Source organism: Acidovorax sp. AC410 (assembly GCF_979253235.1).
This window is the reverse complement of the sequence record NZ_CEEDCG010000001.1, coordinates 5,032,009-5,143,615: the sequence shown is the minus strand read 5'-3', so window position 1 is coordinate 5,143,615 and position 111,607 is coordinate 5,032,009. Positions and strand designations below refer to the sequence as shown.

General features: G+C 65.7%; 110 protein-coding genes and 3 pseudogenes (1 of these 113 cut by a window edge). 44 read left to right on the top strand and 69 right to left on the bottom strand.

Annotation, left to right across the window (positions count from 1 at the left end):
- Positions 1–521: 521 nt before the first annotated feature.
- Both AC0IZS_RS23805 and AC0IZS_RS23800 read right to left on the bottom strand, forming a co-directional pair.
- Positions 522–1,505, bottom strand: coding sequence for a FecR domain-containing protein (locus tag AC0IZS_RS23805; RefSeq protein ID WP_471637916.1), 984 nt, complete (start codon positions 1,503–1,505; stop codon positions 522–524).
- A gap of 7 nt (positions 1,506–1,512) precedes the next feature.
- Positions 1,513–2,031: a sigma-70 family RNA polymerase sigma factor gene (locus AC0IZS_RS23800; RefSeq protein WP_471637915.1), complete on the bottom strand. Its 519-nt coding sequence runs from the start codon at positions 2,029–2,031 to the stop codon at positions 1,513–1,515.
- 118 nt (positions 2,032–2,149) lie between these two features.
- Between AC0IZS_RS23800 and AC0IZS_RS23795 the strand changes: the two genes are divergently transcribed.
- Complete coding sequence (locus AC0IZS_RS23795) at positions 2,150–2,926, top strand: phytanoyl-CoA dioxygenase family protein (protein ID WP_471637914.1); 777 nt, start codon at positions 2,150–2,152, stop codon at positions 2,924–2,926.
- A 73-nt stretch (positions 2,927–2,999) separates the two neighbouring features.
- Here the strand turns inward: AC0IZS_RS23795 and AC0IZS_RS23790 are convergent, their stop codons facing one another.
- Positions 3,000–3,899, bottom strand: a complete 900-nt coding sequence (locus tag AC0IZS_RS23790; RefSeq protein WP_471637913.1) for a LysR substrate-binding domain-containing protein — start codon at positions 3,897–3,899, stop codon at positions 3,000–3,002.
- Positions 3,900–4,073: 174 nt separating this feature from the next.
- Here AC0IZS_RS23790 and argH point away from each other — a divergent pair, with 174 nt between their 5' ends.
- The 6 genes from argH to AC0IZS_RS23760 all read left to right on the top strand — a co-directional run bounded on the left by argH (position 4,074) and on the right by AC0IZS_RS23760 (position 8,417).
- Positions 4,074–5,612 (top strand): argininosuccinate lyase, encoded by a 1,539-nt coding sequence (argH, locus tag AC0IZS_RS23785; protein ID WP_471637912.1) that lies wholly within the window; start codon positions 4,074–4,076, stop codon positions 5,610–5,612.
- Complete coding sequence (locus tag AC0IZS_RS23780) at positions 5,609–6,115, top strand: Bug family tripartite tricarboxylate transporter substrate binding protein (protein ID WP_471637911.1); 507 nt, start codon at positions 5,609–5,611, stop codon at positions 6,113–6,115. Before argH ends, AC0IZS_RS23780 begins: the two co-directional genes overlap by 4 nt.
- Entirely contained in the window at positions 6,088–6,597 is a 510-nt protein-coding gene (locus AC0IZS_RS23775; RefSeq protein WP_471637910.1) for a Bug family tripartite tricarboxylate transporter substrate binding protein, read from the top strand. Before AC0IZS_RS23780 ends, AC0IZS_RS23775 begins: the two co-directional genes overlap by 28 nt.
- Before the next feature lie 133 nt (positions 6,598–6,730).
- Positions 6,731–7,582 (top strand): porin, encoded by an 852-nt coding sequence (locus AC0IZS_RS23770; RefSeq protein WP_471637909.1) that lies wholly within the window; start codon positions 6,731–6,733, stop codon positions 7,580–7,582.
- On the top strand, positions 7,528–7,803 hold the full coding sequence (locus AC0IZS_RS23765) for a porin (RefSeq protein ID WP_471637908.1): 276 nt from the start codon (positions 7,528–7,530) through the stop codon (positions 7,801–7,803). The genes AC0IZS_RS23770 and AC0IZS_RS23765 overlap by 55 nt, the downstream gene beginning before the upstream one ends.
- Before the next feature lie 65 nt (positions 7,804–7,868).
- A complete protein-coding gene (locus tag AC0IZS_RS23760) occupies positions 7,869–8,417 on the top strand; it encodes a hypothetical protein (RefSeq protein WP_471637907.1) in 549 nt (182 codons plus the stop codon).
- A gap of 28 nt (positions 8,418–8,445) precedes the next feature.
- Here the strand turns inward: AC0IZS_RS23760 and AC0IZS_RS23755 are convergent, their stop codons facing one another.
- The 3 genes from AC0IZS_RS23755 to AC0IZS_RS23745 are packed head-to-tail and all read right to left on the bottom strand — an operon-like array spanning position 8,446 to position 9,991.
- Entirely contained in the window at positions 8,446–8,901 is a 456-nt protein-coding gene (locus AC0IZS_RS23755) for a hypothetical protein (RefSeq protein ID WP_471637906.1), read from the bottom strand.
- Positions 8,898–9,491 (bottom strand): NADAR family protein, encoded by a 594-nt coding sequence (locus AC0IZS_RS23750; RefSeq protein ID WP_471637905.1) that lies wholly within the window; start codon positions 9,489–9,491, stop codon positions 8,898–8,900. Before AC0IZS_RS23750 ends, AC0IZS_RS23755 begins: the two co-directional genes overlap by 4 nt.
- A 2-nt stretch (positions 9,492–9,493) precedes the next feature.
- Entirely contained in the window at positions 9,494–9,991 is a 498-nt protein-coding gene (locus AC0IZS_RS23745; RefSeq protein WP_471637904.1) for an O-acetyl-ADP-ribose deacetylase, read from the bottom strand.
- 166 nt (positions 9,992–10,157) lie between these two features.
- Here AC0IZS_RS23745 and AC0IZS_RS23740 point away from each other — a divergent pair, with 166 nt between their 5' ends.
- On the top strand, positions 10,158–10,748 hold the full coding sequence (locus tag AC0IZS_RS23740; protein WP_471637903.1) for an RNA 2'-phosphotransferase: 591 nt from the start codon (positions 10,158–10,160) through the stop codon (positions 10,746–10,748).
- Positions 10,745–11,347, top strand: a complete 603-nt coding sequence (locus AC0IZS_RS23735; protein WP_471637902.1) for a DUF4291 domain-containing protein — start codon at positions 10,745–10,747, stop codon at positions 11,345–11,347. Before AC0IZS_RS23740 ends, AC0IZS_RS23735 begins: the two co-directional genes overlap by 4 nt.
- A gap of 201 nt (positions 11,348–11,548) precedes the next feature.
- On the opposite strand, the gene AC0IZS_RS23730 is transcribed toward AC0IZS_RS23735, so the two are convergent.
- Positions 11,549–13,579 (bottom strand): DNA/RNA non-specific endonuclease, encoded by a 2,031-nt coding sequence (locus AC0IZS_RS23730; RefSeq protein ID WP_471637901.1) that lies wholly within the window; start codon positions 13,577–13,579, stop codon positions 11,549–11,551.
- Between the two features lie 128 nt (positions 13,580–13,707).
- Complete coding sequence (locus AC0IZS_RS23725) at positions 13,708–14,079, bottom strand: hypothetical protein (protein ID WP_471637900.1); 372 nt, start codon at positions 14,077–14,079, stop codon at positions 13,708–13,710.
- A gap of 163 nt (positions 14,080–14,242) precedes the next feature.
- Between AC0IZS_RS23725 and AC0IZS_RS23720 the strand changes: the two genes are divergently transcribed.
- Both AC0IZS_RS23720 and AC0IZS_RS23715 read left to right on the top strand, forming a co-directional pair.
- A complete protein-coding gene (locus AC0IZS_RS23720) occupies positions 14,243–15,055 on the top strand; it encodes a lectin (RefSeq protein ID WP_471637899.1) in 813 nt (270 codons plus the stop codon).
- 162 nt (positions 15,056–15,217) lie between these two features.
- The gene (locus AC0IZS_RS23715) at positions 15,218–15,721 is read left to right on the top strand and encodes an EF-hand domain-containing protein (protein ID WP_471637898.1); all 504 of its coding nucleotides are present in this window, start codon (positions 15,218–15,220) and stop codon (positions 15,719–15,721) included.
- A gap of 96 nt (positions 15,722–15,817) precedes the next feature.
- On the opposite strand, the gene AC0IZS_RS23710 is transcribed toward AC0IZS_RS23715, so the two are convergent.
- The 10 genes from AC0IZS_RS23710 to AC0IZS_RS23665 all read right to left on the bottom strand — a co-directional run bounded on the left by AC0IZS_RS23710 (position 15,818) and on the right by AC0IZS_RS23665 (position 24,971).
- Positions 15,818–16,291, bottom strand: coding sequence for a hypothetical protein (locus AC0IZS_RS23710; protein WP_471637897.1), 474 nt, complete (start codon positions 16,289–16,291; stop codon positions 15,818–15,820).
- Positions 16,292–16,350: 59 nt separating this feature from the next.
- On the bottom strand, positions 16,351–16,641 hold the full coding sequence (locus AC0IZS_RS23705) for a DUF3658 domain-containing protein (protein ID WP_471637896.1): 291 nt from the start codon (positions 16,639–16,641) through the stop codon (positions 16,351–16,353).
- Positions 16,602–16,871: a hypothetical protein gene (locus AC0IZS_RS23700; protein ID WP_471637895.1), complete on the bottom strand. Its 270-nt coding sequence runs from the start codon at positions 16,869–16,871 to the stop codon at positions 16,602–16,604. The genes AC0IZS_RS23705 and AC0IZS_RS23700 overlap by 40 nt, the downstream gene beginning before the upstream one ends.
- A gap of 92 nt (positions 16,872–16,963) precedes the next feature.
- The gene (locus AC0IZS_RS23695) at positions 16,964–17,485 is read right to left on the bottom strand and encodes a hypothetical protein (RefSeq protein ID WP_471637894.1); all 522 of its coding nucleotides are present in this window, start codon (positions 17,483–17,485) and stop codon (positions 16,964–16,966) included.
- Positions 17,486–17,504: 19 nt separating this feature from the next.
- Complete coding sequence (locus AC0IZS_RS23690) at positions 17,505–18,119, bottom strand: hypothetical protein (RefSeq protein ID WP_471637893.1); 615 nt, start codon at positions 18,117–18,119, stop codon at positions 17,505–17,507.
- Positions 18,120–18,216: 97 nt separating this feature from the next.
- Positions 18,217–18,783, bottom strand: coding sequence for a S8 family serine peptidase (locus AC0IZS_RS23685; RefSeq protein WP_471637892.1), 567 nt, complete (start codon positions 18,781–18,783; stop codon positions 18,217–18,219).
- A 71-nt stretch (positions 18,784–18,854) separates the two neighbouring features.
- Positions 18,855–20,675 (bottom strand): S8 family serine peptidase, encoded by a 1,821-nt coding sequence (locus AC0IZS_RS23680; protein WP_471637891.1) that lies wholly within the window; start codon positions 20,673–20,675, stop codon positions 18,855–18,857.
- A gap of 594 nt (positions 20,676–21,269) precedes the next feature.
- On the bottom strand, positions 21,270–22,514 hold the full coding sequence (locus tag AC0IZS_RS23675; protein ID WP_471637890.1) for a lanthionine synthetase C family protein: 1,245 nt from the start codon (positions 22,512–22,514) through the stop codon (positions 21,270–21,272).
- A gap of 163 nt (positions 22,515–22,677) precedes the next feature.
- On the bottom strand, positions 22,678–23,112 hold the full coding sequence (locus AC0IZS_RS23670; RefSeq protein WP_471637889.1) for a hypothetical protein: 435 nt from the start codon (positions 23,110–23,112) through the stop codon (positions 22,678–22,680).
- 50 nt (positions 23,113–23,162) lie between these two features.
- The gene (locus tag AC0IZS_RS23665; RefSeq protein ID WP_471637888.1) at positions 23,163–24,971 is read right to left on the bottom strand and encodes a S9 family peptidase; all 1,809 of its coding nucleotides are present in this window, start codon (positions 24,969–24,971) and stop codon (positions 23,163–23,165) included.
- 215 nt (positions 24,972–25,186) lie between these two features.
- Here AC0IZS_RS23665 and AC0IZS_RS23660 point away from each other — a divergent pair, with 215 nt between their 5' ends.
- The 3 genes from AC0IZS_RS23660 to AC0IZS_RS23650 are packed head-to-tail and all read left to right on the top strand — an operon-like array spanning position 25,187 to position 27,552.
- Positions 25,187–25,897: a glutathione S-transferase family protein gene (locus tag AC0IZS_RS23660; RefSeq protein ID WP_471637887.1), complete on the top strand. Its 711-nt coding sequence runs from the start codon at positions 25,187–25,189 to the stop codon at positions 25,895–25,897.
- A 12-nt stretch (positions 25,898–25,909) separates the two neighbouring features.
- Positions 25,910–27,184 (top strand): DMP19 family protein, encoded by a 1,275-nt coding sequence (locus AC0IZS_RS23655; protein ID WP_471637886.1) that lies wholly within the window; start codon positions 25,910–25,912, stop codon positions 27,182–27,184.
- 2 nt (positions 27,185–27,186) lie between these two features.
- Entirely contained in the window at positions 27,187–27,552 is a 366-nt protein-coding gene (locus AC0IZS_RS23650; protein WP_471637885.1) for a hypothetical protein, read from the top strand.
- An 86-nt stretch (positions 27,553–27,638) separates the two neighbouring features.
- On the opposite strand, the gene AC0IZS_RS23645 is transcribed toward AC0IZS_RS23650, so the two are convergent.
- The 4 genes from AC0IZS_RS23645 to AC0IZS_RS23630 form a co-directional block, all read right to left on the bottom strand.
- Positions 27,639–27,965 (bottom strand): hypothetical protein, encoded by a 327-nt coding sequence (locus AC0IZS_RS23645; protein ID WP_471637884.1) that lies wholly within the window; start codon positions 27,963–27,965, stop codon positions 27,639–27,641.
- A gap of 48 nt (positions 27,966–28,013) precedes the next feature.
- Positions 28,014–28,619 (bottom strand): hypothetical protein, encoded by a 606-nt coding sequence (locus tag AC0IZS_RS23640; RefSeq protein WP_471637883.1) that lies wholly within the window; start codon positions 28,617–28,619, stop codon positions 28,014–28,016.
- Positions 28,620–28,700: 81 nt separating this feature from the next.
- Positions 28,701–28,955, bottom strand: coding sequence for a hypothetical protein (locus AC0IZS_RS23635; protein ID WP_471637882.1), 255 nt, complete (start codon positions 28,953–28,955; stop codon positions 28,701–28,703).
- 111 nt (positions 28,956–29,066) lie between these two features.
- A complete protein-coding gene (locus AC0IZS_RS23630; RefSeq protein WP_471637881.1) occupies positions 29,067–29,732 on the bottom strand; it encodes a gamma-glutamylcyclotransferase in 666 nt (221 codons plus the stop codon).
- A 305-nt stretch (positions 29,733–30,037) separates the two neighbouring features.
- Here AC0IZS_RS23630 and AC0IZS_RS23625 point away from each other — a divergent pair, with 305 nt between their 5' ends.
- Together AC0IZS_RS23625 and AC0IZS_RS23620 are read left to right on the top strand one after the other, a co-directional pair.
- Positions 30,038–31,441: a TAXI family TRAP transporter solute-binding subunit gene (locus AC0IZS_RS23625; RefSeq protein ID WP_471637880.1), complete on the top strand. Its 1,404-nt coding sequence runs from the start codon at positions 30,038–30,040 to the stop codon at positions 31,439–31,441.
- A gap of 208 nt (positions 31,442–31,649) precedes the next feature.
- On the top strand, positions 31,650–31,907 hold the full coding sequence (locus AC0IZS_RS23620; protein WP_471637879.1) for a hypothetical protein: 258 nt from the start codon (positions 31,650–31,652) through the stop codon (positions 31,905–31,907).
- An 82-nt stretch (positions 31,908–31,989) separates the two neighbouring features.
- Here AC0IZS_RS23620 and AC0IZS_RS23615 read toward each other — a convergent pair whose 3' ends face one another.
- From AC0IZS_RS23615 to AC0IZS_RS23510, 22 genes and pseudogenes are all read right to left on the bottom strand, one after another.
- Positions 31,990–32,712, bottom strand: a complete 723-nt coding sequence (locus AC0IZS_RS23615; protein WP_471637878.1) for a hypothetical protein — start codon at positions 32,710–32,712, stop codon at positions 31,990–31,992.
- Positions 32,713–32,720: 8 nt separating this feature from the next.
- Positions 32,721–33,007 (bottom strand): annotated as a pseudogene (locus AC0IZS_RS23610) (DNA adenine methylase); the annotation flags it as partial.
- Positions 33,008–33,036: 29 nt separating this feature from the next.
- On the bottom strand, positions 33,037–33,468 hold the full coding sequence (locus AC0IZS_RS23605; RefSeq protein ID WP_471637877.1) for a sigma factor-like helix-turn-helix DNA-binding protein: 432 nt from the start codon (positions 33,466–33,468) through the stop codon (positions 33,037–33,039).
- A 152-nt stretch (positions 33,469–33,620) separates the two neighbouring features.
- A pseudogene (locus AC0IZS_RS23600) lies at positions 33,621–33,755 on the bottom strand (transposase); the annotation flags it as partial.
- A gap of 273 nt (positions 33,756–34,028) precedes the next feature.
- Entirely contained in the window at positions 34,029–34,511 is a 483-nt protein-coding gene (locus AC0IZS_RS23595) for a hypothetical protein (protein WP_471637876.1), read from the bottom strand.
- A gap of 339 nt (positions 34,512–34,850) precedes the next feature.
- Positions 34,851–35,429: an RHS repeat-associated core domain-containing protein gene (locus AC0IZS_RS23590; protein WP_471637875.1), complete on the bottom strand. Its 579-nt coding sequence runs from the start codon at positions 35,427–35,429 to the stop codon at positions 34,851–34,853.
- A 144-nt stretch (positions 35,430–35,573) separates the two neighbouring features.
- Positions 35,574–35,774, bottom strand: coding sequence for a hypothetical protein (locus AC0IZS_RS23585; RefSeq protein WP_471637874.1), 201 nt, complete (start codon positions 35,772–35,774; stop codon positions 35,574–35,576).
- Positions 35,775–35,928: 154 nt separating this feature from the next.
- Positions 35,929–36,405, bottom strand: coding sequence for a hypothetical protein (locus tag AC0IZS_RS23580; RefSeq protein WP_471637873.1), 477 nt, complete (start codon positions 36,403–36,405; stop codon positions 35,929–35,931).
- 2 nt (positions 36,406–36,407) lie between these two features.
- Entirely contained in the window at positions 36,408–37,052 is a 645-nt protein-coding gene (locus AC0IZS_RS23575) for an RHS repeat-associated core domain-containing protein (protein ID WP_471639567.1), read from the bottom strand.
- A 378-nt stretch (positions 37,053–37,430) separates the two neighbouring features.
- Positions 37,431–37,718: a pilus assembly protein PilP gene (locus AC0IZS_RS23570; RefSeq protein ID WP_471639566.1), complete on the bottom strand. Its 288-nt coding sequence runs from the start codon at positions 37,716–37,718 to the stop codon at positions 37,431–37,433.
- Between the two features lie 41 nt (positions 37,719–37,759).
- Positions 37,760–38,425, bottom strand: coding sequence for an RHS repeat-associated core domain-containing protein (locus tag AC0IZS_RS23565; protein ID WP_471639565.1), 666 nt, complete (start codon positions 38,423–38,425; stop codon positions 37,760–37,762).
- Between the two features lie 41 nt (positions 38,426–38,466).
- Positions 38,467–38,724, bottom strand: a complete 258-nt coding sequence (locus tag AC0IZS_RS23560) for a hypothetical protein (protein ID WP_471637872.1) — start codon at positions 38,722–38,724, stop codon at positions 38,467–38,469.
- Positions 38,725–39,273: 549 nt separating this feature from the next.
- Positions 39,274–39,510 (bottom strand): hypothetical protein, encoded by a 237-nt coding sequence (locus AC0IZS_RS23555; RefSeq protein WP_471637871.1) that lies wholly within the window; start codon positions 39,508–39,510, stop codon positions 39,274–39,276.
- Between the two features lie 41 nt (positions 39,511–39,551).
- On the bottom strand, positions 39,552–39,770 hold the full coding sequence (locus AC0IZS_RS23550; protein ID WP_471637870.1) for a hypothetical protein: 219 nt from the start codon (positions 39,768–39,770) through the stop codon (positions 39,552–39,554).
- A gap of 6 nt (positions 39,771–39,776) precedes the next feature.
- Positions 39,777–40,052 (bottom strand): hypothetical protein, encoded by a 276-nt coding sequence (locus AC0IZS_RS23545; protein ID WP_471639615.1) that lies wholly within the window; start codon positions 40,050–40,052, stop codon positions 39,777–39,779.
- Positions 40,053–40,193: 141 nt separating this feature from the next.
- A pseudogene (locus AC0IZS_RS23540) lies at positions 40,194–40,463 on the bottom strand (RHS repeat-associated core domain-containing protein); the annotation flags it as partial.
- A gap of 85 nt (positions 40,464–40,548) precedes the next feature.
- Complete coding sequence (locus AC0IZS_RS23535; RefSeq protein WP_471637869.1) at positions 40,549–40,731, bottom strand: hypothetical protein; 183 nt, start codon at positions 40,729–40,731, stop codon at positions 40,549–40,551.
- A gap of 266 nt (positions 40,732–40,997) precedes the next feature.
- Positions 40,998–41,339, bottom strand: a complete 342-nt coding sequence (locus AC0IZS_RS23530; RefSeq protein ID WP_471637868.1) for a hypothetical protein — start codon at positions 41,337–41,339, stop codon at positions 40,998–41,000.
- A gap of 15 nt (positions 41,340–41,354) precedes the next feature.
- Positions 41,355–45,596, bottom strand: coding sequence for an RHS repeat-associated core domain-containing protein (locus tag AC0IZS_RS23525; protein ID WP_471637867.1), 4,242 nt, complete (start codon positions 45,594–45,596; stop codon positions 41,355–41,357).
- A gap of 775 nt (positions 45,597–46,371) precedes the next feature.
- Positions 46,372–47,046 (bottom strand): hypothetical protein, encoded by a 675-nt coding sequence (locus tag AC0IZS_RS23520; RefSeq protein WP_471637866.1) that lies wholly within the window; start codon positions 47,044–47,046, stop codon positions 46,372–46,374.
- Between the two features lie 109 nt (positions 47,047–47,155).
- Complete coding sequence (locus tag AC0IZS_RS23515) at positions 47,156–47,992, bottom strand: SDR family oxidoreductase (protein ID WP_471637865.1); 837 nt, start codon at positions 47,990–47,992, stop codon at positions 47,156–47,158.
- A gap of 54 nt (positions 47,993–48,046) precedes the next feature.
- A complete protein-coding gene (locus AC0IZS_RS23510) occupies positions 48,047–48,613 on the bottom strand; it encodes a TetR/AcrR family transcriptional regulator (protein ID WP_471637864.1) in 567 nt (188 codons plus the stop codon).
- A 127-nt stretch (positions 48,614–48,740) separates the two neighbouring features.
- Here AC0IZS_RS23510 and AC0IZS_RS23505 point away from each other — a divergent pair, with 127 nt between their 5' ends.
- Complete coding sequence (locus tag AC0IZS_RS23505; protein WP_471637863.1) at positions 48,741–49,232, top strand: hypothetical protein; 492 nt, start codon at positions 48,741–48,743, stop codon at positions 49,230–49,232.
- Between the two features lie 18 nt (positions 49,233–49,250).
- Here the strand turns inward: AC0IZS_RS23505 and AC0IZS_RS23500 are convergent, their stop codons facing one another.
- From AC0IZS_RS23500 to AC0IZS_RS23485, 4 genes are all read right to left on the bottom strand, one after another.
- Positions 49,251–49,430, bottom strand: a complete 180-nt coding sequence (locus AC0IZS_RS23500; protein WP_471637862.1) for a hypothetical protein — start codon at positions 49,428–49,430, stop codon at positions 49,251–49,253.
- A gap of 278 nt (positions 49,431–49,708) precedes the next feature.
- On the bottom strand, positions 49,709–49,840 hold the full coding sequence (locus tag AC0IZS_RS23495; RefSeq protein ID WP_471637861.1) for a hypothetical protein: 132 nt from the start codon (positions 49,838–49,840) through the stop codon (positions 49,709–49,711).
- A 151-nt stretch (positions 49,841–49,991) separates the two neighbouring features.
- Positions 49,992–50,315 carry a P-loop NTPase family protein gene (locus AC0IZS_RS23490; RefSeq protein ID WP_471637860.1) on the bottom strand — a complete coding sequence of 108 codons (324 nt, stop codon included), beginning with the start codon at positions 50,313–50,315 and terminating at the stop codon, positions 49,992–49,994.
- Between the two features lie 37 nt (positions 50,316–50,352).
- On the bottom strand, positions 50,353–50,826 hold the full coding sequence (locus tag AC0IZS_RS23485) for a hypothetical protein (RefSeq protein WP_471637859.1): 474 nt from the start codon (positions 50,824–50,826) through the stop codon (positions 50,353–50,355).
- A gap of 385 nt (positions 50,827–51,211) precedes the next feature.
- Here AC0IZS_RS23485 and AC0IZS_RS23480 point away from each other — a divergent pair, with 385 nt between their 5' ends.
- The gene (locus AC0IZS_RS23480) at positions 51,212–54,454 is read left to right on the top strand and encodes a hypothetical protein (protein WP_471637858.1); all 3,243 of its coding nucleotides are present in this window, start codon (positions 51,212–51,214) and stop codon (positions 54,452–54,454) included.
- A gap of 19 nt (positions 54,455–54,473) precedes the next feature.
- Here AC0IZS_RS23480 and AC0IZS_RS23475 read toward each other — a convergent pair whose 3' ends face one another.
- A complete protein-coding gene (locus AC0IZS_RS23475) occupies positions 54,474–55,367 on the bottom strand; it encodes a LysR substrate-binding domain-containing protein (RefSeq protein WP_471637857.1) in 894 nt (297 codons plus the stop codon).
- A 110-nt stretch (positions 55,368–55,477) separates the two neighbouring features.
- Between AC0IZS_RS23475 and AC0IZS_RS23470 the strand changes: the two genes are divergently transcribed.
- The 3 genes from AC0IZS_RS23470 (at position 55,478) to AC0IZS_RS23460 (ending at position 61,298) form a co-directional block, all read left to right on the top strand.
- Positions 55,478–56,068 carry a DUF4865 family protein gene (locus AC0IZS_RS23470; RefSeq protein WP_471637856.1) on the top strand — a complete coding sequence of 197 codons (591 nt, stop codon included), beginning with the start codon at positions 55,478–55,480 and terminating at the stop codon, positions 56,066–56,068.
- 114 nt (positions 56,069–56,182) lie between these two features.
- Positions 56,183–57,301, top strand: a complete 1,119-nt coding sequence (locus tag AC0IZS_RS23465; protein ID WP_471637422.1) for an IS110 family RNA-guided transposase — start codon at positions 56,183–56,185, stop codon at positions 57,299–57,301.
- 565 nt (positions 57,302–57,866) lie between these two features.
- Positions 57,867–61,298 (top strand): hypothetical protein, encoded by a 3,432-nt coding sequence (locus AC0IZS_RS23460; protein ID WP_471637855.1) that lies wholly within the window; start codon positions 57,867–57,869, stop codon positions 61,296–61,298.
- A 186-nt stretch (positions 61,299–61,484) separates the two neighbouring features.
- Here AC0IZS_RS23460 and AC0IZS_RS23455 read toward each other — a convergent pair whose 3' ends face one another.
- The gene (locus AC0IZS_RS23455; RefSeq protein WP_471637854.1) at positions 61,485–61,709 is read right to left on the bottom strand and encodes a hypothetical protein; all 225 of its coding nucleotides are present in this window, start codon (positions 61,707–61,709) and stop codon (positions 61,485–61,487) included.
- A gap of 196 nt (positions 61,710–61,905) precedes the next feature.
- On the opposite strand from AC0IZS_RS23455, the gene AC0IZS_RS23450 reads away from it, so the two are divergent.
- The 5 genes from AC0IZS_RS23450 (at position 61,906) to AC0IZS_RS23430 (ending at position 67,729) form a co-directional block, all read left to right on the top strand.
- On the top strand, positions 61,906–62,874 hold the full coding sequence (locus AC0IZS_RS23450; RefSeq protein ID WP_471639564.1) for a glycosyltransferase family 2 protein: 969 nt from the start codon (positions 61,906–61,908) through the stop codon (positions 62,872–62,874).
- 30 nt (positions 62,875–62,904) lie between these two features.
- The gene (locus AC0IZS_RS23445) at positions 62,905–63,279 is read left to right on the top strand and encodes a GtrA family protein (protein WP_471637853.1); all 375 of its coding nucleotides are present in this window, start codon (positions 62,905–62,907) and stop codon (positions 63,277–63,279) included.
- 4 nt (positions 63,280–63,283) lie between these two features.
- On the top strand, positions 63,284–65,134 hold the full coding sequence (locus AC0IZS_RS23440) for a hypothetical protein (protein ID WP_471637852.1): 1,851 nt from the start codon (positions 63,284–63,286) through the stop codon (positions 65,132–65,134).
- An 8-nt stretch (positions 65,135–65,142) separates the two neighbouring features.
- The gene (locus AC0IZS_RS23435; protein ID WP_471637851.1) at positions 65,143–67,020 is read left to right on the top strand and encodes a hypothetical protein; all 1,878 of its coding nucleotides are present in this window, start codon (positions 65,143–65,145) and stop codon (positions 67,018–67,020) included.
- Between the two features lie 124 nt (positions 67,021–67,144).
- Entirely contained in the window at positions 67,145–67,729 is a 585-nt protein-coding gene (locus AC0IZS_RS23430) for a hypothetical protein (RefSeq protein WP_471637850.1), read from the top strand.
- A 35-nt stretch (positions 67,730–67,764) separates the two neighbouring features.
- On the opposite strand, the gene AC0IZS_RS23425 is transcribed toward AC0IZS_RS23430, so the two are convergent.
- Complete coding sequence (locus tag AC0IZS_RS23425) at positions 67,765–70,410, bottom strand: DUF1631 family protein (RefSeq protein ID WP_471637849.1); 2,646 nt, start codon at positions 70,408–70,410, stop codon at positions 67,765–67,767.
- A 284-nt stretch (positions 70,411–70,694) separates the two neighbouring features.
- The gene (ettA, locus tag AC0IZS_RS23420; RefSeq protein ID WP_471637848.1) at positions 70,695–72,356 is read right to left on the bottom strand and encodes an energy-dependent translational throttle protein EttA; all 1,662 of its coding nucleotides are present in this window, start codon (positions 72,354–72,356) and stop codon (positions 70,695–70,697) included.
- A 257-nt stretch (positions 72,357–72,613) separates the two neighbouring features.
- Between ettA and AC0IZS_RS23415 the strand changes: the two genes are divergently transcribed.
- The 4 genes from AC0IZS_RS23415 (at position 72,614) to vapC (ending at position 75,832) form a co-directional block, all read left to right on the top strand.
- Complete coding sequence (locus AC0IZS_RS23415) at positions 72,614–74,476, top strand: DEAD/DEAH box helicase (protein ID WP_471637847.1); 1,863 nt, start codon at positions 72,614–72,616, stop codon at positions 74,474–74,476.
- Positions 74,477–74,612: 136 nt separating this feature from the next.
- Positions 74,613–75,134 carry a Rossmann-fold NAD(P)-binding domain-containing protein gene (locus AC0IZS_RS23410; protein WP_471637846.1) on the top strand — a complete coding sequence of 174 codons (522 nt, stop codon included), beginning with the start codon at positions 74,613–74,615 and terminating at the stop codon, positions 75,132–75,134.
- 66 nt (positions 75,135–75,200) lie between these two features.
- Positions 75,201–75,434: an antitoxin gene (locus AC0IZS_RS23405; RefSeq protein ID WP_471637845.1), complete on the top strand. Its 234-nt coding sequence runs from the start codon at positions 75,201–75,203 to the stop codon at positions 75,432–75,434.
- Positions 75,431–75,832, top strand: coding sequence for a type II toxin-antitoxin system tRNA(fMet)-specific endonuclease VapC (gene vapC / locus AC0IZS_RS23400; RefSeq protein ID WP_471637844.1), 402 nt, complete (start codon positions 75,431–75,433; stop codon positions 75,830–75,832). The genes AC0IZS_RS23405 and vapC overlap by 4 nt, the downstream gene beginning before the upstream one ends.
- 48 nt (positions 75,833–75,880) lie before the next feature.
- Here vapC and AC0IZS_RS23395 read toward each other — a convergent pair whose 3' ends face one another.
- On the bottom strand, positions 75,881–76,315 hold the full coding sequence (locus AC0IZS_RS23395) for a hypothetical protein (RefSeq protein ID WP_471637843.1): 435 nt from the start codon (positions 76,313–76,315) through the stop codon (positions 75,881–75,883).
- Between the two features lie 361 nt (positions 76,316–76,676).
- On the opposite strand from AC0IZS_RS23395, the gene AC0IZS_RS23390 reads away from it, so the two are divergent.
- The gene (locus tag AC0IZS_RS23390; RefSeq protein ID WP_471637842.1) at positions 76,677–77,096 is read left to right on the top strand and encodes a hypothetical protein; all 420 of its coding nucleotides are present in this window, start codon (positions 76,677–76,679) and stop codon (positions 77,094–77,096) included.
- 45 nt (positions 77,097–77,141) lie between these two features.
- Here the strand turns inward: AC0IZS_RS23390 and AC0IZS_RS23385 are convergent, their stop codons facing one another.
- The 4 genes from AC0IZS_RS23385 to AC0IZS_RS23370 form a co-directional block, all read right to left on the bottom strand.
- Positions 77,142–78,359, bottom strand: coding sequence for a TCR/Tet family MFS transporter (locus tag AC0IZS_RS23385; protein WP_471637841.1), 1,218 nt, complete (start codon positions 78,357–78,359; stop codon positions 77,142–77,144).
- Between the two features lie 77 nt (positions 78,360–78,436).
- Positions 78,437–79,480, bottom strand: coding sequence for an aminoglycoside phosphotransferase family protein (locus AC0IZS_RS23380; protein ID WP_471637840.1), 1,044 nt, complete (start codon positions 79,478–79,480; stop codon positions 78,437–78,439).
- 49 nt (positions 79,481–79,529) lie between these two features.
- Positions 79,530–81,314 carry an ATP-binding response regulator gene (locus AC0IZS_RS23375; RefSeq protein WP_471637839.1) on the bottom strand — a complete coding sequence of 595 codons (1,785 nt, stop codon included), beginning with the start codon at positions 81,312–81,314 and terminating at the stop codon, positions 79,530–79,532.
- Positions 81,315–81,331: 17 nt separating this feature from the next.
- A complete protein-coding gene (locus AC0IZS_RS23370; protein ID WP_471637838.1) occupies positions 81,332–88,468 on the bottom strand; it encodes a HAMP domain-containing protein in 7,137 nt (2,378 codons plus the stop codon).
- A gap of 362 nt (positions 88,469–88,830) precedes the next feature.
- Between AC0IZS_RS23370 and AC0IZS_RS23365 the strand changes: the two genes are divergently transcribed.
- From AC0IZS_RS23365 to AC0IZS_RS23350, 4 genes are all read left to right on the top strand, one after another.
- A complete protein-coding gene (locus AC0IZS_RS23365) occupies positions 88,831–89,304 on the top strand; it encodes a hypothetical protein (protein WP_471637837.1) in 474 nt (157 codons plus the stop codon).
- Positions 89,305–89,363: 59 nt separating this feature from the next.
- Complete coding sequence (locus tag AC0IZS_RS23360; RefSeq protein ID WP_471637836.1) at positions 89,364–89,756, top strand: hypothetical protein; 393 nt, start codon at positions 89,364–89,366, stop codon at positions 89,754–89,756.
- Between the two features lie 35 nt (positions 89,757–89,791).
- Positions 89,792–90,109, top strand: a complete 318-nt coding sequence (locus AC0IZS_RS23355; protein WP_471637835.1) for a hypothetical protein — start codon at positions 89,792–89,794, stop codon at positions 90,107–90,109.
- Positions 90,110–90,642: 533 nt separating this feature from the next.
- A complete protein-coding gene (locus tag AC0IZS_RS23350) occupies positions 90,643–91,992 on the top strand; it encodes a DUF2142 domain-containing protein (RefSeq protein ID WP_471637834.1) in 1,350 nt (449 codons plus the stop codon).
- A gap of 146 nt (positions 91,993–92,138) precedes the next feature.
- Here the strand turns inward: AC0IZS_RS23350 and AC0IZS_RS23345 are convergent, their stop codons facing one another.
- Positions 92,139–92,570, bottom strand: a complete 432-nt coding sequence (locus tag AC0IZS_RS23345) for a GNAT family N-acetyltransferase (protein WP_471637833.1) — start codon at positions 92,568–92,570, stop codon at positions 92,139–92,141.
- Positions 92,571–92,640: 70 nt separating this feature from the next.
- Between AC0IZS_RS23345 and AC0IZS_RS23340 the strand changes: the two genes are divergently transcribed.
- Positions 92,641–93,012, top strand: coding sequence for a hypothetical protein (locus AC0IZS_RS23340; RefSeq protein WP_471637832.1), 372 nt, complete (start codon positions 92,641–92,643; stop codon positions 93,010–93,012).
- A 139-nt stretch (positions 93,013–93,151) separates the two neighbouring features.
- Here AC0IZS_RS23340 and AC0IZS_RS23335 read toward each other — a convergent pair whose 3' ends face one another.
- The 3 genes from AC0IZS_RS23335 to AC0IZS_RS23325 all read right to left on the bottom strand — a co-directional run bounded on the left by AC0IZS_RS23335 (position 93,152) and on the right by AC0IZS_RS23325 (position 94,537).
- Positions 93,152–93,775, bottom strand: a complete 624-nt coding sequence (locus tag AC0IZS_RS23335; protein WP_471637831.1) for a DUF4304 domain-containing protein — start codon at positions 93,773–93,775, stop codon at positions 93,152–93,154.
- A gap of 128 nt (positions 93,776–93,903) precedes the next feature.
- Positions 93,904–94,113 carry a hypothetical protein gene (locus AC0IZS_RS23330; protein WP_471637830.1) on the bottom strand — a complete coding sequence of 70 codons (210 nt, stop codon included), beginning with the start codon at positions 94,111–94,113 and terminating at the stop codon, positions 93,904–93,906.
- Positions 94,114–94,123: 10 nt separating this feature from the next.
- Positions 94,124–94,537 (bottom strand): hypothetical protein, encoded by a 414-nt coding sequence (locus tag AC0IZS_RS23325; RefSeq protein ID WP_471637829.1) that lies wholly within the window; start codon positions 94,535–94,537, stop codon positions 94,124–94,126.
- Between the two features lie 711 nt (positions 94,538–95,248).
- Between AC0IZS_RS23325 and AC0IZS_RS23320 the strand changes: the two genes are divergently transcribed.
- Positions 95,249–95,809 carry a GNAT family N-acetyltransferase gene (locus AC0IZS_RS23320; RefSeq protein WP_471637828.1) on the top strand — a complete coding sequence of 187 codons (561 nt, stop codon included), beginning with the start codon at positions 95,249–95,251 and terminating at the stop codon, positions 95,807–95,809.
- Between the two features lie 80 nt (positions 95,810–95,889).
- On the opposite strand, the gene AC0IZS_RS23315 is transcribed toward AC0IZS_RS23320, so the two are convergent.
- The 3 genes from AC0IZS_RS23315 to AC0IZS_RS23305 form a co-directional block, all read right to left on the bottom strand.
- Complete coding sequence (locus tag AC0IZS_RS23315) at positions 95,890–96,258, bottom strand: DUF1428 domain-containing protein (protein ID WP_057265395.1); 369 nt, start codon at positions 96,256–96,258, stop codon at positions 95,890–95,892.
- 278 nt (positions 96,259–96,536) lie between these two features.
- On the bottom strand, positions 96,537–97,208 hold the full coding sequence (locus AC0IZS_RS23310) for a Crp/Fnr family transcriptional regulator (protein WP_471637827.1): 672 nt from the start codon (positions 97,206–97,208) through the stop codon (positions 96,537–96,539).
- Positions 97,209–97,363: 155 nt separating this feature from the next.
- A complete protein-coding gene (locus AC0IZS_RS23305) occupies positions 97,364–98,032 on the bottom strand; it encodes a Crp/Fnr family transcriptional regulator (RefSeq protein WP_471639563.1) in 669 nt (222 codons plus the stop codon).
- Between the two features lie 409 nt (positions 98,033–98,441).
- On the opposite strand from AC0IZS_RS23305, the gene AC0IZS_RS23300 reads away from it, so the two are divergent.
- From AC0IZS_RS23300 to AC0IZS_RS23270, 7 genes are all read left to right on the top strand, one after another.
- On the top strand, positions 98,442–98,840 hold the full coding sequence (locus tag AC0IZS_RS23300) for a hypothetical protein (protein WP_471637826.1): 399 nt from the start codon (positions 98,442–98,444) through the stop codon (positions 98,838–98,840).
- Between the two features lie 8 nt (positions 98,841–98,848).
- Complete coding sequence (locus AC0IZS_RS23295) at positions 98,849–100,324, top strand: ATPase domain-containing protein (protein ID WP_471637825.1); 1,476 nt, start codon at positions 98,849–98,851, stop codon at positions 100,322–100,324.
- Entirely contained in the window at positions 100,324–101,124 is an 801-nt protein-coding gene (locus tag AC0IZS_RS23290) for a diguanylate cyclase domain-containing protein (protein WP_471637824.1), read from the top strand. The genes AC0IZS_RS23295 and AC0IZS_RS23290 overlap by 1 nt, the downstream gene beginning before the upstream one ends.
- 121 nt (positions 101,125–101,245) lie before the next feature.
- Positions 101,246–102,370 (top strand): sensor histidine kinase, encoded by a 1,125-nt coding sequence (locus tag AC0IZS_RS23285; protein WP_471637823.1) that lies wholly within the window; start codon positions 101,246–101,248, stop codon positions 102,368–102,370.
- A gap of 96 nt (positions 102,371–102,466) precedes the next feature.
- Positions 102,467–102,874, top strand: coding sequence for a TraR/DksA family transcriptional regulator (locus AC0IZS_RS23280; protein WP_471637822.1), 408 nt, complete (start codon positions 102,467–102,469; stop codon positions 102,872–102,874).
- Positions 102,875–102,902: 28 nt separating this feature from the next.
- Complete coding sequence (locus AC0IZS_RS23275; RefSeq protein WP_471637821.1) at positions 102,903–103,832, top strand: DnaJ C-terminal domain-containing protein; 930 nt, start codon at positions 102,903–102,905, stop codon at positions 103,830–103,832.
- On the top strand, positions 103,813–104,145 hold the full coding sequence (locus AC0IZS_RS23270) for a chaperone modulator CbpM (RefSeq protein ID WP_471637820.1): 333 nt from the start codon (positions 103,813–103,815) through the stop codon (positions 104,143–104,145). The genes AC0IZS_RS23275 and AC0IZS_RS23270 overlap by 20 nt, the downstream gene beginning before the upstream one ends.
- Before the next feature lie 270 nt (positions 104,146–104,415).
- Here AC0IZS_RS23270 and AC0IZS_RS23265 read toward each other — a convergent pair whose 3' ends face one another.
- The 5 genes from AC0IZS_RS23265 to AC0IZS_RS23245 form a co-directional block, all read right to left on the bottom strand.
- Positions 104,416–105,159, bottom strand: a complete 744-nt coding sequence (locus AC0IZS_RS23265; protein ID WP_471637819.1) for a YoaK family protein — start codon at positions 105,157–105,159, stop codon at positions 104,416–104,418.
- A gap of 2 nt (positions 105,160–105,161) precedes the next feature.
- The gene (locus AC0IZS_RS23260; protein ID WP_471637818.1) at positions 105,162–106,709 is read right to left on the bottom strand and encodes an SLC13 family permease; all 1,548 of its coding nucleotides are present in this window, start codon (positions 106,707–106,709) and stop codon (positions 105,162–105,164) included.
- Positions 106,706–109,492, bottom strand: coding sequence for a cation-translocating P-type ATPase (locus AC0IZS_RS23255; protein ID WP_471637817.1), 2,787 nt, complete (start codon positions 109,490–109,492; stop codon positions 106,706–106,708). The genes AC0IZS_RS23260 and AC0IZS_RS23255 overlap by 4 nt, the downstream gene beginning before the upstream one ends.
- Positions 109,489–110,643 (bottom strand): Acg family FMN-binding oxidoreductase, encoded by a 1,155-nt coding sequence (locus AC0IZS_RS23250; protein ID WP_471637816.1) that lies wholly within the window; start codon positions 110,641–110,643, stop codon positions 109,489–109,491. Before AC0IZS_RS23250 ends, AC0IZS_RS23255 begins: the two co-directional genes overlap by 4 nt.
- Before the next feature lie 132 nt (positions 110,644–110,775).
- Positions 110,776–111,607: the 3' portion of a zinc-dependent alcohol dehydrogenase family protein gene (locus AC0IZS_RS23245; RefSeq protein ID WP_471637815.1), read on the bottom strand. Its footprint extends 206 nt past the window's final position; only the last 832 of its 1,038 coding nucleotides appear in the window; its start codon lies beyond the right edge, outside the window — the gene reads right to left on this strand; it ends in the stop codon at positions 110,776–110,778.

The window sequence follows — 111,607 nt, the reverse complement described above, 5'->3', positions numbered from 1 at the left end:
GGGGTGGGAGAGGGCTCCACTCGGGCCATTGCTTCGCTCGGCCCGGTGTGCCTTCGCTGCGCTCGGCCTGGGCAGGGCCTTCATGCCCAACCGTCGGCAGCGCGCAGCGCGACCCGACCCCAGGCGCAGCTGCGCAGCAGCAGCCGTTCGGACCCCGCTCCCCACCCCTGCTGGCTGCGCCGAGAAGCGCAGGGGCTGGGGTGGGTGCGTGTGCCGCAGGACACACGCACTTCGTGGTCTAGCTCGTCGCGGATGTTTGAGCGGAGTTCGAAGAACGCAGCGAGTTCCGCGACGCCACCCCAGGCCCGAGCATCGCAGGTTGCCCCCATCGTCCACCGGGCGATGGGGGACGCAGACTGGGGGTCGCCTTCTCTTTGGTGACTTTCTCTTGGCGACGCAAGAGAAAGTTACTGCGCCGCCGGGCGCACATCCCGGCCTCCGCCCTCAGCAAAAGAGCCGAAGCAACCATCACCATCACTCCCGCCGCCTCGCCCAGCATGGCATGGCATGGCATCAAAGCATCAGACCGGCACCAGCGTCACCCAGTACCTGGTGCGCGTAACCACCTGCACCGGCAACGTCTCACGCAACATGGCCAGGATGTACTCCGTGTCCTGCAGCTGAAACGCCCCCGAGATGCGCAGCGCCCCCACAGCCGGATCGCAGCGCACGATGCCCGGGCGGTAGCGCGAAAGCTCGGCCGCGAAGTCGTCCAGGCGCATGCCATCGGCATACAGCGCCCCCTGCGCCCAGGCCAGGGCCTGTTCGCCCAACGCGGTGGGCGCCTGCACACCGCTGGCGGTGAAGCGACATTGCTCGCCCGCCTGGATGACCCGCTGTGGCGCGCCGTGGCGCGGGGTGACCTCTACCGCGCCTTCGGCCACGGCCAGGTGCACGGTGCCCTCATCGAGCAGGCGCACGGCAAAGCGGGTGCCCAGGGCGCGCAGCCAGCCGCCGGGCGTCTCCACACGAAAGCTGCGTGCGGCGGCATCTGCGGCGGTGGTGACCAGCACCTCGCCGGCACGCAGGCGCAGCAGGCGCTCGTTCGCACCAAAGGCCACGTCGAGCGCGCTGGCGGTGTTGAGCAGCACCTGCGAGCCATCGGCCAGCGTCACGCTGCGCCGCTCGCCCGTGGCGGTGCGGTGCTCGGCCGTCCACTGCTGCCAGGGCATGTGGCGCCAGCCCAGCCAGGCGGCGGGAGCCGTGGTACCCACCAGGGCCAGCACGCGCAGCGCGGCGCGGCGGTTGGTGGCGGCCGTGCGCTCGGCGCGGGCCAGCACCGGCAGGCCCAGGCCCGCGGGCACGGCGCCAAAGGTGCGCGACAGGCGTTCGGCGCGTAGCCAGGCCTGTTCGTTGGCGGCATGCTGCGCGCGCCACACGGCCAGGGCCCGCCAGTCGTCGACCCGGGCCTCGCCAGAGTTCAGGCGAACCAGCCACTGTGCAGCCTCGCGCAGGGCGGCGCGGCTGGGGATGTCGTCAGGGTTGGCGGAGGTGCGGCGGCCCATGGCTCACTCATTCCATGGCCAGCAGGCAGCATTCAAAGCCCTGGGCCATATAGCGCTTGACGGTGCGCTCGCTCACCTGCAGTTGCAGTGCGATCTCAGCATAGCCCAGGCCCTCCAGCTGCGACAGCAAAAACGCCTGCCGCGCCTTGGGCGCCAGGCCGTCGAGCATGGCGTCGATCTCGTGCAGGGCTTCGAGCACCAGCGCACGCTCTTCGGGCGACGCGGCCAGCGGCTCGGGCATCAGGGCCAGCGCGTCCACATAGGCCTGCTCCAGCGCACGGCGGCGCCACAGGTCGGACACCAGGCCCTTGGCGATGGTGGTCAGATACGCGCGCGGCTCGCGCAGGCCCTGCAGTGCCTGGGGGCGCAGCAGCAAGCGCACAAAGGTGTCCTGCGCCAGGTCAGCCGCCTCGTCCCTGCAGCCCAGCCGCCGCTGCAGCCAAGCGCGCAGCCAGCCGTGGTGGTGGCTGTACAGCGTGTGCGGGTCGTGGTGGTGGTGAATCAAGCCGGGGTCAGCGGTGCTCATGCGGCAGGGATGGGCGAAGAAGGGTTGGGTTGTCGCAGAAATTATAATTGAGAACAATTCTCAATCCATGACCTCGACGCCCTTGCCTGCAAAGGGATATGCCCGCAACACACTCTGCATGCCCTTCGATCTGCAACGCTATGAATCCGCCGGCTACGGCGTGGTGACCGATGCCGTGCCCGCCCACCTGCTCGCCGCCATGGGCGCATGGCTGGCCAGCGGCGAGGCGGCGGCCCGCCAATGCAGCGCCGCAGAGCAGGCACGCGATCTGGTGTACGAGAAGGACCTGCCCGATGCAGGGCGCAACGGCATCCCTGCCACCGCAGTGGACGATGCGATCTTCATCCTGGGCGACCTGTGCCGCCATGCGCCACAGTTCGGCGCCCTGCTGCAATTGCCGGTGCTGGTCGATGCATGCTCACAAGCCCTGGACAGCACGGAGCTGGTCGCGCACTTCATGAACGCCACCACCAAGCACCCGCGCTTTGGCCGTGCCATCGGCTGGCACAGGGATTTTCCGAACAGCTACCTGAGCGGCACGGATTCACGCTTTCTGCGCGTGATGGTCTGCCTGGACGGCATGGCCGAGGGTGGCGGCGCCACGCGGTTTTTGCCGGGCAGCCATCGGGTGGATGATGGGTACGCCATTGCGGAAAAGCGCGGTGGAGCGAAGCACCGGTATGCCGCACACCACGGTGTGGCGGCCGAGTGCGCGCCGGGGGATCTGGTGTTGATCCACCCCAAGGTGATCCACGGCGGGCCGGCCAATACCAGCGCCCTGCCCCGGCGCAATGTCATCGTGCAGGTGGGTATGGCGGGGATGGAGCTGGTGGGGGAGCGGGAGACGGTGACGGGGTGGGCAGTGCAAATGGCTGGGTCCATTCAAGCGGCCTGACAAGGCAGCGCCTTGCAGCCTGCCGCCATCGAGCAAGGGGCTTTCCAGGAGTTCACGGGGCCGCCCCCAAGCATCAGCCCCGGCGGCTGGTCGTTGCCGTGGCCTGGAAAGACGAGCGCATGCACGACGCGAAATGGCCGGCGTGCGTGTCGCGCGCAGCGAGCTGGGGGCGCAGCATGTAGCTGCGAAACGGGATGTCCGGCCGGAAGGCGACCGCCACCACACCGGGCAGGCGCATGGTGCGCACGACGATGGGGTTGACCAACCCCACGCCCAGGCCCTCGCTGGCCATGCGGCAGATGGTGGCCGCGTGCGAGGTCTCCAGCACCATGGTGCGGCCGTCGTCCACGAAGGCCGCGTCCCCGGCGCGGCGCGAGGCGCTGCCGCTGGGCAGTGAGATGAAGCGCTCTGCGTTCAAATCCTGCGGCTGCACGAAGCGCTTGCGCGCCAGCCGGTGGCCCGATGGCATGACGCAGACCGCGCTCTCGGTGTGGATGACCGAGGCCTTCACGCCCGGCTTGTCGGGTACGTAGCTGACAAAGCCCACATCGCAGTTCTGCGTAGCGATCCAGTTGGCGATGATCGACGACTCGCTGGTGGCCACGACGATGCGCACGCGCGGGTAGCGCTCGCTGAACAGGCGGATGGCCAGCGGCAGCACGCTCATCGATATCGATGCCGCCGCCGCCACGCGCAAGGTGCCGGCGCCCAGGTCGCGGATCGCCCGCGCGGATTCGGACACGCTGTCGAGGCCGATGAAGGCGCGCTCCACGTCCTTGAAAAGCGCCTCCGCCGCCTTGGTCGGGACGACCCGCCCGGGCGTTCTGTCGAACAGCTCGAAGCCCGCCTCGGCCTCCAGCTTGCCGATGATGCGGCTCACATTGGGCTGCGAGGTGTGCAGCTGCTGCGCCGCCACGGTCATGGAGCCTGTGAGCATGACGGCACGGAAGGTTTCGAGCTGCTTGAAGTTCATGGCAATGGTGGAGGTGGGTGCGCCGCGCAGCATACGCCGTGCACGGCGGCCCGGCAACGCGCCCGTGGCGCATTGCGGGTGGCATATCAATTTGGTATGCGCAGGGGAAAAACTGTCATTTGCCAGCATCGGCGTGGCTTTTGATACTTCGTCCACCCCAACCAGGACGGATGTATGGAATCAAAAATCAGCCGCCGGCTCAAGGAGCCGCTTGCCCCCGAAATCTGCGAGCACATCTATGGCCCGCGCCTTGCACGCGACTTCGAGCGCGTGTTCCCCAGCCTCGGCGAGGTGAACCAGGCGCACCTGCTGATGCTGCACAAGACCGGCATCATTGCACCCGAGGTGGCCAGTGCGCTGGCCCGGGGGTTGCTGCAGATGGAGGATGCGGGCCCCGCGGCGGTGGAGCTCGACCCCGCCAAGGAAGACCCCTACTTCAACTACGAGGCCCGGCTCATGGAGATCACCGGCCGCGACGTGGGCGGGCGGCTGCACACCGCGCGCAGCCGCAACGACCTGGCGGTGACGATGGACCGCATGCGGGCCCGTGCCGTGGTGCTGGACGTGATCGAGGCTCTGGGCCGCGTGCGCCGCAGCGCGCTGCGCCGGGCCGTTGAATGCGCGGACGCCGTGATGCCTGGCTACACCCACCTGCAGCCGGCGCAGCCCATCACCTTCGGCTTTTACCTCAGCGGCGTGGCACAGGCGCTGGGGCGCGACATGGAGCGTTTGCAGGGCGCGCTGGAACGCATCGACGCCTCGCCCCTGGGGGCCGGCGCACTGGCAGGCACGCGCTTTCCCATCGACCGCGAGATGACGGCCGCAGCGCTGGGCTTTGGTGCGGTGCTGCCCAACACGCTCGACGCCGTGGCATCGCGGGACTTTGCGTGGGAGGCCATGTCCGCCATGGCCATCGTCGCGCTGACCTGGGGCCGCGTGGCACAGGACCTGCACATCTGGTCCACGCCCGAGTTCGGCCTGGTGGCCTTTCCCGACCGCGTGGCCAGCACCTCGAGCATCATGCCGCAGAAGAAGAATCCGGTGGTGCTGGAGTACCTGCGCGGCAAGAGCAGCCACATCATCGGCCTGCTCACGGCCTCTCTGGTGGCGGTGAAGGGCACGAACTTCAGCCACGCCGGCGACAGCAGCCGCGAGAGCATGCGCAGCTTCTGGGAATGCACCGAAGAGACGCTGCGCTCGCTCGCGCTGTTCGGGCTGGTCATCGACAGCGTGGAGCCGCGCACCCGCACCATGCTCGAACGGGTGCGCTCGGACTTTTCGGTGGCGACCGACCTGGCCGATGGGCTGGTGGCGGAAGGTGGCCTGTCGTTCCGCGACGCCCACCACGTGGTGGGCGGCCTGGTGCGCATCGCACTGGATGCGGGCCAGCGTGCCGACGAACTCACGCCCGCCATGCTGGACCGTGCCGCCGTCGATGTGATCGGGGTTGCGCTGGGCTGGAGCGAAGACAAGCTGCGCAAGTACCTGGACCCCATCGAGAGCGTCCACGCACGGCGCAACGGCGGCCCCGCAGCAGCGGAGGTGGCCCAGGCCGCGGCGGCGCAGTCGCGCCACCTCGATGCCATCGTGGCCGAGGCTGGCGCGGTGCGCGAGCGCCTGGCCACGGTGCGCCGCCGACTGGCGCACGACGTCGCGGTGCTCGCGGGCGTTTCGGCGCACACTGTTGCCAACCCCCACGGGGCCACACCATGATGAAGAACCTTGCCAAGGCGCTGATCGCCTGCGCCGCCATCTCTGCAGCCATTTCCGGTGCCTGCCATGCCAGCAGCGCCGCAGCCGCCACCTACCCGGAGCGTCCGGTGCGGCTCGTCGTGCCCTTCGCCTCGGGCGGCACGGTGGACATTGTGGCGCGCATCCTGGCCGAACGGCTGTCGCGCACGCTGGGCCAGCAGGTCATCGTGGAGAACAAGCCGGGCGCGGGCGGCACCCTGGGGGCAGACTTCGTGGCCAAGGCGCCGCCCGATGGCCACACCCTGCTGCTGGCGGCTTCGTCGCACCAGTCGTTCCACCCGCTGCTCTACAAGCGCCTGCCGTACGACGCCCACAAGGCCTTCACGCAGGTGGCCTTGTTTGCCACGGTGCCCAATGTGCTGGTGGTGTCCAACAAGATGCCGGCGCGCAGCGTCAAGGAATTGATCGCGCAGGCCCAATCGGGCAAGCGTTCTTCATGGGCTCCTCCGGCACGGGGGGCGTGAACCACCTGCTCGGCGAGATGTTCGAGCTCAGGACCCAGGTCGCGTTCGAACATGTGCCCTACAAGGGCGCCGGCCCGGCCAACAACGACCTGCTGGGCGGACAGATCGACCTGATGTTCGTGAACCTGCCCACGGTGCTGCCACACATCCAGGGTGGCAAGCTCCGGGCGCTGGCCATCGCCGGGGCGGAGCGCTCGCCCTCGCTGCCCGGGGTGCCCACCATGGCCGAAGCGGGCGTGCCCGATTTCGTGGTGGATTCCTGGTCGGGGGTGCTCGCCCCGGCCGCCACCCCACGGGCCATCGTGGACAAGCTATCGGCCGAGATCAACCGCATCGCCCGGGACAAGGCGACGGCCGCCCTGCTGGCCGTGCAGGGCGCCGTGCCCCGGCCCGGTACCAGTGACGAGTATGCAGCCCTGGTCCGCTTCGAGACGCAGCGCTGGGCCGAGGTGATCCGCAAGGCCAACGTCACCCTGGACTGATCCCACGGTCCTCACCCCCTCCCGTTCCCCGCAATCCGCACGGCGCGCAGCGCCACCCACGCCGGGCTTTCGCAAGGAGGTCCGGCGGGCGCAGCCCTGCGGCAGCTTTTTTTGCCACCACCCAGAGACCACCATGAAGAAGAAACACGCACTCACCCCGCTGGCACTGCTGGCCACTTGCAGCCTGGCGGCAGCCCAATCCTCCGTCACCCTGTTCGGCATTGCCGATGCGGCCCTGCAGTACGGCGCGGGCAGCACCGCCAACCGCACGCAACTGGGCTCGGGCGGCAACTCCTCTTCACGCATCGGCGTGCGTGGCACGGAAGACCTGGGCGGCGGGCTGTCGGCCGGTTTCTGGCTGGAGGCCGGGCTGACGCTGGACAGCGGCACCTTCGGCACCACCAACACCAGCAACCAGGCGGCGGGCACCAGCGGCGGCGCGGGCCTGGTGTTCGGGCGCCGCTCCACCGTGAGCCTGGCGGGCACCTGGGGCGAAGTCCGCCTGGGGCGCGACTATGCCGTGCAGTACTACAACCGTTTCGAATTCGACCCGTTCGGCAACAACGGCGTGGGTTCGTCGCAGACCAATGTGGGATCGCTCGGCGGGCCAGTGTCCTCGCGGGTGTCCAACGCCATCATATACTTCCTGCCCCCAGGCCTGGGGGGCTTGTACGGCGAGCTGCAGCACTACCGGGGCGAGAACCCGGGCAACGCCGGCGCCACCGCGGACGACGGCACCGGCAGCGGCGTGCGCCTGGGCTACCGTGCGGGGCCGCTGAACCTGTCGGCCGCGCATGCGCGCACCCGGTATGCGCGCACTGCGACCACCGGGGACATCACCTCCAGCAACCTGGGCGCACGCTACGACGCCGGCCCCTTCACGGCCATGGGGGCTATTACCGCGACCAGGTGGAAACGCTGGCGGGCCTGGTGGGCCGCGGCGTACAGGTGGGCGGCGTGTACCGCGTGGGCACGGGGGAGGTGAAGGCGCAGTGGTCCCAGTACCAGACCACGGCCAGCGGCACGCCGCAGACGAAAAAGCTGTCGCTCGGCTACGTACACAGCCTCTCCAAGCGGACGGCGCTGTACGCGACCTATGCCCGTGTGCGCAACAGCGGCGGGGCCACCACCGCGCTCAATGGCGCCACCACGGCGGCCAACCAGGCATCGTCGGGCGTGGACCTGGGGGTGCGGCACACGTTCTGAGTACATGCTGTTCGCCTCGCACCGACAGCGGCACAATGCGACACCACCGCATTCCGCACCAGACCATGGCACGCTCCACGATTCCACCCAAGGCAAGGCGCCTGCTCGCAATCGCTGCGCTGGCCCTTCCCGCAAGCAGCGCCTTCGCCGCCGATATGCCCGCAGACATTCTGGAGCTGCAAACCCGCTGCGTGGCCGGCACGGCCGGCATCGACCTGGTGTTCGGGCTGCGCAACCGCAGTGAACGCACGGTCTGGGTGTCGGCCGATACGGCGCCGTGGACGCCCTCCTCTCGCAGCCTGCGCATCACGGCGGAACGCCAGGGCGCGAATGCACAGCCGCTGCAAGGGCCAACGGCGGCCGGGCCATCGGCAGCTTCCAGCGCGGTCAGGGTGATGCCCTCCGGCACTGCCGAAGGAGCGATCTCGCTGTCGCGCGCCTTCCCCGAACTGGCGCAGGCGGCACAGCAAGCCCCGGTGCGCATCCGGTGGACATGGCAGGGCTTGATGGGGGAATCGGCAATGGCCGGGGCATGGGGGCCTACCGCCAGGTTCGAAGGGGAGGCGACCGTACACGGAGGCGGGTGTTCGCAGGTGGGTGCAAGGAGGCTCTGACAAGTCCCCCATTCCACACCGACACAGGTCAGGCCGATGCGTCAATGAACGCTCGGGCGATACCCAGCACCATCCCCTGGCTTAGGCGCCCCAAGCGGTAGGCCTCGATGATGGACTGCTCAGTCCCCAGGGCGCGCAGACCTGCACCGATCTCAGTGGCCAGCATGTCCAGCAGCAATGGGTAGGCCGCAGGCTGTCCCAGGTCGTTGAGCGCGCTTGCGGTCAGAATGAGTTCACCATGCGCGGGGAACAACCGCTCCAGGCGAAAGTATATGTGTGCCCTTTCCACCCGCTCCACCGGTGTGGGATCCAGACGGTTCAGGCAGAAGCCGGCATTGATGAACCACTGGTCGCCAAAGCCTTTCTCTGCGTTGGCCAGTACTGTCGCGCCATCGCCCGGCGCAAACAGGGCATAGCGCTGCTTGGCAAAGCCTGCGCGCTTGAAGGCGCTATAGATGCCGCGTTTGTACTCGGTGCCAGTCATGGCCTTGCTTCGCGGATCGCCTCCCGCGCACGCATCAGCGCAAAGCCCAGCAGGTTCGCACCCTGCCACTGCGCGGGCTGCAGGGCGCGCGGGTCGTCGCCGGCCAGACCGATGCCCCAGACCTTGTCCACCGGGCTGGCCTCGACCAGCACGCGGTTGCCGGTGTTGAGCAGGAATTCGCCCATCGCCGGGTTCTGGGTGAACTTGGCAACGTTGCCTTCGACCACGGCGTCGAAGCCGCGCGCCTCCCAGCGCGCGTTGTCGAAGCCCGCGACCTCACGGCCCAGCTTCTTGGCGTGCGCGGGGGTCGGCGCTGCGAGGATTTTGGCCAGGGTGGCCTCGTCATCGAACAGGCGCGCCTTCTCGGCCATCATGTAGTGCTCGGCGGTGGCGTAGTGGATGCCGCCAAGCACAAACGGCGCGTCAAACCACTGGCTGAAGCAGGTCTTGCTGATGGCCCCATCCTTGCGGGGCTGGTGGCCCCAGAAGAACAGGTACTGTGGCTCCAGCCCCTGAGCGATCTGTGCGATGAGCTGTTCGGTATGGTTTTCGGGTCGCATGGTGGTGATGGAGTTGTATTTGTCATTCATGGTCAGCGCAGCAATGCCTCGTAAATCGCCAGATCCCCGGCAGAAAAGCAGCAGAACGTGACCTCCAGCCCCGCATCTCCTACCGCCGCCCTGCAGGTATCCACCGCGATCTGCGCCGCCGCCTGTGCGGGATAGTTGTAGACCCCGGTACTGATGCAGGGGAACGCGATGGAGCGCATGCCATGCTGCAGGGCCAGGGCGATGCACTCGCGGTAGCACGAAGCGAGCAGATCCGCCTCGCCCCTGCCGCCGCCATGCCACACAGGGCCAACGGTATGGATCACATGGGCAGCAGGCAGGCGAAAGCCCGGCGTCATCTTGGCCTGGCCTGTGCGGCAGCCGTTGAGTGGACGGCAGGCCTGCAACAACTCGGGGCCAGCAGCACGATGGATGGCGCCGTCCACCCCGCCACCGCCCAGCAGCGATGTGTTGGCGGCATTGACGATGGCGTCCGCCTGGAGCCGGGTGATGTCGCCCTGGACGGCGGTGAAGGTTGCCATGCTGTTGTCTTCCTCAAAAAATCGTTGACTTAGTTTATCTGTGGAACTTATGATAGTTGCACAGAAGCACTAAGTCAATATGGGTGCAACTGTGGCGGGGGCGAGCAACTCGGCCCCGAACGATGACAACAAGAACATCCACAAGAAAAAGAAGAAGGAATCATCCATGCACAACGAAAACAACAGCAAGCGCATCACCACCATCAGCAAGTTCATGAGCCTTGTGCTTCGCCACGAGCCCGCTCGCATTGGCCTCACCCTGGGCGAAGGTGGTTGGGTGCCGGTGGCCGAGCTATTGGCCGGCTGCGAGCGTGCCGGCAAGCGCATCAGCCCTGCCCTGCTGCGCGAGGTGGTGGCCAGCAACGACAAGCAGCGCTTTGCCTTCAGCGACGATGGGCTGCACATCCGCGCCAACCAGGGGCATTCGGTGCAGGTGGACCTGGGCCTGGTGCCAGAGGTGCCGCCGCCGCAGCTCTACCACGGCACGGCGTCACGGTTCCTGAAGTCCATCCTGGAACAGGGTCTGCTGCGCGGCTCGCGCCACCATGTACACCTGACGGAAAAGCGGGACGTCGCTGTGTCCGTAGGCACACGGCATGGCCTGCCCGTGGTGCTGGTGGTGGATGCCGTTCGCATGCAGCACGAAGGGCATGTGTTCTACCGCTCCGACAACGGCGTGTGGCTGACGGACCAGGTGGGCACCCAGTACCTCACGCGGCTGGAGCCCCAGGAGCAACAGCGCAAGGACAAGGCATGAAGCTGTCTACCGAATTGCACAGCGCTCAGAACGCCCTCTGGCCTGCCTCGGGCGAGCACATCCTGGCACACTTCGACGACGAGAGCATCGTGGTCTACCAGGCGTACCGGCCCGAGACGGCGCTGTATGCCCTGCAGCATGGCCGCTTTGGTGGTCCTACCTACAGCTTCAACCGCATGAGTTGGATCAAACCCAATTTTCTCTGGATGATGTACCGCTGCGGCTGGGCCACCAAGCCCGGGCAGGAGATGGTGCTGGGCCTGCGCATCCGCCGCTCATTCTTCGATCAAATAGTGGCCAGCGCGGTGGCATCGACCTGGCATTCGACCCGGCACCCCAGCCGTGAGGCCTGGAAGGCCGCAGTCGAAGCATCGGACGTGCGCCTGCAATGGGACCCTGACCACGACCCGCTGGGTGCGCCCCTGCAACGCAGGGCCGTGCAACTGGGCCTGCGCGGGCAGCCGCTCAAGGCGTTTGCCACCCACGAATTGCTTGAAGTGATCGACATGACTCCCTTCGTGCATGCACAGCGGCCATTGGCCCTGGCGCGGGAAAGTGAGATGCGCATGCCAGTAGAGCGGGTCTATGCGCCGGCGTAGACACACGCCTCGATCTCGCTCAGACACATTCGCTGGCCTGGCGGTCAACCTGCAAGAACGGCCCTTCGCCGCGTTGCTGCGGGGCTCGGAGAGATCTCCGGTGCATTCACTGCCCTCATTGCCGCCTCGCCACGATGAGGCAGCTCCACCAATGCCCTTCACTGCAGCCCCATCGGTACACTGCGCAAAGGAAGCTTACCTCTAACGGTAGGTATCGGCTGCCGCCAGCACCGCAAACAACAGCCCCGTGCGCTCTTCGATGGTGGCGATGGGAGTCTGCTGGTAGTTTCCGAAGTCGATCTCCTCGGTGATCGGGCCGTGCTCGCGAATCTCGTCGGACTGGTCCAGGATGAAGCCTGCAGCCCTTAGCTGGCCGCGCTCCACCCAGCCCACCACCTTCCAGAAGCGCGTGGGCACGCGCATGCCTTTGCGGCGCTGGGCCGGGGGTACGCCGGCCTTGAGCTCGTTGAAGAACTTGTCCTCCACATCGAAGATGGGGCCGGCAAAGTACGACACCCTGTGGCCCGCCTGCAGGTGGTCCGAGATCAGGTCTTCCAGGTCGCCCCATTCCACGTTGTTGAAGTTGCCGATCATAGGCGTGGCGTTGGTGATGACGAAGGAATGCTTGTCCGCCTGGTCGAGTTGGTCTTCGTCCTCGCCCTGCACAGCGTCCTCCCGCTTGAAGAGGTGGCCACGCTGCATGGCGTTGCTGAAGATCGCATCGTCGGGCTGGTACTTGTCGTCCATCCGCGGGTCGAAGGTCCAGGCCGGTCGCTTGGGCATCTTCCCGTCCATCACGTTCTTCCACAGCAGCTTTCCGTCCACGTTGGCTGCGGCGAAGATGGCGGTGCGGCGCCGCGCGTGCATGAAGACGCTGTAGTTGCGGTACTTCAGCTCGCGCTCGTCGCTGTCGATCAGGGTCGCGGTGGCGCGGCCCACCTCGTAGGACATGTGTGCCAGCGGGACCTCGATGCCTGCGCCCAGGAAATGGGGGTCGTAGCCAGCGGCTCCGTCAAAGAAGGCCAGAGATCGGCGAACCAGCTTTTCCTCGGTGCCGCCCGACGCGTCGGACAGCGGCTGGGGAATGCCCAGCACCGCGGTGGCCATCTGCACCGGCCCGGCCAGCGGGTCCCTGGCCACGGCGCGGACCCGGGACAGAATGGCCTGCGCATGCGCGGCATCGGCGCCCTGGGCGGCCACCTTTTCCTTGAGCGACGCAAAGATGCGGCTGATGCGCGTGCCCTCGTTCGTCTCATAGGCAATGGCCGCCCTGGAGTCTCCCTGGCGCGCGGGTGTGTTGTCGCGGCGCATGACGGTGGGCTTGCCATTCACCAGGTCGACCCTGGGCACCCCTCCCCGGTGCAGGGCGACCACGAACCATTCATCGGTGCAGACAGGTGATCCCGACGAGCCGCGCAAGGTGTCCGAGCCGTAGTACAGCGAGTTCTGGTCGGCGCTGCCTGCGATGCGGTCCTTGGGGGGCTCCATGAAATAGTTGTCGCGGATGACGATCTTCTTGCCCTGGCCCAGCGGGTGCTGGAGGATGTTGGCCGCCTGGCGCCTGTTGGGGTCGACCTTTCCCGTCTCCTCAAAAAGCCGCAGGTAGCCGAAGTCGCTCAAGGCTTCGCCTTGCCCGGTGGCTGGCGCCACGGCCACGAACGCATAGTCCAGGTCCTTGTCCGCCAGAAAAAGCTCCGCAGGATTCAGATCGAACAGCTTGGGGGTGCGGGGCTTGCCGTCCAGCCCGTCCTCGTAGTCGAACGACACAAAGGATGCCACGGCGTAGTCCACCGACTTGAGTACATGCCAATTCGTCAACAGCAGCCCGGGCGCCACCAGGAAGCCCGTGGCATCGCCCTCCTCGTCGATCACTCCACGCACGGTGATCTTGCCCACCGCACGCGCTGCGAGCAAGGCGATGTGCAGGTAGCGGATGGGGCGCAGATCGTTGTCGCCAAACGCGATCTCCTGGCCTGCGATATCGGCTGCCAGCAAAGGGGGCAGCTCGGCCGGGGGCGCATCGGGAACCGGGGGTTCGGCCAGCCGCGCCTTGAAAGCGGCATTCGCCAGCACCCCCAGGCGCTCGGACTTGGAGGTGAACTTGTGGGCATTGGTCACACCGAGCTTCAGGCGCTCCTGCACCACCTGCTCGATGGGCGCAGCAACCTGCGCCTGCTGGAAGCTCTGGAATCGCCGTGCCGCGGCTTCGAGATCTGCGAGTTGGATGCCCATACGCCCTCCTATCGGTGCGATTTTTTAACACCTCTGTATGACAACGGCATCACAAAAAATGGCAGGCCCGACGTTGGCAGCGCCGTTTTCAGCCAGCTACGGGCCCGGCATCCATCCGGCCCTGGGTCTCAGAAAGGCCCGCGCGCCGCCAGCACCAGCCCGCCGACCAGCAAGAACACCACCCACGACAGATGCCTGCCGCGCGTGAAAACCAGCGGAAAGACGGCAGACACCAGGGCGGTGATGCCGATGACCAGCAGCAGCTCGTCCCTCCCCACCGGGCCATGGCCCAGCGCAAACACCAGGTACGCCAGGGCCCACCAGGCCACCGTGGTCAGGTGCCAGGCAAAGCGCAGCGTGCCGGCCGTGAAGGCCGTGCTGCCCAGCACCTTGGGCAGGCTGTCCTCGCGCCGCAGCAGGCGCATGAGGATGTAGCGCTCGCCCAGGATGGAATGGGCCAGGCCGGTCAGCCAGATCAGGGCCGCAGCAACAGCGAGCATGGGTGATATCTCATAAGGACACGATGATAGTTACCACGCGGGTGCCAACCAAGCGCCCCGGCGACACGCCAAGCCCACATAATGCCGACGAAGAGATGCTGGCGCGCCCTGGCTGCACCGGCACGATTGCAGTAACCCAATGCAACAAGGAGGAAAGAAACCTATGAACACACAACCCGTGATCCGTCTGCGGCACGCCTGGCTGCTTTGCGTGCCGCTGATGCTGGCCACCCAGGCCGCGCAGGCGCAGGAGCAGTTCGTGGACCTGCGCTCCAACGGCGGCTACACCTCGGCCCGCCTGGCGGACGACGTGACCCAGGTGGACCTGGCCGAGCAGACCCAGGGCGCCTGCCGCTTCAACCGCACCTGGGGCTACGACCTCACCAACCGCGAGCTGTGGACCAATGGCGGCTGTGGCGGGCGCTTCAAGGTCACGCGCAGCTACGCCCAGGGCAATAACAACAACAACTCCAACAACGCAGGTGCAGCCGTTGCGGCCGTGGCCGCGATTGCGGGCATTGCGCTGCTGGCCAACCACAACAAGCATGACAACGACCGCAGGCCCGACTACCCGGACTACGGCAACGGTGGTGGCGGCGGCCGGGGCGGCGAGATCCGCGTCAACGGCAACCTGTGCCTGGACGTGAGCAAGGGCAACTTTCGGCCCGGCAACGCGCTGCAGGTGTTTGCCTGCAACGGCACGGATTCGCAGCGCTTTCGCGTAGGCCGTGGTGGCGAGATCCGCGTGCGCGACTTCTGCCTGGACGTGGAGCGCGGCGACCCGCGCGACGGCGCCCGGGTGGTGCTGTGGTCGTGCTCGGGCGCCCCCAGCCAGAGCTGGACGACGCGCGGCGGACAGATCGTGAGCCAGTTGTCGGGCAAGTGCCTGGACGTGGTGGACGGCCAGATTCGCCAAGGGCAGCCGGCCATGGTGTGGCAATGCAACCGCAGCCCCAGCCAACGCTGGTGGTGGTAGGAGCGTCTTAAAAAACTCTTCTGGCGTTGTTGCTGTGTCTTGTCGTACTACTCGTACTGCCTGCGACACAGCGCCTAGCCAGAACCGCTTCGCTGAGTTTTTTCAGCCACTCCAAAACGGCACATTCACGATCCCAGCAGAAACAGCCAAGAGGACTACCTCATGACAATATTGAACCGAGCCATTCTCCTGCTTTGCGCAGCCGCTTGCAGCCTGACCTTTGCAACGGCAGCCACCGCCCAGACTGCCGAGGCACCCGCTGCCGCCAAGCCCGCCACAGCAGCGCCCCACGCCCACAAGAAGGGCTCGGGCCGCTCCCCTGGCGAGCGCCTGCAGGCCATCTGCACGGCAGCCGACCTGGACCACGATGGCAACGTGTCGCTCGACGAGTTCCACCAGGACATCGTGCAGAGCTGGCACAGCCTGGGGCCCGATGCCAGCGGCCATGTCGTTCTGGCCGAGCTGGCCCAGGTGCCGCGCATGGGCAAGGGCCGCATCAAGCGCCTGGCCGCCACCGACAAGGATGGCGACGGCAAGCTGTCGTTCAAGGAAGTGGTGGAGGCACGCATGGCCTACTTCGACGCGGCCGATGCGGACAACAACGACCTGCTGTCGGTGCAGGAGTGCGTGGCGTTTGAGAAGAAGCGGCGGGCTGCCAAGCCCTGAGCGAAGACACCCTTCAGAATGAACGACGGGGCTTCGCGGCCCCGTTTTCTGTTGTTCCTCTTGTTTTGCCCGCCAGGCACGCGCTAGCCGCACCGCTCACAAGTACCCCTGCGCGGCCAGCAGCAACCAGAGGGCGCCCGCGCCGGACCACAGCGAAGCCGTAGCGAACAGCAGGGGGCGAATCGGCACGGGGCGCCAGAACACCAGGGCATACAGGCCGCCCACGGCAAACGGGGCGCAAGCCAGCACGGCGAGGCGCCCCCCGAAAGATTCGACCAGCGGGCGCCCCATGAACATCCACGCCAGGCCCGCGGCGCACAGCAGCAGCGCCAGGAACACCTTGGAAGCGCGCTGGCCCCGTGCCGCCCGCCTCTGGGCGGCCTGCTCCGCCCGGGCCTCCCATGCCATCCCCGCCACCGGCGACAGAATCACCATCGCCAGGCCCATGCCACCGCTGAACCAGGGCACATGGGCGGCCAGAAGGACAGCCGCCACGATCCCGGCCACCAGCGACACCAGCACGCGAGGCGCGGCAAGCATGTCCAGGAGAGGGTCGAGCAGTTCATTCATGGGGTTTCACCGGGCTACGCGTGTGGGGAATGGCAGCCGAGATTGCGCGGCAGGCAGCATCAGAAACTTTCTGCTCTGCTGTGCAGGTGAACCTCGCTGAAACGCATGTAGTGCAGGTTCCCTTGCGCTTCGAGACTGCCCGCCTCCACAAGCGCAATCACGCGCAGGGCGTAGTAGCCAACGGGTACATCGGGAAGTTCCTTGGAGAGTGCCAGCCAGGCTGTGCCGACAATGCGCGCAGACTTGCGCCACCTCCCAGCTACACAGTCGGCCAGCAATTGCGCATCAATGCGCTGTATCTGATCTGGCGTCAGGCGGTCAACGAGCTCCTGCTCCTCTGGATCGAGCAAAGTGTCGGGCTCGTCTTCTGTCGGGCTGCTCGTATCCAGCGCCGGGTACTCCAGCACCAGGGGAGCGCGCAGGGAGGAAGAACCTTGACGATGACCTGGCCATAGCTGCGAAAAGCAGAAAGCCGCTCATCGTCGTCAGGCAGCGCCTGGATCACAGGCTCCGCTTCATACAGCACGGCCAAAGCGCGCTCATAGATCTCGTACAGCGCTGCTGCCTGTTCCTGCTTCATGCGTCGTCCAGTTCCGCTTGAGTTGTTTAACCCCGCAGGGCACCTTTCCAGTGTAGTTCGGCCGAGCGATCCATTCGGAAGTGCCCAATGGCTCACCCCATCGCGTGCACCAGCCCCCACAGCACCCCCACCCCTGAAAGCAACGCGCAGGCCGCAAACGCCGTGTAGCCCCAGGGCATGGGCCGGCCGTTGCCCAGCGCCCAGAGAAAGGCGATAGGAAGCGGCGCCACGGCGACTGCGGCGGCGCCGACCCAGAGTGCACCGGCCCACCAGCCGATCAGCCCACCCCAGACTAAGCCGAGCAGGCACAGTCCGAGCGCGGCGATGGGGCGGGAGATGTTCAAGGGCTCGCCCTGCCAGGCGAAGTCCGCTGGTGTTCCGACAGGGGTGCTCACGGTCGCGGGCTTGCCTGCGGCAGTGGCCACGGCATCGGCGTGCCACAGGATGCCGATGCCGGCGGCACCCAGCACCAGCCAGATGCCCATGCCGCCCGTGAACCAGGCGACCCACTGGGTGAGCGCCACGGCAGCCATCAGGCCCAGCAACAGGGGCAGTACCAGGCGTCCGTAGCACCGGTCGGCAAGGGTGGCGACGAATCTGGCCGGCGTATCCATGGTTTGATCGGTCCTTCCTTCAACGGGAGTCGGCAGGCGCTTGCACGGGAAAAGCGCCCCGCACCAAGGTGATGGCCTGCTGCGCGCTCCGCCAGAACCCCGCATCCCGCACCGGCGCGCCCCAGGCCTCCAGGTAGCGCAGCACGGCTTCGCGTTGCAGACGGTCGCGCACGCGGCGGGCGGTGTAGGCATGCACCGACTCGAAGGGCAAGGGGTCGCCGTGCTGATAAAAATCACAGCGCGGCGAGTCCTTCATCGCGCGCACGGCGCGCTGCATGCGGTTGCCGGTGTAGGTGATGAATTCGTTGATGGGCTCTGCGTCCGACGCATTGCTGCTGCGCACGGCCGCACCGTCGTGCCCGAATCGCTTGCATGCGTACTCCAGAACGAAGTAATCACCCGAACTGACGTGAGGCATGACTGCCGTGAGCTCCGGGCTGCACGCAGGTGACCACAGCAGCAGCGGCAAGGCACCAGGGGCGGCGCTGTAGGGTTGATCGGGAAAAGCCAGCGCCACCGTTTCAGCGCGCGCAGCCACCAGGGGCGGCAGGCCGGCGAACTGGTCGATCAACGTCGCCAGCGGTGCCTGGACCACGAACAGGTTGAAAAACGGGCGCTCAAGGACGTGGGACATGGGTAGTGCGTGCATCCGTGGCGCGGGCAGCAGGGCCGCGCGCACCATGGCACAGCCACGCCCCTTGCAAGAGGCGTGGCTGGCCCTGGCGGACAGTTCAACGTGCTGCAGTTTGCTTCCACCAGTTGGGCATGGCGGCCAGCACCTCGCCGCCCGCCTTGAGGCTGTTGGCCAGCTCCAGCGCGGCGCTGCCGGGGGCCGTGGCGATCAGGTACCAGTTGCCCGTGGTGCCCAGGCGCTGGGTAACCGTCAGGCCCTTGGCCTGGGCCCAGGCGCGCACCTGGGCGTCGCTCCAGTCGGGGTTGAACTTCACGACCACGCCGCCGGGCAGCGCCATCAGCCGGCCTGCGGGGGAGTTGCCCTCGCGGTACACGGGCGAGGTGTGCGTGCCGGCAGCGCCCTTGGCCACGCTCTGGTTGGCGGGCTGCAGTTGCACCAGGGGTGCTGGGCTGGCGGCCTCGCCCACGCTGCGCGCCTGGGAGCTGCTGCCCGCTTCGGGTGGGGGCGTGATGATGGCGACCAGGCTGGTGTCGAGCGTGATGGTGCGCTGGGTGTCGCCATCAAAGTAGTGGGCCGTGGTAGCGGCCAGGGCGCCGGTGGCCACCGCGCTGGCGGCCAGGGCCAGTGCGGCAAGGCGCAGAAGGGAGAACGTGGGGTGCTTCATGGTGCGAGGCCTCGGCAGGTATTCGGTGGAATGAAATGGGATGGGGTGCGGCAGGGCATGGGGCGCGGCCCTCAATAGCCATAGGCCCTGATGCTCCAGGCCGAGAGGCTGCCGGTCTCGCCCGTCCTGCCGTCGCGCACGGACAGGGTCCAGTTGCCGTCGGCGGCCTCGCCCATCAGGCGTGCGATGCCGAAGGTGAAGCCCCCTTCCAGTGCAGCGCCGCAGGTGACGGCGTTGGCCGCCGTGTCCTTGCACTCGCGCACCACCGATACCGTGCTGCGCGTGCCGGCAGGGCTGGTGAGCGTGATCTCCAGGTCGCCCACGTTGGTGTGGCTGGAGGTGAGGTTCAAGTCCACGAACTCGAGCTTGCCGATGCCGCTGCCCTGCAGGGTGAGGCTGCTGGTGGCGGCAGCGCCGTTGTCGGCAATGGCCAGGGGGCTGCCCAGCGTGGCGGCCTGGGTGGCGGTTTTCTGTGCGGGCAGCAGGGCCCAGCCTGCGGCGGCGCGCACGGCGGCCAGCGCGTCGATGGCACCGTAGCCGTACTCGTGGTTCACGTGCAGGCCGCCGCCGTTGGTGACCCAGCCGGCGTTGGCGGGGTCGGTCTTGCGCGCGGTGCGGGCGAGGATGGCGCGCACGTCGCGCCAGCCGAGCGCGGGGTTGGTCTCCAGCAGCAGCGCGGCCACGCCGGCCGCTTGCGGCGTGGCCGCCGAGGTGCCGTTCATGCAGCGCGTGTAGTTGGGGCTGCCGGTGATGTCCTGCGGCTTGTTGCCGTCGTTGTAGCCGCCCGCGCCCGACACATCGGTGGTGGTGGTCGTCTGGGTGCTGCAGAACTCGCCGCCATAGGCCGTGACCAGCAGGTTGGAGCCGGGCTCGGAGTAGGAGGAGCGCTGGCCCTGGTCGTTGAGCGCGCCAATGGCCAGCACGCCCTGGAAGTTGGCCTGGCCGTCGTAGTCCGAGCGGTCCTCGGGCGCACCGTTGCCTGCGGCCCAGGTGTAGATGGCGCCCTTGCCGCCCCGGCCCGCAGTGATGCCGGTGCGGATGGCGTCGCGCCACAGCTCGTCGGCAGGGGCCAGCAGGCCATTGCTGTCGGTGGCGCCGTAGCTGTTGGTGTAGATGTGGTTGCTGGCCAGGTCCTTGGTAACGGCATCGGCGCCGAAGGCGCCCGTGGTGGCCGACAGCAGGTTGTAGCCCACCAGGCGCGCGTTGAAGGCCACGCCCGTCACGCCCAGGTTGTTGTCGCCGATGGCCGCCGCCAGGCCGCCGCAGCTGGTGCCGTGCGAGCTGGTGGACGACGACGGGTCGCCATAGGCATTGGTGCGGTAGTCCCAGCTCTTGCCGGCCACCACGCGCAGGTCTTCGTGGAAGATGTCCAGGCCGTCGTCGATCACCGCAATCTGCACACCCGTGCCGGTGGCCAGCTGCCAGGCCTTGCCGATGTTGAGGTCTTCGCCCGCCAGGGCGGCCGGGCCGCCCGCGCCGCTCTGGCCGGTGTTCTTGAGGTGCCATTGGCGGCTGAACAGCGGGTCGTTGGGCACCAGGGCCGGCAGCGCGCCGCCCCCGCCCACGCTGACCAGCCCGCCCACCGTCACCACCACGTCGTAGAACGACTGGCTGCCCACCGTCAGCGTGGCGATGGTGAGCTGCCCGTTGGCCGGGTTGAAGCTGTCATAGCTGCGGTTGGGCCCCGTGGCGCTGAAGCCCAGCACGCTGCCCACGGTGATGACGACGTTGTCGTACTTGTTGTCGCCCACCACCAGGCTGCCGATGCGCACCTCGCTCGGGCGGTCGGGCGACCAGGTGGTGGCCGCGCTGGCCAGCCCGCAGGCGGCCAGCAAGACGGTGGCGAGCGCCAGGCGCGCAGGCCTGCGGAGGGAAGATCGTGGACGACGCATGAAAGACACCCCTGTTGGTTTTGGATCCCAGGCAACACCGAGCAAGTCCCTCGCAGGACCCGGCTTCCGTTGCCGCCTTGCGATTATCAAAACCGCTTTTGCTTTGCGCCAGTGAAATATGGCTGGGCGGTCGTCACTGGCTTCAGATCCTGCAGGCCATGGGCAGGTCGAAGGCCGGGTGGTCGGAGGACTGCGGGTTGCCAGTGTCCAGAGTTAGAAATTCGTTGAATAAATCTACCGACAATCCCCGCCATGCGTCGTTGCAAATGCTCGCCATGCGCCCGGCATGTCTGCGCTTTGCGCCTAGCTTGGCAGCGATTTCGGCAGATTTCTTTCTTCAACGAACTTCCAACTCAGGACACTAGGAGCGTGCGCGGCAGAAGGCATCGAAGCGAAACGTCCGAAAACCGAGGATCGCTGGGTAGTACCGACAAGCCCAGGGTGGCCCCTGGGCGCCGGAGGTGATACCCGGCGAGACCGGTTTGTCGGGCGTTGCAGCCGATGCTCCTTCTGCCGCGCACGCTCCTAGCCCGGGTGGGCGCCGTCGGGATCGTAGCGGGCTTGCGAGGCATGGCGTGCGGGTGCGTGGCGCGGTCAGGCGGCAGCGCTGCCGTGACCGGCGGGGACAAAGAAGGTGTCCAGCGTGGGAAAGCGGTCCGTGCCCTCGATGCAATCGAGCAGGTACAGCGCAAAGCCCGGATCACCCGTCCACAGCGAATAGCGCATCTGGCCGAACTGCGCGCGGTCGCGCTCGGTCTGACCGATGCCGTGCATGGCGAAGGCACGTGCGCGCTGCAGCCAGCAGGCGTCGCCCGTGCGCCGGTACAGCTTGAGAAAGGCATAGCCATTGCCGCCCGTGCCGTGGCACAGGTTGGAGCCCTTGCGCAGCGGCCCCGCGGCCCAGGTGGCCTCGGCGCCGGCCAGCAGCAGGTCGTCCAGCTCCGTGCCGGGAAAATCCCCCAGGCAGACCACGAAGCCCGGCGCACCGTGGCAGAACTGCATGAGCCCCGGCGCCTCGCGCAGTGGTTTGGAGCTGAGCCGTGCGCGCCAGCTGGCGCGGTCGCCATCCCACTCGGCCGTCTGGCGGATGGTGGTGGCGATGCATGCCTGCCACGCCGCCCAGTCGGCCGGCTCCAGCAGATGCCGCCCCTGCACCAGCACCGAGGCCGTGGCCACGAAGCCGTGCACCGCGTCGAGGTAGCTGGAGGTCTGGCCATACATGTCCTGCGTCCAGTAATGGCAGCAGTGCTCGTCGGACCAGTGCAACTCGGACCTCAGCTGCTGCGCCGTATCACGGTAGCGCTGGGCCCATGCGGCATCGCCCGTCTGCTGGTGCAGCCACAGCGAGGCCAGCAGCGTGCCGGGCGATCCCCACATCAGCTCGCGCGCCGGGTGCTGGCGTGTGGCGTCCACCAGCACACCCAGCCGGGCCAGGGTGTGGGCCGAGGGCGCCAGGCATTGCGCCAGCAGCTCGATGCCGGTATCGCCCATGAGGTAGCTGCCGAACGGCGCACCGCCCTCCCCCTGCCCCATGGCCGCCCGATTGGGCGCCAGCAGCGCGCGCACGTGCGGGCCGTAGTCGCGCTGCAGCTGGCAGGCGCCCCGTGCCTGCAGGCAGTGCAGCGCCCAGATCACGCCGCACGCGCCCCCATACAGCATGTACCAAGGCGCGGCGTCGCGGCTGTCGTGGGGATGGGTGGGCCACAGCCCCTGGGGAGTGAAGCGTGCCTCGGTGTCCTGCACGATGCGCTCGATGGCTTCGCGCGCGGCGGCTTCGTCCCAGGCTTGCGGGTCCAGCGGTTCGTGGCGGTCGGGTTGGTAGAGCAGCGTGGCGGACATGCGCGCAGTCTACCGGGGCACCACCCCGCTGGCGCCGGGCCGCCGCACCCCACCCCGCAGCCACTGGACAAGGAAGTACACCGCACAGGCAGCCATGCAAAGGCAGCAGGAGACCATGGACTGCAGCAGGGGCTTGCGCTGCTACCGGCAGGCGCACCACAGGCTACCTGGCGGTTACCTGCTCGCACGCCACCGCGACGCCGGACACCAAATCCTTCTGCGTGAAGACACGGGCGCCCGCGTGGTGCGTGATGACCAGAGCGCGGCCCGAAGCCCACCGTACCTGCACCACCGGCCCACCTGCAGCGCTGGTGGGCACGCCCCCCCGGTTGCTGTCGGCCGAGAAGACGCTGCCGGACGCATTGGGCAACGCGTCCTGTGCGCCAATGAGCGACACCTGGGTGGAAAAGCCCGTGCTCGCGCCGCAGTCGCGCTGAAAGACCACGGCCTTGAGGCGCTGGTCGGGCGAGACGGCCTCGGCAAGCACCCTGTTGCCGCACAGATCCGGGAACAGAAGCGACAGCGCACAGAGGCCCGCCGCGACAAGCAGGAGCAAGCCCAGGGCGGCGATGGCAAGTTGTTGGAAAAAACGTTTCATTCCAGACAGGCGTGGTGGCCCGGCAATATAGCCCCAGGCGGGCCACGCCCTTACGCCCTAACCCCCGCGCCATGCGCATCGAGCCAGGCGAAGATCCGCGTCCACAGGTCTTCGAGGTGGGCGGCCTTGGTCAGCACATGCCCCTCGCCCCAGTAGCGCACGAACTGCACCTCCTTGCCCAGTTGCACCAGGGCGGCGTACATCTCCTCTCCCTGGGCCATGGGCACGTAGTCCTGGTCGCCTTGCGCGATCATGAGAGGCGCGGTGATGCGCTCGGCCGCGAGCACGGGGCTGTTGCGCACGTAGCGGTCAAGGTCCTTCCACGGCGGGCCGTCCAGGCAGAACATGCGCTCGCACATCTCGGCCAGCGCGAGGCTGCCGTGCCCGGTACTGTCGTCGTAGCGCATGCGCGCATCGGCCGCGCCGTGAAAACTGATCAGGTTGGAGATACCCGCAGACGCGATGCCCGAGCGAAAGAGCGCTGTGCTGGCCAGCAGGCCCATGGCGGCCCAGCCGCCCAGGCTGTGGCCATAGACATGCAGCCGGGCCGGGTCGAGCAGGCCGGTGGCCACGCAGGCGTCCATGGCCTCCTGCGTGGCCTGGGCCACCACGGCGGCCAGGTCCAGCGGACCGGGCGCCGGGGGCAGGGGCAGTGGCACGTCGATCACGGCATAACCCCGGGCGGCCAGCAGCTGCATGTTGAACTGGCTTGGGTCGTGCAGGCCGAAGCAGGAGCGGGGTGCAGGTGGAGCCACCGCGCCCGGGTACACCCAGGCCACGGCCGGCCAGGGAGCGCGGCCGCCCACACAGGCCGGCGGCAGCAGCACGCGGGCCTTGCGCGGCTGGCCGTCGCTGCCGGTGAAGTCCACATCGCGCACCTCGCCCGCCTGCACCCCGGCCAGATGGGTGTTGGTGCCAAACAGCGCGCGCATGGCCCCGCCGCCCTGCCCGGCCAGCACCAGGCGGCTGCCCAGGCCGTCTTCCACCAGGAACAGGGCCTGGCCCGATGCGCTGTGTACGGCCACCAGCGCGCTGGCGCCGGCAGTCGGCACCTCACCGCTCCAGGCCAGTTGCCTGCGTTCCTGCGCGGCCTGGTGGCCGGATGCCAGGCGATCACGGAACGCGACGAGCGCCGGGTTGTCCGCGTGCTCGGCCAGGGGCAGGCGCCGCCCTTGGCGCAGGTCGTAGACCACCAGCTCACGGGGGAGATGCGCCAGCCCGGTGGTGGACGCTGCATCCAGAGGCTTCGGCGCCCCCGCAGCAGAAGCCAGCACGCTGACTGCGGCCTGGCCCGGCACGTCGAGCGCCTGCCACAAGGTTGCGGCCTTGCGCGCACCGCGCGAATCGAGCCCCGCCAACCAGGGGCTGCCGCCACCGGGCACGCAGGCGCAGGCCAGCAGGCCATCGCCGATCCAGTCGAACGGGCGCATGCCCAGCAGCTGCAGCTGGCCCAGATCGGGGATGGTGGGCTGCTGCGCGCCACCCGCCACTGCCGCATCGGCATGCAGCCACCCCATGCGGACGGACGTTCCGTCTTCGGACGCCACACCCAAGGCCAGGTAATTGCCACAGGGCGACCAGGTGGGGGCAAAGCAGTCAAACGGCAGCTCCAGCCGCTGGACCTGCAGGGTGGCCAGGTCTACTGTGCGCAGCTCGCCCCGGGCAATGCCGCAGAAGAAGAAGTCGGCATGCCGCGTGGCCTGCGCCAGCGGCCGCTGCATGCAAAACGCCAGCCTGGCCCCGTCGGGCGCAAAGGCAAAGCAGCTGCCATGGGTTTCATGGAAGGTGTGCAGCTGGAGCACATCGGCAATGGCCAGGGGGCGGGGATCGGGGTGGTGGCTTGGCAGGGTTGCGCTCATCAACATCCTGGTGGCAAAAGAGGACAAGGAATATGGCTGGGCGCAGCGCACGCGCGGGGCGTGCGCCAGGTCGCTGGCTGCGGTGCGGGAGGGGGAGTCTACGCAAGCCCTCAGTAACCGAATGCAACACCATCTTGGACCGGCTGCGCGCCTAGAATTTCAGGGCCTGCCGCCATGGCAGCCCGCCACGCCAGCAAGGAAGGAAGTACCGCCATATGAGCCCGCTCTCCGCCCATGAAGAAGAAAAGAAGCCGCACGCCGAGCCTGATCCGCTCGTGCTCTACGGCCACCCCTTCTCGTCGTACACGCAGAAGGTGCTGACCGCGCTGTATGAAAACGCCACGCCCTTCGAGTTTCGCGTGCTGGGGCCCGATGCGCCGCAGCATGCGGCCGCATGGCTGGCGAAGTGGCCGCTGCGCCAGTTTCCGCTGCTGGTGGATGGGGCGCGCGATGTGGTGGAGACCAGCATCATCATCGAGTACCTGCAGCTCAAGCACCCAGGCCCCATGCGCCTGATTCCGGGCGACCCGGTGGAGGCGCTGGACGTGCGCTTCATGGACCGGTTCTTTGATCTGCACGTGATGAACGCCATGCAACTGGCCGTGAACGGCGCGCTCACGGGCGATGCGGTCAAGCGCCAGGACGGCATGGCCCTGGCCGTGGAAAAGCTCGAGCGCGCCTATGCCTGGCTCGACACCCGCCTGGCCGGCCACACCTGGGCCACGGGCGAGCACTTCACGCTGGCCGACTGCGCAGCGGCGCCCTCGCTGTTCTATGCGGACTGGACGCACCCGATTGCCGAACAGTACCCGGTGCTGCGCGCCTACCGCGCGCGGCTGCTGGCGCGCCCCTCGTTCGCACGCGCGGTGGACGAGGCGCGGTACTTCCGGCCCCACTTTCCGCTGGGCGCGCCGGACCGGGATTGAGGCACAACACCCATGAACACCACCAAGCACTCCCTGCCCGCCCTGGACTGGCCCACGCTGCTGCGCCGGGCGCCCTTCTTCAGCGCCGCCATCATCGATGCGCTGTGCGAGGAGGAAACACCGCCCGGCCTGGCGCCGCACGTGCGTGCGGTCTACGACTTCGACCTGTTCGACGCCCAGGTCTCCAACGGCGGTGTGGACCAGTATTTCCGCAACGTGCTGCTGGAGGGGGGCGGCGACCCCGGCAGGGTACCGGCCTCCATCGCCCACAACCCGGCGCTGGCGGCTGCCCTGCCGTTTGTCGACGAGGTGCATGCCATCTGGCGCGCAATCGCTCCGGCCTACAGCGCCGCAGCCGAACGGGAGGACGAAGACGATGAGGCTGGCGCGGGTTCAGCCCCCGACTGTGACGCCGTCCTGGCCCCGTACAGCGAGCGCATCGAGGCCCTGCAGCAGCGCTTCTTTGCCGCCCACCATGCGATCCGCCAGGCGCTGGAGGCCGACATCGTGCGCGCGCCCGAGCGCTACTTCGCCCTCGCGGCCGTGCCCGGCCTGCGCGGCCAGGGCATCGAACATGTGGTGCTGGACGGCGGCGCGCACCGCCTGCGCTTTGACGATGGATTCCCGGTAGGGCCCAACACGCTGGAGAACGAGGACGGCAGCTGCGACGTGGTCTGGTTCTCGCGCGACCGCAGCTTGCTGCAGGTGGAAAGCTCAGGCTGGGCCGGCAACCGCGACCGTCGCTGGATCCACTACCCCAGCCAGGCCAGCGGCAGCTGGAGCTTCAACTTCAATGGCGAGGGCGAATCGGTGCGGCAGGACTCGCGCTCGCTGGGCCTTACGCAGCATGGATTGCAGGAGTTTCTGGGTGCCGACGGGCGCGTGCAGAACTCGGCCGTGTACTGGCACGGGCAGGAGCTGCGCCAGGAGTTTTTCTACCCCGATGGCGGCCTGCAGCTGCTGACCGAGCGCACCCCCGATGGCGAGCGCCAGCAGCGCCACTGGCCGGGCGGCAAGCCCCACACCGACTGCGTGCAGGAGGCCGACGGCCGCACCCGCTATACCCAGTGCCTGGACGCCGAGGGGCACGACCTGGCCCCTGGCGGCACCGGCCGCCTGGTTGAGCTGCTGAGCCTGGACGACGGCATGCGCCAGTGGCGCGAAGGCGCGCTGGTGGCCGGCTACCTGCACGGCCCTGTGCTGCGCATGGCAAGCCATCTGGACGGCAGCGGTGCACGCGAGACGGAGCGCAGGGAATACAAGCACGGGCAGGCGCAGGACTGGTGACGATGAGCACCAGCACCGCGCCCGACAAGGCCCTCGCCAAACTGCAGCAGTGGCTGGCCCACCCGGGCAACCGCGCCACGCTGCTGGAGCGCCCGGAGCGCGCGCTGACCGATTACGCGGAGCTGCCCGTGCGGCGCTTTTCCAACGCCCACACCGAAAAGGCTGCGGGCTATGTGCGATCGCCCTCCACGGTGTGCATGGACTCCTTTGCACCGCCGCTGCATGCGGCCAGTGCCTTGCCGGCCGCCTGGTGGGCCAGTGAGAGGCAGATCGAGGCCGACCCGCTGCTCACGCGTGTGATGCACCGTGTGCAGCAGGTGCTGCCCGGGCGCGAGATGCTGGCGCGGGAATGCGCGCCGCGGCCCTGACCTGACCCCTCAAATGGCCGCCATCCAGGCGTACCGGGCCTGAACCTCTGCTTGCTGCTTGCGGCCCGCGTTCGGAAAAGAAGCCGTCAGCGCCCCCGCCCCAGCCACAGTGCCACGGGCAGTGCCACCACATTCGCCAGGAAGCCCACCGGCGCCCAGAAGGTCTGCCAGCCCAGGATGCGGATATCGCGCAGGCCCAGGGACCGGACCATGCTGGCCGGGGCATACACCAGGATCAGCGCCGCAATGGAAATGCCAAACACCACCAGCAGGCTGGCCGCCCGCCAGGGGCGCAGGCCCATGCGCTCGCCAAAGCGTGCATGCACGGCATACAGCACCAGCAGGCCCAGCGCCAGCGCGGGCGCCAGCAGCCACAGGCCCAGGGCGATGAGTTCGGTGGGGTAGATGGTCATGCGGCGGCTCGTGTGCGGGCACGCCAGGCGGGCCCATGGAGTCGTCCTCTAGAACGCATCCTTGTACATGGTTGTGGCCAGCTCCAGGGCCAGCGCCTTGCCGCCCACCGCGCTGAGCACGTTGGCCATGTCCTCGGAGGTGTCGGCGTAGAACCAGTCGATGGTGAAGCGCAGGGTGCGGCCCAGTTGCTGCTCGCCCGCCACCATGGGGGGCTGGCCCAGGGTGCGCAGCTGCATGTTCTCGCCCAGGCGCGACTGCTCGCGCACCCACCACGACAGAAACTCCGCAGCACGCAGCCCCGCCTCGTTGCGCTGGATGCGGAATTCCAGCGACAGCAGCACTTCGTTGTCGAGCGCGCCGCCGGATCGGCGCAGCGCGGCAATCGGCAGGTCGGCATGCGGGCCGCCCGGCCGCGACAGCTCGGCCAGCGCCACCTCGGGCAGGTAGGTGTTGTCCAGCTGCGCCCGGGTCACGCCCGGTATGGCTGTCAGCGCGGCGATCAGGCGCACCACCTCCGCAGGGGCGTCCTGGTCCGGCTCCGCCGGCTCCCCGGGGTCGCCAAGCCTTGCGGCTTGCGTGGTGTCCGCAAATTCGCCGAGCGCCGCGGGTTGCGTAATTTCCAATGGATCGTTGGGGTCGATGGGCTCGGTCATCGCAAAGTCTTGTGGATGAGAAAAAAGGACACGGTGTAGGGATTGTCGGCGCGGCTGGCGGCGATTTTGGGCCTTTGGCCCTCAGCCGCCCCACTCCGGCACCTCGACGCCAAAGGCATCTGCCGCAAAGGCCTGGGCCTCGCCGAGCGTGGCAAACCAGTGGTCGGCGGCCAGCCGGCCGTCGAGCGACGCGCACACCAGCAGGCAGCCGCTGCCGCCGTCATCGGTGATCTCCAGGCGGAAATCCACGTCTGCGGAGCCCGGCGTGCCATCGTCCGCCAGGGACCAGCTGCCATCGGGGTCGACGGCGATCAAGAGGGTTCGGCTGGGGATCAAGGCGTGGACGGGCATGGATGAACGGGAGACAGCGGATGTTGATTGGGATGCAGGGCCAGCCCGCATTGTCTCTTGGTCGGCGGCAGGCACGACAAAAGGCCCACGCGCACCTTACCCTGCAGCCTGTGCCTCCGTGATGCTGCGCACGATCGCCTCCACATACGCATCGTGCAGCCCGCGCTCGGCCAACGCCTGGTGCAGCGAAAGCACGTAGTCGATGTTGGGCCCGAACACGCCCTTGGCCGCCGCCACCAGGCGGGCGACTGTCTCGGCGCAGGCATCGTGCTCGTGCTGCGGGTGCTCGGGGTTGGCGACGAAGGTGATGGCGGTGACGGACTCGCCGTTTTCCAGCTGCACGGGCTGCCAGCGCGGCAGGTAGCCGCCGCCGGTCATCTCGCGCGTCCAGAGCATGCGCACCTCGCCCTGGGCCTCGGCCTCGGGCAGGCGCAGGGCCACACCTTGCACAAAGCCCCCGGGCATGAGCGACAGCACGCGCCCCGGCCGCTCGGGGCTGCCACGCCCGGAGATGGAGCGCAGGCAAAAGCTGCGGTGCCAGCCCTGCAGCGTGGCCGTGTGCTGCGCCTCGAAGGGCATCAGCGGGTTCCAGATCAGCGAGCCGTAGCCGAACACCCAGGCAGGCCCTTCGGGGCGGTTGGCCCAGGCGTGGGCAAACGACGCCTCCACCCGCTCGTCAGACCACCATGCCGGGTGGGCGTCCATGTTCATGCGGTTGCGGAAACTGCCGTTGCTGAGGTTCTCGCGGGTGAGGATGGTCATCTTCAGTCAAAAACGCCCAAGGTGGGTCAAGTTTGCCATGCGGCACAAACCAACGGCCCACGCCACGCAAAAACCGGGCCGCCAAGGCAAATTGTTACGACCAAATGGGGCCATGCCGCCACACCGCGCCCGGTTTGTTTCTACCAACAGATACGTTGATCCCGCCGCGCCTGGCGCCCTGCCCGCCGCATGCACGGATAATCGCCGCACCACGGCCCCGGCCCGCGCCCGGCGGCACCGGCCACCGAACCGCCACCACTGGCGGTCTTGCCCCGCCACTTCCCGACAAGACATCCACCCACCCCATGCCCCAGGCCCTACGCAACACCTTCCTCACGCTGCGCGACCTGATCGTCTCGGCCGGCCCGCTGGCCTTTCTGGCCGTGGGCCTGCTGATCGCCGCCTACTGGTGGCTCAACCCCAACCCGCCCAAGACGGTGACGCTGGCCACCGGCCCCGCGCAGAGCGCGTACGAAGAGTTCGGCAAGCGCTACCAGAAGGCGCTGGCGGCCGATGGCATTGAGGTGGTGCTCAAGCCCAGCGCGGGCTCGTCGCACAACCTGCAGCTGCTGCGCGATGGCGAGACCGACCTGGCCTTTGTGCAGGGCGGCACGGCCGAGTTGCTGCCCGATGACCCGGACAACCTGGCATCTCTGGGTAGCCTGTTCGTCGAACCCATCTGGCTGTTCTACCGCGCCGACTCGGCCCTGCGCGTGACGGCCACCGGCCGGCTGGACAGCCTGCGCCAGCTGCGCGGCCTGCGCGTGAACGTGGGGTCGGAAGGCAGCGGCGTGCCGCGGCTGATGGAGCAATTGCTCGAGGCCAACCGCGTGGAGCCCAAGCAGGTGCGCCTGTCGCAGCTGGAGCAGACGCCCGCAACCGTGGCCTTCCTCGACGGCAAACTCGATGCCTTGGTGTTTGCCTCGGCCCCCGAATCGCTGATGGTGCAGATGCTGCTGCAGACCCCCGGCGTACACCTGATGGACTTTGCCCAGCACGAGGCCTACGCGCGGCGCTTTCCGTACCTGACGCCCGTGACCCTGCCGCGCGGCGTGGTGGACCTGGCCAGCAACATCCCGCCGCTGGACGCGCGCCTGGTGGCCACCACCACCTCGCTGCTGGCCCGCGACGGCACCCACCCTGCCCTGCTCACGCTGTTTGCGCAGAACGCGCAAAAGCTGCACGGCGGCGCCAGCTGGTTCAACCGCGCGCGCGAGTTCCCCAGCACCCGCCACAGCGAACTGCCCATCGCCAAGGAGGGCGAGCGCGCCATCAACGAGCCCGTGCCGATGATGCAGCGCTATTTACCGTTCTGGATCGCCAACCTCATCGACCGCATGTGGCTGGTGATGGGCCTGCTGATCGCCGTGCTGCTACCCCTGTCGCGCATCGTGCCGCCGCTGTACCAGTTCCGCGTGCGCTCACGCGTGTTCCGCTGGTACGGCCGCCTGCGCGAGATCGAGGACACCCTGGAGACCAACCCCGCCGGCCACCCCGAGATGCTCAAGGCGCTGGACGCGCTGGAGGCGCAGGTGGAGAAGATCAGCGTGCCGCTGTCGTATGCGGATGAGCTGTATGCGCTGCGCAACCATATTCAGATGGTGAGGAGGAAGTTGATGCGCGTGCAGGCGGGGGGTGTGGTGGAGGAAGTGCCTGCGGCGCAATCTGCGGGAACAAGCAACACCAATGAGAACCTCTCAATACCCTGACTTCCCCCGTGCTGGCGACGGAGCCCACGCAGCCCCTTTGAAAAATATGCCCGCACCGGGCTTTTGCCAAGCAAGTTAATTTAGGGCCAGAAGGAGGTGAAGGCGGTTTCGGGGTAGCACGAATGACAGCAGGACCAAGCCTGCGCCAACAGCCGCTACGAGGTATTTACCGCCCCGTGCCTCGAACTGGCTGATAAGCCAATATGCCATGTATGGCATTGCTGATTTCGCGCTGGCACTGTGCACAGGTAACCCCTCCGGTATGCCCATGGCCATAGCGATCAAAGCTGCACCGATAAAGAAAAAGAGGCATCTCATCGTCGATGCCATCTTGTTCCTCCTCGCCAGTTGTCTCGCACGTCGTTCAAGTTGCTGCAAGGGTCGACGTTTGGATCAAACAGAGGCCGGCATGATTTACCGCGCCCAGCAGCTGCTTCGGCAATGTGAAGCGGGCCGCGAAAATTAGGCCCCGCTTTCTGCGATAAATCCCGTCGCCTTCACGTTTCAACCAACGTAAGAGAATTGCATTGGATGGAGCAGCCTTGTGGTCAGTATGACTTTCCGAAGATGGCCGTACCGTCGAGCAAAGCCTTCTCCACTTCTGCTTCCATCCGCGCTAGATCTTCCTCAGATGGTAATGGCGCTGCGGGCCACATCTGCTCTATCGCCCTCCAGAACGATTCGATGGAACGGGCGAAGTCATGAAGCTTCTGCTGCTCAAGAACGAATCCCGCCAGGGATGGGTGGTAGCCGCGGTGAACACCCGCTGGCCAAAACTGAGGATGCGACAGCTGAAGTTTGTCCATCGTGGAGCCTGGGCCGTGCCGGCAAACATTCCCGAGCTTGTTCAGTAGGTCTAGCTCATCGAAGCCAGGTAAGTCATTGACCACCACTCCATGAAGACGATTAAATGCTGCGGTCACGGTAGGCCAAGGGAGGGCCTTGGAGTCCGCCTCCGCTTTTGGATCGGGAAGATCTTGAGCAAACGCACCGACGTAGCCGCGAAAGCCCCGTTCCCATGAGGCCTGAATTGACAGGCAGAAAGCGACAGACATGTCGGTCAGCATTTGTTCAGTGACCACCCTTCCCAACGCCCCGAGCATCACTGTTCGCGCATTGCCGGATGTTGTGTCAGCTTTGAAGCTGGCCAACTCCTCCTTGACAGAGAGGAAGGCGGGATCCACTACGTGCTTTAGGAATCGCTGTGCCAGTTGGTAATTGACCGCTGGCATGAATCTCGCCCGTGAGTAGCCACTCGGAAACACGCTCATAAAGGCTCCTAAATCAACCCGGCCGGCTCACCTGGCGGTCCCAACTGTAAATGATCAGCTCGCCCCGCTCCACCCGGTTGGCACCGCCGCCCACGGTGTAGTCGATGCGTAGCTCCTCCATGTCGAAGGCAGCGAAGCACTGGCGGATGGCTGGGTGGTCGTTGATGCTGATCACGGCCTTGCCCTTGATGGTCTTGAGCTTGGCAGCCATCAGCTCGTACTGGGCCCAGGGGAATGGGACGCCATAGCCCTCGGTCTCCCAGTACGGCGGGTCCAGATAGAAAGGGGTATAGGGGTCAGGTCTTGTCTTTTGCTTTACTCCGGTCACAGCTCCCTCGCATTCCCCGGCATCAAATCCCGCTGCGCCAACTCGATACGGCTGACACGCGAGACCGACAAGCCCAACTGGCGCGCGATCTGCGACAGGCTGATTTGTGACGCATAGTGCGCCTGCACCAAAGCTTGGCTACGCGTGGGGCACAAGGCCAGCCAGCCTTGCAGGCTCTTGGGGCTGGCGCGCTGTGTTTTTGGAATCTCTTTGGCACTGACAGCATGGTCGCTCGCAAGCGCCTGCATGCGCAGTACAAAGTCATCATCGCCCAGGTAAATCTGCTGGCGCAGGCCCTGGGCCCATAGCTGAACCTCTTGCCCCGCTTGCACCAGCGCGGCATAGGCCTGCGCGGCCTGGGCACATGCCCTCTCATCCTGTGGATCACGTCCCAGCAATAGCCCCAGACGGCCTGCACATCCAGCCATTCAGGGGCTGCGTTCTGGCCCGTTAGCGCGTGGTAGCTGCACCAAGGCCACTGTGCCGGGTGCTCCACCAAATTCGCGCACACCCGGTTCAGTTCCACATAGCGGCAAACTTCCAGGAGGTAGGCATCGCGGTCTACCAAAATGGCCTTGTACCGCCCCTGAAAGAGATGCCCCACTTTGCCGTGGCGCCGATTGAAGCGCTGGGTATAAACACCGTTGATGTGGCGCATCAAGAGCGAAAAGTTGGGCTGCCGGGTGTGCAGCACAAAGTGGTAGTGGTTATCCATCAAACACCACGCCAAGGCACAAGCATCAAACCGGTGCAGCGCTTGGCCCAAACGATCAGCAGGTCTTCGCGATCATCATCGCCCAGTACGATGGGCTCACGCCGGACCCCGCGAGGTCACGTGGTAGATGGCACCTGGAAACTCGATTCGCAATGGTCTTGCCATTTTCAGAACCTCCGCAAACTGACGGCTCAGTTTGGTGATGGAGGGAGTTGCTATGGATTGGGGGCAAAAGGCAAGACCTGACCCCTGCATCTACAGCCCAGAGAACTCCTAACGAGATGAACACACACGAAACTGGCTGGACCCATCCCAGACCTCTGCAAGAAAATCCTTACGCCATTGCTCCTTTAGTTTAGCCCTTAGCTTGTCGATAAGCACACTGGTGGTGTTGCAATTGAGGCCCAGCGCCAAAATGGCAGATCGAAATCGATGCTCACTAATATCTTCAGCCATACGTTCAAGCAACAACATGTCATCAGCACTTCCCGCAATACCAAGCACTCGAATTGCCTGATTTGCAACCTGTGTGTCACCTACAGCAACAAGCCCCCTCGCATAATCTGCAAATGCAGCCTTGTTTAGCTTTTGGTAGCCATTTTTCTCCATCTGCGCGAGGACGTCCGCTATTTCAAGTCGTATCCGCGGATGGTTTACAAAATCCCTATCTACACCGTATAAATTTGATCCATCCCATAATGAAATTAATGTTTGAGCAAGATATCCAGAATACCTCACTCTTTTGACTTCATTCATGGTTTTAATGACACGATCAAAATCCTGAGATCGGAGATCGTCAAGTAAGCGCGCCTCACTAACGGACGGCAAAACGGCAGGCGATCGGCTCTGACTTGACGCTCTTACTGCCTGTTCCTGTGCAACAGGCGCGTTACCGCCAGACGGGATGCCACCTGACTGATCACATCCTGCCAGCGCACAGCACGCAACAATTAGCCCATTTACTAGTATTGAGTTCAACATAGTTTAAAAAACTCAGCAAAGAAAATATCAACACCATTTCACGGCAGTGGAATTGGTATCGTGTACGTGCGAATAGGCTTCTCCCTCCACCTAATTTCATCCGACGTTAGCTTTTCATCCCGAACCCACCAGTTCATCTCGCGTATTTGAATCCGAATGAAGCGTCTCAATTCCGCACCTATCCTTTTCACGCCACTCACAGACGGTCAGTACCTCTCTGAATAACTCCGTCAGTGTATAAATTTGCTCCCGCCACTTTTGGTGTTCAATTATTTGAATGACAATTTCTATTACCGGCTTAACTGGAGAGCGCCCCGGAAATCGTGGATCCAAGTTCTGGCGGGAACTCGGGCCATAACTGAGCGGACGAAACCATGTGTAGCTCTCAAGAGGAATAGAGTTAGGCCGATAACTAATCTTCGACTTGAGTGATCCCCCCACCAAATCCTTGCAACTCATCGCTCCGCTAAGAAGTCCATAGAGATCAGTCAAACTTAATGGATTCCCCTCCACATACCCAAACCGATTGAACCCACCCTCCAGCCCAATCGGATCGGCCTGCGTATACCGCCCCCGCTCCGCACTGTAGCTGCGGAAGTAGTTGTAGTGCCCTACCCTGGATCCAGCAGTTGACCGCGCCAGTGTCCTCCAGCGAACTTGCTTGCGCAAGCAATGTCTCTGCTCACCGGGCACCCCAGTTGGGCGATTGACAAGGCGCTATGCATCCGATGGCACCGCGCTCGCCGCGCCATGCTGCGTTGCTCGTCCTTGCGCACAAGGGTGCGCAGCGTCCTCACGCCTTGCCTGGCACACCGATCACGGCACCCTCGGGCGCATTCAACTGCCGCATCCAGGGTCGCTTTCTTTGCCGTAGTACTGCCCCGGGTAGAGCAGGTTTAAGGTCACCTCGGGGATGGTGGTGGTGCCCGTGGTGGGGTTGGTGGTTTCGTTGGCGAAGCGCTTGGAGCCCAGGGTGGGCTGTTCGTCGCCAAAGGCGCTGTAGGCCAATTGCCAGACCATCTGGTCGTCTGGGGGCAAAAGGCAAGACCTGACCCCTTCATCCTTCGTGTTGTCGATCTGTCTGTCGATGAGCTGGATCAGTTAGCACTCGACACAGCCATCCTACGGCAGTTAATGCAAATTAACTGCTCCAAGCGAGCACCCGTCCTTTAGCAACGCGTACCAAATGGACTTATTGAAAAAAAATTCGATTTATTCGTCTTTTTCCTATCGAGAAAATAATTTTTGCAGCCATATGATCTAAGAACGAAAGCCAGATCACCGCATCCGCCTCCGCGATAATTAGAGCATCCAATCTAGCACACCGCAAAAATCCTGCCAAATTCGCCCGCAAATCATCCTCCGGCAATGTAAATATTACCTTCAGCTCCTCTAGCAAAATCGAGTTACACCCAACTCCAGAATCGTAATAACTAAACCAGGCATCATGAATTATCCAGGGTGTCAATTTCGTTGCACCAGAAGCTTCAAAGTAATTTATATATATATGCAAATTCAGATCAACATCGCCACTAACATCCTCAGCATCAAATTGAGCTATTGCGTCCTCAAGAATATCACGCAAAAAATCAATTCTTCCCTCGATTTGTTCGATGTCAGATAAATTCAGCTCTTTAACAAAAGAAGTCCAAAGCAATTTATTAAGCATATTTATCCTGGAATCGGTTCATTTGCAGCTCGCTCCCATTCTGGAAGCATTGCCGGCAGGTTTGGCTGGCAGTACATTTTCACGCGTCTAATAGCATCTCTCAATGCATCTTGAAGCTGAGGAATGGCAGTGGCATGCCCGGAATCCCTACCTTTCGTGCCCCCAGTTTCATAACTTGGAAGCCGCTTAGTAGTCAGCTTCCAATACCGGTTGGATGCCTCCAAAATTGCTTTTTTGCAAGCGTCACTACATCCATCTGGATAAACAATCGGCGGAGGTATCCGAATTGGCTTGGGAACCATTCCAGCTTCGTTGCAAGTAGCAGCATTTGCTGGACTTTGATAGCACCATTGCGCAGTAGTCTGCAAACCTAGGGAATCAGTTAGTGTCAGCGCATTCCCCTCAACATATCCAAACCGATTGAACCCACCATCCAGCCCAATCGGATCCGCCTGCGTATACCGCCCCCGCTCAGCACTGTAGCTGCGGAAGTAGTTGTAGTGCCCAACCCTGGATCCGGCAGTTGACCGCGCCAGTGTCACCCATCGAGATCGCAGGCGCAAGCAAAGTATCGGGTCGCTGGGCACCCCAGTTGGGCGATTGACAGCGGCGCTATGCACCCGATGGCACCGCGCTCGCCGCGCCATACTGCGTTGCTCGTCCTTGCGCACAACAGTGCGCCGCGTCCTCACGCCTTGCCTGGCACGCCGATCACGGCACCCTCGGGCGCATTCAACTGCCGCATCCAGGGTCGCTCTCCTTGTCGTAGCACTGCCCCGGGTAGCGCAGGTTGAAGGTCACCTCGGGGTTGGTGGTTTCGTTGGTGAAGCGCTTGGAGCCCAGGGTGGACTGTTCATCGCCGAAGGCGCTGTAGGCCCACTACCAGGCCACCTGGCCGTCTGGGAGCAAAAGGCAAGACCTGACCCCTTCATCTGCACATTCCCAATGGGCGTGTTTGGTGATGGATGGATGGGGAGCTTCTGTGGCTTGGGGGCAAGAGGCAAGAGCTGCCCCTCCATTCTCTCTCACTTCTGCTCAAAAGGAATCCAAACCTCGCGCTCTACCCATTCGCCATCTTCATTCTGGACAGCCTCAAGTGCGCGAACCCCTTTTTTCTTAGAAAGCTCGACGATCCGACCGAAATTTTTTCCAAGGTAATCACCTTTATAAGCTCGATGAACATAACCACCAGGATCCCTTATTATCGCATAAGAATATCCTCTAGATTTATTAAAATATATCGCCTTAACCGCCAATGAATTGACATCAAAGGCCTCCAAAGACTGCCTCTCTCGAGTAGCAAATGCATGCACCGGCAGAAGCAAAAATAACCACACAAGGTATTTATAAAACCTCACTTAACCCCCCTAATTTTCCCAGTCGCCGGATCATAAATCAAAGTCGGCCCCGCAGGGGTCTTCAAATAAACCGGTACACGGTAATATTTCCCAAAGTTCATATCATCAGCACTAAAATAATTAAAATCCTTATCCGGGGTTTCCGTCATAGGATGCGTGTGCCATGAGCTTACGGGGGGGCTTGGGCATTCAAGCCTTAGTTTTTCCATTTTATCCCTCGGCATGCCTCCTGGACTACCTTTTGTCAAGTTGTACGTGTACCCACCTTTTTCCGGATAAACCCAACCACCATATTCTATAAATTGTGGATTAATTCCACGCGAATGATTGCCAGCATCTAAGGCTGCAGCATCCGGGGAAGGAAAAATGTCCCCTGGCTTCAGTCCGAATGCGTCTGCATACTGCAGCCCATTTCCCCCTACATACCCAAACCGATTAAACCCACCCTCCAGCCCAATAGGATCCGCCTGCGTATACCGCCCCCGCTCCGCACTGTAGCTGCGGAAGTAGTTGTAGTGCCCCACCCTGGATCCGGCAGTTGACCGCGCCAGTGTCCTCCAGCGACCTCGTTGGCGCAAGCCGTGTGTCGGGCATTTGAGCACCCCGGTTGGGCGATTGACAGTGGCGCTATGCACCCGATGGAACCGCGCTCGCCGCGCCATGCTGCGTTGCTCGTCCTTGCGCACAAGGGTGCGCCGCGTCCTCACGCCTTGCCTGGCACGCCGATCACGGCACCCTCGGGCGCATTCAACTGCCGCATCCAGGGTCGCTCTCCTTGTCGTAGTACTGCCCCGAGTAGCACAGGTTGAAGGTCACCTCGGGTGATGGTGGTGGTGCCCGTGGTGCTGCCCATGGTGGGGTTGGTGGTTTCGTTGGTGAAGCGCTTGGAGACCAGGGTGGGCTGTTCGTCGCCGAAGAAGCTGTAGGCCCATTGCCAGGCCACCTGGCCGTCCGGGGGCAAAAGGCAAGACCTGACCCCTTCATCCACTATGGATCAAAGGCAAAAAGCAAGACCTGACCCCTGCATCTCGGTGGCCCGCAGCCTTGCCAGTGGCAGTGGCAGTGGCAATCAATCTGCACCGGATAGCCAAGCCATAAAGCTATCGCACAGAGAAGCCCATGTCGTCGCCTTCGCCACCGTCATCCCGGCCATTGGGACCCATGGACCGCAGTTGGAATTTGCGACCTCCAGTGCCGACAATCGTCCGGTAAATCAGAGGATGCCCCACCCGTCGCGGACTGGAGAAACGCGCAATTCCAGAACGCCCAGTGCCTCCTGATCGCTAGGCACGCGCCCCGCTGAGCTACCTACCTAGCCAAGGAACCGCCAGCCAGTTCTAGGCTGGCACACGCCTGCAGTTTTTGCTCGTCGGCGTTGCTGTCCAGGGGGCCAACAGGGCGTAGAGCAGGCCGACTGCAAGCAGGAGGCCCAAGCCGAGGCCTGCGCGAGATGCCCAAGCATTCTTCATCTCTTGCGCACAGGGCCAAGAGAGTTCGGCCGGACCATCAGTCAATCTTTCGAACGGCAAATGGCCAAAATGCCTGCCACAGCAGCGCCAAGAAACCAAATCACAGACAATATAAATTCCGCAAAACCAGGGCCAACCAAGGCCACAAGAGCACGATTAAATCCACAACTCTTGCCACAGAGCGCAAAAAGCAAGTCACCTTGAAAGAAAATGGAGGCGCCAACACATGCACCGACAAGGCTAAGCACCAACAGCCCAAACCTGATAATAGCTGGCATGACCATTAACTCCTAAAGCAGCGGCCTCCAAAAAGCAAAAATTACTTTTTATGTTTTTCAACAAAAATAGCCAAAATAATTGAAATCACACCAAAAACAATCCAAGGTATAGCATCTGCCAAATACTTCCAAGAACTTGGCAAGAATATTGATATTGTATTCCCAATCCAACAATCGGCTCTGCACAGTCGCTTCCCAGAAATTGCAACCGCTACTCCAAGACCTATAGATATCAGACCAAAAACAACCCCTGTCTTCATGAAAATTCACCTCTTCATGGCGCGTAAAAAATCACCAATTCTGTGTTTATTTCTTTTGTACTTCTCTTGAATATCACGCAGATCGTCATAATTACCTGATGGTGGATGAAATATTGGCCCTAGAGCAGATTGCACACATTGGCAGCCTTCTGGAGCATCACTAACAAATCGTGCAGCTGGTAGAAAATCTGTTGGAAGCTTCCCCTTTGTGCAAGAGTTATTATTGCACTCCCAGCGAAGACATTTAAATTCGTAGTCCTCATCAGGGTCGGGCGTAAACATTTCCGCTCCAGACTCCCACGCTGAGCCAGAACCTTCTCCGGTTGGTCTATCAAATGGCTTTGGTCCGTGCCTTTTCCATTGACGGCGATTATATGAATTACCACCTCGGGCGGCAGGCCTCGCGGATTTTAGACCCTCGGGATCTGCATAGCTCAACGTATCGCTCTCCACATACCCAAACCGATTGAACCCACCCTCCAGCCCAATCGGATCGGCCTGCGTATACCGCCCCCGCTCCGCACTGTAGCTGCGGAAGTAGTTGTAGTGCCCAACCCTGGATCCGGCAGTGGACCGCGCCAGTGTCCTGCAGTGACCTCCTTGGCGCAAGCAGTGTGTCGGGCTTTTGGGCACTCCAGTTGGGTGATTGACAGTGGCGCTATGCACCCGATGGCACCGCGCTCGCCGCGCCATGCTGCGTTGCTCGTCCTTGCGCACAAGGGTGCGCAGCGTCCTCACGCCTTGCCTGGCACACCGATCACGGCACCCTCGGGCGCATTCAACTGCCGCATCCAGGGTCGCTTTCTTTGCCGTAGTGCTGCCCCGGGTAGAGCAGGTTGAAGGTCACCTCGGGGATGCTGGTACTGCCCGTGGTGGGGTTGGTGGTTTCGTTGGCGAAGCGCTTGGAGCCCAGGGTGGGCTGTTCGTCGCCAAAGGCGCTGTAGGCCAATTGCCAGACCATCTGGTTGTCTGGGGGTAAAAGGCAAGACCTGACCCCTTCATCCTCGTATCCTCGCAATGGTCTTGCCATTTTCAGGACCTCCGCAAACTGACGACTCATTTTGAGTATGGAAGGGATCTTCTATGGATCAAAGGCAAAAATCAAGACCTGCCCCCTGCATCTGCACGAAGCGCAGTTTCTGCACGTCGCTGCTGCCGGGGCTCAAGCGTGGCGGGATTTTTCAAGATACTTTTCACATGCATTTTTAACAAAAAAGTAGAGATTTATTATTGCGGAATCAAGCCAAAAACATCACCAACAACAACCCCTCCAATCAATGTCAAAAAATATAGCACCAATGCACAAGCAGCCGAGCGACACCCTCCAAATTTATTCATCAAAAGAAGCAAACACAAAATCACCATCAACCAAGGAAGTGCAACAACAAAAAACAATAAAAAAGCAAAATCTACAGGCGACCAACTTTCAAAACAAAACCTCAAAAACAACCCTTGAAGCAAAAAGGCAATGACAAAAAAATGCAACCACCCCATTTTTCCAAAACATTCAACGCGAAAAGCAATCCACCCCAGAATCACAACAGGAGCAAGGAAAATCAGCCACAACATCATAAGATCAAACACTTACCAAGGAATATTAATAGCGGGAACCTCTCCCCCGCCGCTATGTGGTGGTTGACGCTGCGACCAAGCACCTGGCACATCCGGCGTAACTCCTCCCGCGTTATTTATTATATTATTTGCAGCCGAATTCGAATTTGGGCCATATCCAGGAGGCATATAAGTTCCTTGCCTATAGTTATCTCCACTGTTTATCACAGATTTATCAAAATCTGGTTGCGACCTCCCTGGAGGAGGGGATATATCATAGTTTGAATTCCCTCCACCAGGATTATAAAATGCATTGCGATCACCCATGTAGGTTGGATTATTACCGTCTTTAGTAGGCGCGGTCGCACCTCCGGGAAGAGAATATTGCGCATCAATAACTTTTTTCTTCTTCCCATCACAATCTGTTTCCCAGTGCCAAACGATCACACCGCAATGCACAGGCTTGGACAGCCCTAATTTTCCAAAGAGGCTTACCGGTCTGCAGGTTAGAGTTACTTCCAAGCCACTGGGATCTATTAATCCGAGCGCATTCCCTTCCACATACCCAAACCGATTAAACCCACCCTCCAGCCCAATCGGATCGGCCTGCGTATACCGCCCCCGCTCCGCACTGTAGCTGCGGAAGTAGTTGTAGTGCAGGTTGCTTTCTTTGTCGTAGTACTGCCCCGGGTAGCGCAGGTTGAACGTGACTTCAGGGATGGTGGTGGTGCCCGTGGTCGGGTTGGTGGTTTCGTTGGTGAAGCGCTTGGATCCCAGGGTGGGCTGTTCGTCGCCGAAGGCGCTGTACGCCCATTGCCAGGCCACCTGGCCGTCGGGCTGGGTGAGCTTGCGCGGGGTGTTCAGGTGGTCGCTGTGCACAGCATAGGCGACCCCATTGACGATGGCGGCAATGGGCATGGGGCCGTTGGCAGTGGGCAGGTAGATGTACTGGGTGGTGCCGGTGCTGTTGCTGCCGCCCATGCCGTATTCGCCCAGCAGGGTGCCGTCCTGGCCGTAGACATAGGCGAAGCCGAGCTTTTGCGCGTCGCTGCTGCCGGGGCTCCACAGGCGGGTGAAGAATTCGAAGGCGGTCTGGATGAAGCCCTTGTCTTTTTCCTCTTCCGCTTCTGCCTCTTCCTGGTCTTCGGGGTCGGCCAGCAGGTTGTTGAGGTTCTTGCCGCTGGTGGTTCCACCTGATCCGCTGCCGCTGACAAACAGCGGTTCGGTCTTGAACACGCGCTGGCCCAGGGCGTTGTGGGCGTACTGGGTGCTGGGGGCGTCCACGCCCGTGCCGGTGGTGACTTTTTCCAGGCGTTCCTGGCTGTCGTATTGGAAGGTGCGCAGGCCATCGGTCAGCAGGTCGCCGGCGGTGTTGTAGCCGTAGGTGACGCTGGTACTGGCTGTGCTGGCGCCGCTTTGGGTCTGGCTGAAGCCGGTCTGGCGGTTGGCGGTGAGGGTGTAGGTGCGGTTGGTGGTGGTGCCTGCGCGCTGTTGGCTGCTGGTGAGGCGGTTGCCGTTGGCGTCGTAGGCGTAGGTGACGGTGTTGGCGGGGGTGCCGCTGGCGACTGTCTTGGTAAAGCCGGTGATGCGGCCTGCACGGTTGTAGGTGACTGTCCAGGTGGCGGGAGCCAGGGTCACCGTGCCCGCTTGAGCATCCGTACTGGCGGGCTGCATCAACGATTGGGTGAGGCTGGTGATGCGGCCTGCGGCGTCGTAGGTGTAGCTGCTGAATTCGGTGGCTGTGAGTTGGCCCGCAGTGTTGTAGGTGCGGGTGGCGGGGATGGCTGCCGATGCACCGGGCAGGTTCCAACTCCAGCCGGTAGGCTGACCCAGGGGGCTCCAGGTGATGCCGCTGACGATGGGCTGTCCGGCCCAGGTGAGGCCGGTGAGCTGGCCGGTGGCGTCGTAGACGTTCTGCAGGACCTGGCCACCGGGGTAGGTGGTGGAACTCAATAGGCCCGTAGTGGCGTGGTAGCTGTAGGCCAGGGTGCGGGTGTCGTTGTTGATGAGCTTCTGGGTCTGGCTCGTCACCCGGCCGTGCAGGTCGCGCTGGTAGGTGGTGATGCCGCTGGCGTCTTCGATCTCGCTGAGGTAGCCCTTGCTGGTGGGGGTCTGGTCGTAGCGCAGGGTGGTGGTGCCACCGGGGTGCGTGATCGACGTGGGGCGGCCGAGGAGGTCGCGGGTGATGGTCGTTGCCTGGCCCAGGGCGTTGGTGATGCTGCTGGGCAGGCCCAGGGCGTCGTATTGGGTGGTTTCGCTGCCGCTGTCGGGGCTGGATTCTGACGTGGCGTTGCCCAGGGCGTCGCGGGTGTAGCTGGTGGTGACGCTCTTCGGGTCGGTGACCGAGGTGACGGCGTCGAGGGCGTTGTAGGTCAGTGAGGTTGTGGCGTTTTCGGCGTCGGAGAGGTAGTTGATGCGCCCAAGGTAGTCCCGCCAGTACTTCGTCTGGATAGAAGTGTTTCCCAAGCTTTGGGTAGCGGTGGTCACATCACCTTGGGCATCGTAGTTGTAGTTCACCGACGCACCAGTAGCACCCGTGGTCAGCGACGCTACTTGGTTCAGGCTGTTGATGCTGCGCGCGAGTTGCCAGGACAGTTGACCCTGGCCGTTGCGCACTTCTTCGCTCAGCCGGTTGCCTATGTTGTCGAGCACATAGGTGCCCGTGTTGCCGCGGTTGTCGCTCCAGCCCGTGAGGCGATGGGCAGGGTCGTAGGCATAGGTAATGCCGAGGCCCTGGGGCAGTGTAGCGGTCAGCACTTGGCCGCTGGGGCGGTAGCTGAAGGTCGTGAGCAAGCCGCCTCGGTTGCTGGTGAGCACACGGCCACGGGCGTCGTAGGTAAAAGTGCTCACCAAGCCATTCGCGGCCGTATGGGTGAGTACCCGGCCTGCGCCGTCATAGGTGTAGGTATCTACATGGCCCAGGGCATTGGAGGTCTGGGTGGCATTGCCTTGGGTATCGTAGGCATAGCTGGTAACTGCGCCATTGGGTGCCGTCTGCGTGGCCACCAGACCATTGGCATGGTAAGTCCACGCTGTAGTACGCACTGTGCCCGTAGCAGTATCAGTGACCGCCTGGGTCAGCACGTTGCCTGAATTGTCGTAGCTATAGCTTGTGGAGCGGCCCGGCTCGGTGACGGTAGCCGGTAAACGCCATTGCGGATGCCATGCCGTAGTGACGGTGCGGGCAAGTGTGGACCGGTTTTGAACTTCCGTGCGGGAAAGGGGTAGGCGACGGCTTGTATCCCACGTCATCCGGTCTATGCTGGAATTCATGTCATACGAATACTCCTCCAGTCCATTGTCATCGTAGCTGATGGAGGATTTCGGCCGCTTTTCACCTACGTCAAACAGCAGGTCTGAGCCATAGTATTTGTAATCGCGATTGAACCGCGCATACCAAATTCCACGCACTGTACCCAGTGGATCAGAAATTTTTGTTCCATAGAGATTACCGCCGCTCGTACTGACCGACTGAATAGAGTATCGCTCCACCCCACCGGCCTTTTCAGTGGCTACGGCCCAACGCTCACTATCGTATCCGAATGTCGAATACCGAACACCATTCTCATCGACTACGCCGGACAAAAAACCTGACGCATTGGCATCATCATAAACGTATTGCCGACTGGTTCCATCTGCCTGCCGCACTGATGTGAGTAGATTGCCAGTGTAATTGAACTGTACGTTGCGTGAATCAGCGGTCGTCACGCTCGAAATCCGCCCCAGGCTGTCATAAACAAACTGCAGTGCTTGGCCAAAACCGTTGTGCGCAGTACCCAGCCGCCCTTGAGCGTTGTAAGTATAGTTTGTTGCCCATCCATTGCGCAGCGTTTTTTTAACCAGACGGCCTTTGGAGTTGAAAATATACTGAATTTCAGCCTCGCCATCTTGAAATATCCAACTGGCCTCGGAACCAGCTGAACTGCGAACGAGACTGTGAAGCGCATGCGTCGCCACATAAGCACCGCCATTTCTGCGTGAGAAGTACTCGAATGTCCCGTCGGCCATTTGGATGCGCACTTCTTCGAAGATGCCAGTATCGTCACCAGGCACTCGGGTGTAGGTGAGATTCATGTCATGGTTGTGCAGCCAACCATTGCCCAAATCTCCACGGTGCAAATTAATCAATGAGTCACGCAGCCAAAAAGATGCATCGCGAACACGGTTGCTGCGATAGACACGTCGAAAATCCAGAGGATCCGGGCCGTCGCTACTCAGGTCAACTGAGAGCTCAATTTTTTCGCGAGTTGAGGCTTGGATGGGATTGCCGAACAATCCTGTACACATGGATGCTGGCACAGGAATTTCTTTATAGCACCCATTTGATTGCACATCGGTAAAACGTATACTCTTCCAATCACCGCATTTTGCCTCGCGCGTCCCGGACAAAGGCGATCCCTGCCAATCCCCAACACCTATACAAGACCCATCGGTGTGGACCGTGCCAAATCTGATGGATATGCTGCTAGTTTCCACAACAGGCTTATTGGACAGCAAAAATCCATCCCGATGTACCACAACGGTTGGTGCCACCGTGTAAGAAACCTGGCAAACCTCAGTGGAACTGGGTTTGTTCCTCCAAAAATTTAGAAATCCCTCCGCAGCACTTTCCATGGTTGGAAAAGTTTGTGTCGAATCCCCGTGGGAATACTTCCACTGGGTCGTTTCCATAGGCGCCAACGAGCACTGATTGGTGCTTTTGTAGCCAGGCCCACCACAAAATTGGTAATATAATTGAGCCTGAGCACTGCCACACACAAAAAATACAAAACCAGCCAATAGCTTTACCAAGATATTCATTCCCACCCTCTTTAAATTCAATATTATTATTTAGGCACCAATTCAATCTGGCCCACTTCAACGGCTTTCTCACAGAAGCCCGCTCAAGCCAATCCTAACGATGGCTCAGCGGCACCGCATGAACATTGCATCACTCATTGCAACAAAGTGTTGCACGCAAATCACGGACATAGCTTCGGCATCGTAGCGCCCATCAAGCGCAGCCAGTCACCGTCGCGCCGGGCTTCGTATCTGGCTCATGACGCAGTGGTCAGTAAGAAGGCTCCCGCACCACCACAATATCCACCCGCCGATTGCGCGGCGACTGCGGCTCGGCCTCGACCAGCAGGCTGTTGTTGTCGGAGCCATAACCCACGCTGTCCACCCTCCCATCCTTTTCGGCCCGGGCGGCGGCGGCACGGGCCACGCGGCTGGCGCGGCGGGCGGACAGGGCCTCGTCGGCGTTGATCGACAGGCAATCGGCGTCCACCGTGGGGGGCGGGCCGCCGGGGGCATACACGTCGCTGTAGCCGATGACCTTGAGCGACAGGCGCTCGTCGGCCTTTAGCGCGGCTTGCAGCACCGGCGCCACGCGCGTGGCCAGCTCCTGCTGCACGGTGGCCGGCAGGCAGTGGCTGTTGCGGGCGAACGAGGTGCCCTGGATGCGCACGATGCCCTGGGCGGGTAGCACTTGCACACTGGGCAGTGCGCCCTGCTTTGCCAGTTGCTGCAAAGCGGCCAGTGCCTTGTCGGCCTCGGGGCCGATGGGCTCCTTGGCATGTGCGCTGGTGATCACCGCCAGCACCAGGGCGGCAAGGGCTGCTGCGGTGCGTGGAACAGCGCTGCAGCGAGCGGAATCTGGCGCGGGGCAAGAGCGCGCGGCGGATGGCACGCGCGTGAAGAAGAAGGATGTCGGGTAGGTCATGCAGACAAGAGCGAGGGGCATTGGATCACCACGGCCTGCGATGGCACGCCGGTGCGATGGGGCCGGCCCATCATAGCCATGGCAAAGCAGGTTCGACCCGCCCTCTTCCCGGCCTGCCCCACGCACCGCGCTACAGCACAAAGCCCCCGTCGATGGTCATGCTGGCGCCCGTCACAAAGCCCGCCTCCGGGCTGGCCAGGTACGACACCAGGGCGGCGATCTCGCCGGGCTCGGCCATGCGTTTGAGGGGGATCACGTCCTTGAGCCACGAGGCCATGGGTGCGGTCATGTCGGTCTCGGTCGGGCCGGGCTGCACGTTGTTGACGGTGATGCGCCGGGGCGCCAGGTCCAGCGCCACGCCCTTGACCAGGGCGGCCACGGCGGCCTTGGTCATGGCGTAGACGCTGCTGCCCGCCGAGCCGGTGCGGATGGCGGTGTTGCTGCCGATGGTGATGACGCGCCCGCCGTCGTGCATCTGCGCCACGGCAGCCTGGATGGCCAGGAATACGCCGCGCACATTCACATCGAGCATGGCGTTCAGGTCGTCCAGCGCCACAGCGCCGATGGGCGCGGCGCGCAGGATGCCTGCGTTGACAACCACCGCGCTCAGCAGCCCGAGCCGCTGCACTGCGGCGTCCACCGCGGCGCGGATCGCCGCCGGGTCGGCACTGTCGGCCTGGATGGCCAGGCCACGCCGGCCTGCCTGCCCGACCGCGGCCACCACGCCATCGGCACTGTCGGGCCGCGAGACATACGTGATGGCCACGTCGTAACCATCGTGCGCCAGCCGGCCGGCAATTGCCGCGCCGATGCCGCGCGAGCCGCCGAAGACCAGCGCCACACCCCGGCCACCGGTTGCGTTGGGCTGCCGCTGTGCAGCATCGGCCGCACCCACGGCATCCCAAGCCTGCGCTGCCCCGGGCCGCGCCGTCTCCACTGCTGTTACTGCTACTGCATTGCTGTCCATGGTTTCACTCCTTTAATTGAACAATCGTTCCAAAACAAACCAAAAAAAAGGGACTCATCCGAGAGCCCGCAGTGCAAGGCGTGCCATGGCACGCAGCTCTGCGTCTGGCGCACCGCCGCGCGCGGCGATGCGCAGGGCCGCCACCTGGGCCAGCACAAAGCTGGCCGCGTGGCCGGGATCCACATCAGCCGCCACATCGCCTGCGGCCTGTGCCTCGCGGATGCGCGTGACCAAGGCCGTCTGCAAAGCCTTGGCGGCCACGGCGCGTATGGCCACCAGCTCTTGTTGGGCACTGCCAAACTCGCTGACCGAGCCCACGCCCAGGCAGGGGCTGTGGGCCTCGGCCACCACGCGCTTGAGCATGCGCTCGATGCCGGCCCAGGCGGTGGCGCCTTGTTGCAGCGCTGCGATGTGGCTCTGCGTCTCGCCCGCCGCATAGCGCTCCAGTGCCGCGCAGTACAGCGGCCACTTGCCACCGAAGGTGTTGTACAGGCTTTGCTTGCCGATCTGCATGGCCTCGGTCAGCATCTCGGCCGAGGTGGCCGCGTAGCCATGCTCGCGGAACACGCCAACGGCGGCGTCCAGCGCTTGCTGCGGATCGAACTGTCGGGGTCTTGCCATGGGGCGAGTGTAGCCATATTGGAACGATTGGTCAATAATGACTGTGCGACTGCGGCGCAATGACTGGCTGGCCCCGCCCCATCCGCCTCATGCAGAATGCCGCGATCACGAGACGCAAGGAGCCCCCATGGAACGCGCCATCGAACTTGCAGGCTTCTTTGCCGCGCACGGCATTTGGTGCGTGGCCGAGGGGGAGCCCCTGACGCCCATGGTGGCCCAGGAATCGGCGGCCTATGGGCGCAACATGCTGCGCTTCGCGGCGGACCAATTGGAGGAAGGCGTCGCGCAGGCGCAGGAGTATCTGGACCAGAACCCCGGACAGGCGGAGCGCGCAGCCTTGGTCTATGACGGTTTCATCACCCTGCCATCGGGCCGCACGGATGCCTTGATCGTGCTGGTGCGCTCGTACGCCCGGCCACCCACCACGCTCACCATGGCGGTGCCCTACCGCAACGCGCAATCACCCAGTGGCTTTGCCGTGCACCGGCCCAAGTTCATGGGCTGGCAGGGGCCGGGCACGGCGGACTACAAAGTGCTAGGCGATGCGTTCTTTCGCGGGGTCGAGTCGCACGAGGCGGCGGCGCCGGTGTGGGCGCAGCACAACGATGATTCGATCTGACGCAGCACCGGGCGGGCGCTATGCCGCGTGAGCGGAGTGCTGCTGGATGAACTCCCGCGCCTGCGCCGGCCTGGTGAGTTCGGTCCACTGCAGGTGGCCATAGGCCGGGTCATGGCGCAGCCCTGCGAACTTGACCCGGTTGCGCGCAAAGGTGGTGTACGACCACCACAGCACCGAGTCGCGCGAGAAGAACGCCATGCGCAGCGATTCGCGGTTGCCGTGGGCAAGGGCCTATTCACACTGATTTCGGGGATCGCGTTGCCTGGCCTGGGGGCTGGATGTAAGGCGCCAGCGTGCAGCAAGGTAGGAACCTTGCAAGCGCGGGCAACGCCGCAGACGGCCCCCAGGCCGGGCAACCCGAAGGGAAGGCCCTTGCCGGCACGCCACTCGTCGTTGCACTCCTTGCGTGTGCAAGAGCACACGTCGCGTCGCGCGCCTAGATTGGCACGCCGGCAAGGGCCTTCGCGACCCCGAAATCAGTGTGAATAGGCCCTCGTCCGCAGCAGGCCCCGGCTCACGGTGCGCCACAGCACGCGCGGGAACACGATGCTGCGCCCATAGTTGAGCCAGACGATGTGCGTGGCGCGCGCCCAGAGCAGTTCGCGCATGGCGGTACAAGGCCTGTTAACACTCATTTCGGGGATCGCGTTGCCTGGCCTGGGGGCTGGATGCTAGGCGCCCGTGCGCAGCAAGGTGTGCACCTTGCAAGCGCGGGCAACGCCGCAGACGGCCCCCAGGCCGGGCAACCCGAAGGGAAGGTCATTGCCGGCGCGCCACTCGTCGTTGCGCTCCTTGCGTGTGCAAGAGCACACGCGGCGTCGCGCGCCTAGGTTGGCACGCCGGCAAGGGCCTTCGCGACCCCGAAATGAGTGTTAACAGGCCCTGGTTGCCGTCGGCCACCCAGCAATCGCCTTCGGTAGTCTCGCGCACGCGGGCCTTGAACTGCTCATGCGGCACTGCCGCCCAACCGGGACCCCAGTACAGGGCGTCGAGCTCGATGTGCGGGCTGCCGGTGGCTTGGGCCAATGCCGCGGCAAAGGTGGACTTGCCGGCACCGCTGGTGCCGACGACTACGCAGCGCATGCGGGCATGGCGGATGTGGAAGAACGATGCTGGCAGCTCATGCCTCCCCCGGCCCCTGCCACCAAGTGAAGGCCTTGCGGGCCGCGGCCACCAAGGGATAGGCGTAGTCGGAGCCGTGGGCGTCGGTGATGCGCAGGCTGCTGTCGCTGAGCTGGTGCCAGGTCCAGCCTTCCACGCCCATGGAGCCGCTTTGCAGCACCTCGGCGGTCGGGGATGGCGGCGCGGGCTCGGGGGTCACGAGCACCGGCGCGGCGACCTGGGGTGGGGGCGCGGTGGTGCCCGTCGGCCCGCCGGGCTGGGCTTCGAGCAGCCGGCGGATGGCGGCCAGGTCATCGGCCTGCCGCAGGGCCTGGAGCACGCGGAAGAATACATACGGGATCACCGCGATCGCAATGGCCAGCGCCGCAATGGCCGCCTCTTGCGGGGCGCTTTGGGCGGTGAACATGCCCGACAGCAGCACCAGCGCGGCCACGATGGCGCCGAGCAGGGTCAAGAATCCAAAGAACTTCATGGGTCTTTATCCTCCCGGTGGTTTGAAAATCTCCTGCGCCGGTCCTTCCGTTCACAGGCCACGGGCTCTTTGGCGCTGCGGGGCAACTGTACGCGATGGGAGACCGATGGCACGACGCGCCTTGCTGTCGTGGCCATGGGCCCTACACTCCATCAAAAATACAGAGGGAGGCGCCTTGAAAACTTTTCGTCGCAGCGGCTTGGCGGCCGCGGCATTGCTCTCGTTTGGGCTGCCTTGTCTTGCTTTGTCCCCGGCGCCTCCACCAACGCCTCAGAAACTTGACGCACAAGAGTGCATCGAGAGGGGAACGGCGGAAGGTAGATGGAAAAACAGTTCGGGATTGCGCGTCCACCAGAGACTCGCGAGCCATCTGAGCCAGTTGCGTGTGGAAAAGCTGCACCCTTTGGACGAGTACCGCTGCGAGGGCGCGGGCCTGGCCTACCACGCACGCATCACGGACCAGGCCATTACTGTCGAATCGCGCTACCTGCAGGAGGGCAAGCAGCACTCCAGCACCAGCTACCTGGGCTCGTCTCCGACAGATGGGTACCGGGAAGCGCAGCCACACGGCATTCAGCGCGTGAACTGGCCCGACGGGCGCCTCCAGTCCGTGGAGTTCTACTGCCAGGGTCAGCCCGTGGGCTTTCACCGCTACTACGACGCGACGGGCCGGCTCCTGGCCATCGCCGACCATTCCAGCAGCGACTACCGAGCGGAGCGCCGCTTGAATGGCCGCCGTACCCTGATCACGCGCGCAGATCAAACGCTCCAGGGATTCTTGACAGGGCCTGTCGAGAGTCCCATCGGTATCCGCAAGCTGTACGAGGTGCATGGTGCCAGGCTGGATCCCGCGCTGCTGCAATGGCGGGAACGCCCTTTCCACTACAGCGCGCTGGATTCCGGCACGCGGCTTGAGCAATTGGTGACCGAAGGTGACCAGGGCTGGATCAGCGAGCAAGGCCAGCGCGTGCGCATCGTCAATGCGCCGATGGACTACATGCCTTTCTGGGAGGTGTACGAACGGGACCGCAAGCGCTTGCCGGACGGCGATCCGGTGGAGGCCCGCAACAGGAAGATCCTGGCATGCCCTTGGCTTGATGAAGCGATGAAGCCACCACTATCGCAAGCTGCCTTGGCTCGGCCCCGCGCCGCAGCCCTGACGGATGCACAGCGCCATGCCAGACCTCGGGCCCGTTACCTGGCCTGCCTGCAACGGCCATCCGAGACGTGTCTCATGCCGTCGGTACTTCCCTTGGCCCTCAATGAGTGGAACTACGGTGGCGCGCACGTTCGAAGCGCCGGAGCAGCGGCCATCGAAATGCGCCAGCCCGAGCTGGCCAGCGATGCGATAGAACGTCTTTTCGACAAAGAACGGGTAAATACCGCTCCAACTCTGCGTTTGGCGATTCCCGAGCTCCTGAGGGCGCGGACCGCGGTGCTGCAAGGGGATGTTGCAGGTGCCGAGCTCCATGCCAGGGCGTCACTGGTCCATGCGCAAGCCCCTGCACCCACCACTGATGGCGCAGCCCTTGGCTTGGATATTCTGGGACGCGTGGGCCTGGAGCTTGCCCGCATGGGCTACCCGGACCTTGCCACCAAGGCCTACGAGCAGTTGACAACGGCCCACGCCCAGACCGCCATCGACGTGTTGTCGGCCGTGGGCGAAGCGCACGCACGGGCCGGTCGGCGAGAGGCGGCAGCCTCAGTGGCGGCGCAACTGCGCATGCGAAAGGAGCATCCCCTGCCCGATCATCTGCGAGATGGAGGACCGGTCCGGTGGTACTCTGCGCGGGCGGCCCATGTGCATGCGCTGGCACTGGTTGCGCAGGCCCTGGCGCAGCAAGGCAGGACAGGCGAGGCACAGGAGCTGCTGGCGCAGGCGCAAGCTGAGTGGAGCCGAGCCTCCGGGCAACGGTACCCTTCCAATGACGCGGAGTTGGCGCTGGCGCTGGCTCAAGCCGCACTGGGCGATTCAGCGGCTGCGCAGCGGCTTGCCGACCGGGCCTACGGCGTGCCTTGGGCCCACACTCGGAACAAGGCCTGGGCCGTGCTGTGCGACGCGGGCCGGGCGAACTTTGTAGCAGACAGGCGCGTGTATCACCAGCCTCCGTACGCTGCTGTGACGCCCATCCGCCACATTCCGCCCTATGGTGCCCTGGCTTCAGCACATGTCCGGTGCGGCCAGGTACAGCAGGCACGCGACCTGCTGGAGCAGGGCATGCAATACGCACAGGAAAAAGCCATCTGCAATGCCGGCATGTGGTGCCCTTGGGTACAGCCACCAGATGCCATGGATCTGATCGCTCTTTCGATGCTGGAAGCGGGTCAGGTGGATATGCTGGAGACATGGAGTTCCGGGCGCACTCTGGGTACCAATGTGCACATCCGCTGGGCCGAACAGCTGGCGAAGGGCGGAAACCAGGATGCAGCACGCCACAGGTTGGCCACCGCATCGGCCCAGGCTCTCGTCGTACCCGAAGAACTGCGGATCGACCTGCTGCTGACCAAGGCATGGGTGGAGGGTGGAAAGGTCCAGCCGACCCTCGCCCTCCTTGAGGATGTGTACGCCACGGCATCGGCTATCGATGCCCCCCATCGCCGTGCGGTGGCCTTGCTCGGCGTTGCGCGCACCTTCAATGCTGCAGGCGCTACTGCCAGGGCGCGTGAGTTGCTCAGCGAAGCGCGAGCGGGCTTTGACAGCATATTGGACGGCAGCCTGTGGCGGACCCACGCGAATGTGGGCGAATTCGGGCTGCAATTGGGCTTGGTAGCCCAGGAATTCGTGGCCGCCGGCTCACTGGACGAGGCGCTGAGGACCGTGCACTCGCTTTACCTGCAACCCGGCACCCTCGCCGCACAACACCGCGCACAACGCCTGGCCGGAAGGGTGGACGCCGCCATTGTCGAGAACCAGTCTGCGGTGACGGTCTCGACACAAGAAGTGCGGACGGCTTTTTCTGCCCTGCCCCCAGGCAGCGCCAAGGCACAGGCGCTGGATGCAGCAATGCGGCAAGCCACCAGCGGCCAGCAACCTTTGGCCGCTGCCGCATGGCAGGCACTGTCCCTGGAAGCATTGCAGAGCAGCGATGCTTACCTTGCCAATGCCGCATCCTCGCTGGAGCGCCGCACGCAACTGGGCCTGATGGCCGGCTGGCTGCGCCTGGACCTCCAACGGCACCAGGGTACAGAGAAGGAACAGTCCCAGTTGCGCGCCCTGCAGCTGGAGCGTTTGGCAACGCACGCCCGGCGCATCGACAGTGCGGCATGGCGCGCACGCAGCCTGTGCGAACTGGGCTTCACTGGCATCGCGCTCGGCCTGCCTGCAGGCAAACCCTTGCTGCAGGAAGGAACCACCCTTGCCGCCCAATACAACGGCAAGGCACCACCACTGGATCCGCCACCGACCGGTGCGTGCGCCTATTGGTCACTGCAAGCCGGCGAAAAAGCTGCTGCAGCGGCACTGGTGGACTGGGCAGTGGAGCCGCTGCGTGCCCCTTTGCGCCATCGGCCCGATGGACTGCTGCACCCCGCCAGCGCACGCGACTTGATCAACACCTCCATCGCCCTGTTCGAAGCCGCGCATGGAGAGCTGGCGCTGGATTGGGGGCGTGGCTACTGGCGCGACTAAGCCCTCGCAACACCCCGCCTTACCGACCGGGGCCTGGCCCCAGTTGCCCCGCCGCCACTTCCTGCACCACCGCCCGCAAATGCTCCACCGCGGGGTTGGCCAGGCCCACGCTGTCGCGGTGCAGTGACACGCCCACGGACGGCAGCGCGGGCAGCCCCAGCAGCTTGCCCACCGCGGCCAGGCCGGCGGGCACCTGCGCCGTGGCCCGGGGCGCCACGCCCAGGCCGGCCTGGGCGGCGGCCCAGATGGCCGAGACGCTGGCGCTGGTGAGCACCACGTGCCAGGGCCGGCCGGTGCGCTCCAGCGCGGCGATGGCGGCCTGGCGAAAGCTGCAGGGCTGCTCCAGCAGCAGCAGGGGCACGGATTCGCCGGGCTGCAGGGGCAGGCCGGGCTGCGCGATCCACTGGGTGAGCAGGCGCGCAATGGTCTGCCCGCCCGTGTGTCCACCGGCCTGCGCGCCGGAGGCCTCGCCAAACGCCAGCACCAGGTCCACCTCGCCGGCCTGCAGTTGCGCCAGCAGCGCGCTGCTGCGGTCCACGCGGATGTCGATGCGAACCGCGGGGTGGGTGCGTGCAAAGCGGGCCAGCGTGGCGGGCAGCCAGCCGTCGGCAAAGTCCTGCGGCATGCCGAAGCGCACGCTGCCCTGCATGCGCGCGCCCTGCAGCGAGAGCACGGCCTCGTCGTTGAGCGCGATGATCCGCCGCGCGTGGCCCAGCAGCAGCTCGCCCGCCTCGGTCAGCGCCTGCTGGCGGCCCTGCTTGCGGAACAGGGGCGTGCCCACGCGCTCTTCCAGCGCCTTGATCTGCAGGCTCACAGCGCCGGGCGTGCGGTGCAGGCGCTGGGCGGCCTTGCCAAAGCCGCCCAGCTCGACGGCGGTGACCAGGGTTTGCAGGGAGGGCAGGTCGAGCAGCATAGGTTAGCTATTTTAATCATTCATGCAAAAACAACTCGATTGTTTAAATCAATGGCAGTTTCTACAGTGCATGCACCTCCACCCTGCACCACCCCTGAAGGACACCTGCCATGCTGGCCATGCAATACGGATTCGACCTGCCCGATGATTTCGACATGAACACCCTGCGCCGCCGCATCCCGGAGATCGGTGGCCGCTTCGACGCCCTGCCCGGCCTGCACCTCAAGGCCTTTCTACTGGCCGACCGCACGGCCACGGCGCCCAACCGCTACACGCCCTTCTACCTGTGGGACGACCCAGCGGGCGCGGCGGGCTTCGTCACCTCGGCCGACTTTGCGGCCGTGCAGGCCCGGTACGGGCGCCCGGTGGTGCATGGCTGGAACCCCATCGCCCACCTGCAGGGCCCGGCGGCCGGCCAGGTGCCGCGCTTTGCCACCCAGCACTTCGCGCAGTTGCCCGACACCACGGACCTGGTGCAGCGCGCAGCCGACGAGCGTGCCGCAGCCGCCGACCTGGCCAGCGCAGCGGGGGCACACAGCGTGTTCGCGGGCCTGGATGCCCAAGACTGGCAGGTGAACCGCACGGTGCTGTGGCAGGGCCCGCCGCCAGCGGGCACCGAGGGGCGGGTGTTCGAGCTGCTGTACCTGTCGGCACCGCGGGGGGTGCGCAGCAGTGGCACGGGGGATGCCGCCCGGGTCTAGACATCATGGTCGCCGCCCCCTGGATAGGCGGCCGGTCTCCGACATCGTAGATTGCGTCCAAGGACGTAGCGCTACATGCTGTGACTTGCGTCGTCAGCAACAAGGAGACCGACCATGCAAGAGAGTAGCAAGATTCACGTGGGCCTGGACGTCCACAAAGACAGCATCAGCATCGCAGCGGCCGAGCCTGGCCGAGTGCCCGGGCGCCTGATAGGCAAGGTCACGCACGATGTGAGCAAGCTGCTCAAGGTGCTGGCCAAGGTCGGCAACGCCGATCAGCTGCACATCGTGTACGAGGCCGGCCCCACCGGCTTTGGCCTTCAGCGTGCTCTGCACAGCAGGGGCTACCTGTGCGAGATCATTGCCCCCTCGCAGATCCCGCGCCGCCCTGGAGATCGGATCAAGACCGACGGGCGCGACTGCGTTCAACTGGCCGAATGCTCTCGCGCTGGCCAGTTGACTGCCGTGTGGATCCCCGACCCAGAGGACGACGCGATCCGTGACCTGTCACGGGCACGCGAAGATGCAGTCAACAGTCGCGTGCAGGCCCGCCACCAACTCAAGGGATTCTTGCTGCGTCACGACGTGCGATACACCGGCAAGACCTCATGGTGTGGGGCCTACTACCGCTGGCTGGGGACACTGAACTTCGGGGTGGGGGCCGCACAGACAGCGTTCACCGAATACTGGCAAGCCGTGACGGCTGCAGATGATCGCGTTGACCGGCTGACGAAGGCGCTGCAGGCTTCGATCACTGGCTGGCGCTTTGAGGCGGTGGTTGGTGCGCTGCAGGCACTGCGTGGTGTCGCCGCGATCACGGCGATTGGCTTGGCAGCGGAGATTGGAGATCTGGGACGCTTTGCCCATCCACGCAAACTCATGGGCTACCTCGGTCTGGTGCCCTCGGAGCACTCCAGTGGTCAGCGCACGAGCCGGGGCAGCATCACCAAGACCGGCAACGCGCACGCCCGGCGGCTGCTGACTGAAGCCGCCTGGAACTACCGCTTCAAGGCGCGCATCGGCAAACAAGCGCAGATCCGACAACAGGATCTGTCCGAGCCGATACGAAGGATGGCATGGACAGCGCAGTTGCGGCTGACACAGCGCTTCGCGGCGTTGAGTGCACGTGGCTTGCAGGCCAACAAAGCCTGCATCGCCGTCGCAAGGGAGCTGGCAGGCTTCGTCTGGGCCATCGGCATGCAGGCGCAGCGCGAGCAGGGCCAGCCAAACTGAAAGGGCATAACACGCAACAGGATCGATCTGGCGATGCGATACGAGCAACGATAGGGCAACCCTCGACGCTCCTACCAGGGCACCGCAAGGCAGATCCCCGATCCTAGAGCGAGGCAGGCCCGCGACGAATCGATGAAGTGCTGGTAACCAATCCGCGGATATGAGTCTGATTCATCGTCGCTGCAAACGCTCGTGTCGCATCACCCGATCGATCCTAAGAGAACGCACACCAAATGAGGCACTGACAGTATTGACAATGGCGACCATATGAGGAGCGTGCGCGGCAGAAGGAGCATCGGCTGCAACGCCCGACAAACCGGTCTCGCCGGGTATCACCTCCGGCGCCCAGGGGGCCACCCTGGGCTGGTCGGTACTACCCAGCGATCCTCGGTTTTCGGACGTTTCGCTTCGATGCCTTCTGCCGCGCACGCTCCTAGACAACCCGGTCTCCCGCCGTTTGTGAGCAATATTGCCGCTTGGCGCGGGGAAACACGTCCACCCTGCGCGCCGGGCGTGGGCAGGCGCCCCCACACTCGCTCCCATACCACCACCGAGGGAGTGCTGCTTGAAGAACAAGATTCATCGCATGGGGTTGGCTGCTGCGGCCCTGCTCACGCTGTCGCTGCCGTCCACGGCCTCCTTGCCCAAAGAGCCGCCCATCGCCCAGGCGCTGCCTGCGGCCGCGTGCCTCGACAAGGAATCGCCCGAGGCCCGCCACCAAAAGGGGTCCCACTTGCTCGTGCATGAAAAGCTGGCCAGCCACCTGCTGCGGCTGCGTTCGGACAACCACCATCCGCTGGAGGAATACCGCTGCGAAGGCACGGGCAAGGCCTACCACGCGCGCATTGCGGGCGATGCCGTCACCGTGGAGTCGCGCTACCTGCCCGAAGGCACGGTGCATGCACGCATGGACTTCCAGAATTCGCGGCGGCACGGGGTGCTGCGCACCTTGTGGCCCGACGGGGCCGTGCAGTCGGTGGAGTACTACTGCCAGGGCCAGCCGGTAGGGTTCCACCGCTACCACGACGCAGCGGGCCGCCTGGTGGCGATTGCGGACCATGCCAGCAGCGACTACCGCTGGCAGCGCCGCCTGCAGGGCATGCGTACGACCATCGAGCCCGCGACCGAAGCGGGCAAATCCGACCGGGTGGTGCAGCAGCCCTTGACCGGCAACATCCACATCCGCAGGCTGTTTGGCGTGCAAGGCACGGAGGTGGGAGTCCCCGCACTGCAGCGGCCTGCCGTGGGCGGCTACCAGTCGCTGAACCCCGAGGCGCGCCTGGCGCAACTGGTCACGGCCGGCGACCAGGGCTTTGTCACCGTAGAGGGCCGGCGCATGCGGATCGTCAACGCGCCCATGGACTACACGCCCTTCTGGGAGGTGTACGAGCGCGAGCGCAAGGGCCTGCCCGGGTCCGAGCCGCTGCCCGCCGAGATCCGGGACATCCTGGCATGCCCCTGGATCGAAGAAGCCATGGCAGCGCCCTTGCCGCACGCGGCGCTGGCACGCCGGGCGGTGGCAGTCCCAACGGACGCCGAGCGCCAGGCCACGCCCCGCGCGCGCTATCAGGCCTGCCTGCAGCGGCCTTCGGAGTCGTGCCTGATCCCTTTTGCGCTGCCGCTGGTGCAAAGCGAGCAGAGCCACCGCGATCTGTACCTGCGCGCGACCGCAGTGGTGGCCCTCGCGCTGCGCCAGCCCGGCGTGGCCGCCCCTGCCATCGCGGAGCTGTTCACAAAGGAATCGGGATTCAGCCGGCCCAACCCGTACTTCGCCGTGCCCGAGTTGCTGCGGGCCCAGGCGGCGCAGCGCGCGGGGGACAAGGCTGCGGCCGAAGCCCATGCCAAGACCGCCCTGGCCCATGCACAGCGCGTGGTGCAGGCCCATGAGTCCCGAAGCACCCTGGAGGCACTTCGGCGCACGGGCCCCGAGCTGGCGCGCATGGGCTTCGCAGACCTAGCGGGCCAGGCGTACGAGCAGTTGCGGGCCGCCGGCGACCCCGGGGCGGCCGAGGTGCTGGCCGCCGTGGGCGAGGCCCATGCACAGGCGGGCCGGCTGGATGCGGCGGCATTGGCGGCGGCGCAGTTGCGCCAGGCTGTAGAGCGCCCCTTGTCCGAGAGCGAGCGCGACAAGGGGGTGTCGCACTGGTACTCGCCCCGCGCAGCCCATGCCCATGCACTGGCCCTGATCGCCCAGGGCCTTGCGCACAAGGGCGAAACCACCCAGGCGCGTGAACTGCTGGCCAGGGCAGATGCCGAGTTCGCCCGCGTACCTGCCTCCGGGGCGGCCTGGGGCAACGGGCAGGAGCGCCTGGCCCTGGCGCTCGCGCACGCCAGCGTGGGCAACACAGGGCCTGTACGGCGCCTTGCAGAGCCGCCAACCAGTGCAGAGTGGATGGACACGCCGTGGGCCACCACCCAGCGCCAGGCGCTGCAAAGCCTGTGCGAGGCAGGCCGGGAGGCCTACCTGGTGGATGGGCGCGCCTATCCGCACGTGCTGGTACCCCGGCTATCGGCTTACCATGCGATGGCGCGCTTTGGGGCCCTGGCTTCTGCGCACGTGCGGTGCGGCCAGGTGCCAGCGGCGCGCGCGCTACTTGAGCAAGCCAAAACCTACGAGGCCCCCACGCCTTTGTGCCGCACCATCGATAGCGGGTGCGCCACAGCCCGCCATGGCGCCCTTGCCAATGCCATGCTGGAGGCCGGCCAGTTGGACATGCTGGCCGAATGGGCCACCGTGCGTGAGCTGGGCCCACGAACCCAGATGCTGTGGGCCGAGCGCCTGGCAGAAGCCGGCGACAAGCCTGCCGCACGCAGCCGGCTGACAGCCCTGGCCGAACAAGGCAAGCGCCTGCCGAACAATGCCCAGCACATTCACCTTGTGCTGGCACAGGCCCGCGTGGAAGGCAGCGCCAGCCGGCCGGACCGGGCCCTGATGGAGGCGGCCCACACCGCGGCATCGGTCATGGACAAGCCTCAGGAGCGTGCAGAGGCCCTGGTGCTTGTGGCCCAGGCCTACACCGCTGCGGGTGAGCCCGCCAGGGCCCGCGAGTTGCTGGCTGCTGCGCGCGCCGGCTTTGACAGCGTGCTGGGCGGCAGCCAGTGGCAGCCGGGCATGGCCTTCAGTGGGTCTGCCACGCAACTGGGCCGGGTGGCGCAGGAGTTCGTGGCGGCCGGATCGCTGGAGGAAGCGCTGAAATCGGCGAACGCGCTTTACCAGCGGCCCGGCACGCTGGCCGCACAGTTCCAGTCGCAGGGCCTGGATGCGCGCGTGGACGCTGCCATATTCGCCCGCCGGGCCGCAGGCATGGCACCGCAGTCAACAGCAGCAGCGCAGGCGGCCTTCGCGGCGCTGCCCCCGGGCAGCGCCAAGGCCCAGGCCCTGGACAAGGTGCTGCGGGCGACCGCCACCCGCCCTGGCGCTGCGGCATGGCAAGCCGTGGCCCTGCGGGAACTGGCGGCCAGCGATGCCTACTTCGCATCCGCCACCTCTTCGCAGGAACGCCGGGCTTTGATCGGCCTGTTGGCCGGCTGGCTGCGACCGGAACCACGGAAAGGCGTGCCCGGGCCCTCGAAGGAAGGCGCTGCGTTGCAACTGGAGCAATTGGCCGCGCAGGCCCGGCGCATCGACGCCCCGACCTGGCGCGCGCGCAGCCTGTGCGAACTGGGTTTTACCGGAACGGCGCTGGGCCTGCCCACAGGCAAGTCCTTGCTACAGGAAGGCGCTGCGCTGGCAGCCAGCCACGATAGCCGGTTCTTCCCCCTGGACCCGGCCCCCACGGGCGCGTGCGCCCACTGGGCCCGCCAGGCGGGCGACAAGGAGGCGGCGGCAGGCCTGGTGGAGCGCACGGTGGAGCCGCTGCGCGGCCCCGTGCGTCGGCAGCCCGATGGACAGCACCCGGCGCATGCGGGTGGCCTGCTCGACGCATCCATCGCCCTGTTCGAGGCCGAGCACGGCGAACTGGCGGTGGACTGGATTCGCGCCTATTGGCGGGACTAATGCGGCTAGGAGCGTGCGCGGCAGAAGGAGCATCGGCTTCAACGCCCGACAAACCGGTCTCGCCGGGTATCACCTCCGGCGCCCAGGGGGCCACCCTGGGCTTGTCGGTACTACCCAGCGATCCTCGGTTTTCGGACGTTTCGCTTCGATGCCTTCTGCCGCGCACGCTCCTAGCCTTCGGCGGGTTCACGCCCCCAGGTACCCGCGCATGAACGCCTCGTCGATCACCGCACGCCCCGGCAGCGCCTGCAGGTCGCCGCGCAGGTGCCAGGCCAGCCCGCCCTCGCCCAGGTGGTTGATGCCGATTTCCAGTTCGCCACGTCCTGCGTCGAGGCGGCCGATGGCGTCGAACCAGCCCTGGGGCGCGATGACGATGCGCCGGTGGCTGCTGAGGACGAGGGGGTATTGCATGGGCGGGAGGGGCTCAATTGCGCGCAGGCTAACAGACCCCGATGCCCGCTGTCTGCTGCCGGAGGGCCGGCTGCATGGTGTATCTTCGACGGTTTGCGTACAGCGCCGCCCGTAACACCCTGTGACAGCCTGGGCAAACCACTGCGAAGTCCCATTGAACGACTCTACCCTCTCCCCTCCCGTGCCCACCCGGCCCATCGACCGCAGCGGCGCGCCCGCACTGCTCTCGGTGGTCTGCCCGATGTTCAACGAAGAGGCCACGCTGGACCTCTTTTTTGCGCAGCTGCTGCCGGTGCTGGCGCAGACCGGGCTGGCGTTCGAGATCGTGTGCGTGAACGATGGCAGCCGCGACGGCACGCTGGCGCGGCTGCAGGCGCTGGGCGCCACGGTGCCGGGCCTGCGGGTGATCGACCTGTCGCGCAACTTCGGCAAGGAGGCGGCGCTGACCTGCGGCATCGACCATGCGCTGGGCGCGGCGGTGGTGCCGATCGATGCGGACCTGCAGGACCCGCCCGAACTCATCCTGGAGATGGTGCGGCTGTGGCAGCAGGGCTTTGACGTGGTGCTGGCGCAGCGCACGGACCGCAGCGCCGACCATGTGCTCAAGCGCAAGACCTCGGAGTGGTTCTACCGGCTGCACAACCGCATTTCCGACTCGCAGATACCGCCCAACGTGGGCGACTTCCGGCTGATGGACCGCCAGGTGGTGGATGCGCTCAAGCGCCTGCCCGAGCGGCGCCGTTTCATGAAGGGCCTGTTCGCCTGGGTGGGGTTTCGCCAGGCGACGATTCCCTACACCCGGCCGGCCCGTGCGGCCGGCGACACCAAATTCTCGGGCTGGGGCCTGTGGAACCTGGCGGTGGAGGGGGTGACCTCGTTTTCCACCGTGCCGCTGCGCATCTGGACCTACCTCGGCCTGGCCGTCGCGCTGCTGGCGTTTGCCTATGGCCTGGTCATCGTGGGCCAGGTGCTGCTGTTCGGGCGCGATGCGCCGGGCTATGCCTCGCTGATCACGGTGGTGCTGTTTCTGGGCGGGCTGCAGCTCATCGGGCTGGGGGTGCTGGGGGAGTACCTGGGCCGGGTGTACATGGAGTCCAAGGGGCGACCCGTGTACATCGTGCGCGAAGCGGCTGAGGACAATGCGCCACGCCGCGATGCCGCCTGAGAGGCGCCGTTCTCTGATTTTGCCCCGCCCATGAACACTTCTCGATCGCTGATCGGTTTCGCGCTGATCGGTGTGCTGTCCACCCTCACGCACGTGTGCGTTGCCACCCTGTGCATCGAGCTGCTGGGCGCGCGGCCGCCCGTGGCCAATGTGGTGGCTTTCGCCGTGGCCACCATGTTCTCGTACACCGCCAACACGCTGCTGAGCTTTGGCCAGCGTTTGAGCGCGGCCACCGCCTGGCGCTTCGGCCTGGTGGCGGGCGCGGGCGGCGTGGTCAGCACCTGCATCACCTGGGTGGTGGAGCAGGCCGGCGGCCACTATGCGTTGGGCATTGCGCTGGTGGTGACGGTGATCCCGGCCTTCAGCTACCTGGGCCACCGGTTTTTCACCTACCGCGTGCGCTAGTCCCGTGAGCCCTTTATCGCAAGCATCTGGCTGGCGCCAGAACATCATCGCCCTGTGCCTGCTGGCCCTGCTGGTCTTTGTGCTGCATGGCAGCGCTGTGCAGGGCTACTGGCGCTGGGACGACGGCACGCACCTCTTCAACAGCACGCAGTACACGCCCTGGTCGGTGTTCCTGAACCCCGAGGTGACGCGCGCCGTGTCGGGCAACCAGTTCGCGCCCTGGAACCTGTTCGTCTACCAGGTCAACAGCGCCCTGTTCGGCATGGACCCGCGGGCGTTCTACCTGCACCACTTGCTGTCGCTGGCTGCGGCTGCCTTCGCCCTGTATGTGCTGATGCGCCAGTGGTTCGCACCCTGGCGGGCGATGCTGGCCGCGGTCCTGCTCGTGGTGGGCGCGCCGGCCTTCCACATGGCGCAGCAGTTGATGGTGGGGCACTACCTGGACGGCCTCACCTTTGCCTGCCTGGCCCTGTGGGCCCAGCTGCGTGCCGTGGAGCGCCGGCAATGGTGCTGGGCCTGGCTGGCGGCCGGGCTCTACCTGCTGTCCACGCTGTGCAAGGAGGTCTATGTGCCGTGGATCGCGCTGGCGCTGTTCATGCCCCTGGCGGCCCCTTTGCCGTGGCTGCAGCGCTGGCGCTACGCCCTGCCGGCCCTGGCGGTCGCACTGGGCTACGCCGCCGTGCGCGTGCTGGTGTTTTCCGGCGCGGGCGGCTACCAGCCCAGCACGCTGACAGGCTTGCACGATGTGCCCGGTGTGCTGGGTGCGGTGGCCCTGATGTTGACGCACGGGCTGGTGGGCTCTGGCGCCCTGGGGTTGCTGGCCACGGCCCTGTGCCTGGTGTGCATTGGCGTCAGACTGGCTACGCAGGCGCCGCAGGCGCGCCTGGGGGCTGTGGCGGCTTTGGGTGCGGCCCTCACGGTGGTCGTGTTTCCGCTCCTGTTCGTGGCGCGCCCGGGCCTGGAGTGGCAGCTCCACGCCCGGCTGCTGTGGGTGCCCTGGGCCGCGCTGTGCGTGCTGTGGTGCCTGCCCTGGCCGCCGCGCCTGGCGCGTTGGCATGCGCTGGCGCTGCTGGTTTTTGTGCTGGCGGCGGGCCAGCAGGCCTGGGTGCAGCGCCAGCATGACCGCCCCATCGAGGCCATGTTCGACGCGCACTACGGCTTTGCCCTGCAGCCACCGCCCGGCCAGGTGCTGCTGCCCATCCAGTTCAATACGCCCGGCTATGTGGCCGCGGTGACCATGAGCGCCCATGCCGCGCGCCAGCGCATGGAGCCCGGGCGGGCGCATGCGCAGCCTGCCCTGCTGCGCCAGTGGCCGGTGGATGCGGGCGAGCGCGCGCGCACCCGCGTCTGGCAGGCCAGTTGCCTGTGCCTGGTGCCCCTGGACACGCTGGCGCCCGCACTGCAGCAGGCGGCACTGCAAGCGCAGCTGCACGACCAGGCCATCGCGGCACCGCTGCGCCAGCCCCTGCCCTACATCGCCAACGCCTGGGGCGGCGCCATCGACGCCATCACCACCGAAGGCGGCGTGGTACACGTGAGGGGCTGGACGCCGACGCTGGGCGCTGGCAGACAACTGTTTCTGACCGGGTTTGCCGGCGTGCCGCCCGTGAGCATCGAGAACGTGCAGCGACCCGACGTGGCCAGCGCGCACCACCGCGCGGACATGCTGGACTCGGGGTTCCACGCCACGCTGCGCTTTGCCAGCCCGCAGGCCGCGCAGACCGCTGCCGCCAGCCTGTGCGCGGTGGTTGCCGGCCAGTTGCCTGGGCAGGAGCACCAGTTTTTGCTACTGCCCATCGAAGGCGGCACGCGCTGCCAGAACGCGCTGATGCCCGCCAGGACACGGCCCCTGTGACACAGCGCATGACCACCCCCACCCAGCAACCCGCCTGGGCCGCCGATCTGGCCGTGCTGGGCGCGCTGTGCCTGCTGGCATTTGCCGTGCACGGCAGCGCGCTGCAAGGCTCCTGGCGCTGGGACGACGGCCAGCACCTGTTCTACCTGGGCCTGTACAGCCCCTGGTCGGTGTTCCTGGATCCCCAGGTGACGCGCACCGTCTCGGGCAACCAGTTCGCGCCCTGGAATTTGTTCGTCTACCAGGTCAACCACGCCCTCTTCGGCCTGGAGCCCTTTGCCTACTACCTGCACCACCTGCTGTCGCTGGCGGGCGCTGCGTTCGCGCTGTACCTGCTGCTGCGCCACTGGCTGGCGCGCTGGCAGGCGCTGCTGCCCGCGGCACTGCTGCTGGTGGGGGCCCCGGCCGTACACATGGCCCAGCAGCTGATGTCCGGCCACTATGTCGACGGCATGCTGTTCGCCTGCCTGGGCCTGTGGGCCTATGTGCATGCCGTGCAAAAGGCGCAGTGGCGCTGGGCCTGGCTGGCAGCGGCGTTCTACCTGCTGTCCACCCTGTGCAAGGAGGTCTACGTCCCCTGGATCGCCTTGTACCTGCTGCTGCCGCTGCCTGCGGGCACGCCCCGGGGCATGGCGCGCTGGCGCTTTGCGGCCCCCGCCCTGGCCGTGGCGCTGGGCTACGCGGTGCTGCGCATCGTGGTGTTTGCGGGCGTGGGCGGCTACCACCAGTCCGCCCTGGATGGCTGGCGCGCGCTGCTGGGCTTTGGCGCCACCCTGGCGCGCGTGCTGACCGATGGCCTGCTGGGTGCCAACCTGCTGGGCGTGGCAGCCGCCGTGCTGTGCCTGGCCTGCGCCGTGGCGGGCGTGCTGGCACAGCCCGCCCGGGACCGCCCGCGCATGCTGGTGGGCCTGGGTGCCGCCGCCGTGGTGGTGGTGTTTCCGCTGCTGTTCGCGGTACAGGCCTATGCGGACTGGATGGCCTACACGCGCTTTCTGTGGGTTCCCTGGGCCGCCGTGTGCGTGCTGTGGTCGCTGAAGTGGCCCGCGCGCCTGGCGCGCTGGAAGCTGGCGGCCCTGCTCGTCTTCGTGGCGGCGGTGGCCCAGCAGTCGCTGGCCCAGCGCGCGCATGATCGCCCCATCGACGCCATGTTCGAGGCGCACTACGCCTTCGCCATGCAGCCGCCTGCGGGGCAGATCCTGGCACCGTTCGAGTTCTTCTCGCCCATCTCCATGACCTCGATGATCATGAACGCGCATGCGGCGCAATGGATCCTGGAGCCGGGCAAGCCCCATGCGAGCCCGGCCCTGCTGCGCACCGCACCGGCCGATGCCGCCGAGCGCGCGCGCATCCGGGTGTGGAGCGAGCAGTGCCTGTGCCTGGTGCCGCTCAGCAGCCTGCCGGCCGGGCAGCAGGACGCTGTGGTGCGGTCCCATCTGGTCAATGCCGGGGCCGTCCTGCAGTTGGGCAAGACCCTGCCGCGCATGGCGCATGGGTACGCGGGGTCCATCGACGAGGTCACCGTCGCGGGCCGCCAGCTGCACCTGTCCGGCTGGACGCCAACCATCGGCACCGGCCGCAAGTTGGTGATCACGGGACTGCCGCCCGAGGCCCAGGCGCGGCTCGACGAATTGGTCAGCACCGAGCGCGCCGACGTCGTGCAGATCTACCAGCGGCCCGACATGCTGCTGTCGGGTTTTCGCGCAACGCTCAGCTTTGCCGACGAAGCAAGCGCCCTGGCGGGCAGCAAGGCGCTGTGCGCACTGTTCCCCGGCCAGTTGACGGGCCAGGAACATCAGTTCCTGCTGCTGCCCGTGCAGGGCCAGCAGCGTTGCAGCGAGGCGCTGATACCGGTGGCCACCCGGCTGGAGGGCGGGGACGGGCCATAAACAAGCACTGGTTCGTTCGCGCTAAGCGAAACAGGCACTGACTTCGAGTGGCACTGCCAGGCAATATATAGTCCGGCGGGCATCCATACCAATTACTTGCTGACCAGCCATGAGGGAGTTCAATTTGTCCAAGAAAGATCGACGCCTGTTTCTTCTGGCCCTGCCGGGCCTGCTCGGCGCATGCGCGAGCAACCAGTTCACATCCGCATCGCCGGTGCCCAATGGCATGACGCTCGCGAAGAGCAGGCTTTACGTGTATTCCTTCATGGACGTGCGCGACTCGGAGTTCGGCCCCACGATGCTTGCCGAAATCGACAGCCAACTCCTTGCGGAGCTTGCCAAGGCTTCGGTCACGGCACGGGTTTTGCGCTTCAAGGACAGTGAAGCGGGCAAATACTACTCGACGACCAACTCAGGGATGTCGGTGCCCACTGGACAGACCATCAACGGCAATCTCGCCAACGAAAAGTCTCTTGCAGCCAACTATCGCCTGGTCATATTTCCCAGTGACATGAGAATCGTGGGTGCGTGGAAGTACTACCAAGTCCGCTGGGAATTGTTCGATGCCGCCACCAACAAGCAGGTGTGGCTCGCAACCTCACAAGGAAAGCACTTGACCTTCGTCAAGAACGATGAAGATCCCCAAGCCCGGGCCAAGACCATCGTGGACGGCTTCATCGGGGAATTGCGCAAGAGCCGGCTGCTGTAGTCGAGCGCCGCGCCAGCACGGCGGCGCAGACTCGCCTACCGCCCCTTGGACGACGAGGGCTTGCCCGACAGCGGCGCCTGCTTGCTGCTGGGCGCGCTGCCGAGCTTGCCGCGCGAGGTTTCCAGCGGTGCCGGCAGGCTGCCGCGGGTGGTGGCGATGCCGCCTGCGCGCGTGGGGGCCGGTACGGCTGGGCGCGCCTTGGGGGCGGGCACCACGCGCAGGGAGCCTTCGTCGGCCAGCTTGTCGCGCATGCGCCGCGTCATGGACTGGGTGCTGTTGTCCGGCGCGGTGAAGAGGAACAGCGTGCCGTGCGGGCTGGTCCAGGTGAGCTGGGTGCGCACGGCGCGGCCGTTGGAGATGAGCTCCACCCAGGCGCCGACGACGAATTCGGCATACGGCTCGGCAGGGGCTGCTGCAACCGCCGCAGGTGCTGCCGCCGGGGCAGCGCTGTCCACCGGGGCCTGGGCGCTGTCGTCGTAGCCGGCGACCGCCGCCACGGAGTCCATGGGGTCGCGCGAATCCGGCGCGCGGGAAGAAGAATCCTCGGGATCGAGGGTGATCTTGGCGAAGTTGGCGCGTTCGAAGGCGTCCTGGTGCAGGCCCACCAGGCGCTCCAGGAAAGCGCTGGTCTTGGCGGCCGGGTGGTCGATGGTCTGCAGGCCTTCGCGCAGCTTGACGAGCAGGCCGGGGATGGCTTCGGACAGGCGGTCGGGCTCGCTGCGGGTGAGCTCGGGCTGGGCGCTCCACAGCAGCACGGGCACCAGGGCCAGGTAGCCACCGGGGTCGTCCTCGCCGCCCTCGGCTTGCGAGACCTGGGCCAGGGCCACCACCTCGGCCCAGGGGCCGGCGGCGAAGTCGAGCACGTCGGCGGGCACACGCTCCAGGTCGGGCAGCTTGCGGATGTCGGCAGCGATCTTGCCGGCCAGCATCTCGCGCTGTTCGGCCAGCAGCTGGGCCTTGTCCTTTTCGGCCTGGCGGGCCTTGGCCTTTTGCACCTGCGAGTTCCAGGCGGCCTGCAGGGCCTTGAGCACGGTCTCGAACGGGGTGGCGTCCTTGATTTCGATGCCGGCCAGGTAGCCCACGGATTCGTTGAGCAGGCGGATAAAGCGGGCGAAGCCGGGGGCCTTCTCGTCGGGGAAGGCCAGGCTGCGCTGGGTCATCTCGTCGAGCAGCACGCGCGCGGGGTGCCCGGGCTCGGTGAAGAAGGTCTGGTCGCGGCGCACCAGGTGCTTGAGCGCGGGCTCCAGGTTCTGCACGGCGCGCTGCACGGAGGGCAGCAGCCGCGAATCGCGGGCGATGTTCTCCATCATGCGGCCCACCACCTCGGCAGCCATGGCCGGCGGGTCTTGCGGGGCCACCACGGGCACGGTGTAGATCTGCTGGTAGGGCATGCCAGGCACCGTGTACAGGTGCTGGGGCGCAGTGCCCGCCGTGGTGGGTGCCCAGCCGCCCTGGGGTACCGGGTGCGCGACCTGGGGCACGGCCTGCGGCACGCCGGCCAGGCGGCCCACCAGGCGTTCGAGCTGGGCCATGTCTTCCATGGCCTCGGCCACCGCGTTGCCGGGGTGGTAAGCACCGCCCAGGCCCGAATGCATGCTGGCGGCACCGCTGGCACCACCCCCGGCCCAGGCCGATTGCATGGCCGCGGGCTGCGAAGGCACGCCGCCGCCGCCCCCACCTCCCATGGCTCCATAGGAGCGCGGGTCGAACGGATCGCCACCGGCCAGCATCTGGCGCAGGATGCCCACGGTGAGCAGCGCCTCTTCGGCGGCCGCAGCCTGCGGCGACATCATGGGGGCGGGCATGTGGCCCTCGCCACTCCAGTTGTTGCCGGGATCGCCGCTCCAGTTGTTGCCACCGCGGCCGTAGCCGGTGTTGCCATAGCCGGTATTGCCGTAGCCCGGGCTGCCAAAGCCGCTGGGGCCGGCCATGGGGCCGCCGTGGCTGTGGCCTACGTAGCCGCCGCCATAGCCGGCATTGCCGCCTTGCAGGCCGCCGTAGCCGGTGCTGCGGGCGCCCGGCGCGCCGACGACGGCGTAGCCCACGGGCTCCACGCCGTTGTCGCGCAGGTTTTTGACCATGGTCTTGTATTCATCGACCAGCAGCTTGCCCAGCAGGTCACGCATGTGCTGCATCCACAGCCCGCGCACCTCGGCGTTCACGCCGGTCTCGCCCACCACCTGCTGCAGGGCACGGATGTAGCTTTCGGGCCGCAGGGGGTTGCGCTCGGGCTGCACGCTGCGCAGGCCCTGGGCCGAGCTGACCAGGGTGTTGAGCTCGGCCAGCACCGCTTCGGTGGCATGCGCGGCCAGTTGCTGGGCACGGGCCAGCTCCACCTGGTTTTGCACCTCGCTCTCGTCCATGAGCGAGAGTTCACCGAAATCCAGGGGGGATTCGTCCGCGGCGCGGCCTTTACCGGGGGCGGCGGGTGGTCCTTCGGCAAAGATCTCGAGCAGGGCCATCGAGTAGCCCTTGACCAGCGCCGTCTCGTGCTGGCCCAGCAGGCGAAGGCTGTCGCTGGCCAGGTTGCGCTGCTGGATGTTGCGCACCGTGCTCTCTTCGGCGGTCAGCGCGCTGCGGGTGACCGCCACCAGCTTCTCCATGAGCGCCTCGCCCCCGCGCACCGCGTTGACGACACAGGCACGGAAAACGGTTTTCGAAGAAGGCGCAGCCTGGGACATGGTGGGACGGAGGATAGGAAAAAGGTTTCCAGCTGCAATGCTACTTGACCTGGGGGGCATCTGCACAATTCCCTGCTGGTCGGTGGCGGCGCGGACACGGGCGGTAGCTTGCGTCTTTACACACCATTCTGAACCACGCTCCAATGACAGAACAAGCGGCGGGAGGTTAAGGAGACCCCTTCCCCCCAACGCTCGCTAAGTGAACAATGCCGCCGAATCAGGCGCGCCCCATGCCAGCGCCCCCGTGCAAGGGCCACCGCCACTGGCGGTGGCACTGCGGGAGCTTACTTCAGCGCCTTGAAGCGCATGCGCTTGGGCTTGGCGCCCTCTTCGCCCAGGCGCTTCTTCTTGTCGGCCTCGTACTCCTGGTAGTTGCCGTCGAAGAAGGTCCACTGGCTGTCGCCTTCGCAGGCCAGGATGTGGGTGGCGATGCGGTCCAGGAACCAGCGGTCATGGCTGATGACCATGATGGAGCCGGCGAACTCGAGCAGCGCGTCTTCCAGCGCGCGCAGGGTTTCCACGTCCAGATCGTTCGAGGGTTCATCGAGCATCAGCACGTTGCCGCCCGCGATCAGGGTCTTGGCCAGGTGCAGGCGCCCGCGCTCACCGCCCGACAGCATGCCGACCTTCTTTTGCTGGTCGCCGCCATTGAAGTTGAAACGGCCGCAGTAGGCACGGCTGGCCATCTGGAATTTGCCCACGTTCAGGATGTCGAGGCCGCCCGAGACGTCTTCCCACACGGTCTTGTCGTCCGACAGGTCGTCACGGGTCTGGTCCACGAAGGCCATCTTCACGGTGGAGCCGATCTTGACGGTGCCGCTGTCGGGCTGCTGCTTGCCGGCGATCATGCGGAACAGCGTGGATTTACCGGCACCGTTGGGGCCGATGATGCCGACGATGGCGCCTGCCGGCACCTTGAAGCTCAGGTTGTCGATGAGCACGCGGTCGCCAAAGGACTTGGTGACGTTTTCGAACTCGATCACCTCATGGCCCAGGCGGTCGGCCACGGGGATGAAGATTTCGTTGGTTTCGTTGCGTTTTTGGTACTCGAAGTCCGACAGCTCTTCGAAGCGGGCCAGGCGGGCCTTGCTCTTGGCCTGGCGCGCCTTGGGGTTCTGGCGCGACCATTCCAGCTCCTTCTTCAGGGCCTTGGCGCGCGATTCTTCGCCCTTTTGCTCCTGCTCCAGGCGCGCCTGCTTCTGCGTCAGCCAGTCGCTGTAGTTGCCCTTGTAGGGGATGCCGGAGCCCCGGTCGAGTTCCAGAATCCACTCGGCCGCGTTGTCGAGGAAGTAGCGATCATGGGTGATGGCCACGACGGTGCCCGAGTAGCGCTGCAAAAATTGCTCCAGCCAGTCCACGGATTCGGCGTCCAAGTGGTTGGTGGGTTCGTCGAGCAGCAGCATGTCGGGCTTGGACAGCAGCAGGCGGCACAGGGCCACGCGGCGCTTTTCACCGCCGGACAGCATACCGACCTTGGCGTCCCATGGGGGCAGGCGCAGGGCGTCGGCGGCGATTTCGAGCTGGTGCTCGGAGTCGGTGCCGGCGGTGGCGATGATGGCTTCGAGCTCGGCCTGCTCGGCGGCCAGGGCGTCGAAATCGGCGTTTTCCTCACCGTAGGCGGTGTACACCTCTTCCAGGCGGGCCTTGGCGGTCATCACCCGGCCCATGGCGGCCTCCACGCTCTCGCGCACTGTCTGGTCGGGGTCAAGCTGGGGTTCCTGGGGCAGGTAGCCGATATTCAGGCCGGCCATGGGGATGGCTTCGCCCTCGATTTCCTTGTCCACGCCAGCCATGATCTTGAGCAGGGTGGACTTGCCCGAGCCGTTCGTGCCCAGCACGCCGATCTTGGCGCCCGGGAAGAAGCTCAGGGAAATGTCTTTGAGGATCTGGCGCTTGGGCGGCACGATCTTGCCGACCCGGTTCATGGAAAATACGTATTGGGCCATTTGCTTGCTTGTCTTAAAACCTGCGGAAATTGGGCAGAAGAATTCTGCTTTCAAAACACCCATTATCGGGCCATGCGACAATACGCACCGTGACGGGCTCCAGTTGCCCGCCACATCAGCACACCGCTGGGGACGAAAGAGGCATTCCAACCTCTGGGCTCCCACCCTTGAACCTCGTCGGCTTGAGACTGGCTCGGCAACCCCCCGGTTGTACGACAGGCCGATACCCAGCGCCCCGGATGGGCGCATTCAACGACATGACATTTGACGAACTGAACCTGGCTCCTGCCATCCTGAAGGCCGTACACGAAACGGGCTACGAGACCCCCACGCCCATTCAGGCCCAGGCCATTCCCGCCGTTCTCGCAGGCCACGACCTGCTGGCCGGCGCGCAGACTGGCACCGGCAAGACCGCCGCGTTCACCCTGCCCCTGCTGCACCGCCTCTCGCAAAGCGCTGCACCCAAGAACAAGTTCGGCGGCAAGGGCATCCGCGCCCTGGTGCTGACCCCCACCCGCGAGCTCGCCGCCCAGGTGGAAGAATCCGTACGCGAATACGGCAAATACCTGGACATCAACTCCACCGTCGTCTTCGGCGGCGTTGGCATGAACCCGCAGATCGACCGCATCAAGCGCGGCGTGGACATCCTGGTGGCCACCCCCGGCCGCCTGCTGGACCTGCAGCAACAGGGCTTCCTGGACCTGTCGACCGTGCAGGTGCTGGTGCTCGACGAAGCCGACCGCATGCTGGACATGGGCTTCATCCACGACGTGAAGAAGGTGCTGGCCCTGGTGCCGCGCGAAAAGCAGAGCCTGCTGTTCTCGGCCACCTTCAGCGACGAAATCCGCGACCTGGCCAACACCCTGCTCAAGAACCCCCAGAGCATCCAGGTCACGCCGAGCAACACCACGGTGCAGCGCATCACCCAGGTGATCCACCCCGTGGGCCGTGGCAAGAAGAAGCAGGTGCTGCTGCACATCATCCAGCAGCACAACTGGAGCCAGGTGCTGGTGTTCACCCGCACCAAGTTCGGCGCCAACAACGTGGCCGAGTTCCTGACCAAGAACGGCGTGAACGCCATGGCCCTGCACGGCAACAAGAGCCAGAGCGCCCGCACGCAGGCCCTGGCCGGCTTCAAGAGCGGTGACATCCGCGCCCTGGTGGCCACCGACATCGCCGCCCGCGGCATCGACATCGACGAGCTGCCGCACGTCGTGAACTACGAAATCCCGAACGTCTCGGAAGACTACGTCCACCGCATCGGCCGCACCGGCCGCGCTGGCAACAGCGGCGAAGCCGTGAGCCTGGTCTGCATGGACGAAGAAGGCTTCATGATGGAGATCGAGCGCTTCACCAAGCAGCAGATCCCCGTGCAGGTCATCGACGGCTTCGGCCCCGAGGCAGGCGAGAAGGCCGAGCCCATCGCCATGGGCCGCCAGACCATCTGGGGCGGCGCAGGCAAGCCCCCGAGCCGTGACGTGATGCAGGCCGCCGCCAAGGCCGCCCGCAGTGAAATGATGGAACGCATCCGCACCAACAAGGCCGGCCAGGGTGCTGGCGGCGGTGGTGGTGGCGGCGACCGTGGCCCCCGCCCTGCCGGCGGTGGCAATGGTGGCGGTGGCGGCGGCCGTGGTGGCCGCGCCGGTGGCGGTGCTTCGGCTGGCGGCGGCGGTGGCGGCAACGGCCCGCGCGGCGCACGCGCTGGCGGCGGCGGTGGTGGCGGCCAGGGCGGCGGCGCACGCGCCGGTGGCCAGGCCCCGGCACGCAGCCGCTCCGGCGGTGGTGGTGGTGGTGGCGGTGGTTATGAAGGTGGTGGTGGCGGCAACCGCTACGACGACCAGCCACCACGCCCCAACGCCCACCTGGGCACCCACATGGGCCACGCCAATCCAGGCAACCGCAGCTCCGGTCATGCCGGCGGCGGCGCAGGCGGCCAGCCTGATCCGATGCGTACCAGCGTGGACAGCATGGGCGGCGGCGGTCGCCGTGGCGGCGGTGGTGGTTATCGTGGCGGCAACGGCGGAGGTGGCGGCTATGGCGGAGGCGGCACGGGTGGTTCTGGTGGCCGGGGCAACGGGTCTCGTGGGCCAGGCGGTTCTCGCGGCTCTTTTGGCCGCTGATCCGTCAGCTTCCCCAAAAACAAGCAACGCAAGCGCAGCGCCCGGCAACGGCGCGCTGCCACCCGAGGTGCATGCCCTGCATGCCCTTGGCCGGCGCACGCCGGAGATTTCACATCCACGGCTGCACCTGCATGCCGTGGATTTTGCCGTTCTGGGTGCCAAGCCCGTGGTGCCTGCCCTGCCGCACGTGGATGACGTCTACATCACGCTGGGCACCACCATCAAGGCCGCCGGCAGCCAGCAGGCCTTTCGCGCCGTGGACCTGGATGCGGTGATCGCCACCGCGCGCACCGCGCTGGCAGCCGGTGCCACCCGCTGCGGCGTGGTCACGGCCATGGGCGCCGACGCCCACTCCCGCATCTTCTACAACCGCGTCAAGGGCGAGGTCGAGCAGGTGCTCAAGAGCCTGGGCTTCGCCACGCTGGTGATCGCGCGCCCTTCCCTGCTGCTGGGCGAACGCCAGGCCCTGGGCCAGGCGCCGCGCGCCGCCGAGTCCCTCTCCATCCAGGCCTTCAAGCTGCTCGACCCGATCATCCCCGCCAACTACCGCGCCCGCCCGGGCGCCGACGTGGCGCGGGCGCTGGTGCGGGCCGTGCAGGCGGGGCCAACCGAGGGGGTGCCGCAGGTGCGGGTGTTGATGGGGCGGGGGCTGGAATAGCCGTCGCTTTGACGAGCCGGCTTTTGGTAGCTACCATTGATAGTCACCATCTGAAGGGGGCCCTCCATGGACACCGCACGCCTTTTCCAGTCAGGCCGCAGCCAGGCCGTCCGGCTGCCCAAGGAATACCGCTTTTCCGGCACCGAGGTTGTCGTCAAGCACTTTGGCAACGGCGTGCTGCTGCTGCCGGTCGAGGCCCCTTGGCAAACGCTGGAGCAAGGGCTGGCGGCGTTCGAGCCAGGCTTTGTGCTGGCACGCCAGCAGCCCGAGGAGCAGGTGCGCGCAGAGATCACCCCATGATCCTGCTGGACACCAATATCTGCATCTACATCATCAATGCCAGGCCGCCTGCGGTGCTGGAGCGCTTTCGCCAATACCGGCTCGGCGACATCGGGCTGTGCAGCGTGGTGGCGGCAGAACTGGCGTATGTCGTCGCCAAAAGCGGCTCGGCACGCAACCGCCAGGCGCTGGAGATGTTCCTGGCCCCGCTCACGATCCTGCCGTTCGACGAGGCAGCGCTGTGGGCCTACGGCGACCTGCGCGCCGACCTGGAGCGCCGTGGCACGCCTATCGGTTCGCTCGACACCATGATCGCGGCCCATGCCCTGAGCCAACAGGCTCTGCTGGTCACCAACAACAGCCGCGAATTTTCGAAGGTGCCCGGCCTGCAGTTGGACAACTGGGTTCCCGCAGCCTGAGTTCGCAGCACAGCCGCTGCTGCCCTTGCAGCAGGCCCTCCCCCCGCCCTACTTCTTGCCAGCCAGCGATGCACGCACCGCATCCGTCTTGGCCACCACCGTGTCCGCGCACGCCGCGATGCGCTCCACGTCGCAGGTGGCCAGTTGCCGGTCGATCAGGGTGTCCTTGCCGGTGGAAACCCAGCTTGCTGAATAGACGATGGAGCCCGCGTCCTGCGCCGACATGGTGGCGATGCGCACGGTGAGCTGCGCCTTGGACGCGGGCTCCTTGTAGCGCATGGAGCTGCTCTTGCGGATGCCCTCGGTCACCAGGGCACCGAGGCGCGCGGCCTGCGGGCCATCGGCCTCGGCGATGACGGCAACGTCGCGCACGGCGCCCGGTTGTGCATGGGCCTGCGGCAGCAGGCCGGCCATGGCGGCGGTGATGGCGATGGCTGCGGTAGCGGCCCTGTCGATGGTGGTGCGGTTGTGGTTCTGGGCCATGGTGTTCTTCTCCCTCGGGGTCTTCGCTTGTTCTGCGATGCGCCATGGCAACGCGCGGTACGCGGCGCTGGCTTTCCATGGACATCGAGGCCAAGAATAGGCGCGTGCCCCGCCCAAAAATGCAAGCCTTCGTAACATCCGGGCCGCGCGGCACAAAAAGCAACAGGGCCATGCAAGCGCTGCATGGCGGCCTGTGCCGTCAGGCATGAAGGCGGGGAGCCCCGGTGCGGCGTATGTGCAGGGCCCGAAGGTTCGCACCGAACCGGCCTTCGGCAAAAACTTCACACCCACCTCATAGGGATGGCGACACGGCACGCAACAATCGTGCACCATTCCACCGGACTTTCGCAGCCTCGCAGCCATGCCAGCACGACCCCACTCCTTTCTTGCCCGTTTCACCCAGGCCGTGCTGGCAGGATCGGCCGTGGCGCTGTTGGTGCCCTTGCTGGCCGTGTTGATCGAGTTCGCCACGCTGCCCTTGCTGCTGCCCGATGGCACGCCCGACGACGGCTACACGCACACGATCACCACGACCCTGATGGCCTGGCCCGTGCTGTACCTGGTGGTCGCGGTCTTCCATGCGCTGCTCTTTTACCTGCTGGCCCGGCTGGGCCTGCTGCGCTGGCCGGTGGCAGCAGGGCTGCCGGCGGCCCTCGCCGGCGCAGGCGTTCTGGCTTTGGGGGCCGGCGCCTTGGCATCCGTGGTGATGGCAGCGTCGTTCGCGGCGGGCGGCCTGGTGGTGTGGAGGGTCGCGGTGCCCAAAGCGCAGAGGGCAAGGTAGCAAGCGCATGGGCGTGCCAAGCCAAGGAGAACTGGTCTCAGCCTCTCAGCCCGCCAGCCGCCCCCGCGCCGCGCGCAACCCGACCAGGAGGCCCCCGCAGACCGCCATGATCGCCGCCGAGACCAGGAACGGCGCTCCCGGCAGGAAGGGATCGCCCCCCGGGGCGGTGAAGGCAAAGAAGATCGCTGTGAAGGTCACCGGCCCGGCCACCATCGCCAGGGAGCGCAGCGATTGCAGCAGCCCCTGCAGCTCGCCCTGGGCATCGGGCGGGGTGGCGCGGGACATCATGGCCTGCAAGGGCGGCACCACGCATGCGCCCAGCGCGGTCAAGGGTGTCAGCACCAGGGCCAGGCGCCCGTCCTCGATGAAGGCCAGCGTCAGGAAGATGCACAGGTTGGCGACGAGGCCGAAGGCGACGGTGCCCCAGTCGCCCAGCCGGGGCAGGATCCAGCGGATCAGCCCGCCTTGCATTGCCGCGAAGCTGATCCCGAAGATCGCCAGGCTCAGGCCGATGGTGCCCGGCGACCAGCCGAAGCGGGTTGCGCCGAAATAGGCCCAGACGGCCGGATAGGCGACCTGGGCGAATTCATACAGGGCATAGACGAGCAGCGGTGGTTTGAGCCCCGGCAGGCGCCCGACGGCGCGCAGCGCGCCAAAGGGGTTGGCGCGGGCCCACTGGAAGGGGCGGCGGTTTTCTGGCTTGAGGGTTTCGGGCAGCACCAGCCAGCCGAACACCAGGTTTGCCCCGGCCAGGGCCGCTGCCGCCCAGAACGGTGCGCGCGTGCCGAACTCTGCCAGCACCCCGCCGATCACCGGCCCCAGGATGAAGCCGCCCCCGAAGGCGGCGCCGATCAGGCCGAAATTCGCGGCCTTCTTTTCGGGCGCCGAGAGGTCGGCGATGCAGGCCGCGGCCGTCGCATGGCTGGCGGCCGTGATGCCGCCCACCACCCTGGCCACCAGCAGCAGGCCGATGGAGCCGGCCAGCGCCATCACCACATAGTCGGCCGCCATGATGGCCAGCGAGACCAGCAGCACCGGGCGCCGGCCAAAGCGGTCCGACAGCCCGCCGAGCGCGGGGCCGCAGAGGAACTGCATGACGGCGAACACGGTCGTCAGCACCCCGCCCCAGAGGGCCGCACGCGACAGGTCCTCGCCCGTGACCTCGCGCAGAAGATCGGGCATCACCGGCAGGATGAGCCCGATGCCCATCGCGTCGAGCAGCAGCGTGATCAGGACGAAGACAAATGGCAGGCGGTTGCGCATCGGGCAGGCTCAGTGACGGAGCGGGCAAATGGGGGTGTGCCTCGCGCCAGCGCCCGATGCGCCTGTAGGGCAATGCTTCATCCCGGCATGTCCAGGCAGCCCAGGTCTTCCACCGCATCGGCGATGCGGCCGATCTGGGGCCACCAGACATAGGCCGACATCTCCCGCGCAAACCGTGCGAGGGGCGTGCGCAGGTGCAGCAGCACCGCGAGCCGGTAGTCGTGCTGCAGCGCCTCGCGCGAATAGCCGGCCACCCCGCCGGCCACGAGGGCCGCGTGGTAGCGGTCGAGCAGCGGCATCTCAAAGCGCGCACGCACGCTGCGGTCCCACTGCACCGCCATCATGTACGAGAGATCCCACACGCCCACACCCAGGTGCCAGCCATCCCAGTCGATGAGCCTGGCCACCCCAGCCGCGTTGCCATCGCGCGGCACCATCCAGTTCCAGACATGGGCGTCGCCATGGACCAGGGTACGGTGCTGGAGCTGGTCGGCGCGCTCGACGAGCGCCGGAAATCCGTGGAGAAATCGTGCATACATGTCCCGCGTGCGCTCGTCCAGCGCATCGCCAGCCTGGGCCTGCAGGCGCTGCCAGGCGCTGTCCTGCCAGTCCGATGCACGCAGGCGGTCCCACAGCGTGGTGCCGCCCGTGCCAGGCGCCTGTGCGATGTCCCGACCGGCGGCATGGAAGCGCGCCAGCGCCTCGACGATCTGCCCGTTGCGCTCCAGGGTCGGCGGCAAGGGTGCCGCGCTGGGGCGCTGGTGCGACTCCGACAGGTCCTCCATCAGCAGCCAGGTGCGCCCCGTGGGTTCATCCACGCCGCCGGCAAAGAACCGGGGGATGACGGGGCTGCCCAGGCGCGTGGCGATGCCCTTGTAGAACGGCAGCTCCGGCTGGCCGAAGCCGGGGTGCGACACCTTGAGCACGGCGCGTGCGGGGACGCTGGCGACTGGATCGCTCCAGTCCAGCACCACGCCCACCAGGTCGGAGAGGTAGCCCGGGGCATCGATGTCCAGGGACGTTGCGGACCGCAGGGAGGCGCCCCCCAGCTGCAGGTGCCGCTCCATTTGCACGGCCAGAAAGGCAGGCGCCAGCAGGCGCGCGAGGATCGATGGGTCCAATGGTTCCTTGGGGTCTTGTGATCGGCGGTGGATTGTCGCCGAAGCCCTCTCAACCCGCCGCTGCGGACCGGGCCGGCGCCGCATCGGCGAGCATGCCGATGAGCGTGTCCGGGCTGACGGGCTTGACCAGGTGGTGGTCGAACCCGGCCTCCCGCGCCCAGCGCATGTCCTGCTCCTGCCCCCAGCCCGTGATGGCCCACATCTGCAAAAGGCTTGCCGATCCGAGTGCGCGGATGGCGCGGCAGGCCTCGTAGCCGTTGAGCCGGGGCATGCCGATGTCCAGCAGCACCAGCTCGGGATCGAAGTGCCGCGCCGCCTCGACTGCGGCCTCGCCGTCGTAGACGCAGTGCACCGCATGCCCCAAGGCGCTCAGCAGCTCGGCCAGGGCATCGGCCGCGTCCTGGTTGTCGTCGGCCACCAGGATGCGCAGCGGCCGCGCCAGCCGGGCGGCCTGCGCGGCCCCGGCGTGCAGCGCCACGTGCGCCAGCTCGGCCGGGCCGACCAGGGGAAGCCGCACCACGAAGGAGCTGCCGTGGCCCACCCCCTCGCTGAAGGCGGCAATCGCGCCGCCGTGCAGCTCGATCAGGCGCCGCGTGAGGGCCAGGCCGATGCCCAGGCCGCCGCGCGAGCGCGACAGCGCCGCCTCCTCCTGCGAGAACATCTCGAACACCTTCTCCAGGCGGCCGGGGGCGATGCCGATGCCCTGGTCGGTCAGCGTGACCCGGGCCTCCTCGGCCGAGGTGTCGACCGACAGCTCGATGCGCCCGCCGGCGTCCATGTACTTGGCCGCGTTGAGCAGCAGGTTCATGAAGACCTGGGCCAGGCGGGTCGGGTCGCCGTCGAGCGTCAGCGACGCGGGCGGCAGTTGCAGCACCAGCACGTGCTTTTGCTCGTCGATCATGGGCCGGGCCGCGTCGATGGCGTCCTGCAGAATGCCGGCCAGCGGCACGCGGCTGCTGTGCAGCTGGATCTTGCCCTGGTTGATGCGGCTCACATCCATGAGGTCGTCGATCAGCCGGCTCATGGCCTTGACCTGCCGGTCGATGAGGTCGGCCGAGCGCTCGACGTGCGGCTGCGAGGCGCCCTTGAGGCGCAGCAGCCTGAGCGCATAGGCCACTGGCGCGAGCGGGTTGCGTAGCTCGTGCGCCAGCGTGGCCAGGAACTCGTCCTTGCGCCGGTCCGCCTCGCGCAGCTGCGCGTCGCGCAACTGCAGGGCATGGGTGCGCTCCTGCACCCGGCGCTCCAGGGTCTCGTTGAGCAGGCGCAGCTGCTCCTCGGCAGCGCCGCGTTCCGCGACCTCCTGCACCAGGGCCCGGTTCACCTGCTCCAGCGCCAGGGTCTTGCGGTACAGGTCGGCGAAGATCGCCACCTTGGAGCGCAGCACCCCCACGTTGAAGGGCTTGTGCAGGTAGTCCACCGCGCCGCTGCCGTAGCCTTCGACGACATGCTGGTCGTCGTTGAAGTAGGCGGTGAGGAAGATGATGGGCACGTGCGCCGTCTTTTTGCGCTGCTTGATCAGCTGCGCCAGCTCGAAGCCGGTCATGTCCGGCATGTTGACGTCCAGCACCAGCACAGCGAACTCGTGGTTCATCAGCGCCATCAGCGCCTCGGAGCCGGACGAGGCATACACCAGGCTATAGCCCGAGTCCTGGAACACCGCCTCCATCACGGCCAGGTTCGAGGGCTCGTCGTCCACCACCAGGATCTTCACAGGCACGCCGGGGTTGGCCTCGGCCGCAGGCCCGCTGCCGCCCTCTTGCGCCGCGAAGGCGGCGGGCACGGTGGGCGCCAGAGGTGACATGGGCACCGGGAGGTCGGGTGAGGCAGGGAACATGGTCGTGGGGTCCGGGATCAGCGGTACAGCCATACGCGCATCAGCGAAAGCAGCTGGTTGGTGTTCACCGGCTTGGCGATGTAGTCGCTGGCGCCGGCCTCCAGGCACTTCTCGCGGTCGCCCTTCATGGCCTTGGCCGTGAGCGCCAGGATGGGCAGCGTGCGAAAGCGGTTGTCCTTGCGGATCTCGCGCATGGTCTCGTAGCCGTCCATCTCCGGCATCATGATGTCCATCAGCACCATCGACAGGTCGGGCGTGCGGTCGATGATCTCGATGGCCTGGCGGCCATTGGTGGCGCTGATGACCTCCACCGCGTGGTTCTCCAGCACCGAGGTCAGCGCGAAGATGTTGCGCGCATCGTCGTCCACCACCAGCACCTTGCGCGCGCGCAGCGCATCGGACGAGTTGTGCAGCCGCTCCAGCATGGCCTGCTTGGCTGGCGGCAGCTCGGTGATCACGCGGTGCAAAAAGAGCGCGGTCTCGTCGAGCAGGCGCTCGGGCGACTGCACGTCCTTGAGGACGATGCTGCGCGACAGCGCCTGCAGCCGCTCCTGCTCGCTGCGGCTCAGGTCCTTGCCGGTGAACACCACCACCGGCAGCTGCGACCACGCCGGCTCGGCGCGCACCTGCTCGAGCAGCTCGAAGCCGCTCATGTCGGGCAGGCGCAGGTCCAGCACCACGCAGTCGAAGGGCTCGGCCCGGAGTGCCTGCAGCGCCGCGCTGCCGCTCGGGGCGGGCACGATCTCGATGTCGTCGTTGCCCAGCAATTCGAGCACCGCCGCGCGCTCGATCTCGTTGTCCTCCACCACCAGCAGGCGCTTGGTGCGCGGCACGATGAAGTCCTTGATGCGGCCAAACGCAGCCTCCAGGCCGGTGGTGGTGGGGCCCTTGACCAGGTAGGCAAACGCGCCGTGCGACAGCCCGTGCTGGCGCTCTTCCTCCTGGGTGATGATCTGCACCGGGATGTGGCGCAGCGCCGGGTCGAGCTTGAGCTGGTTGAGCACCGTCCAGCCCAGCATGTCGGGCAGGAAGATGTCCAGGCATATCGCCGCGGGCCGGTACTCGCGCGCCAGCGCCAGGCCCAGCGCCCCCTTGTTGGCGACGATGCCCTTGAAGCCATGCTCGCGCGCCAGGCCCAGCAGGATGCGCGCGTAGTGCGGGTCATCCTCGATGATCAGCAGCACCTGGTCCTGTGCGCCAATGGCATCGCGGTCGTCGGCCACCTGCTCCTCGCGCAGGCCGCCCAGCGTGGCCAGCGCGCGGCTCGGGGGCTGCTCGGCCAGCTCCGCCGGCCCGCGCGGCCCGGCACTCTCGGCGTCCACATGCTCCAGCGGCAGGTACAGGGTGAACACGCTGCCCTGGCCGAAGACGCTGGTCAGCCGGATCTCGCCGCCCAGCAGCACCGCCAGCTCGCGGCTGATGGCCAGGCCCAGGCCGGTGCCGCCGTATTTGCGCGAGGTGCCGGCATCGGCCTGCTGGAAGGCCTCGAAGATGAGCCGCTGCTTGTCGGGCGCGACGCCGATGCCGGTGTCCTCCACCGCGAAGGCCACCACCTGCTGCGCCTGTCGCAGCACCGGGTGCTCCGGCGTCCAGCCGACCTTGGCGATGCCCACCCGCACCTCGACCTGGCCCTGGCTTGTGAACTTGACGGCGTTGGACAGCAGGTTCTTCAAGATCTGCTGCAGGCGCTTGGGGTCGCTGGCCATGGAGCGCGGCAGGTCGCGCTCGAAGCGGATGTGGAACGGCAGGTTCTTGGCCTCGGCCACATGGCGGAAGTTGCGGTCGATGTTGTCGCGCAGCGCCGAGAAGCTGATCTCCTCCACGTCCACGGTCACCGTGCCCGATTCGATCTTGGACAGATCGAGGATGTCGTTGATCAGGTGCAGCAGGTCGGTGCCCGAGGAGTTGATGTTGCGCGAGAACTCGATCTGCTTGGGCGAGAGGTTGCGCGCCCCGTTCTCGGCCAGTTGCTGGCTCAGGATCAGGATGGAGTTGAGCGGCGTGCGCAGCTCGTGCGACATGTTGGCCAGGAACTCCGACTTGTACTTGGAGGTCAGCGCCAGCTCGGAGGCCTTTTCTTCCAGCGCGCCGCGCGCCTGCTCCACCTCGGTGTTCTTGCGCTCCACCTCGGCGTTCTGCTCGGCCAGCAGGCGTGCCTTGGTGCCCAGTTCCTCGTTGGTCTGCTGCAGCTCGCTCTGGCGCGACTGCAGCTCGGCGGTGAGCTGCTGTGACTGGGTGAGCAGGCCTTCGGTGCGCATGGTCGCCTCGATGGTGTTGATCACCGCCCCGATGTTCAGCGCCAGCTGGTCCAGGAAGTTCAGGTTCACCGTGGTGAAGGGCTGCAGCGAGGCCAGCTCGATCACCGCCTTGGTCTGGTTCTCGAACAGCACCGGCAGCACCACCACGTTCACGCGCTGCGCCTCGCCCAGGCTGGAGCCGATGCGGATGAAGTCGGGCGACACGTTGGACAGCAGGATGCGCTTTTGCTCCAGCGCGCACTGGCCCACCAGGCCTTCGCCCAGGGCCAGGCGTTCGGCCAGCCGCGCCTGGCCCACCTGGGCATAGCCCGACAGCCGCGCCAGCTCGCCCCCGGCCCGGTCCTGGCCGTCCAGGTGGTAGACCGTGCCCTGGTGGGCATCGACCAGCGGCGCCAGCTCCGACAGCAGCAGCTTGCCCACCGCATTGAGCTCGCGCTGGCCCTGCAGCATGCCGGTGAAGCGCGCCAGGTTGGTCTTGAGCCAGTCCTGCTCGCGGTTGCGCTCGGTGGTCTCGCGCAGGTTGGAGATCATGGTGTTGATGTTGTCCTTGAGCTCGGACACCTCGCCCTTGGCATCGACCTGGATGGAGCGCGTGAGGTCGCCCTTGGTCACCGCGGTGGCCACCTCGGCAATCGCGCGCACCTGCGTCGTGAGGTTGGCGGCCAGCAGGTTGACGTTGCCGGTCAGGTCCTTCCAGGTGCCGGCCGCGCCGGGCACATTGGCCTGGCCGCCCAGCCGGCCGTCCACGCCCACCTCGCGCGCCACGTTGGTCACCTGGTCGGCAAAGGTGGCCAGCGTATCGGTCATGCCGTTGATGGTGTCGGCCAGCGCCGCCACCTCGCCCTTGGCCTGCACCGTCAGGCGCTGGGTCAGGTTGCCGTTGGCCACGGCGGTCACCACCTTGACGATGCCGCGCACCTGCTCGGTCAGGTTGCTGGCCATGAAGTTGACGTTGTCGGTCAGGTCCTTCCAGGTGCCACCCACGCCGCCCACCTGCGCCTGGCCGCCGAGCTTGCCCTCGGTGCCCACCTCGCGCGCCACGCGCGTCACTTCGCCTGCAAAGGAGTTGAGCTGGTCCACCATGGTGTTGATGGTGTTTTTCAGCTCCAGGATCTCGCCCTTCACGTCCACGGTGATCTTGCGGTTCAGGTCGCCGCGCGCCACGGCGGTGGTCACCTCGGCGATGTTGCGCACCTGGCTGGTGAGGTTGGCGCCCATGGTGTTGACCGAGTCGGTCAGGTCCTTCCAGGTACCGGCCACGCCGGGCACCACGGCCTGTACGCCCAGGCGCCCTTCGGTGCCCACCTCGCGCGCCACGCGCGTCACCTCGGAGGCGAAGGAGCGCAGCTGCTCGACCATGGTGTTGATGGTCTCCTTGAGCTGCAAAATCTCGCCGCGCACGTCCACCGTGATCTTCTTGGAAAGGTCGCCGTTGGCCACGGCGATGGTCACCTCGGCAATGTTGCGCACCTGGCCCGTGAGGTTCGATGCCATGGAGTTGACGTTGTCGGTCAGGTCCTTCCAGGTGCCGGCCACGCCGGGCACGGCGGCCTGGCCGCCCAGCTTGCCCTCGGTGCCGACCTCGCGCGCCACCCGGGTCACTTCGGAGGCAAAGGCCGACAGCTGATCGACCATGGTGTTGATCGTTTCTTTCAGCTGCAATATCTCGCCCTTCACGTCCACCGTGATCTTGCGGCCCAGGTCGCCGCGGGCGATGGCGGTGGCCACGTCGGCGATGTTGCGCACCTGGCCGGTGAGGTTGTTGGCCATGGAGTTGACGTTGTCGGTCAGGTCCTTCCAGGTGCCGGCCACCCCGGGCACCTGCGCCTGGCCGCCGAGCTTGCCATCGGTGCCCACCTCGCGCGCCACGCGGCTCACCTCGGCGGCAAAGCTGCGCAGCTGGTCCACCATGGTGTTGATGGTCTCCTTGAGCTCCAGGATCTCGCCGCGCACGTCCACCGTGATCTTCTTGGACAGGTCGCCATTGGCCACGGCGATGGTCACCTCGGCGATGTTGCGCACCTGGCCCGTGAGGTTCGATGCCATGGAGTTGACGTTGTCGGTCAGGTCCTTCCAGGTGCCGGCCACGCCCTCCACGGCGGCCTGGCCGCCGAGCTTGCCTTCGGTGCCCACCTCGCGCGCCACGCGGCTCACCTCCTCGGCAAAGGCGTTGAGCTGGTCCACCATGGTGTTCATGGTCTGCTTGAGCTGCAGGATCTCGCCCTTGACCTCGACCGTGATCTTGCGCGAGAGGTCGCCCCGGGCGATGGCGGTGGCCACGTCGGCGATGTTGCGCACCTGGCCCGTGAGGTTGCTGGCCATGAAGTTCACGTTGTCGGTCAGGTCCTTCCAGGTGCCGGCCACGCCCGGCACCTCGGCCTGGCCGCCGAGCTTGCCTTCGGTGCCCACCTCGCGCGCCACGCGCGTCACCTCGCTGGCAAAGCCGTTGAGCTGGTCCACCATGGTGTTGATGGTGTTCTTGAGCTCCAGGATTTCGCCGTTCACTTCCACCGTGATCTTGCGGCTCAGATCCCCGCGCGCCACGGCGGTGGTCACGTCGGCGATGTTGCGCACCTGGCCCGTGAGGTTGTTGGCCATGGAGTTGACGTTGTCGGTCAGGTCCTTCCAGGTGCCGGCCACGCCGCGCACCTGGGCCTGGCCGCCCAGCTTGCCCTCGGTGCCCACCTCGCGCGCCACGCGCGTCACCTCGCTGGCAAAACCGTTGAGCTGGTCCACCATGGTGTTCAAGGTGTTCTTGAGCTCCAGGATCTCGCCCTTCACGTCGACCGTGATCTTCTTGGAGAGGTCGCCATTGGCCACCGCCGTCGCCACGTTGGCGATGTTGCGCACCTGCGCGGTGAGGTTGCTGGCCATGGAGTTGACGTTGTCGGTCAGGTCCTTCCAGGTGCCGGCCACGCCGGGCACCTGGGCCTGCCCGCCCAGCGCCCCTTCGGTGCCCACCTCGCGCGCCACGCGGCTGACCTCGCCGGCAAAGCCGTTGAGCTGGTCCACCATGGTGTTGATCGTGTTCTTGAGCTCCAGAATCTCGCCGCGCACGTCGGCGGTGATCTTCTTGGAGAGGTCGCCGCGCGCCACGGCGGTGGTCACCTCGGCGATGTTGCGCACCTGGCCGGTGAGGTTGGACGCCATGAAGTTCACGTTGTCGGTCAGGTCCTTCCAGGTGCCGGCCACGCCGGGCACGGCGGCCTGGCCGCCGAGCTTGCCCTCGGTGCCCACCTCGCGCGCCACGCGCGTCACCTCGCTGGCAAAGCCGTTGAGCTGGTCCACCATGGTGTTGATGGTGTTCTTGAGCTCCAGGATCTCGCCGTTGACCTCCACCGTGATCTTGCGCGAGAGGTCGCCCAGCGCCACAGCCGTGGTCACGTCGGCGATGTTGCGCACCTGGCCCGTGAGGTTGTTGGCCATGGAGTTGACGTTGTCGGTCAGGTCCTTCCAGGTGCCGGCCACGCCGGGCACGGCGGCCTGGCCGCCGAGCTTGCCCTCGGTGCCGACCTCGCGCGCCACGCGCGTCACCTCGCTGGCAAAGCCGTTGAGCTGGTCCACCATGGTGTTGATGGTTTCCTTCAAGGCCAGGATCTCGCCCTTGACCTCCACCGTGATCTTGGAGGACAGGTCGCCCTTGGCAATGGCGGTGGCCACGCCGGCGATGTTGCGCACCTGGCCGGTGAGGTTGCTGGCCATGGAGTTGACCGAGTCGGTCAGGTCCTTCCAGGTGCCGGCGATGCCGGGCACCTGGGCCTGGCCGCCGAGCTTGCCTTCGGTGCCCACCTCGCGCGCCACGCGCGTCACCTCGGACGAGAAGCCGTTGAGCTGGTCCACCATGGTGTTGATGGTCTCCTTGAGCTCCAGGATCTCGCCCTTGACGTCCACCGTGATCTTGCGCGAGAGGTCGCCGCGCGCCACGGCTGTGGTCACGGTGGCGATGTTGCGCACCTGCGAGGTCAGGTTGTTGGCCATGGAGTTGACCGAGTCGGTCAGGTCCTTCCAGGTGCCGGCCACGCCGGGCACCACGGCCTGGCCGCCCAGGCGGCCGTCGGTGCCCACCTCGCGCGCCACGCGCGTCACCTCGGAGGCGAAGGAGCGCAGCTGATCGACCATGGTGTTGGTCGCCTCCTTGAGCTGCAAAATCTCGCCGCGCACGTCCACCGTGATCTTTTTGGAGAGGTCGCCATTGGCCACGGCGATGGTCACCTCAGCGATGTTGCGCACCTGCGCCGTGAGGTTGCCGGCCATCTGGTTGACCGACTCGGTCAGGTCCTTCCAGACGCCCGAGACGCCCTTGACCTGGGCCTGCCCGCCGAGCTTGCCCTCGATGCCGACCTCGCGCGCCACGCGCGTCACCTCGGAGGTGAAGACCGAGAGCTGCTCGATCATGGTGTTGACGAGCTCGGCCGAGCGGTGGAACTCGCCCTTGAGCGGGCGGCCATCGACCTGCAGGTCCATCGACTGCCCAAGGTCGCCCTTGGCCACCGCGCCGATGGTGCGGGCGATCTCGGTGGTGGGCCGCACCAGGTCGTCCACCAGGGTGTTGAGGGCGACGACCTGCGCCGCCCAGCTGCCCTGCGCTGCCGGTGCCGTGATGCGCTGCGCGAGCCGGCCTTCCTTGCCGACCGTCTCGTTCAGGCGCGCGACCTCGCCCGTGAACCCGGCGGCCTGGCGGATCGTCTGGTTGAAGGCTTCGGCGATGCGGCCGTCGGTGCCCGGCCAGTCCACCGGCAGCCGCGCCTGGAAGTCGCCTTCGGAAAAGGACAGCAGCGCCGAGAGGATCTGCCGCGAGCGCGCCTCGGCCAGCGGGTCCGACGCCGAAAGTCCCAGGGCATGGTCGCGAACAGGGGACCTGGGGTCCACGGACTCCGGTGCAACGGTCTGCGTCATGGGACTGCACTCGCCTTTCGAAAAACATCGTTGAGACAACACAACCAGCAAATACCTGCCGCACACCGCATGCCCCTGCGAGAGCGCGAGATGAGTGTAGCCCTTTGTAAATTTATCGATGTAGGAGAGAGCCGACAGCAAATCGCTCTCTGAGAGGCTGTTCAAACCCGTGGCGTATCACCCATTTGAGTGCTGCCCGAGCGCAGCGAATCTCGCCACAATGGCGCGCACATCCACTCCAGAGCACGCTCCGCCCATGCCGATGACCACCATCCCCGCCGTCCTGCCGCTCGCCATGCCCGCGTGCCTGGCAGCGGCCGTCGCCCGGGGCGGGCCACGGGCCAGCGTGAAGGGCAGCCTCCATGCCAGTTATTAGCAACATGCGCCGCTGGAAGTCCCCTGTGCTTGGCGCGCTTGCCTTCGCGGCCGCAGCGCTGGCATACAAGGCCGCCACGGCACTGGCCGTCACGCACCTGTGGATGCCGCCGCCCGGCTGGTGGGCCCCGCCGGTGTCTCCGTACCTGGCCGCGCTCTCGTGGCTGCATGTCACGCACGGCATCGGGGTGCTGGCGGCAGCGCTTCCCTTTGCGCTGGTGCTTCGCTTTGCTGCGCTGCGCCGGCCCGTGGCGCTGGCCTTCGGGCTTGCCATCGCCGCCCTGGTGGCGCCCAACCTGTGGCTGCTGCTGTCCTACCTGCCCTCGCTGCAGCCGCGCATGCTGGCTTCCACCACCGTGGACTTTGCCAAGTGGCTCTGCATGCTGCCACTGCTGACCTGGCTGCTGCTCAAAGTGCCGCCGCGTCGGCCGGCTGCGCCCCCAATGGCTTTTGCAGGCTGACACAGATGCGCGCACCCCAACCTGCCCCACCGTTTGCACCCAACCGCCCCGCCCCCAAAATGAAGCTGTCCGAACTGCGAATTGCCAGCCTGGAGTTTGCCTTCAGCGCTGCGCTTCCCATTGGCGCCTGGTTCATTCTTCTGTCGCCCGATGCGGCCTCGGGCATGCCCTTCCTGCAAAGCGCAGGCTCCTTCCTGGCCTACGCCTTCACCGGCGCAGAGGTGTCGCCCACGATGCGGGTTCACTACATCCTGTTGACGGTGCTGCCGCTGCAGCTCCTGCTTCTGTCCGTGATGACCTGGCGCCAGGCCAGCCTGACGGGCCAGTGCCGCTTTTGGTGCATCTACCTGGGATGGGTTGCCACGGTCATCGCGATTGCGCTGTTCTACTGGCCTTCTGCGATTGCCTCGGCCCTGGCCACCTACCACGCAGGCAAACGGACGGTGATCTGACCTGTTCACGAGCAACGCACACGCATCAACAGCCCATGGCATTCGAATTCATCGCCGGCAACGGCCCCCAGATCCGGCACCCGGCCCACCCTGTCGGCAGCATCGACCACCACGAGCTGCCGGCAATACTGCGCCTGCTCGCGCACGCCGACTCGTTCTTCCTGCACCGGATCTTCGGCCTCTACGAGGACCAGACGTTTTCGACGCAGGAGGTCGAGCAGGCGCTCTCGCACCTGGTGCCGCTGCTGGCCCACCCCCTGGAGAGCGATGACCGGACCCTGCTGCACAAGCTCATCGCGGTGCTGTCCTATGCCAAGCTCACGCAGCAGCCACTGCGCGGCGTGGCACATTGACCGATTGACCGAGCGGGCGGGCGCCCTGCCCTGCCTCAAGCCAGAGTGCGGCGTGCTGCCCGCGCCTGCCAATGCGCCCGCCTGGGCACCACCGGGAGGTGACGGGAATCACCGTTAATTATCCCGGGCCAATCCACAATGGTTCACCTTTCCATTCTCTGATGCGCCCTTTTCCGGGTGCCATGTTCGCCATTTTCAATTTCTGATCGCGCCAGGCGATGGATATCCATCGCCCTGAATTTCTGCAGCCCGGTGTTTCTTCCATTGTCATGGCGGCGGGGATTGCCACGGCCGATTCAAACCGTGCAGGCCTTGCAGCTGGCGCAGTTGCGCTGTATCGGATCACAAGCAACAAATACACAAAAGAGCAGGGAGATATTCACATGCATGCCACCCTTGGCACCAACCCATTCAATTCGGCTGCAAGGCCTGGCAACGCGACGGCGAACCCAGCGCTCCGGGCTGCGCCCGGTCTTTCCGCCGCCAACTGGTGGCGGCGCCCTGTGCGCGTCGGATTATTTCTGCTCGCATTCATGCTTGCGCTGGCCATGGCGCGGATGATTCCCGCCTTCCAGTCGCCGGACGAGATAATGCACCTGCACCGGGCCGACATGATCGCGAACGGCCAATTGCTGCTGGAGAAACCCGCGCCCGATGCCAGGGGCCATACCGGGGGTTATGCCGACCTGCACCTGATCCGCTTTGCCACCTGGATGGCGACGATCACCGGAAACCGCAAGACCGATGTTTCTCCCGCCTGGCTGATGGACGAGGCCTCGCGCCACGGCTGGGCAAACGACCGACATTTCGTGGATGCCGTCGGCACGGCCTATTACCTGCCGCTGATTTACCTGCCGCATGCCACCGGCCTGGCCATCTCGCGCCATCTGGACTGGTCGATGCGGGCCAGCTACGACTTCACGCGCGCCCTGGTGGCGCTCACGGTGCTGGCCTTGCTGGCCTGGGCCTGGCACCTGCTGCCGCCCAACCTGCTGGTGCGGGCTCTGGTGCTGATGCCGATGTCGGCCTTCCAGATCCTGTCGCCCACCATCGACGGCCTGTGCATTGCGATGACGCTGGTGCTCGGCGGGCTGGCCGTCGCGCAGTACCAGGCCCAGTGCAACGGTGGCACCGCAGCGCCCTGCCGATGGCGGTATGCCGCCATCGTGGGCTTCACCTTCGTGCTGGTCACCTCGCGCACCCACCTGCTGCCGCTGCTGGCGATACCGCTGTTGCTGCTGTGCCAGCGCTTCTCCTGGCCCCGACTCGGCGGCTTCATGCTGCTGTGCGCGGCCAGCCTGGGCTGGACGCTGTTCGTGCTGCTGACCACGGTGGATGCGCGCGTCGCGCGCTCGCACACCACGCTGCAGATCGTGCAGATCTACCTGGAGGACCCGCTGTACTTCCTGGGCCTGGTTGGCAGCACGCTGGCCGACAAGGACAAGGGGTACCTGCTGGTCTACTCGTTCGTCGGGGTGCTGGGCTGGCTCGACACCCTCATCCCCAGGCCAGCGATGCGCGGCATCTGGGCCGTGCTGGTGGCGCTGGCGCTGCTGGCCACGGCCTACGCGGGGCGCGAAGAGCGGCAGTACACGCTGCTGCGCGCGGTACTGACGGCCTGCGCCGCCACCAGCACCCTGCTGGCCTTCTTCGCCATGGCGGTCACCTGGAACGACTACCCCGCGCAGGTCATCTCGGGCCTGCAGGGGCGCTACTTCATCATGCCGGCCCTGCTGTTCGCGCTGGCGATCGGGCCCCTGGAACATCGGCGCACCCCCGTGCAGCAGGCCACCGAGTTCGGGGTGACCGGCGCGATGGCGGCGTACTTTCTCCTCGTGCTGGCCGTCACCCTGTATGGCCGCTACCAATTGGCGGTGTTCTGAGGCGTGTTGATACCACGGCACACGACGAACTGCTGATCAGGCGCAGACCGCGGCGAAGCGATGGCGTGCTGCGTGATCAGCGTTTGGCATGAGGGGCGGCTGGAAGCAAGTGAAGCTTGCTGAAAGACGTCCCCTCGATGGACGGCTCAGGTTTCTTCGATGTAGCCTCGGTCAGCCGCCAGTGCTTGATTCTCGAAAATTGCCATGGCGGTGCGCATGCGCCGAAAGCCGAACTTCTTGTAGAACGGCTCCTTGCCGGGGACCGCATAGAGAATGATCTTCTTGTGGCCGGCACACAAAGCAACCAGCTTTGCGACGATTTCTTTGCCCAAACCTGTTCCTTGATGGCTTGGCATGACCGCAACGTCGCAGATGTACGAACAGTCCGTGCCATCGGCCAGAGCCCTTCCAACGCCCACGAGGGAGCCGTTCTCGCGAACGAAACACTTGTACATGCTATTGGTGAAAGCAACTTGCAGAGCTGCCGGGGGTTTGTTCCCAAGTGGGGCGGCACGATAGAGCGCTGCAAGCTCGCTCCAGTCGAGGTTCTCAATGGAATCGGACCATGCAAGCTTCACGCGCTGCTCCCTTTGAAACCTAACTTTGATTTAAACCGGCGAGACCAGACATTCATTGGGCGCTACAACAATGAAGCAACGAGAGCTAAACCGGCGCAGAAAAATCATGGCCTTCATTGGGGCCGCGCTCACCCTGGGGGGCGTGGGGATGAGCATCCTTGCAGGCTGTGAGTCCAACGCGGCTGGCCCCTCCTTCGAAGGGCTGGGCTTCCAGGGCGTTGCCGGATTGCTCATGATTGTGGCGCTGGTTTTTTTCGCCCCGCTTGTGGTAGCACCCCACAACATCCTGGGCGGATTTGGCTTCATTTTCGTGGGTCTCCTCTTCGTAGCGATTCCCTTGATGATTTTTCTTGAAGAGCAGGGCTACCGCTGGTGCAACCGCATCGGCCATTCTGCCTTAGATGAGGCCTATGAGAGACCGGCGACCCTGGCTGAACGGTGACCGGCCGCTTCAGGCCCGCTGCAGCCGCTGCCGGCCAGGAGCAGTCGGTCGCCGCTGGCGAAAGCGGAATCTCAACGTTTGACATGAGCGGGAGCAACCGGCTTGCCGGTTGATCTCCGCTCGATGGAAGGGTTGGGCGTCATGCTTGCGCGGCCAGTGCTTCAAGCTCTCGGCGAAGCAGGGTTGCACGCCCTACATGGACGAGACCATGCGCCGCGAAAGCCCTGGCTTCTTCCGCCTTGTTCTCGCTTTTGCGCAGACGGGCAAGTGCAAGAGCCAATCGAACCTCGGTTGAACCAAAACCCGCACTGTCATACGCACCGGCCGAGAAGTCGGCAGCCAACACTGCATTGAACCCTGAGTTAGGGCCGGAAGCTCGCTGAAGAAGCTCGTTTCCTCTGCGGCGATACACCACTACTGCTTCTTGTACCGCCAACAGCATGCTCTCCTCGGTGAGTTCGTGTTTCCACCATTGGTCGGTTCCCGTCTCGGAGAGACGACGCCGGAACTCACAAAGCTCTTCTGTGATCTTCTTCGGATCTGGTGTGTTTCCTTGTACGTCCGGTATTGCAAGAGGGTGGATGGCGAGATTGATGGCAAATGCCCCACCGTCCCTTGCGCCCTGGACATTTAGAACCTGCACCCAGGAACTGCTTACTCGACGGAATGTTCTGCCAGAACCTGAAAAACCGTCTTCCTTCAGCACTGGTGCAAGGACAGCGCGTATTGCGGTTTCAAGACGAGGGGAAGTGGTTTCGCTCATGACGCCCAACGTGATGCATGCCGCAAACGCTGCGGGATAAACTGGACCGAGCGGGATATTCTGGACACTGATTTCTCCTGGAAGTGGCTTGCAGCATGGGTTTGCAGGCGATTGCCTGTCTCAGCCTCTCAGTCCTTGAGACTCACGCCCAAGGCATCCAGCTTCTTTGCGTATGCGTCCCGGCGTTTTGCCGCCTTTGCAGCTGCGTCAACGGCAGCCTGGATGGCCTTCGGCCCCTTTTTCGCAGCAGCTTTGATCAATCCGGACTTGTGAGCAGCATCAGCCTCTGCCCGCTTGAAAGTGGCGATGATTTCGAAATTGGCAACAGATTGACTCACAAGTGTGTCCTTAAAGCTTGATGTCAGTGCGAAGCAAGGCTGTTCTCAATTCGCGGGTAGCTGGTTTTGAAACATCGATGCCTTGAACCGCCAGGTCGAACGGTGAGCCAGGTTTGATACTGGTTGGGAGTATTTTTTTTACGGGATTCGTACTAGGGTGCTTGCCACCAGCAGCACACATGCGAACGGAAAAACCGAATTCGTCGAGTACCCCTTTTGCGTATAACTCCGCCAATTGCTGAAACGAAACGAATGTTGAGCACTTCACTTCTTTATCCCCAAGCTTACGGACGCTACGGACGATCTCAAATTTACCAAGAGAATCCCGTTGAGTATTCGTAAAGGGATGCAAAAAAAGCGTTTCACGAGGTCCTCCATTTTTAGACGCCAGCGTGTGCTCGACGGCGATATCAGTTAACAGCACGTTGTTTTCCTAGTGTTTCAATAAGCCACAGCTATAAGAGCCAAATTATCCTCCATCACGCCCCAAAGTCCCGCCCGCAATTTTCAAACTTGGCTTCAGCGGGGCGACGCCTCTTGAGATGCGAAGTGTTCGACATTGGCCGTGTGTGCCTTGCGGGACGGGGCTTTAACCGAACGACTGCAAATGGCCGATCCACATGGCAAGGTGATAGACCGATCTGGGCCGAGGCTGTGTGAAAACGTCGATAGACGACTTTTGCAGGGGTACTTCAACCCTTGCTCGCATCGAGATCGTGCGTTGCAGGCCGATCTGAGCGGTCGATTTCTGAGTCGACTGGCAGGTCAAGGGCGCAACGCGCGTTTTCACACAGCCTCGGCCGATGGCAGCCATCGTATCAGCCGCAGCCACGGGCCCAGAGCAGCCGGTGGACACCATGACCCCAAAGCGGCCGTTGGTTCACGAACCGCTGGCTGGCATTCCAAAACGTGCTGCCGGCATGTCCAGCCCCTGCCCGGTGGCAAGCTATAGTTTGCCGCGCTGACGCCTGCCGGGTTTCGCGGAATTTTTATGCCTGGACGTTGAGACAGCACTGCGCTTGCCAACCCCGGCGGCAAGCCACTTTCAGGAGAAAACCGTGTCCAGAAACTCCCGCATCGCTCCGCTTATCCCGCAGGTTTTAAGGTCTGCATTGCGTGAAACCGCAGGCAGCCCATGATCGATTTCTCGACGCTTGACACACCTCGACTCACGCTGCGTGAGATTCTGGAGTCGGATGCCGAAGGTCTCCTTCAGATCCATGGTGACCGCGAGCACATGCGATGGTTCGGGTCGGATCCGATTGCCGATCTGGATGGCGCCAAAAAGCTCATCGCCACGTTTGCGAGCTGGCGCAAAGAGCCGGTCTCCGGAGTGCGCTGGGCCATGGAGCTGAAAGACCGACCAGGGCTGATGGGTACGTGCGGCCTGTTTCGCTGGAATCGAAACTGGAGATCCTGTGTCGTGGGATACGAAATCGCTCCGGCGCATCAAGGGCACGGATACGCAAAAGAAGCGCTCCAGGCAATCATCGCCTGGGGCTTCCGGGAGGTGCAACTCAATCGAATCGAGGCGCAGGTACACCCTGACAACGCGCCGTCTCTGGCACTGCTCGCGAAGCTCGGCTTTCTGCAAGAAGGGCATCAGCGGGAAGCCGGGTACTGGGCAGGTCGGCACCACGATCTTCTGCAATATGCGTTGCTCAAAGCGCAGTGGAGTACAGCGATTGCAGTCTGATACGGATTTGCCTTCAACCGTCTAACGTCGTTGGTTCGCCTTGCCGGGCAGGCGCGGCGCTGCGCGACTTCGTCGGCGGCTCAAGCCTTCACTTCGACCACCTGTTCGAAGCCGCCGAAGATCATGCGTTTGCCGTCGAAGGGCATGGGCGGGTTGCCGGGTGCAGACGGATCCATGCGCGGGTCTTCCATCATTTTCTTCATGCCCGCGTCGCGGGTGGCCTTGTCTGGCCATTCGACCCACGAAAAGGCCACCGTTTCCTCGGCCGTGGCCTGCACCGCGCGGCGGAAATCGGTGACCTTGCCGTCGGGGACGTCATCGCCCCAGCCCTCGATCACACGGATGGCGCCCAGCTCGATGAATATCGGGTCGAGCTTGCGCGCGTGCTCGATGAACTTTTGCTTGTTGGCGGTGGGTACTGCAATCACGAAACCGTCGATGTAAGACATGTCTTGACTCCTGTTGGGTTGACCATCCGGCGTGCCCGCCTGTGGGCACCCCGTACCCACTCGACGAACGACAGTACGTCAAATCGACAGGACGCGCCTGGAAAGACACGTTTTTTTTACCAGTGCGGGTGCGATGCCACTGCAGGACGCCCGCCACGTCGGGCGCCGCTGCGCCCTCGGCATGGTGCCCAGGGCCCGGCAAGTTGCGGTGGAGCACGCGAACGCCCCGCGCCCCGGGTGTCCCCCCGGAGGAAGGCGCGAAGCGACTCGCGGGGGCTTCACGTCCCCATGAGTTCGGTGTAGATGGCCTTGTCGGCGGCGTAGCAGCTGCAGGCCTGGGCCTGCATGCCCTGGCGGTCCAGCACCGTCATCTCGCCCCGGCGGTAGGAGATCAGGCCGCTGTCCTGCAGCTCGCTGGCGGCCACCGTGACCCCCACGCGGCGCACGCCCAGCATCAGGGCCAGAAACTCCTGGGTGACGTGAAAGCAGTCCATGCCCGCGCGGTCCTGGCTCATCAGCAGCCAGCGCGCCAGGCGCGGGCGGATGGTGTGGTAGCGCTCGCAGGCAGAGGCCGTCGCCTGCTGGTGCAGCCGCACCAGCACGCTGCACTGCAGCAGCCGCAGCAGTGCGGGGTTGGTGGCGGTCTCCGCGCGCAGCGCGGCCGCGCCGATGCGCCAGCTGGCGCCGGCCCCCTGCACCAGGGCCCGCCAGGGGGTGCTGGCGGCACCCAGTATGAGTTCGGCCCCGAGCATGGCTTCGCGCCCCACCATGCCCACCCCCACCACCAGCGAGACAAAACCCCCGCGCGGAAAATAGGCGTGGCTCAGCGGGCTGCCGGGCGCGCTCAGCTCGGCCGACAGGGTGAGTTCGAACGGCTCGCACTGGTCCAGCAGCTTCTCGCGTGCAGCGTCGGGAAGCCGCTCTATCAATTGGTTTTCGGTGGATGCCATGGCCTTCTGTGCTCTTGTCATGCGGCACCTGAAAAAGTCAGGCGCCGCCTGTCCAACTCCAAGCCTGGTCTTCGGATGGTGGGGCGGTTGGCCAGTGTGGGAGCTGCAGCGGCGGTTGACTGTCTGTCAGCGCACATAGGCGCTGGCGTTGAGGACTACGTTGCGACGGTGCCGGGCAACAGGCGGTCGTATTCCGGTTTGACCACGCCATAGCATTCGCAGGTGCGTGCTTCGAGCCCCGGGCGGTCCAGCACGCTGATATGCCCGCGCGCGTAGCTGATCAGCGCGGCCTTCTGCAGCTTGAGCGCCGCTTCGGTCACGCCTTCGCGCCGCACGCCGAGCATGTTGGCAATCAGCTCCTGCGTCATCACCAGCTGGTTGCCCTGCAGGCGGTCCAGGCTCAGCAGCAGCCAGCGGCACAGCTGCTGGTCCAGAGTATGGTGGCGGTTGCACACGGCCGTCTGCGCCATCTGGGTGATCAGCGCCTGGGTGTAGCGCAGCATGAGGTGCATGACCGGGCCCGAGCGTGCGAACTCTTCCTTGACCACGTCGGCGCGCAGCCGAAAGCCGGAACCCGCGCTTTGCACCACGGCCCGGCTCGGCGTGGAACCGCCGCCCATGAAGATGGAGATGCCTACCACTCCCTCGAAGCCCACCACGGCGATCTCCGCCGAGGCGCCGTCTTCCAGCACATAGAGCAGCGAGACGATGGCATTGGTGGGGAAGTAGACATACGGCGTGTTGCCGCCCGATTCGTAGAGCACTTCTCCCAAAGGCAGCTTCACCGGCTCCAGATCAGGCAGCCAGCGCAGCCATTCGGCCATGGGCAGGGCTGCCAGCAATTGGTTGCGCAAAGCGGGATGGGGCAAGGTCAAGGGCGCTCCGTTCATGGGACGATTTCGATGGGGCAGGCAAAACCCGCGCGTTGGTCAACCTTAGAGGCTGGCGTATCTGTCCCCCAATGTCTGTACGGTATCGCACATAGCGCCAGGGTACTGGCAATAAATTGCCAAAAAGGCTGCACGCTGTGCCGTTGCGCTGCTGTGTCTCTATTTTTTGCGGCTTTGTGCGACAGCGCACGGACGGGCCCACACCGCGCCTCCATGCTTCAGACAGCACCGTTGCACCGCTCGGGAGTTACGGACCCTGCCTTGAAAACTACCGCTGTAGCCGTGATGCACCCCCCGAATGCAGGCGCGCCTGCAAGCCAGGACATCAGTGAAAGACCTGCCCATGCAGCCCAACGAATCGGAAAAACAAGCCGCAGAGCGGGCACAGTTCGTCGCCACCGCCGCAGTGGCCCGCTGGGAAACGATCGTCGAGGTTCTGACCCCGATCCTGGGGCACCGGGGGGTGGCCGCGCTGTACCGCCGCACCCTGAACGTGGCCGGCAGCGCGCATCCTTGCCTGATCGAGGCCCACGAAAGTGACGAGCCCGTGGGCTTCAAGCGCCTGCGGCGCGTGCTCGCACAGCAGGACCCGGATGCAGCGGCGGCCGCCACCGATGCATCGCTGCAAACCTTCCGTGAGCTGCTGGACAGCCTGATTGGAAGCGCCCTCTCCCAGCGGCTGCTTGGCTCCGCATGGTCCCCCATCTTCAGCGGCTCGCCCGCGCAGGACTCCCAGACATGAAGAGCAAAATGACGATCAGGCAACTGGCCACCGGGGTGCCCGGACTGGACGAGGTGCTGGGCGGCGGCCTCTCGGAGTTCTCCTTCAACCTGATCGCCGGCCAGCCAGGGTCGGGCAAGACCACGCTGGCGCACCAGATGATGTTTGCGCTGGCAACGCCCGAGCGCCCTGCCCTGTACTTCACGGTGCTGGGCGAGCCGCCGCTGAAGATGCTGCGCTACCAGCAGCAGTTCGGGTTCTTCGACAGCGAGAAGGTGAACCACGCCATCCGGTTCATCAACCTCTCCGACGCCACCGTGGAAGGCGACCTGGACACCGTGCTGTGGCGCATCACCGAGGAGGTACAAAAGCAAAACCCGGCGCTGGTCTTTGTCGACTCGTTCCGCTCCGTGGTACTGGCTAATCAGGTGCTGGGAAAGTCACAGTCCGAGCTCCAGCTCTTCGTTCACCAGTTGGGCATGCTGATGACGAGCTGGCAGGCCACGACCTTCCTGATCGGCGAGTATTTCAACGAAACGGACGCCAATCCAGTGTGTACCGTGGCCGACGGGTTGTTCTGGCTGCGCCAGAGCGTGCTGCGCAACTCCATGGTGCGAAAGCTGGAGATAGTGAAGATGCGCGGTCAGTCCACGCTGCCGGGCCTGCACACCTTTCGCATCGACCAGGGGGGCATCCGCGTCTTTGCGCCCGCAGGGCAGGAACTTCAGACGTCCGATGCGCCTACGGTGCAGGCGACCCACGACAACCGCCTGTCCATCGGGGTACACGAGCTCGATGCCATGCTGGGCGGGGGCCTGCCGCGGGGCTATTCGGTGCTGGTGGCCGGGCCCTCCGGCTCGGGCAAGAGCATCCTGGCGGCCGCCTTCCTGGCCGAAGGCGCCCGGCAGGGTGAAACCGGTGTGATCGGGGCCTTCGAGCAGCAGCCCAGCGGCTCGCGCAACCCGGTAATCGCAGCGCTCATCGCACAAGGCAAGGTCGGCATCGTGGACAGCCGCGCGCCCGACCTGTCCATCGAAGAGATCGTACACCTGCTCGTTGCCGAAATAGAGCGCCTGAAAGCGACCCGCGTGGTGATCGATTCGCTCTCGGGGTTCGAGCTGGCGCTGGCCCCCACGTTCAGGGACGACTTTCGCGAATCGCTGTCGCGCATGGTCACCGCACTGGCCCGCAAGGGGGTCACGGTGCTCATGACGTCGGAGCTGGAAGACCGCTACACCGACTTGCGCTTCAGCCCCTACGGCACGGCCTTTCTGACCGATGCCATCATCGTGCAGCGCTACATCGAGATCGACAGCCGGCTGCGCCGCATGATCGCGGTCGTGAAGATTCGCGCCAGCGCGCACTCCGACGCAATGCACCTGTTCCGCATCGACGACGATGGTCTGCACATCGAAGACCGCATGGCGGGCTACGAGGGCTTGCTGGGCCCACGCCCCACACGCCAATCGGCCCCGCGCGCGGCCGCCACGCAGGGAGCCCGCTGATGCCGCAGCCAGACACTGATCAGAGCGCGCAGGACCTGCAGGCTGCGCCGGTGGTCCATGCCATGGCACTGGTGGCCACGGACCTGCGCATCGCCTCGCAGGAGCTGAACGAACTGGTGCTGCAGATCGACAACGCGCGCGGCCTGCTGTCCGACCTGCACACCGAGCTGGAAGACGCCAAGGCGCTGGTCGATCCAGGCCCCAACCAGCACCTGGTGGAGGCCAACGCGCACCTGGTCATCAGCGCCCTGCAAAGCCAGGCCGATGCAGAGCAGGTCACGCAGGAGCTGACCGCGCTGACGCGCTCGGCGGAGCTCGACGGGCTCACGCAGCTGCCCAACCGCGCACTGCTGAACGACCGCTTCGTACAGGCCATCGCGCACGCCAAGCGGCACCACACCCGCCTGGGTCTGCTGTTCATCGACCTGGACAAGTTCAAGTCCATCAACGACACCCTGGGCCATGCTGCGGGAGACACGGTACTGCAACAGACCGCCCGCTGCATGGAAGCCTCGATCCGGGACGTGGACACCGTGAGCCGCTATGGCGGGGACGAGTTCGTGATCCTGCTGACGGACATCGCCGACGTGTCGGACGTCAACCTGGTGTCCGACAAGGTGGCCGCCGCCATTGCCATGCCGATGACGCTGGGAGACGAGCAGCTCGTCATTTCTGCCAGCATCGGCGTGTGCGTCTACCCGGAGGATGGTCTGGAGCTGGAGGACCTGATGGTCCGTGCAGACGCAGCCATGTACCGGGCGAAGAAAACCAAGGAAGAAGAATCTCCGCCTCCACCCTGAATCAAGGCCCGTCGAAGGCAGGGGCGATGCGCGAGGCAGCGGATGGGTGCTGGCCTCCTGGCCTCCCAAAGCACGAGCTGCCGCCCTGTCCATCCACACCGTGCCTGATCTGGAGTTTTCCATGCACCGCTTCCTGTCCAACAACCGCGACGAACTGATCGCACGGTGCAAGCGCAAGGTGGCCGAGCGGCCCCGGCGCCAGGCCACCGACCAGCAACTGGCCCATGGGGTGCCCATGTTCCTGGACCAGCTCACCCGCACGCTCGCAGCGGAGAACGATGACGATGCCGCGACGAGCACAGCCATCTCGGGCCCGTCGGGCGGCGACGCGCTGGCACTGTCCGAAATCGGCGTGAGCGCCACCGCGCACGGCAAGGAGCTGCTGCTGCTGGGTTACACCGTCGACCAGGTGGTTCACGACTACGGCGACCTGTGCCAGGCCATCACCGACCTGGCGTTCGAGCGGGATGCGCCCTTTGCCGTGGTGGAGTTCCGCACCTTGAACCGGTGCCTGGACAACGCCATCGCCGACGCGGTGACGGAGTTCAGCGTTCAGCGCGATGCGCAGTTGTCCGTGCAACAGCTCGCTGGCGAAAAGCAACGCCTCGGATTTCTGGTGCACGAGCTGCGCAATGCCCTGGGAACGGCCACCCTGGCGGTGCGGGCGCTGGAACTGGGCCAGATGGCCATCAGCGGCGCTACTGGCGCAGTGCTCAAGCGCAGCCTGTCCACACTCGGGCTGCTGATCAGCAGGGCCACGGCCGAAGTGCGCGGCGAGGGCTCGGACCAGCGCCAAACGTTTTCCGTTGCCGCCTTCATCTCCGACGTCGAACTGGCTGCGCGCCTGGACGTGGGCCTCCAGGGCGCTGTGCTGCAAGTCAATGCGGTGGACCCTGCTCTGGCCGTCGAAGCCAACCGCGACCTGCTGCATGCCGCGCTGGCCAACCTGCTGCAGAACGCCTTCAAGTACACGCACGAAAACACAGTGGTGACGTTGACCACCCATGCCTTCGGGGACCAGGTCCTCATGGACGTCGAGGACCACTGCGGCGGCCTGCCTGCGGGGGGTGCCGCCAGGATGTTCATCCCGTTCCGGCAGAACGATGACAGCCGCGCCGGACTGGGACTGGGGCTGTCCATTGCCCGCCAAAGCATCGAAGCCGACCACGGCACCCTGACCGTGCGCGATGTTCCGGGCTCAGGCTGCGTCTTCACGATTTCGCTGCCACGGCACGCCCTGCCGTAGGCACGGCAGGGCGCAGCCACCCTTGCGTCCGCCAGCGCACAGACGGCATCCGCCCCCCTGGCTATGTTGCGAGACGGACCCGCACCGGACCATGACATGAATACCATAGCCCACCTGTCCCGCACCCAGCGTGCAACCCTGGCCCATCTTCTGCAAGCGCGCCGCACCGAGATGCAGGTGCTGCAGGCCTTGCACCGGCAGGGTCTGTCGCGGGTGGACCCGGCCCACCAGGCCCTCGCGCACGATGCGGACGACGCACCGCAACGGGCGGACCACCGCACGGTCGAAGGCGTGCTGTCTGCCATGCACAGCAAGGAGTTCAATGCGGTGGTCAGTGCCTTGCAACGCATCCATGACAGGGAGTACGGCCTGTGCATCGACTGCATGGCAGCCATCCCGTTCCAGCGGCTGTGCCTTGAACCCCAGGCACCGCGCTGCGTGGCCTGCGAAAGCCGCCACGAGCGCAGCCAAAGGATGCTGGCCCACCCGATTGCGGTGACATGAGTCCCTACCCCAAGGCCCGCGGCACCCCATGAAATACAAAGACTATTACGACACTCTGGGAGTACCTCGCGATGCCACGCTCGAGCAGATCAAAAAGGCCTACCGCAAGCTGGCCCGCCAGTACCATCCTGATCTATCAAAAGACGCTGATGCCGAGTCGAAATTCAAGGAGCTGGCAGAAGCCTATGTGACCCTCAAGGATGCCGAAAAGCGCAGTGCCTACGACGACATCGGCAAGCACGCCCCGGGCGACGAGTTTCCGCCACCGCCCGCTTGGGAACGCCATGCTGGCAGCAACGGCCCCACATTCGCGGACATGGACCTGGCCGACCTGCTGGCGGCCATGGGGCACAGGCGGGCGGGTCGCCAGGGTGATCGTGCCCCGGTGCCTGGCCGGGATTTCGACACCACAGTGCAGATCAGCCTGGAGCAGGCGCACCAGGGAACCCGGCTCACCCTGGAGCTGGACGACGGCGGCACCGGGCGTGCGCTGGAAGTGACCATTCCAGCGGGCGTGCGCGATGGCCAGAAGCTGCGCCTGCGTGGGCAAGGTGGCCAAGGGCACCAGGGCGGCCCGAGCGGGGACATCTACCTGCACATTGCGCTGGCGCCGCACGCGCTGTTCCAGGTGCAACAGCATGACCTGTACTTCAACCTGGCACTCAGCCCCTGGGAGGCGGCCCTGGGGGCGCAGGTGGAGATACCCACCCTGGGCAACCCCATGCTGCTGACGGTACCCGCGGGCACCCGCCACGCCCGCAAGCTCAGGGTGCGCGGGCAAGGCCTGGCCAATGGCCAGGGCGGGCGCGGAGACTTCTACGCCGTGGTGCATCTGGAGATCCCGAAGGCGCTTTCTGCCCGTGAGCAGGAGCTGTTTCGCGAACTGGCGAGTGCATCGCATTTCAACCCACGTGAAGCAACGACCCTGGAGCATGCCCATGGCCCCACAAGCACATGACTGGCAATGGCTGGACCAGCGCGCAACGGTGAGCCTGTCCGACCTGTCCCGCGCGAGCGGGCTGACCGCGCAAGAGCTGGCAGAACTGGTCGAGTACGGTGCCATTGCGCCAATCGCCTCGGAGCAGGCGGAGCTGCACTTCAGCGCGGAGTGTGTCGTCCCCCTGAGGGCGGCGGTCAAGCTGCGCGTCACCTATGACCTCGATATCTTCACCGTGGTGCTGCTGATGGATGGGCTGCAGCGCATCGAGGTTCTCACCCATCGCGTCAGGACACTGGAAGGCATGGTGCCGCGTCCCAGTGTCCCGAGTTAGAAATTCGTTGAATCAATCTACCGCCAATCCCCGCCATGCGTCGTTGCAAATGCTCGCCATGCTCCCAGCATGGCTGTGCTTTGCGCCTGGCCTGACAGTGATTTCGGCAGATTGCTTTCTTCAACGAACTTCCAACTCGGGACACTGGTGACAGGGCGTCGATGACAGCTCAGGAGGCCGTCGATGCGGCTGTGGGGACATGGCGCCCGTGATGGTGCCCCCGCGCTGCACGCGCAGCAGTGCCCTCTGCGGACAATGGCTTGCGGACTCTCAGCGGGCGAGCTTTCGGAGGTCTGCAAGCAGTGGTGCGCCTGAAATCGTGGCCAGCACGACCACGATCGGCAGCACGGCGATGTAGCCGAACGCCTGGAAGCTGGCCGCACCAATGACGCCGCCCGCAAGGAACAGCGCGAGGACCATGGAGAGAACGGTCAGCCTGTCCTGGTCGGCAAGGACCGGCCCCCCTTGTCTGTGGCCACGGTTCCAGTAGACCAGCCGCCCCAGTTCGATGCCCAGGTCGGTGATCACGCCGGTCATGTGGGTGGTGCGGATCTCGGCCCGCGAGATCTTGGTGATGATCGCGTTCTGCAGCCCCATGATGAAACATAGCAACAGCACCGTGGTCGGCACAAAGAACCCGACCAGTGTGTTGAGGTTGGCCCCGAGCACGCCAAAAACCAGCAGCAGGGAGGCCTCGGCAACGAGGGGCAAGGCAAACTCGCCCTGCAAGCCCCGCCCCCGGGCCCAATGGACAAGCACTGCCGTGGTGCCGGCTCCGGCAACGAAGGCGAGCAGACAGGCCGCGCCCGCGAACGCCAGGACGAAATGACCGAGCACCAGGTCGTCGGCGATGGCCGACACAATGCCTGTCATGTGCGAGGTATAGCGCTGCACCGCCAGGAACCCTCCGGCGTTGATGGCGCCGGCGACAAAGGCCAGCAAGCCACCCAGTTGCCGATTGGTGCGCCGGGTGCGTTCCCGGCCTGTGAGATTGTTCAGGAAAATCCAGGGCATTGTCAGACGGGATGGGTCATGTACCCCATCCACGGCCAATAGGTCAGCGAGAAGAGCACCAGCAAGGCAGCGGCCGCCAGCGTGATGGCGATGCCGGTGCGCACGAAGTCGCGGGCATCAAAGGTACCGGTGCCATAGGCAATCATGTTCTGGGGTGCGTTGACGGGCAGGATGAAGCCAAAGCTCACCACGAACTGCAGCAGCATGGTCATGCCGACCACGTTGATGCCCGGGGTCTGCACCGCCAGGAGCACGCTCATGATAATGGGGATCATGGTGGATGCCAGCGCCGTGGCGCTCGCGAACCCCAGGTGGATCACGATCAGGAACAGCGACAGCAGCATCAGGATGGCGAACGCGCTGGCCTGCTGCAGGCCCAGGTTCTGCACGATGAGGTGGGCCAGCCACCCGGCGGCCTGGGTCTTGAGCAGGGCCGTGCCGATGCTGATGCCGACCGCGAACAGCACCACCGTGCCCCAGGGAAAGCCGCGCTGGGACTCTTTCCAGTCCATGACGCCCAGGCGCGGCAGCAGCATCAGGGCAATCGCCGCAATGGTGGTGGACGAGGTGTCGAAGTCGTGCAGCACCTTCTCGGTCGCCCAGAAGCCCAGCAGCACCAGCACGATGGCCAGCAGCTTCCACTCTCTAGCGCTCGTCTTGCCGATCAGGTCGAGCTGCCGCCGTATCGTGGCCTGGCCGCCCGCGATCTCCTTCATCTCGGGCTTCATCATGCGCGTCATGATGAAATAGACAGCAATGCTCAGCAGTGCGGAGAACGGGGCTCCGGCCATGAACCATTCGAGCCAGGTGATGCTGGCCTGCAATTGCTTTTCGATGAAGCCGATGGCCACCATGTTCTGCGCGGCGGCGGTCTTGATGCCCACGTTCCACACGCTGGCGGTCTGCGCGGCGGTGATGACCAGCAGGCCGGCGAAGCGGCTGCGCTTGTCCACCTGGAAGGCCAGGATGAAGCCCATCATGATGGGCACCAGGCACGCCACGCGCGCGGTTGTGCTGGGCACGATGAACGACAGCAGAAAGCCCACCCCCATGGCGCCGATGACGATGTGGTTGGTGCGCGCATCGACGCGGGACAGCACCAGCAGCGCGATGCGCCGGTCGAGGCCGGTGGCCGTCATGGCCGCCGCGATGAAGCAGGCGGCCGCCACCAGCGCCACGGCACTGTTCGAAAAGCCCGAGAGGGTCAGGCCCAGCGCCGCGCCCGTCCCCATGGCTGCGCCGGCAGGTCGGGCCGCATCGGGCACGGCGGCCAGCAGGAAGATCATCAGGGCGCCGATGACCACGGCGCTCACCGCGTAGTCCAGCGCCTCGGTCATCCAGACGATGACGGCAAACGCCAGGATCGCCAGCATGGCCTGGCCGGCCGGCGGCAGGCCCTGCGCCGCAGGCATCCACAACACGGCAAGGAGCGCGGCCACGGCCAGAAACAGCCCGGCCGTCCGCACCAGGTGCCGGCCCGGAGCGGGAGGTTCGGGTGGCACGGGCAGCCCGGGCGCGAGGTCAGGGAGGGTGGGCGCGGCGGGTTTCATGCTCGTTTCCTTGTGAGCAGCTTGCGCAGTTCGCTGAACCACAGCACCGCGCTGCCCATCGCGGCACACACCAGCCACTGGTCTGGCGACAACGGCGCGGTGCCAAAGGCCAGGTTCAAGACCTGCAGGTGCACCACCCCCACCTGCAGCAGGGCGGACAGCGCCACCGCCCCCCACAGCCAGGGGTTGGTGGCCAGGTTGGCGAACGCGCTCGCGGTCTCGGAGCGGGCGTTGAAGCAGTTGAACAGGTGGGCGAAGACCAGCACGGTGAAGCCTGCGGTGCGGGCATTGGCCAGGTCGCGCTCGCCCTCGATCAGGCCGCCCGGCAGGTACATGTCCATGGTGAGCAGGGTGGCCAGGGCCACCACCACACCGATCTGCACCACGCCCCACCACATGGCGGCGTCGATCACCCGCTCGCCCGGGTGGCGGGGCTTGCGCGCCATGGCGTCGTCGCTGGTGGGGTCCATGCCCATCGCCAGCGCGGGCCAGGAGTCGGTGATCAGGTTCAGCCACAGGATCTGCGTGGCCAGCAGCGGCAGCACCAGCGCGCCGCCGGGCACGGTCAGGCCGATGACGCCGGCCCCCACCACGCCCAGGAACACGGTCAGCACCTCGCCCATGTTGGACGACAGCAGGTAGCGCAGGAACTTGCGGATGTTGTCGAAGATGCCGCGCCCCTCGCGCACCGCTTCGATGATGGTGGCGAAGTTGTCGTCGGCCAGCACCATGCGGGCCGCGCCCTTGGCCACCTCGGTGCCGGTCACGCCCATGGCCACGCCGATGTCGGCGGCCTTGAGCGCGGGGGCATCGTTCACGCCGTCACCCGTCATCGCGACGATGTGGCCGTCGGCCTGCAGGGCGGCCACGATGCGCAGCTTGTGCGCGGGCGCCACGCGGGCGAAGACCGAGGTGTGGCGCACCGCCTGGGCAAAGCCCGCAACGTCCAGCGCATCGAGCTCGGCCCCGGTGAGCGCCGGGGCGCCGGGCGGCACCAGCCCCAGGTCGGCCGCGATGCGTGCCGCCGTGCGCGGGTGGTCGCCGGTGATCATGATGACGCGGATGCCGGCCCGGCGTGCCTCGCGGATCGCCACCGCCGCCTCTTCGCGCGGGGGGTCGATGATGCCCGCCGTGCCCACGAAGATGAGGCCGCGCTCCAGCGCATCCACCTCTTGCAGGTCCTCGTGCGCGCCCAGGGGGCGGTAGGCCACCGCCAGCGTGCGCAGGGCATCGCCGGACAGGGTGTCCACATCGGCCAGGATCTTCGCGCGCAAGGTGGCGTCGAGTGCGACCACGTCCATCCCCACCCGGGCGTGGCTGCACAGGCCCAGCAGCACGTCGGGCGCGCCCTTGCAGACGAGCACCCGCTCGCCGCCATGCTCCAGGTCCCGCTCGATGGTGGACATGCGCTTGCGCTCGGAGGTGAAGGGGTGCTCCGCAATGCGCTCGAACCGCTGCTTGCGCCGCGCGGTGACGCCCAGTTTGTGCTCGGCCACCAGGAACGCGGCCTCGGTGGGGTCGCCGTGGACCTGCCACGCGCCGTTGTCGGCCTGCTGCAGCGATGCGTTGCCCGCCAGGCTGCCGCCGCCGAGCAGCACCACCTGTTCGGCATGCAGCGGGCCCGGCTGCAAGCGCGTGCCGGCCCATTGCACCTCCCCTTCGGGCGCATAGCCCACGCCCGTGACGTCCGTGGTACCGGAGGCGGTCACGATGCGCACCACCGTCATTTCCGAGCGCGTGAGCGTGCCGGTCTTGTCGGTGCAGATGACCGAGGTGGCGCCCAGCGTCTCCACCGACGACAGGTTCTTGATGATGGCGTGGTGCGCGGCCATGCGCTGCACCCCCAGGGCCAGCACCACCGAGAGGATGGCCGGCAGCCCCTCGGGCACGGCCGCGACCGCCAGGGCCACGCCCAGCAGCAGCACGCCGACGACCTCGGCCATGCTGTCGGGCCGGGAGATGAGCAAGATGGTGCCCACCACCACGGCGGCGACGGCCAGCACGGCCACGCCCAGCATGCGCCCGATGTGGACGATTTCCTTTTCGAGCGGCGTGGGCTGCTCCACCGTGGCGGCCAGCATGCCGGCAATCGAGCCCATCTGCGTGGCCATGCCGGTGGCGACGACCAGTGCGCTGCCGCTGCCCTGGGCAACAAAGGTGCCCTTGAACACCATGTTCAGCTGGTCGCCCAGGGCAGCGGGGCCGGGCAAGGGCGCGGGGTCCTTGAGCACGGCCTCGCTCTCGCCCGTGAGCGAGCTTTCCTGCATGCGCAGGGCGGCCGCGCGCACCAGGCGCGCATCGGCGGGCGTGGCATCGCCCTCGGCCAGCACCAGCAGGTCGCCCTTGACCAAACCCGCGCTTGGCACCCGCTGCACCTGGCCGCCGCGCACCACCGAGGCGGTGGGCGCGCTCATGCGCGCCAGCGCTGCCACGGCGTCGTGCGCCTTGGCTTCCTGCACATGGCCCAGCACCCCGTTGAGCAGGACGATGGCCGTGACGACGATGGCATCCACCGGCCAGCCGTGCAGGCCCTCGAACACCCATGCCAGCAGCGACACCACAATCGCGCCCAGCAGCAGGTAAATGAGGGGGTCCTGGAACTGCGACAACAGGCGGCGCCAGGCGGCGGTGCGCGGGGTGGCCTGGAGTGCGTTGGGGCCGTCCCGGGCAAGGCGCGTCGCTGCTTCCTGCACGGAAAGCCCGCGCTGCAGATCGGTACCCAGTATCTTGGCCAGGTCGTCGGCCTTCTGGGTCGTAAAGTCCGGCGGTGGCGGCACTGTCATGCGAACAGCGCCGGAACGCCCCGGCGGGGCGCCGGATCGACCGGCGGGGCATAGCCCACGCGCGCCCACATCTGCACCGTTTGCGCCGGCCCTGGCGCGCCGAGCAGGCGCCTGATGCGGGCATGGGGGGCGGCCTGTTCGGGGTATTCCTGCAGGGCCTGCTGCAGGGGCTGCATCGCCAGCCCCTGTGCGGTGGCAGCGAGTTGCACCCGCACATAGGCGCGCCCGGCGCCAATCTGCGTGCGGCGGTCATTGCCCTCGGTCACCATCCACAGGAAGGCAGGCGTGGAGGCCAGCTTCTTGCCGAAGTCCTCGATCTGGCTGGTGGTGGCGTAGTCATCGGGGGCCGAGGCCTTGCTGCGGTCAAACAGCCCGAAACGATTGAGCCACACGACCTTGGGGTCCAGCAGGTAGAGGCCGTCGCGGTGCTTTTCGATTTCGGCAGCCCCTACCCGCAGCACCTGGTAGGTTTCGAGCACCACGCGCGGCGTGACCATCTCGATGCGCCATGCCTGCGCCGCGATGTCGCGGTGTTGGGCCATCAGCCCGGCCTGGTCCATGCCGACGAAGCCCAACCGCGATGGATGGGGGGCGACGGCGTCGGCCATGGCCTGCCATGCGGCGGCCGGCACCGGGCGCTGGATGTCATACAGCTGGCGGTTGGTGCGGCGCTGCAGGACATGGGCGAACAGCGGGTCTTTCTGCACCGCCGGGTCCGGCAGGAGCCGCACGCGCGCCACGGGGCGCTGGTCCACCTGCCCTGGCGCGAACTCGCCTTCGGGAAACAGTGTGATATCAGCGCGCAGCCCGCGCTCGCGCGCCGCCATGTCGAGCAGCTCCAAAAATGTGCCGTGGCTCATCATGGTCTGGCGCGAGAAAGGATCGGAGGCAGGCAGCAGGCGATGCAGGTCGCAGCGCAGCAGCATCTCGCCGGGCGTGCCGAGGTCCACGCGCCACGACTGCAGGTTGTGGGAGTGCGGCGCAAGGATGGCGTAGCCCAGGATCCACCGGCGGACATCGGCCTCCTGCCCGGGGCCCTGCCATGGCGCGATCGCGGCCGGGGGCATGGGCTGGCTGCAGCCCGCCGAAGCAGCCGCTGCGGCCATGAGGGCCGCGCCACCGGTCACCCTGGCGAATTGGCGTCGATGCATGGCAAGTTCCTTGTTGGGCCCGCTGGCCAAGACGCCGTCACCTGGCGATCCATTGCACGGCGGGGTCGGCAGAGTCTTTGGCAGGTCATGAAGGGGCGCTGGCATGCAAGTCCATGCGGGCCTGTGGATCGCTCATGCCTCAATGATCACTTTCAGCGCCTTGGTCTCTGCGGCCCGGCCAAACGTGTCGTAGGCCTGCAGGATGTCCGCGAGCTGGAAGCGGTGGGTGATGAGCTGCTTGGCATCGATGCGCCGGGAATGCACGGTCTTGAGCAGCATGGGCATCGACACGGTATCGACCAGCCGCGTGGTGATGGTGATGTTGTGCGACCACAGCCGCTCCAGGTGCAGGTCGGCCTTGACGCCGTGCACGCCCACGTTGGCGATGGTGCCGCCCGCCGCCACGATGTCCTCGCACATCGTGAAGGTGGCCGGGATGCCGACCGCCTCGATGGCCGTGTCCACACCACGCCCGCCGGTCAGCGCCATCACCTGCTGGGCGGCGGTGCCATCGGCGCTGTTGACCGTGGCCGTGGCGCCGAAGCGCTTGCCCACGGCCAGGCGGTTGTCGTCCAGGTCGACCATGATGATCTCCGAGGGCGAGTACAGCTGCGCCGTGAGCAGGGCCGCCAGCCCGATGGGGCCGGCGCCGACGATGGCCACCGTGGAGCCGGGCTGCACCTTGCCATTGAGCACGCCGCACTCGAAGCCGGTGGGCAGGATGTCGCTGAGCATGACCAGCGCCTCTTCGTCCGCGCCGTCGGGGATGGGGTAGAGGCTGGTGTCGGCATGCGGGATGCGCACGAACCCGGCCTGGGTGCCGTCGATGCGGTGGCCCAGCACCCAGCCACCGGTGCTGCAGTGCGAGTACATGCCCTTGCGGCAGCTCTCGCAGCGCCCGCAGGCGCTGATGCAGGAGATGAGCACCCGGTCGCCGGGCTTGAAGGTGGTGACGCCCGGGCCC

Excerpts from the sequence above, each read along its gene's own strand:
- AC0IZS_RS23770 (WP_471637909.1), top strand. The coding sequence starts at position 6,731 with ATGAAGAAGAAACACGCACTCACCCCGCTGGCACTGCTGGCCACTTGC.
- AC0IZS_RS23405 (WP_471637845.1), top strand. The coding sequence starts at position 75,201 with ATGGACACCGCACGCCTTTTCCAGTCAGGCCGCAGCCAGGCCGTCCGG.
- AC0IZS_RS23490 (WP_471637860.1), bottom strand. The coding sequence starts at position 50,315 with ATGCGCTGCGTAGTCGTCGGCACCAGCGGTGCCGGCAAGTCCACCTTT.
- AC0IZS_RS23700 (WP_471637895.1), bottom strand. The coding sequence starts at position 16,871 with ATGAAGCAGGAACAGGCAGCAGCGCTGTACGAGATCTATGAGCGCGCT.
- AC0IZS_RS23305 (WP_471639563.1), bottom strand. The coding sequence starts at position 98,032 with ATGGCCGAATGGCTGCGCTGGCTGCCTGATCTGGAGCCGGTGAAGCTG.
- AC0IZS_RS23375 (WP_471637839.1), bottom strand. The coding sequence starts at position 81,314 with ATGTTCCCTGCCTCACCCGACCTCCCGGTGCCCATGTCACCTCTGGCG.
- AC0IZS_RS23730 (WP_471637901.1), bottom strand. The coding sequence starts at position 13,579 with ATGGGCATCCAACTCGCAGATCTCGAAGCCGCGGCACGGCGATTCCAG.
- AC0IZS_RS23690 (WP_471637893.1), bottom strand. The coding sequence starts at position 18,119 with ATGTCCCACGTCCTTGAGCGCCCGTTTTTCAACCTGTTCGTGGTCCAG.
- AC0IZS_RS23645 (WP_471637884.1), bottom strand. The coding sequence starts at position 27,965 with ATGACCATCTACCCCACCGAACTCATCGCCCTGGGCCTGTGGCTGCTG.
- AC0IZS_RS23415 (WP_471637847.1), top strand. The coding sequence starts at position 72,614 with ATGACATTTGACGAACTGAACCTGGCTCCTGCCATCCTGAAGGCCGTA.
- AC0IZS_RS23535 (WP_471637869.1), bottom strand. The coding sequence starts at position 40,731 with ATGGTCTGGCAATTGGCCTACAGCGCCTTTGGCGACGAACAGCCCACC.
- AC0IZS_RS23735 (WP_471637902.1), top strand. The coding sequence starts at position 10,745 with ATGAAGCTGTCTACCGAATTGCACAGCGCTCAGAACGCCCTCTGGCCT.
- AC0IZS_RS23715 (WP_471637898.1), top strand. The coding sequence starts at position 15,218 with ATGACAATATTGAACCGAGCCATTCTCCTGCTTTGCGCAGCCGCTTGC.
- AC0IZS_RS23545 (WP_471639615.1), bottom strand. The coding sequence starts at position 40,052 with ATGTTTACGCCCGACCCTGATGAGGACTACGAATTTAAATGTCTTCGC.
- AC0IZS_RS23265 (WP_471637819.1), bottom strand. The coding sequence starts at position 105,159 with ATGCCCTGGATTTTCCTGAACAATCTCACAGGCCGGGAACGCACCCGG.
- AC0IZS_RS23370 (WP_471637838.1), bottom strand. The coding sequence starts at position 88,468 with ATGACGCAGACCGTTGCACCGGAGTCCGTGGACCCCAGGTCCCCTGTT.
- AC0IZS_RS23360 (WP_471637836.1), top strand. The coding sequence starts at position 89,364 with ATGAAGCTGTCCGAACTGCGAATTGCCAGCCTGGAGTTTGCCTTCAGC.
- AC0IZS_RS23650 (WP_471637885.1), top strand. The coding sequence starts at position 27,187 with ATGAGCACCAGCACCGCGCCCGACAAGGCCCTCGCCAAACTGCAGCAG.
- AC0IZS_RS23280 (WP_471637822.1), top strand. The coding sequence starts at position 102,467 with ATGAATACCATAGCCCACCTGTCCCGCACCCAGCGTGCAACCCTGGCC.
- AC0IZS_RS23425 (WP_471637849.1), bottom strand. The coding sequence starts at position 70,410 with ATGTCCCAGGCTGCGCCTTCTTCGAAAACCGTTTTCCGTGCCTGTGTC.
- AC0IZS_RS23595 (WP_471637876.1), bottom strand. The coding sequence starts at position 34,511 with ATGAATGAAGTCAAAAGAGTGAGGTATTCTGGATATCTTGCTCAAACA.
- AC0IZS_RS23660 (WP_471637887.1), top strand. The coding sequence starts at position 25,187 with ATGAGCCCGCTCTCCGCCCATGAAGAAGAAAAGAAGCCGCACGCCGAG.
- AC0IZS_RS23800 (WP_471637915.1), bottom strand. The coding sequence starts at position 2,031 with ATGAGCACCGCTGACCCCGGCTTGATTCACCACCACCACGACCCGCAC.
- AC0IZS_RS23685 (WP_471637892.1), bottom strand. The coding sequence starts at position 18,783 with ATGAAGCACCCCACGTTCTCCCTTCTGCGCCTTGCCGCACTGGCCCTG.
- AC0IZS_RS23620 (WP_471637879.1), top strand. The coding sequence starts at position 31,650 with ATGTATGGCATTGCTGATTTCGCGCTGGCACTGTGCACAGGTAACCCC.
- AC0IZS_RS23355 (WP_471637835.1), top strand. The coding sequence starts at position 89,792 with ATGGCATTCGAATTCATCGCCGGCAACGGCCCCCAGATCCGGCACCCG.
- AC0IZS_RS23320 (WP_471637828.1), top strand. The coding sequence starts at position 95,249 with ATGATCGATTTCTCGACGCTTGACACACCTCGACTCACGCTGCGTGAG.
- AC0IZS_RS23680 (WP_471637891.1), bottom strand. The coding sequence starts at position 20,675 with ATGCGTCGTCCACGATCTTCCCTCCGCAGGCCTGCGCGCCTGGCGCTC.
- AC0IZS_RS23745 (WP_471637904.1), bottom strand. The coding sequence starts at position 9,991 with ATGGCAACCTTCACCGCCGTCCAGGGCGACATCACCCGGCTCCAGGCG.
- AC0IZS_RS23390 (WP_471637842.1), top strand. The coding sequence starts at position 76,677 with ATGCCAGCACGACCCCACTCCTTTCTTGCCCGTTTCACCCAGGCCGTG.
- AC0IZS_RS23275 (WP_471637821.1), top strand. The coding sequence starts at position 102,903 with ATGAAATACAAAGACTATTACGACACTCTGGGAGTACCTCGCGATGCC.
- AC0IZS_RS23605 (WP_471637877.1), bottom strand. The coding sequence starts at position 33,468 with ATGGCTGGATGTGCAGGCCGTCTGGGGCTATTGCTGGGACGTGATCCA.
- AC0IZS_RS23780 (WP_471637911.1), top strand. The coding sequence starts at position 5,609 with ATGATGAAGAACCTTGCCAAGGCGCTGATCGCCTGCGCCGCCATCTCT.
- AC0IZS_RS23515 (WP_471637865.1), bottom strand. The coding sequence starts at position 47,992 with ATGGACAGCAATGCAGTAGCAGTAACAGCAGTGGAGACGGCGCGGCCC.
- argH (WP_471637912.1), top strand. The coding sequence starts at position 4,074 with ATGGAATCAAAAATCAGCCGCCGGCTCAAGGAGCCGCTTGCCCCCGAA.
- AC0IZS_RS23470 (WP_471637856.1), top strand. The coding sequence starts at position 55,478 with ATGCTGGCCATGCAATACGGATTCGACCTGCCCGATGATTTCGACATG.
- AC0IZS_RS23445 (WP_471637853.1), top strand. The coding sequence starts at position 62,905 with ATGAACACTTCTCGATCGCTGATCGGTTTCGCGCTGATCGGTGTGCTG.
- AC0IZS_RS23285 (WP_471637823.1), top strand. The coding sequence starts at position 101,246 with ATGCACCGCTTCCTGTCCAACAACCGCGACGAACTGATCGCACGGTGC.
- AC0IZS_RS23530 (WP_471637868.1), bottom strand. The coding sequence starts at position 41,339 with ATGTTGTGGCTGATTTTCCTTGCTCCTGTTGTGATTCTGGGGTGGATT.
- AC0IZS_RS23795 (WP_471637914.1), top strand. The coding sequence starts at position 2,150 with ATGCCCTTCGATCTGCAACGCTATGAATCCGCCGGCTACGGCGTGGTG.
- AC0IZS_RS23755 (WP_471637906.1), bottom strand. The coding sequence starts at position 8,901 with ATGACTGGCACCGAGTACAAACGCGGCATCTATAGCGCCTTCAAGCGC.
- AC0IZS_RS23575 (WP_471639567.1), bottom strand. The coding sequence starts at position 37,052 with ATGGCGCGGCGAGCGCGGTGCCATCGGGTGCATAGCGCCGCTGTCAAT.
- AC0IZS_RS23625 (WP_471637880.1), top strand. The coding sequence starts at position 30,038 with ATGCCCCAGGCCCTACGCAACACCTTCCTCACGCTGCGCGACCTGATC.
- AC0IZS_RS23300 (WP_471637826.1), top strand. The coding sequence starts at position 98,442 with ATGCAGCCCAACGAATCGGAAAAACAAGCCGCAGAGCGGGCACAGTTC.
- AC0IZS_RS23365 (WP_471637837.1), top strand. The coding sequence starts at position 88,831 with ATGCCAGTTATTAGCAACATGCGCCGCTGGAAGTCCCCTGTGCTTGGC.
- AC0IZS_RS23695 (WP_471637894.1), bottom strand. The coding sequence starts at position 17,485 with ATGGATACGCCGGCCAGATTCGTCGCCACCCTTGCCGACCGGTGCTAC.
- AC0IZS_RS23340 (WP_471637832.1), top strand. The coding sequence starts at position 92,641 with ATGAAGCAACGAGAGCTAAACCGGCGCAGAAAAATCATGGCCTTCATT.
- AC0IZS_RS23475 (WP_471637857.1), bottom strand. The coding sequence starts at position 55,367 with ATGCTGCTCGACCTGCCCTCCCTGCAAACCCTGGTCACCGCCGTCGAG.
- AC0IZS_RS23505 (WP_471637863.1), top strand. The coding sequence starts at position 48,741 with ATGGAACGCGCCATCGAACTTGCAGGCTTCTTTGCCGCGCACGGCATT.
- AC0IZS_RS23555 (WP_471637871.1), bottom strand. The coding sequence starts at position 39,510 with ATGCCAGCTATTATCAGGTTTGGGCTGTTGGTGCTTAGCCTTGTCGGT.
- AC0IZS_RS23350 (WP_471637834.1), top strand. The coding sequence starts at position 90,643 with ATGCTTGCGCTGGCCATGGCGCGGATGATTCCCGCCTTCCAGTCGCCG.
- AC0IZS_RS23335 (WP_471637831.1), bottom strand. The coding sequence starts at position 93,775 with ATGAGCGAAACCACTTCCCCTCGTCTTGAAACCGCAATACGCGCTGTC.
- AC0IZS_RS23500 (WP_471637862.1), bottom strand. The coding sequence starts at position 49,430 with ATGGCGTTCTTCTCGCGCGACTCGGTGCTGTGGTGGTCGTACACCACC.
- AC0IZS_RS23455 (WP_471637854.1), bottom strand. The coding sequence starts at position 61,709 with ATGCAATACCCCCTCGTCCTCAGCAGCCACCGGCGCATCGTCATCGCG.
- AC0IZS_RS23510 (WP_471637864.1), bottom strand. The coding sequence starts at position 48,613 with ATGGCAAGACCCCGACAGTTCGATCCGCAGCAAGCGCTGGACGCCGCC.
- AC0IZS_RS23260 (WP_471637818.1), bottom strand. The coding sequence starts at position 106,709 with ATGAAACCCGCCGCGCCCACCCTCCCTGACCTCGCGCCCGGGCTGCCC.
- AC0IZS_RS23790 (WP_471637913.1), bottom strand. The coding sequence starts at position 3,899 with ATGAACTTCAAGCAGCTCGAAACCTTCCGTGCCGTCATGCTCACAGGC.
- AC0IZS_RS23315 (WP_057265395.1), bottom strand. The coding sequence starts at position 96,258 with ATGTCTTACATCGACGGTTTCGTGATTGCAGTACCCACCGCCAACAAG.
- AC0IZS_RS23675 (WP_471637890.1), bottom strand. The coding sequence starts at position 22,514 with ATGTCCGCCACGCTGCTCTACCAACCCGACCGCCACGAACCGCTGGAC.
- AC0IZS_RS23565 (WP_471639565.1), bottom strand. The coding sequence starts at position 38,425 with ATGGCGCGGCGAGCGCGGTTCCATCGGGTGCATAGCGCCACTGTCAAT.
- AC0IZS_RS23740 (WP_471637903.1), top strand. The coding sequence starts at position 10,158 with ATGCACAACGAAAACAACAGCAAGCGCATCACCACCATCAGCAAGTTC.
- AC0IZS_RS23720 (WP_471637899.1), top strand. The coding sequence starts at position 14,243 with ATGAACACACAACCCGTGATCCGTCTGCGGCACGCCTGGCTGCTTTGC.
- AC0IZS_RS23520 (WP_471637866.1), bottom strand. The coding sequence starts at position 47,046 with ATGCCCCTCGCTCTTGTCTGCATGACCTACCCGACATCCTTCTTCTTC.
- AC0IZS_RS23290 (WP_471637824.1), top strand. The coding sequence starts at position 100,324 with ATGCCGCAGCCAGACACTGATCAGAGCGCGCAGGACCTGCAGGCTGCG.
- AC0IZS_RS23295 (WP_471637825.1), top strand. The coding sequence starts at position 98,849 with ATGACGATCAGGCAACTGGCCACCGGGGTGCCCGGACTGGACGAGGTG.
- AC0IZS_RS23465 (WP_471637422.1), top strand. The coding sequence starts at position 56,183 with ATGCAAGAGAGTAGCAAGATTCACGTGGGCCTGGACGTCCACAAAGAC.
- AC0IZS_RS23725 (WP_471637900.1), bottom strand. The coding sequence starts at position 14,079 with ATGCTCGCTGTTGCTGCGGCCCTGATCTGGCTGACCGGCCTGGCCCAT.
- AC0IZS_RS23630 (WP_471637881.1), bottom strand. The coding sequence starts at position 29,732 with ATGACCATCCTCACCCGCGAGAACCTCAGCAACGGCAGTTTCCGCAAC.
- AC0IZS_RS23270 (WP_471637820.1), top strand. The coding sequence starts at position 103,813 with ATGGCCCCACAAGCACATGACTGGCAATGGCTGGACCAGCGCGCAACG.
- AC0IZS_RS23310 (WP_471637827.1), bottom strand. The coding sequence starts at position 97,208 with ATGGCATCCACCGAAAACCAATTGATAGAGCGGCTTCCCGACGCTGCA.
- AC0IZS_RS23750 (WP_471637905.1), bottom strand. The coding sequence starts at position 9,491 with ATGAATGACAAATACAACTCCATCACCACCATGCGACCCGAAAACCAT.
- AC0IZS_RS23670 (WP_471637889.1), bottom strand. The coding sequence starts at position 23,112 with ATGAAACGTTTTTTCCAACAACTTGCCATCGCCGCCCTGGGCTTGCTC.
- AC0IZS_RS23395 (WP_471637843.1), bottom strand. The coding sequence starts at position 76,315 with ATGGCCCAGAACCACAACCGCACCACCATCGACAGGGCCGCTACCGCA.
- ettA (WP_471637848.1), bottom strand. The coding sequence starts at position 72,356 with ATGGCCCAATACGTATTTTCCATGAACCGGGTCGGCAAGATCGTGCCG.
- AC0IZS_RS23640 (WP_471637883.1), bottom strand. The coding sequence starts at position 28,619 with ATGACCGAGCCCATCGACCCCAACGATCCATTGGAAATTACGCAACCC.
- AC0IZS_RS23385 (WP_471637841.1), bottom strand. The coding sequence starts at position 78,359 with ATGCGCAACCGCCTGCCATTTGTCTTCGTCCTGATCACGCTGCTGCTC.
- AC0IZS_RS23710 (WP_471637897.1), bottom strand. The coding sequence starts at position 16,291 with ATGAATGAACTGCTCGACCCTCTCCTGGACATGCTTGCCGCGCCTCGC.
- AC0IZS_RS23760 (WP_471637907.1), top strand. The coding sequence starts at position 7,869 with ATGGCACGCTCCACGATTCCACCCAAGGCAAGGCGCCTGCTCGCAATC.
- AC0IZS_RS23250 (WP_471637816.1), bottom strand. The coding sequence starts at position 110,643 with ATGCATCGACGCCAATTCGCCAGGGTGACCGGTGGCGCGGCCCTCATG.
- AC0IZS_RS23665 (WP_471637888.1), bottom strand. The coding sequence starts at position 24,971 with ATGAGCGCAACCCTGCCAAGCCACCACCCCGATCCCCGCCCCCTGGCC.
- AC0IZS_RS23615 (WP_471637878.1), bottom strand. The coding sequence starts at position 32,712 with ATGAGCGTGTTTCCGAGTGGCTACTCACGGGCGAGATTCATGCCAGCG.
- AC0IZS_RS23550 (WP_471637870.1), bottom strand. The coding sequence starts at position 39,770 with ATGAAGACAGGGGTTGTTTTTGGTCTGATATCTATAGGTCTTGGAGTA.
- AC0IZS_RS23255 (WP_471637817.1), bottom strand. The coding sequence starts at position 109,492 with ATGACAGTGCCGCCACCGCCGGACTTTACGACCCAGAAGGCCGACGAC.
- AC0IZS_RS23485 (WP_471637859.1), bottom strand. The coding sequence starts at position 50,826 with ATGAAGTTCTTTGGATTCTTGACCCTGCTCGGCGCCATCGTGGCCGCG.
- AC0IZS_RS23495 (WP_471637861.1), bottom strand. The coding sequence starts at position 49,840 with ATGCGCGAACTGCTCTGGGCGCGCGCCACGCACATCGTCTGGCTCAAC.
- AC0IZS_RS23805 (WP_471637916.1), bottom strand. The coding sequence starts at position 1,505 with ATGGGCCGCCGCACCTCCGCCAACCCTGACGACATCCCCAGCCGCGCC.
- AC0IZS_RS23655 (WP_471637886.1), top strand. The coding sequence starts at position 25,910 with ATGAACACCACCAAGCACTCCCTGCCCGCCCTGGACTGGCCCACGCTG.
- AC0IZS_RS23580 (WP_471637873.1), bottom strand. The coding sequence starts at position 36,405 with ATGCTTAATAAATTGCTTTGGACTTCTTTTGTTAAAGAGCTGAATTTA.
- vapC (WP_471637844.1), top strand. The coding sequence starts at position 75,431 with ATGATCCTGCTGGACACCAATATCTGCATCTACATCATCAATGCCAGG.
- AC0IZS_RS23435 (WP_471637851.1), top strand. The coding sequence starts at position 65,143 with ATGACCACCCCCACCCAGCAACCCGCCTGGGCCGCCGATCTGGCCGTG.
- AC0IZS_RS23775 (WP_471637910.1), top strand. The coding sequence starts at position 6,088 with ATGGGCTCCTCCGGCACGGGGGGCGTGAACCACCTGCTCGGCGAGATG.